Here is a 115,045-nt window from a genome sequence, read left to right as displayed (position 1 = left end):
GAAGTCCTCCATCCCGCCGTACCAGGGGTCGTCGATGTCGAGGCGGTGCTCGTCGGCGAGGCCGTCGATCGCCGGGGCCTCGGGGTCGAACTCGCGGTACATGCGGATCACCGGGCGGTCGGTGAGGTCGCGCAGCCGGCGCGCGTGGCCGGACGTCATCGCGAGCACCAGGTCGGCGCCGCCCAGGTCGGCCGCGGTGACGCGGCGGGCCGCGCGGCGCGGCACCGTGTAGCCGGCCTCGCGCAGCACCGCGGCCGCGCGCCGGTCGATCGGGTTGCCGTGCTCCTCGGAGCTCACGCCCGTGGACCACACCTCGACCCGGTCGCGCAGGCCGGCGTCCGCGAGGCGCGCCTTGAGGACCACCTCGGCGATCGGGGAGCGGCAGATGTTGCCGGTGCAGACGGTCATGATCCGGTACGGCGAGGTCATGACGCCATCATCCCGTGCCGCGGGCGGGGTCATGGTCCGGCCTGGTCCAGCCGTGCACGCGGCTGCGAGACGCGCGACGCCACGCGTCCGCATGGGCGTCGAGCGCGTGGCGGGCGCGGGCGAGCTCGCCCGCGGCGAGGACTCCGTAGGTGAAGGTCGGCTCGGGCGCCTCGATCGCGGCGGCGCGGAGGCGGTCCGCGAGCACGGTCGCGTCGCGATGGGTGCCGAGCGCGTCCTGCACCCGGTCGAGCCGGCGGGCGAACCGGCCCGCCCGATGCCCGACGGCCGGCGCGGCGGCCTCCGCCGCGTAGCGGGCGCGCTTGGCCGCCTTGCGCAGCTCATGCAGACGCTCGTCGCGATGCGCGGCCTCCGCGGCGAACGCCGCGCGGTGACGCCGCCTCACCCGTCGCCAGGACCGGCGCACCAGCCGCGGGAGCTCCTGCGCGGCCGGCAGCGCCGCGCGTGGGGTGAGCGAAGGCGCCGCCACGAACGCGTCGAGGGCGCGCAGCATCGCCAGGTACCGCTCGCCGCGCATCGCCTCGATCACCAGACGCCACGCGGCGCGGTACTCGGCGGCCGCGCCCTCGACCAGGTCCGCGCGGGCGGGGCCGTGCACCAGCGTGCCCGCGAGGCCGTCGACCGCGGCGACGAGCCGGTCGCGGCGCACCTCGGCGTCGCGCGCGACCCCCAGGACGCCGCCCCACCAGCGGAGGTCGTCGCGCAGCGGCTCCGTGACGTCCTGGTCGACCAGCGGCCGGAACGTGGCGAGCGTGGCCCGGATCCGCCGGGTCGCGATCCGCGCGCGATGCACCGCGTCGGGGCCGTCCAGCCGGACCGCGGGGTCGCGCCCCATCAGCTCCTCCACCTGCGCCCGCAGGTAGGCGAGCACCACGTCGCCCGCGGCCGCATCCGCCGCCGTCGCGCCCGCCAGAGTCCCGTCCACCGCGAGGCCGGCCGGCGGCGCCGCGCCGGGCAGCACCCGCGCGAGCTTCGAGGGCGCCGCAGCCAGGGCCGCCCCCGCGCCCACCAGGACGTCGACGGCCAGGCCCACCAGCGCATCGTCCCCGCCGGTGGCCTCGACCTCGATCTCCTCCCACGCGGTGGCGCCGTCGGAGGTGGGCGGGACGGTTGCGGAGACGCGGTCGCGCGCGACGACGGCGAGCGAGGCGCCCGCGGCGTCGCGCAGGTCCGTCACCGCGCGGCGGGTGCGCAGGCGCGCGACCGGCACCAGCGGCTCGCCCAGCGCGAGGCCCGCGACCAGCCACGAGAGATCGCGCGGCGGCGCGTCGCCCGCGCCGGCGTCGAGGGGGCGCTGGATCTCGGTGCGCGAGCCGTCGGCGGCGGGGAGTTTGAGGTGCCAGCCGGGCTCGTCGTCGCCGGTGCGGCGGCGCAGGGTGACGCCGCGGCGCAGTAGATGGTGCGCCGCGGTGTCGACGTAGAGCGCGTCGAGCTCGAGGGGGTCGAGCGCAACCGCGGCGGCGACGCCTGCGGCGCGGAGCTCCGGGGTCGGCAGCGCGGGCGGCTCCCAGCCGCGAGGCGCCTCCAGCTTGACCTCGAGCTCCCGATGCGTGCTCACCCTCCCGGTCTACCAGGTGCGGCGAGGACCGTCAGCGGGAGCTGCGGCCGCGCAGCCGGTCGATCTCGCGCCGCTCGCGCTTGGTGGGCCGGCCGGCGCCGCGGTCGCGTACCCCGAAGGCGGTCGCGAGCTCCTTGGGCGGCGGCGGCGGGCTGTGATCGATGAACGCGGCCGCCGCGACGGGCGCTCCCACGCGCTTGGTGAGCAGCTGGCGCACCTCGGCGATGCGCACGCGCTCGCCGCCGCGCACCTCGACCATGCTGCCGACGCCCACCTTCTGCGCCGGCTTGGCCCGCTCGCCGTCGATGCGCACGTGGCCGGCGCGGCAGGCGGCGGTGGCCTGCGACCGCGTCTTGTACAGGCGCACCGCCCACACCCACGCGTCCACCCGCACCGACTCGGCCATCCTGCGAGGGTACGCCGGTGCCCGCGCAACCGCCGCATCGTCCCTGGAAGGCGCCTAGGCTGGGAGCCATGGACACCGTGCTCGAGGTCATCGGCTGGGCGGGCACCATCCTGGTGGTGGTCTCGCTCACGCAGTCACGCGTGATGCGCTTCCGGTGGATGAACCTCATCGGATCGCTGCTCGCGACGGTCTACAACGGCGTGATCGGGATCTGGCCGTTCTTCGCGATGAACCTCGCGATCAGCATCATCAACACGTACTGGATCATCCGGCTCAACCGCGAGCGTCACGACCCGGGCGTGTACAAGGTGCTCCCCGTGGACCCGGAGGACCCGTTCCTCCAGCACGTCCTCGCGGTGCACGCGAAGGACATCGCGGCGCACCAGCCCGACTTCACCGCGCGGGCCCTGGGCGCGGCGCGGCGCGCGACCTTCCTGGTGACGCGCGGCGACGAGGCCGTGGGCGTGGTCGCCGTGCGCGACGAGGGCGGCGGCACCGGCCTGGTCGAGCTCGACTGGGTCAAGCCGCGGTTCCGGGACTTCACGCCGGGCGAGTTCGTCTACCGCGACTCCGGCGTGCTCACGGCGGCGGGCTTCCGGCGCGTGGAGATCGAGACCCACGAGGCGCTCGACCGGGAGTACATCCGCAAGGTGGGCTTCCGGACGCAGGGGAAGCGCTGGGTCCGCGACCTCTGACCGCCCCGAGTTCGCTGCGCACGGACTCACCGGGGACGATGCGGCGTGTCGGCCGGTCCGGGCGGCTCGGCCCGGCGTGTCGCGGGCCCGACCGTGCTGAGCGAATTCGGGACGGCGCCGGGACGGCACCCAGACCATGCCGTGACAGACTTCAGAGGTGAACCGCACCGTCCATTTCGCGTCCGACAACTACGCCTCCGTCCACCCCGAGATCATGGCGGCCCTGGCCCAGGCCAACGCCGGTCATGACGTGGCCTACGGCGCCGACGCCGCCACCGCGGCCTTCGACGCGGCCATCGCCTCCACGTTCGGCGATCAAGCGCTCGGCTTCCCGGTGTTCAACGGCACCGGCGCGAACATCGTGTCACTCATGGCGCTCAGCCCCCGCTGGGGCGGGATCGTCGCCTCGGAGCACGCGCACATCAACGTCGACGAGAACGGCGCCCCCGAGCGCGTGGGCGGGCTGAAGATCCTGCCGCTGCCCTCGACGGACGGCCGCATCTCCGCGGATCAGCTCGCGCGCTACGCCGGCGACCTGGGCGACGAGCACCGCGCGCAGCCCGTGGTGCTGTCCGTCACGCAGTCCACGGAGCTCGGCACCGTCTACTCGCTCGAGCAGATGGCGGAGCTCACGTACGCCGCGCACGAGCTCGGCATGCGCGTCCACCTCGACGGCGCGCGCATCGCGAACGCCGCGGCCGCGCTCGGGGTGAGCCTGCGCGAGGCCACCGCCGGCGCGGACGTGCTGTCCTTCGGCGGCACCAAGAACGGCGCCATGCTCGGCGAGGCCGTGGTGGTCCTCGCGGAGGACCTCCGTGACTCGCTCGCGCACGACCTCCCGTACCTGCGCAAGCAGACCATGCAGCTGGGCTCCAAGATGCGCTACGTCTCCACGCAGCTCACCACGCTGCTCACCGCCACGGACCTCGCGGGCGACGCGCTGTGGCTGCGCAACGCCCGTCACGCCAACGCGATGGCCACGCGCCTGCGCGCAGCGCTCGCGCCGCTCGAGGCCGCGGGCGCCCTGCGTTTCACGCAGGACACCGAGTCCAACGCGGTGTTCGTCGAGCTGCCGCAGGCCTCCGCCGACGCCGTGCGCGCGGACTTCCGCTTCTACGACTGGCAGCCCGGCGCGACGCCCGGCACCGTCGAGGCGCGCTGGATGTGCGCGTGGGACACCACCGCGGAGGACGTCGACGGCTTCACCGCCGCCGTCACCCGCGCGCTCGAGGCCGCGCCGGCGGGGTCGCGCTGATGGCCGCCGCCTGCCCGTGCGGCTCGGGGACGGCCTTCGCCGAGTGCTGCCGCCCCTACCTGCGCGGGGAGGCTGACGCCCCCACCGCGGAGGCGCTCATGCGCTCCCGCTACACCGCGTACGTGCGCCGCGACGCGGACTACCTCGCGCGCACGTGGCACCCGTCGACCCGCCCGCTGGACCTCGCCGCGGGCCTCGAGGACGTCGAGTGGCGCGGCCTGGAGGTCCTGGCCGCCACGGGCGGCCTCGAGGGGGACGATGCGGGGACCGTCACCTTCGTCGCGCACCACGCCGCGGGGGTGCTCGCGATGGACGCGCTGCGCGAGACCAGCAGGTTCGTGCGGGAGAACGGAACCTGGCTCTACGTCGACGGTGACGTGACGTAGGACTCACGCCGCGCATCGTCCCTCCTAGATGGGCCATGCGACGCGAAAGGGGACACCCGAAGGGTGCCCCCAGGGGCACTCCGTGACGATGTGCCCACACACCACCCCCGAGAAACCGTCACAATGGAGCCCGTGACCGAGTCCCTCCTCCTTCTGGTGGTAGTCGCGACCGCACTCGCGTTCGACTTCACCAACGGCTTCCACGACACCGGGAACGCGATGGCCACGTCCATCGCCACCCGCGCACTCAAGCCCAAGCAGGCAGTCCTGCTGTCCGCCTCCCTCAACCTCGTGGGCGCGTTCCTGTCGCTCACCGTCGCGGCGACCATCGCGACCGGGATCGTGGACGCGGACGTGGTGACGCTGGGCGTGGTGCTCGCCGGCCTGGCCGGCGGCATCATCTGGAACCTCGTGACATGGCTGTTGGGGCTGCCATCGAGCTCCTCGCATGCGCTGATCGGCGGAGTGGTGGGCGCCGTGCTCGCCGCCGCGGGCGCGCAGGGGGTGCTGTGGGACGGCCTCATCTCGAAGGTGCTCATCCCCGCGCTGATCGCCCCGATCGTCGCGATCGCCGTCGCCTCGGTGGGCACGCGCCTGGTGACGCGGTTCACCCGCGATGTCGAGCAGGACAGCAACGACCGCCTGTTCCGCTGGGGTCAGATCGGGTCCGCCTCGCTGGTCTCGCTCGCGCACGGCACCAACGACGCGCAGAAGTCGATGGGCATCATCCTGCTCGCGCTGATCGCCGCGGGCGCCGTCCCCGAGGACTCGGGCGTCCCGTTCTGGGTGATCCTGTCCTGCGCCCTCGCGATGGCGCTGGGCACGTACCTGGGCGGCTGGCGCGTGATCCGCACGCTGGGCAAGGGCCTGGTCGAGCTCGAGTCGCGCCAGGGCATGGCCGCGGAGACCTCCTCCGCCGCGGTGATCCTGCTGTCCAGCCACTTCGGCTACTCGCTGTCCACCACGCACGTCGCGACCGGCTCGATCCTGGGCTCGGGCGTGGGCATGAAGGGCGCCTCGGTGCGCTGGTCCGTCGCGGGCCGCATGTTCCTCGCGTGGCTCATCACCGTCCCGTGCGCGGGCCTGGTGGGCGCCGCAGCCTACGGCCTGGGCGCCGTGGTCGGCGGGGGCGTCGGGTCGTTCGTGGTGTTCGGCGCGCTGATCGCCGTGTCGGGCGCCATCTGGTACATGTCCAAGAAGGAGCCCGTGGGCCACCACAACGTCAACGACGAGTGGGCGCCCCAGGAGGACAACGAGTCGATCCTCGCCGAGTCGGTGGTCGACCACAACATGAAGCTCATGCGCGTGTCCAAGAAGGGCAAGCGCCGCAAGGTGAAGGGCATGCGATGAGCCAGTACATCGAATGGGACGCGCTGGGGAACATCGTCCTGTGGGGCCTGATCGTGGGCGCCGGCCTGCCGACGCTGTTCGCGCTGGGCGTCCGCGCCGTCGAGGGCCCCGGAGCCCGCGACGAGGAGGGGCACATCCCCACCTTCCGCAAGATCCTGGGCGGCCTGTGCTTCGGGATCGCGGCGCTCGCCGTGGTGGGCGCGATCGCGTACATCGCCGCCGGCGGGCACTGAGCCGCCCGTGACCTCCACCCTGGTGGCGCGTGAGGCCACCGGCGCGGACGTGCCGGCGCTGGTCGCCGTCGCCGCCGAGACCTTCCCGCTGGCCTGCCCGCCGGACACCGACCCGGAGGCCATCCGCGTCCACGTGCGCGACCGCCTGGGCGTGCCGGCGTTCACGGGATGGGTCGCGGACCCCGCGGCGACCGTGGTGGTCGCGGAGGACGCAGCGGGGGTCCAGGGCTACGCCCTGATCGTCACGGGACGATGCGAGGACGCGGGGACCTCGGAGACGCTGGCGGGGGTCGGGGTGGACACCGCGCGCGTCCACGAGCTGTCGAAGATCTACGTGCGCTCCGCCGCCCAGGGAGGCGGAGCGGCCCGCACGCTGCTCGAGGCCGCCCTGGCCCGGGCATCGTCCACCCACGGCGACCTGTCCACGTGGCTGGGCACCAACGTCGCGAACGCGCGGGCGCAGGCGTTCTACGCGAAGGCCGGGTTCGAGGTGGTCGGGCGCCGCACCTACATGGTGGGCGGGCAGGAGCACTTCGACGTGGTGATGCTGCGGCGGTGACGCCGGCGAGGCTCAGATCACCAGATAGAGGGCCCCGATGACGGTGAGGACGATGACGACGCGGTCGAAGACCTCCTGATCGATGCGCTCGGCGAGCATCCTGCCGCAGACGGCGCCCGCGAGCACCGCGGGGACGAGCACCAGGTCCAGCAGCACCCCCGCCGGCGTGAGCAGGCCGAGCGAGATCGAGAAGGGCAGCTTCGCGATGTTCACGATCGCGAAGAACCAGGCCGCGGTCCCCAGGAAGGTCTTGACGGGCAGCCGGGCCGCGAGGAAGTACATCGACATGACGGGACCGCCGGCGTTCGCGACCATCGTGGTGAAGCCGCCCAGGGTGCCGTAGAGGATCCGCCCTCCGTGGGGCGTGCTCCGAGCGCCGGCTCGGCGCCTCCACAGCGTGAATGCGATCAGGAGCAGGAGCGTCACCCCGATCACCCGCCGCACCGCGGCGTCGTTCGCGAGCGCCAGGAACGCCACGCCCGCCAGGACTCCGGCGATCACCGCGGGCACCAGGCGGATCAGGGCGTTCCAGTCGGCGTGGCGGCGGTACGCCCACAGCGCGAACATGTCGCCGACGATGAGCAGCACCAGCAGGGTGCCGGTCGACTGACGTGCCGGCAGCACCGCCGCGAACGCGGCGATCGCCAGGGTGGACGCGCCCGGCAGCGCGGTCTTGGAGATGCCGACCACCGCCGCCGCGGCGGCGAGGAGCACCCATGCCGCTGCGGAGAGCTCGGGAAGCACCTACTCGCCCCTCACGTGGGTCGGCGCGGGCGATCGGCCTCGGCTGCTGCGATGCATCGACCCTCCTCGTATGTGCGCCACGCCCGGCACGTACGCGGCACCCCCGCCGCAAGGTACAGGACCGGACGCCCCGGGAGGGGGCAGGAGCGCTCCGACGCGGCGATGGCGTGGCGTCATACCTGCTATGTTGCGCTTGACCCGCGGGCGCGGCGGAGCTCACTCACACCTGGGGGGAACACATGCGTCATTGGGGGAGCACGCTCGCGGTCACGGCGATGTCAGTGCTGCTCGTTGCGGGATGCGCCAACGGACCCCGTGAACACGCCCGGCCGTTGTCCGACGTCCTGGGATCCACCCAGGCGCTCGAGGGCGATCCCGTCGACGACCTGGCCGAGCTCGCCGACCGAGCCGACATCGTGGTGACGGGACGCATCTCCGCGATCGAAGTGTCGGCGGCGACGTTCGCCACGCCCGACCCGGCCACCCCCGAGGCCGTTTACGGCGGCCAGGTCCTCACCGCCACCGTCGATCCCGCCGACGGTGAACGCATACTGAGGGTCGAGTTCATCCACCAGTTCTCCGGAGACCACGCGCTGCGCGACCAGCGCGATGTCCTCATCCCCGACGAGGACCTGGTGCTCGCGCTCGTTCCGACGGGCGACCCCGACGGTGAGACGTACCGCTGCGTTGCCGACGCGTCGTGGTGCCCGCTCCTGTGGAACGGGGAGGGCCTCGCGGCGTCGAGCGGGGACGGGGGCACCCTGCCGGTCCTCCTCGCCGACGCCGGCGGTGAGCGGTTCAGCTCGATCGATGAGGTGACGCAGGCGATGGTGCGGGGGACGGACGCCCAACTCGTGGGATGACTCGCGGCCTGATCCCCACTCCGAAGCGCGCACGATAAAGCAGGCCCCGGGGAGCCGGGGCCATTCTCGTGGTGGGTGGTTCGGACAATCCTGGTACCTGGGGTGACACCCAGGGTCGGATGTCCGTTTCCCACGGTGGTCGGTGCGATTTCCCACGGCCGTCCCACGGCGCGCTGTCGCGTTGGAGTCACGGGACCCGCGTCCGTGGCAGTCTCGGGATGACACATTCCCGGACCACGCGCCGGGAGAAGCCGTTCCGTAGCCGACAGTAGGAGGCCCGTTCATGCACCTGAGTCGAGTTCGTGTGCGCGGCCTTCGCGGGGCTGCCGACGAGCCGTTGGAGGTCCACCTTCCCGGGCGCTTCACGGTCATCGCTGGGGCGAACGGCGGAGGTAAGACGACACTCGCCGACGCGATCTACCTGGGACACGCGAAGCGCTTCCCGCTGCTCCCTCGACACTCCGCATCCGCCCTGGGGAGTGGGGATCGAGACCTCCAAATCGAGTACAAGTTCGCACTCGACACGGCGGGCGAAGGGCCGCTTGGCCGGCAACTCCAAGCTCAGAGCGGCCGCGAGGCACCTGGCACCGTGGCGGCAACCTGGGAGAAGACCCTCCACAGGGACCTGGGCACGATCCGCGCGAGGCCCGTCGATGATCAGTTGAGGGCGATCGAGGAGCGAACGCTTTTGGTGCATCTGCCGGCTTGGCGCAACCCGCTTGACGAACTCGCTCGACGCGAGACTCGTATTCTCATTGAACTCCTGCGGGCAGGGCAGCAGAACCTCGGGCGCGGACGCGACCTGTCGGAGTTGCGCCGCAAGGCCTCGGGGCTTCTTGAGGAGCTTGCGACCGACGACCTGCTCGTCGGACTCGAGGACCGCGTCGGCGAACAGTTGCGCGCGCTGTCGGCCGGCGTCTCCCGCAACTGGCCGCACATCCGCGGGCAAGTCATTGACGACCGCTACCTCGCGCGGGTGCTCGAGCTCATGCTGTCGACGACCGAGGGTAGGACCAATGCGCTACCGCTCGAAGTTGTGGGGTTGGGCTACGTCAACCTGCTGCACATCGCGGTGACGCTCGCAGCGATCCCCGATCCCTCGCCAAGGGCTGAGCCAACGCCTGACGAAGTTTCGCCCGAGGAGTCCGGCCACGAGCACCTAGAAGAGACCCTCGCCGCCGAGGAAGCCATCAGGCAGGCGCGGGCGGAGAGCGAGAGCATCGAGGACTCGTTCTTCCCCGACTCTGCATTCCACGTGACGCTCGTGATCGAAGAGCCCGAGGCCCACCTGCACCCTCAACTGCAGCACGCCCTCGTTCGCTACCTTCGCCGGCAGGTCGAACTGCGTCCCGAGTTGCAGGTCATCCTGTCGAGTCACTCCACGGACATCCTCGCATCGTGTGATCCAACAGAGATGGTCATCGTGCGGCGCGACGAACGCGGGCAGCGCGTTTGCCGCACCGTGGCCGATATCCCCCTGACGGACGCCGACGATGTATTGCGGAAGACCCGCCTCCATCTCGATGCAAGCCGTTCCGCATCCCTCTTCGCCGACCGTGTCCTCCTAGTGGAGGGAGTGACAGAGGCGGCGGTGCTGCGCGAGCTCGGACGAGTCTGGGCAGCTGACGACGAGGACAAGCAGGCGTTCATCGACGCCCTCACGCTCGTTCCCATGGGCACCAAGGTCGGGCCGTGGGCGGTGCGCCTCCTCGCGACCCGCGGGCACGAACTCTGCACGCGCATCGCGGTCTTGCGCGACAGCGATCTTGAGTTCGGCGCGGTGCCCACCGAGCCGAGTTGGGCGTCCGATCACGACGCAGAGGTCCTCCTCGTTGAACACAACCACCCCACGCTCGAGCCCGAACTGACTTCCGGCAACGAAACCTTGGTGGCGGACGCCCTCGCGGATATTGGCGTCGCTGCACCCGACGAGGTCACACCTGAAGCCATCCGAGACCTGTTTCGCGGTCGGCACAAGGACGGTGACGGGGTCATCGCGGCTGGCCGGGCCGCAGGACGCAAGGGAGAGTTCGCAGAGGCGTTTGCCGGTCGCGTGCGCATCGCACGTGAGATCCTCGGCACCCCTGTAGAGGTGCCAGCGCCGATCTCTCGGGTGCTTGAGTTCCTTTACGGCGGTCGCGATGCTGACCCCGTCGAAGACGACGGCCCGCCCGACGCGACGCGCACCGGCGCATGAAGACGCCGCCAGCCACCTCTGGGGCCCTCCGCGACCTAACTGAAGAGCAACTCGTCGCGGCTGGATCGGCGACCCAGAACATCTACATCGAGGCAGGACCCGGCACGGGAAAGACCACCGTATCCGCCCAGAGGTTCGGCGTCCTGCGGTTCTCTCCCAGCCACCGATCCGACCGTCGCGCCGTAGTCGCGGTGAGTTTCACACGCGCGGCCACGCACAACCTGCGTCGGAGAGTGCGACGGATCTGGGGCAACGCCGCGCAGGATTGGCCGCATCGCGTTGTCACCCTCGACACCATCATGGCGGGACTGCTCCACGACCTGCTCAGCTCTCGGCTTGTCACTTGGCCGAATTCTGTCGCGTTGTGGCCCGACGGCAACATCACGCTCGACGTGCGCGACAGTTGGGCATCGTCGTGCTCTGGAACCGTCATGACGCGATCGCAGTGCGAGATCCATCTCGTTGACGGCAGGCTCGAGTTCCAATTGACGTTCTTGCCGGAAAGCGCGCTCAAAGCTCCTCCCCAAGAAGTGCGAGCCCACTTGATGCAGGGCATTTGCACCCACCAGGACGTCCGAACCGTCATTGCACTGGCACTGAAAGTGCCTTCCCTCGCCTCGTACATCCAGCAGCGACTGGGCGAGACCATGAGGGCACTCATCGTTGACGAGGTCTTCGATGCGAACGAGCTCGACATCGCAATCATCGATCGCGCTCTGGCGGCTGGCGTCGCGATCACACTCGTCGGTGACCCCTGGCAAGCGCTGTACATGTTTCGCGGTGCCCGACCGGAGATGGTGAGGGAACTGATCGAACGGGCCGAGATCAGCACTTTTCCGCTAACGCGGTCGTTCCGTTGGCAGACATCGGAACAGAGCAACCTCGCCAAAGCGCTACGCGAGGGAACAGGCGTTGCGCTTCCCGCTAGTCGCTCGGAGGTTGACGTGGTCCTAGCACTGCGATGGAAGGACCTATGGAGCCTCGGTGATCGTGTGCTCCCACTTGCATTTCAGTCGTTCAAGGGCACCTATGAAGAGGCCGCCGCAACGATTCTTCTTAACCACGTCACGCGAAACATCCTCGATAACGACGCTACATACCTCCGAGACGCGCTCGCGGCTCTCAACATTCAAGACCCAGACGTACCGCAGCGACTCGCTCCAGGCCTGCAACGAGTCATCGAAATGCTAGCGCCCGGAGGCAAGACGGCCGAGAAGGCCGCCTATACCGCACTAGTCGAAGTCATCAAGACCGTCTCGCCTCGGGAACTCAGGAAGCCCCACTGGGTTTACACCCAGCGTCTCGGGCTCATCCAGCCGCGAATCTCGACGCCCGCGCGACCGGTCCTCGGCATGACCACGCATCAGGCCAAAGGGGGCGAGTGGCCCGCCGTCGGTGTATGCCTCAGCGACGCCGAGGCGCGAGCGCTCGCTGGTGGCCTGAGCGTGGACAACGACATGCACCGGAAGATCTATGTTGCTTGCACGCGAGCACGCTTACATACGGTCGCGCTGCGCGAAGACTAGGCGTGGGCGGGGCCTGCGAGCACGGCGGCCCACCCTTCCCCGCAGAGCGGCGTCGGAGGCGACTTGCCTACTCGGCGGCGTCTTCGCAGAGCTGGCACGAGCCCGCTCCGCCGCACGCAGGGCAATTCGGATCAGTATTGACTCGGCCCCTGCTCGCTCGATCCTCTTCTTCCCACTGTGCAGTGCTGCAAGCGGAACTGCAGAAGTTCGAGTTCACTGCCACACCACCGCAGTACCGGCATTCGGTAGTCCAGTCCTCGGAATCATCGGAGCTCCTGCTGAACCAGCCCACGTGTCCACCCTTCATCGAGTCCAGGCGGTACCCGGAGTGGTCGCCTCACCAGCAAGATACCTCGGACGCCAGCGGCCCAGATCACTTGCCGACGATGCCGCCGCCGACGCGCACGACAGCAACTCGCAGTCATCCACTCCTGCGCGCGGCTTCACGGTCAACCAAGAACGACTCAACCGCGCTCGGGGCAGTGCCCGGCGGCCACTTCGCGGCCGGATGAGATGTCTCCAGACAGTCAAGCGGCGCGGCGTCGCTGGCATCCGCCGAACTTGAAGCTCGGGCCAAGGCGGCCGATGACTATGGCTTGTCCGAATCTGCGAATAGCGCATCAATGGGCATCAACTGCTCCGGGTGGGGAATCGACAGCGGACGACCCGGCGCGCTGACGACACGCCCACGCGCGATCACGGCGCGAGCTTGCTTTGCCCAGTCAAACGCGTTTCGGATTGTGGGCTCGGTCGCCGTAACTCTAATCTCGACGTTGCGGTTCTTTCGGATCGTGCGAATCGCAACCTCACCAAGCGGCTCGTCCGGCACGTGACGAATCTCAACGATCTGGCCGGACACAGACTCAGCCCGGTCCGATCTCGTCGTACGCAACTTGCCTTCGACTCGCTCCAGCAGCTGCGAGGCTTCATCTTCGATGACTACCCGTTCGGGCAAGCCTCCGGGCGCACCAAGGCCCGGTGCCCACGCGAAGGTCGCATCAAATGCGTCGACCCCCGACTGCACCGCGATCGCGCGTACCGCCGCCACCAGTTCCCGACTTACGCCGCTCTGCACCAGGTCAACAACCTCGTCGAGGCCCGGCTCTTTCGCGGCCTTGATCGCGATGCTGTCCAACGCAGCGATGGCGGTCGCCAACGTGCGCGTGACGCGGCGTTCCGCGGGTTCGAGCACCACCTGTCCACCTAGGACGTCGCGCTCGAGCGGCTCTGGCGGCTCCACGGGCATCACAACTGGCAGTACGAAAGAACCGCGCTTGGTATGCGCAAGCCTGGCCTGAGAAGCAAGCGCGTCACCCGGAGGACTGTAGTTCGCACCGATCGCCGGACGAGGCTTCCTCGCTGTGGTCGCCGCTGCTCTGAGCAGGCGGCGCGCTGAAAGAAGAATGGTCGACGCGCCTTCGAGCAAAACCGCGTCCTCGACCAGGTAGCCGTCTCGCACACGATAATTCTGGACGTCTTGGAACTCACGCTCAATTTCATCGACCACGACGGCCATTGGCACGCGCCGGCTCAGTGCAATCCGAGAAGCAACCGCACGAAAGTCGCTCGATGCCCATTCAAGTTCGTAGGGGACTGCAACTTCATGGGGCAGTTCGGCACTCGCCGAGCGCCACAACTCGCCGATAAGACCAGGTGCGCCCTGGGACCAGCCATGCCGTTTGAGGTAGCTGGCGACATCCGCGCGCATCTCTCGTCGAACGGTCACGATGACACCCCCGTCGACAGCGGCCGGAAGAGTTCAAGGACATCTGCATGCCACAGTTCCATCGTCGCGGCTGTGACCCGTTGGCTTCGGGGTACCCGGATGGTCTTCGACGATTCGAATTGGCGAGGAGACAGCCGCACCCAGTAGGCGGCCGTGCCCGGCAGACTCGTGCCCGCGTCCTCGTGGGCGACCCACGCCTCGGAACTTGCCGGGACTACGACGATCACGAAGTAGAGCGGCACCTGCACCCTGCTCCACTTCTGGACCCAACTATCCTCGACCGAATACGTGAGTTCGGGCTCTTGTCCGTCAACCGCGTAGCGCTTCGTTGTCTTGACCTGCACCCGAACCCCGGCCTCGGGGAAACTCAGGGTGTAGTCAATGGCCAATGTGTCCTCGCCCGGACTCGTCTCATCAAAGCCGCAGCCCGCCTGGCTCGCGATGCCGCGCATGTAGACCACACCAAAACGCCCCTTGCGTGCGTTGAGGTCCAACTGCTGATGGGAACGCAGGCGGCTGTCACCATCCACAGTCAAAGTCACCACGCCCCCAAGCCCGGCACTATGCAGAACCCCTGATAATGCGCCATCGTAGCGGCATTGAATCCACACAGTGTGACCCCGCTGGCCGCGCCTATGCCGGTTCAAGATGGCCACATCGCAACCGTACGTCGACCGCCTGACAAGCAACCGGACGGTATCGCTCTCGATTGCCGCCAACGATGCGGGTCCGGTTCAGCAGTCCGAGTCCAATCGAAGCTTTGCAGAGGCTGAAGCGGCCTCGGCGACAAGGATCGGCACGCCGCGACCAGCGCGCCTTATCGAGAGCCATACCGCGATGCGCATGTCGAGCCTTGGGCAGATTGTCGCCCACACTCAACGTGTTCGGACTCCGCGTGCCTATAACCGACTGTCTGTCGCGATCACTAGGTTAGGCGCAAGGATCTGAGGGGACCCACGAAGCATGGAATCCGCGTACAGGCGACTCACCGATGCGATCGCCGAAGAGATGTTCAGTTCTGCGTCGGCCGGCCTACCGGTCTACTGCCTGGCCGACGAAGAAGTCCGCAAGCGCATTCTCAAGACCGCAGGGATCGCGAGCGATGGTGGGGACGCGATCTCGGGAGTCGTGCGCTCAACACTGAACCTTGCCGACTCCGGCACGCCGATGCTGGACTGGCACGTGGCCGGAGCTCGGCGTCACGCGGCACAGCCGCTCGAGACGCCGCCTGCTCTTCCACTCCTGCTCGTACTTGCGCAGGCCGCCGAACGGATGCACGCCGACCGCGACCACGCTTCGCACAACTACTACGCCCGCCTTCACGAGTTGCTGGATATCCCGACGGGCGATCACGCCCGAGCAACGAGGGCCTACCAGAAGCACGCGAATGAGCTCTGGGGTTCTCTCAACGCGTGGTTGGAGGCGTGGGAAGGCGAGCGGGGAATCCCCACTGCCTATGCGATTGGCGGCCACGACTACGTGGGCCTGCCCATGTCGCAGGCAGTCGTGCGCCAGCATGATCGCGAGGGCTTGCGCGAGTTCTTCGCGCTCGAGGGCTTCGCCCCCGGCCAGCGGGTCGCGCCGTCGGACATGGAAGCGGCGATGGAGCCTTACGCGACGAAGACCCCGAGTCCCTTCAGCGCGCATTTGGCGAGCCTCTGGCACAACCCGGCGGCGCGCGATCGGATTGTCGACGCCGCCTGCCTCGAGCTTGATGCCTGGGACGGTTCTGGCGCAGCCCTTGCAGAGGCTGGACGCCATGCCGGGCATACACACCTCTTGGCGTTCGTGCGCACCTTCCCCCGCAAGAAGGTCGAGTTCAACCTCGCGATTCCCTATCGCTCCGATTCACCAAGCATCGTGCGCTTTCATGCAGCGGACGGAACGACCGAAGTCCCTACGGTCGCGGGCCCAGGAGGTTCAACAAGGCTCTCCACGGTGCAGCTCATCGAGGCCTCATCTTTGATAGCCGATCGCATCGAAGGAACGTTTGGCATCGACAATGACCGCCAGGTGCGGCGCGAACCTCGTCGCGTCGTGCCACTTCGTTGGGACGACCTCCAAGGCTCGTTCGTAGAAGTGGAGTGCGCAGCGCTAGGGGACGAAGTTCTTTTGATCGCCCGTCACGACACCCGGTCACGCCTCGAAGCGCACCTCCGCGAGCATGCGCGCCCCGGTTGGTCAGAACTCGCAGACCTACCCGGGTTGCCCGATAGCTGGATCGCGTACGAACGTGTGCAAGTTGTCTCCGTCCCGACCGCCACGACGCACTTCGACCTGCTTCCGCTCGCTCCACGCGCTCGAACGAGCCTGACGGTGAGCGGCGGGTTCCGGCTGCCAGGATTGCTGCGGAAGTGGTCCTCACTTGAGCCTCCAGAGATTGTCGCCGTGGCCGCGAACGCCAAGTCAGTTGACCTCCGGGTTTACGACGGGACACGCGTCGACCCCGGCCTCCAATTGGTCAGCACCTCCACCGATGGCGAAGTTGCGGTGCTTCCGCTGGCCGGTGAGGAGCTTGCAGACGGTGAGTACCTGGTCGGCATGTTCGTCGACGGTGCCACTCGGCCTGCATCCACGGCATTGATCCGCCTCCGCTCCGCGAGCACCCCGCAGTTCAGCGTCGCCGAAGATGACATCCGACTCGTGTACTCGCCTGAGTCATCGCCTCGGTGGCCGCTCTCGGCAGGTCCGGCCGACTGGCCCGCTCACGTCAGTGGCGCGCGAACCCTCGGACTGCCAGAAGTCCTAGACTCCCCGCGAGAGGCCATGCCCGAATTCACGCCCCGCGCGGCGCGGCCGAAGCCCCAGAGTCCGCCGAGGCTCAGCGTCGGAGTACCCGTTGCGGAAGACTCGTGCCTCGTAACTGGGAAGCACCGTACACAGTTGCCGCCAGCGCCCCTCCCCGGGGAACGCCGAACACGCACCATCGTCGGCGAGTGCTCAACATGCGGCACCGTTCGGCGCTCGGCGGGAACAGCATGGGCCGCCCGTCGGAGGGACACGCACGCCGCGAAGCCGCGCGCACCGCTGGAGATCCCTCGGGTCGTCGACGCGCCGACGCACGACCTGAGGACAGCGACGGATGCCCTCAACCACGTCGGTCACGGAACTCTCTCGACGCTCGAGACCATCGCCGCACAGGTGGAAGGTTCGGGACTCCTATCCGATGTACTCGTGCGCCGCCTTGAGGCCGTCGGCCACATCGATATCGCGAGAGACGATCGACTCAAACCAACGCACTGGGCGGTGAACTCGGCGACTCTCGTTCCCGTGGACGGCGGGAAGCACGTGCTCACTGGAGCCCATTCCGCAGCGCTCGTCGCTCAGCTTCGTCGCTCGCTCGAACCCGATGCGACGGTCACCGTCACCACCGATGGCGGCATCCCACGCATCGAGGTGTGCGGCTCGCTCGTGGCAAAGGAGTTGGCCGAGATGGGGATCGTCGTCCTCCATTCTTCGCCAGCTGCGTCCATGGCGAACGCGCTCCCGACCTTGAGTTCCGTCGCCGAGTCACTGACGCGTATCGCGGTTCCGAAGTACAGGTCAGCCGAGTACTGGGACTGCGCATCTGCGTCGTGGATCGCCGCCGGCTCGCTCGCGATGGCAGGCGCGTATCGGCTGCGCGACTTCGGATCGATCTATGTGGTCCGCTCCATGCGCGACCTGGAGAACGGAACGCTTGCCCTCGCCAACGCACAGCTCGTTAAGCACGTCGCCAACCTGTGGGCGAACGATCCGCTGGTGGGATATCACTCGCGTACACAGTCCGTAGTGACCCCGCTGGGAGCTGATCTGCCGGGGCTGTATGGCCGCGCGCTCACGCTTTGCTCGGGTCGCGCACCGATCGAGATCGAGAAATCTCGACTTCTGCAATATCCGGGGGTCTCGCGCGAGGTCGCCGATATCGTGTTCTCACGGATCAGTCAGTGAGGTCCTGATGCAATACCCGACTCCGGTACAGATCGCGGACGATCTGCGCGAGGCCTTCTTGCGCTACATCGATACCGCCTACGCCTTGCGGGACGCAAAGCTCGTCAAGGAACGGCGACGCTTGCTCCTCGAGGGTCAAGGCAATCTCTTCGCTCCCCTCATGCTCGAGCCAGTGCTGCCCTACGAGGGCAATGCCTCCGTCGCCGACGCGGCCGAGGGGGCACACATTGATGCCGAGACCCTGGGCGACGTGGTCGCTTCAGTCTTCGGCGTCGCACCACACGCCATCGACCAAGTAAGACTTCGACAGCATCAAGCCAGCGCCCTCGCGACGCATTTCTCGGCGGCTCGACCATGGAACCCGGTAGTGACCTCGGGAACGGGTTCCGGAAAGACTGAGTCCTTCCTGATTCCGTTGCTTGCGCGGATCGCGGCCGAGAAGCGCGCCGACGCGGAACTCCCTCCCATCCACGAGTGGTGGAGCATCGAGCGCCAGAAGCAGCCATGGCAGCCGTCGCGCCAGGTTGGCGCACGGCCCGCGGCGATCCGTTCGATGATCCTCTACCCCACGAATGCGCTCGTCGAGGACCAGGTCGCGCGCCTCAGGCGCGCGGTCAAGGGTCTGCGATCGATGCCCCAGCCGATTGACCTGTGGTTCGGCCGATATACGGGGGCGACACCAGGCTCCGGCGACGTACCCACAGGGTCAGCGTCCGGAAACGATGTGTCTCGGGTCGCATCGGAGATGCGGTCTCTCGCTCGTCTAGCCACTCAACTCGCAACTCTGGACAAGCCCGAACTGGCAGGTCAGTTCCAAGACCCCAACTCCGGGGAGCTGATTACGCGTTGGGACATGATCGCGACGCCGCCAGACATCATCGTCACCAACTACTCGATGCTCAACGTCATGCTCATGCGGGACGTCGAAGAGCCGATGTTCGAGTCCACCCGCGAGTGGCTCGCCCGTTCCAGAGACAACGTCTTCACACTCGTTGTCGACGAACTACACCTCTACCGTGGCAGCACCGGTGCCGAGGTAGGCATGGTAGTGCGCAACCTCGCGTCTCGACTTGGCCTTGCTCCCGACTCGCACCAGCTGAGGATCATCGCGACGAGCGCGTCTCTTCCCGGCGACGACTCCGGACAGGAATATCTCGAGCGGTTCTTCGGAGTTGACCGGGAGACGTTCGTCATCGAGCCGGGACAGCCGCGAGCGGTCGCGAGCACGACCGTGCCGAAGGCCTCCGACATCGTTGATCTCGCCGACGAGGACCTTGGCGAGGCTGCGGCCGACGGCCATTGGGCTGAGGCAATCGCGGCCGCATGCGTCTCAACCGGGCACGCCTCGCCGCGCGCAACTCGCTTCGACACGGTGGCGCAGCGCCTCTTCGGCGGCGCGAGCGAAGCCCGCCAAGCTCTCTCGCGGATGCTCACCGGCCTCGCAGATGCGCCGCCGGCGTTGCAGATTCGCGGGCACGTGATGATGCGCGGGATGCGAGGCCTCTGGGCGTGCTCCGACCCTGCTTGCCCGGCAGCCGTCGACGCAAGCCCTCGCCGCATCGGACGCATGTACGACACACCTCGGTCTACCTGTGAAGACTGCGGCGCACGCGTTCTCGAGCTTCTCTATTGCTTCGAGTGCGGCGATGTCAGTCTCGGTGGCTACCTGGTCGAGCAGCCCGACAGAGGTTCAGTCATCCTTTCGACGACACCTGTCAGAGCGGGCGACAATTCCGGCGACTTCGTCTACCGCCGCAAGGATGACGAGTACCGATGGCTCTGGCTGGGTTCACCCGTGCCGGACGCCCCGACCCGCCACAAGCTCCCAGCCGACATGGACGAAGGCCAGACAGTGGTCGAGTTCAACTTCGGGGCCGCCACATGGAACCCCAAGTTGGGCCTTCTTGCGCTCGGCGGTACGGACGGCATTCCCGCAGTCGTACTCAGCAACAGCGCAGCCGACGGCAGCGGTTTCGCCGCACCCGCGCTCCCGGAGACCTGCCCACGATGCGGTGGCAGCCAGGCAAACGGTGACGCCGCAGTGTACTTCGCAGGCAACGTTCGATCCCCCATCCGCGCCCACACTTCGGGCCGTTCGCAACTGACTCAGATGGCCGTGTCACAACTCTTCCGCAGTCTCGGCTCCTCTGCCGAAGAGTCCCGCACGATTGTCTTCACCGATAGCCGCGACGACGCGGCGCGTACGGCAGCGGGCATTTCGCTGAACAACTTCCGCGACCAAGTGCGGCAGGTCGTTCGACAGTTGCTCCACGAACGGGAAGACCCGGTGACGGCGCTGCGCGCGTTGTTGCGCGGCGAACTCACCGGAGAGGAACTTGCGACCGCCGAACGGTTCAAGAGCGAGTACAAGTCGTTGTACGCGGCGCTCCGGTTCGAGCACGCGGGTACGGCGGAAGCTGAAGACCTAGCCACGATCGCGGCCGCCGAAGCGGACAAAGACGCCCTACCGTGGGCCGCATTGGTGCGCAGCGCAGAGGGAGCCTTCCTTTCTCAAGGCATCAACCCAGCCGGGCCGGGACCATCCGTGGCACAAAGTGAAGGCGACTATCCCTGGTATCGAGCATACGAACCGCCGTCGGCGGCATCGTGGGTGCCGATGCAGGACTCCATCGCTGGGCCAATCCGTAAGGACAGGGCTCGGGTGACCTCCGTCGCTCTCGCGGATGCGGTCTTTGACCGTGCCTCGCGCGACTTGGAATCAACGCGCCTTGGGGTCGTACATGCGCGGGCTGAGGTCGCGCAGGACTGGGGCATTCCTCCGGAGGCCGCTAGCCAAGTTACAGCGAGCGTGATCCGGCTGCTCGGTGTCGCCAAGAGATTTGAAGGTGGGTACGCGGCACTCACGACAACTGCCCCGCGAGTAGTGAAGAAGTACTTGGCGCGCGTCGCTGCGAAGCACTCGCTCGATGCAACAACCCTTACAGCGCGCGTGGGTGAGCACCTGCAATTGCAGAGTGTGATCGACAGTTCCTGGACACTTCAGACACAGAGCCATCCAGACTCACTCGTGCTGCGTGCGCCTAGCGTCTCCGTATGGGTCTGCGACAACTGCGCGACGGCGCATCTCCATCCGTCGGCGGGCGTGTGCACCAACGACGAGTGCGAAGTCGGGGTTCTCAGCGAGTTGCCCCGCACCGAAGAGCTCGACTACTACGGCTGGCTCGCGACGCGCCCTCTGCGCCGGATGCGTGTCGCGGAACTCACCGGGCAAACAAGTCTTATGGATCAGAGGATGCGGCAGCGCTTGTTCCGCAATGCCGTGCTTCCACCTCCCACGGAGAGCAAACTTGCCGATCCGTTCGACTTGCTGTCGGTGACAACGACGATGGAGGTCGGCGTAGATATCGGATCGCTCCGAGCGGTTGCAATGGCCAACATGCCTCCGCAGCGGTTCAACTACCAGCAGCGGGTCGGACGCGCGGGGCGATCGGGACAGCCGTTCTCCTTCGCGGTGACGGTCGCGCGCGACCGCGCCCACGACGACTACTACTTCCAGAGCCCCGAGAAGATGACGGCCGCCGATCCGGCTCCGCCGTTCATCGATCTCTCGCGGCCGAGGATTGTTCGCCGCGTGGTTGCCGCCGAGTTGCTCCGTCAAGCGTTCGTTGCGCTGCCTGTCTCACCGAGGCGCACTCGTGACAGCATCCACGGAACATTTGGGCTGACTTCTGAGTGGACCGACCGTCGAAGCGACATCAATGCATGGCTCAAGGACTCCTCCGATGTGGAGGCCGTGTGCCAGCGGTTCAGCGCGTTCACTGAGATTCCCTCAACGACCTTGGCGGCGTGGGCGCGCACCGAGTTGGTCTCGGACATCGACGAGGCAGTCGGCAGCCCATACTTCGGCCACAGCGAGTTGAGCGAACTCCTCGCCAACGCAGGCGTGCTCCCCATGTTTGGTTTCCCCACGCGCGTAAGGGCGCTGTATTCCAAGCGGATCGACCGAATGCGCGATCTCACCGCCAGCACGGTCGCGGACCGCGACCTAGGCATGTCCATCACCGCATTCGCACCTGGCGCGGTCGTGGTGAAGGACGGCGCAGAACATCTAGCGGTTGGCTTCGCCGCCTACAATTTCGTAGGGCAGAAGGCGGTGCCTCGAGACCCCCTGGGAGTTCCGCTCCAAGTCCATCGCTGCGCCGTGTGCGAGAGCCTGGACACGCGCCAGCGCGAGTCCGAGCCCTTGTGTGACGTTTGCGGCGAATCGATGCGGACATTCCCCGTCTACCAGCCAGAGGGCTACCGCACGATCTACAGCCAGCCCGATTTCGACGACACCCACATCGCTCCCGGCTATGCGGGGTACTCCGAGCTCTCGACGGACACGCATGTGGGCCATGAGCTTCAACTGCCAGCAATGTCGGCACGGCTACTCGAGCAAGCTGCGGTCGTCGCCGTCAACGACAACAACCGTCAACTGTTCGACCTCAAGCGCCTTTCTGACGGGTCTGTTGTCGCACAGAACCGCGAGTTGTATCGCCGCGCGCTTCCCGACTTCATGAGGAGTGGACAGGCCCTGGAGTCAGCGGCGATCGGTGAAGTACGCCGCACGGACGTACTTCTCCTAGGCCTCGACCGGCTGGCACTTCCAGACGGAGTTGTGGCGACCCTGCCATGGGCATGCCCAGCCGGAAAGGGTGCGCTGCTCTCGTTCGCCGAACTGTTGCGGAATGCCGCGAAGGACTACCTCAGCATCGAGCAGTCAGAACTCGAAGTCGGCCTGCAACCCGCGAAGCAGAACAGCACCGTGTCTTCACGGGTGTTCATCGCCGACGCCCTCGACAACGGGGCCGGCTACGCCGTCGAACTTGGTGGGCGGGAGACCCTTGAGCGCCTCTTGACATCGATCAGCGAGCGAACGGGAACCGCGCTCCGCAGTCCTGCGCACGCCGGAGCGTGCACCTCGTCGTGCCCCGGCTGCCTGCGCAACTACGAGAACCGCTTCAATCACTGGGCCCTCGACTGGCGACTCGGCCTCGACGTAGTCGATCTCGCACTCGGCAAGGAGCTCGAATTGGCCCACTGGGAACCGCACACCAACGACCTGATTCGCCGCTTCGTCGAGGGCTACGGCACTCACCTGCCGATCGAGCGCGACCAGACCAATGGGCTGCAAGTCCTTGTGTGCACCGAAGGCGACGGATCAGCGGCCATCGTGGGACACCCGCTATGGAGGCACGACAAGTCGCACTGGAACGATCAAGTCCAAGGGGCCGCGACCCGACTCCGAGGGCGCGGACTCGCCAACGTCACGGTCACGGATGCCTTCGTTCTCGACCGGACACCGATCAAGGTCTTCAATGCCCTCCTCGGCACTGACTAGCGGCGAGACAGTCTCAACGTCACGTGCCGCTGGAGATCGCAGTGGCCTTCGCGCCTTTCCTGGACTCAGTAGATCAGCGCGGCAGGGCTACCGCACCTCATCCGGTGCCATATCGTCTTGCGCATGACGACCCTGATGTCTTCCGGCTCTCCCGATTTCGACGATCTCCGCGATCGCCTGATGGCGGACGCGGCCGTGTTGCGCGAGCTCGAGGCTGCGATGCGCGTGTGCCTCGGTCGTGTTGACCCGGCGGATCGCGGGTCGCGATTCATCATGGGCGGAGCGTTCGAGCACCTCATTTCCGCCGCCGCCTGGGCAGTCGGCGTGCTGACGGCTCCCGGCGGACACAACGCCAACGGCTTTGACCTGGTGAACCTGCGCGAGAAGGCTCGCGGCATGTGGTCGGTGAAGTCGCAGACGGGAACGCCGGGTGAGTGGCGAATCACGAACGGCCTTGGCGGCGCTGGCGGCGGCATGACGGACCCGACGGTATTCGTCGCGCCCACGCTGCCGGGCCTGGTCCTGGTGGACCCCGCGACTCACCCGGAGGTCGTCGCGCAGACAAGGCAGCGGTCGGACGCCGTGGTTCTGCCGTTCGGCGCTGTCAAGGCGCACGCGAAGGCGCACCCCGAGTGCGTGATCCCGATGAACGCTCCGAAGAACGAGCATCGCGGCAAGGAAGACGCGGGCATCGCTTTCGTCGAGTCCGTTGCCACGCCGGAGCAGTTCCCTCGCCTGTCCAACATGTTCATGGCCTCCAAGCCGAAGACAGAAGGCCCGGTCCTCGAGATCCACGCGCTCATCGCACTCCGCGACTCCGGCGCGCTCACGGAGGAGCAGTTCCAGGCTGCCGTGAACAAGACGATCGGCCTCTAACCCCACTCGTCTGACTCCCTCTCGGAGGGGCAATTCGCCACTGTCAGAGGCAGCACGTAAGCTTGCCCCATGCTCGAACCGTCAAGCCCCGACGCCATCACCTTTGCGGACCTCTTCGCAGGCGTTGGCGGCTTCGCTGCCGCACTCTCCGCGATGGGTGCTGAGCACGCGTACGCGGTCGAGATCGACAAGCACGCCGCCGCTGTCTACGAGGCGAATTGGCAGCATCCCGCACTTGGCGATGTGACGAAGGACGCCAACGACGACGCTGTGACGGTACCCGCGCACGACATCATCACGGGCGGCTTCCCCTGCCAGCCGTTCTCCAAGTCCGGTGCCCAGCGGGGCATGGACGAGGTCCGCGGCACGCTCTTCTGGAACATCGAGAAGATCGTCCGCGAGCGCAAGCCCACGCTGATCTGCCTCGAGAACGTCCGCAACCTCGCGGGCCCGCGCCACAAGCACGAGTGGCAGGTCATCATCGAGCACCTGCGCAACGCCGGCTACCAGGTCGCCGAGCAGAGCGCCGTGTTCTCCCCGCACCTCATCGCACCTGAGTTCGGCGGGTCGCCGCAGGTCCGCGAGCGCGTGTTCATCACAGCGACTCTCGTGCCCGAGGGCATGGTGATGGACCCCGACCCGGAGCCGATTACCCTTCCCGAGCGTGTGCTGATGCATCGGGAGTGGAACCTCGTCGATGACCTGCCGATGGACAGGGCTGCCGTCGTGCCCGGTACCGAGATCTCCCCGGACGAGCGTGCGTGGATCGATCACTGGGAGCAGATGGTCGTCTTCATGCGAGCCTGGCGTGCCGATCAGGCCCGCCTCACGGGCGAACCGCTGCGCCGGCTCCCCGGCCACCCCGTGTGGACCGACGCGTGGGTGACGGCCAAGACCGCGCGCGAGCATCTGCTGGATGGCGCTCCGGCATGGAAGGCCGACTTCCTGCGCAAGAACTTCGATCTATACGACAGCCTGCGCGAGTTCCTCGGAGCGAAGGTCATCAACAAGTGGTTGCGTGAGGTGCGCGAGTTCCCGGAGTCGCGCCGCAAGCTCGAGTGGCAGGCGCAGGACGCCGTGTCTATGTGGGACTGCGTGATCTCGCTTCGCCCCTCTGGGCTCCGCGTGAAGCGGCCGACGCATCTGCCGGCGCTGGTGGCCATCACGCAGACGCCGATCATCGGCCCCATCGGGCGCAAGCTCTCCGCGCGTGAGGCGGCACGCCTGCAGGGTTTGCCGGACAACTTCACGTTCGGCGACCAGCGCGATGCGCTCACGTACAAGCAGATGGGCAACGGCGTGAACGTGGGCGTCGTGAATCAGGTACTCAAGGCGCACTGCGAGCGCGACAAACACCTGCTCCTGGCCACCGAGCGGGGACGCGCGATCTACGCGATGGTCGCTGCAGCCGCGGAGGCACCCCGAGACGACGTTGCACAGCGACTGGACGCGCTGCGTGAGCGCGCCTTCGAGGTTCCTGCGCTGTCTTCGTAGCGGTTGGCGCTCGGCCCGCCGCCCCTTGCCGTCAGTCTCCGATTTCGTCGGCGCAGAGCCTCCCCCGGTTGGCACGCGGACCTGAACCGTGTGCGTCTGCCTACTCCGCCACTCGCGCGCGGAGCGGTGCTGGATCATCGACGTCTCGAGACCCATACTCCAGATTCAACCGCGACCCTTGACTCCACGCCGTCCTTATTCAAGGATAGGGAAAAGCCTGGAACAAGGGATCGGGGTCGTCGAGGATGAGCTCACACGCCGGACGGCCTGGCGGGTGGCCCGCAGTGAGCTACGAGGACGTCTCATGGGCCCTTCCCGCAGAGCTCGAGGGTCGCGTCGCGATCACTGACGTGGTCCGACTCGAGGCACGGCCCTACCAGGCCGCGATCGCGCCGGCGATCGCCGACCTTGACCCCTACCGGTTCCTCACGGCAGCGCGCGCCGACGATGTGGCCTCCGCCGCAGCGGAGATCTCCGCGTTCGACCGCGATGTGGCCGGCCTGCCGGTGCCCATGCCGGCGGTACTGCTGCGCACCGAGTCCGCCTCGAGCTCCCAGATCGAGCACCTCACGGCGAACGCGCGCAACCTCGCGACCGCTGCGCTGGGCCTGAGGGCAGGCGAGAACGCCGAGCTCGTCGCAGACAACGCGGCGGCGATGCGTCGCGCCATCGACCTGGCCGGTCCGCCCACCCGCGAGCAGATTCTCGCGATCCACGAGACGTTGCTCCACCGAAGCGACCCGGAGATCGCGGGAACCTTCAGGGCCGGACCCGTGTGGATCGGCCGGCCCGACCTCAGCCCGCACGGTGCGGACTTCATCCCCCCACGGTGGGAGCGCATCGAGGGATCGATCAGCGACCTGATCGCATTCGCCGCGCGGCGCGACATGAACGGCCTGGTGCAGGCCGCGCTCGCGCATGCGCAGTTCGAGACCATCCACCCGTTCTCCGACGGCAACGGGCGCACAGGTCGCGCCATCGTTCATGCGATCCTCCACGCCACGGGCTTCGCCAGGAACACGACCGTGCCTGTCTCCTCCGGACTCCTCGGCGACACCGGAGGGTACTTCCGCGCACTCACCTCCTTTCGCGAAGGTGACATCGACCCCATCGTCGCGACTTTCGCTGGCGCGGCACGGCGCGCGGTCACCAACGGCCGTCAGCTCGCCGCCGATACCTCGGCGATTCACGAGGCATGGCAGCGAGCCATCCGCGCCCGACGCGATTCAGGTGCATGGCGACTCGCCGATCACCTTTTCGCGCAACCCGTCGTCAACTCGGCCTACGTCGAACGGTTCCTCGGCTCCTCACGCCAGGGTGCGTTCAACGCCATCGCGGCCCTCGTCACCGCGGGCGCGCTCCACCAAGGCAGCGCCGACCGCCGCAACCAGGTCTGGCAGGCACGCGAGGTCCTCGACGCCATGGACGGCTTCGCTGCACGAGCGACGCGCCGGAACCTTGGCTAGACGCCTGCGGTGAACGGACCGCGCGGCAGACCCCAGAGGCGCAGGCACAAAGAAGAAGGCCCCCGGGGATACCCCGGGGGCCTTCTCATATGGTGCGCGAGGGGGGAGTTGAACCCCCACGCCCTTTCGGGCACACGGACCTGAACCGTGCGCGTCTGCCTATTCCGCCACTCGCGCGCGCCGGGTAACTCTAGCACGGTTTCAGAGGCCTATACGATGGCGGGCATGGGTGTGCTGGACCGCTTCGAGCGCGGAGTCGAGAACGTGATGCAGAACGCGTTCGCGCGCACCTTCAAGGCGGGGGTCAAGCCGGTCGAGCTGGCCGCCGCCGTGAAGCGCGAGTGCGACGCCCGCGCCGCGGTCGTGGACCGCGGCCGCACGGTCGCACCTAATGAATACGGCATCGCCCTCGCGCCCGCGGACATGGAGACGGTCGAGCAGTGGGGTTCCGACGCCCTGCGCCACGAGCTCGTGGACTCCGTCCGCGCGCACGCCGAGCGCCAGCGCTACTCCTTCGTGGGCGCGGTGGACGTCGCCTTCGACGTCGACGAGACCCTGGCGACCGGACGCTACGCCGTGGTGTCCCGCACCACCCGCGGCCCGGTCGCGCCGGCCACGGGCACCAACACCAGCTCGCGCTACCCGCTGCTCGACATCGACGGCACGCGCTACTACCTCACGGGCGAGTCGACCACCATCGGCCGCGGCTCGGAGGCGGACATCGTGGTGGATGACACGGGCGTGAGCCGCAAGCACGTCCGCCTCGAGGTGACGGACCACGGCACCATCCTCACGGACCTGGGCTCCACCAACGGCACCATGGTGGAGGACCAGCGGGTGAGCGAGGCGACGCTGCTCGACGGCAACGCCATCACCATCGGGCGCACCACCCTCATGTACTGGGACGCCGTCGACGGGGACGAGGACTACTGACGTGAGCCAGCTGTCGATCACCCTCCTGCGCATGGGCTTCCTGGTCCTGCTGTGGGCGCTCGTGCTGTCCGCCATAGCGGTGCTGCGCGCTGACCTGTACGGCACGCGGATCACCGCGCGCGGCCGCGGCAGGGAGTCCAAGAAGGACGACGCGCGGGCTGAGAAGGTCGCGTCGCCCAGCCGGGCGGCCACGGGCCTGCGTACCGGCTCCATCTCGACCAAGGACCCGTCGGCGGGTCACCTCGCGGTGACGTCGGGCCCCCTCAAAGGCACCACCATCCCGCTCGGCTCCGCACCCGTGCTGGTGGGGCGCGCGAGCACGTGCACGCTCGTCATCGACGACGACTACTGCTCGGCGCGCCACTGCCGCATCTACCCCGAAGGAGACCGCTGGATGGTCGAGGACCTCGGCTCCACGAACGGCACGTACCTCGGCAACCAGAAGGTGACGGATCCCGTTCCGTTCCGCGGCGGCGACGTCATCCGCATCGGCGCGACCGCCCTGGAGCTGCGCGGCTGATGTATCTGGGCATCCACTTCGCCGCGCGGTCCGACGTCGGTCTCGTGCGCTCCAACAACCAGGACTCCGGCTTCGCCGGCCCGCACCTCCTCGCGGTCGCGGACGGCATGGGCGGCGCGGCCGGAGGCGACATCGCCTCCTCCATCGCCATCGCGCGGCTGTCCGCGCTCGAGGGCGAGTCCCACGGCCCCGACGACGCGCTGGACGAGCTCAAGGAGGCGATCTCCGACGCTCACGCCCAGATCGTCGACCGCGCCCGCAACGATCCGGAGCTCTCGGGCCTCGGCACCACCGTCACCGCGCTGCTGCGCTCGGGCTCGACGCTGTCGATGGCGCACATCGGCGACTCGCGCGCCTACCTGCTGCGCGACGGCGACCTCAGCCAGATCACCACCGATCACAGCTTCGTCCAGCACCTGGTGGACACGGGCCGGCTGTCCGTCGCGGACGCCGAGCACCACCCCAAGCGCTCGATGCTGCTGCGCGTGCTCGGCGACATCGACGCGGACGTGCCCGTCGACATCTCCGTGCGCGAGACCCGCGCGGGCGACCGCTGGCTCCTGTGCTCCGACGGCCTGTCGGGCGTGGTGAGCAAGGAGACCATGCAGAAGACGCTGCTCGAGGTCGAGGACCCGGGCGACTGCGCCGACGCGCTGGTGGGGCTCGCGCTCGCCGCGGGCGCCCCCGACAACGTGACCTGCGTGATCGGGGACATCGTCGACATCGACGCGTCGCCCGACGGCGTGGGCCCCGCGACCACCTCGCAGATCGTCGGATCCGCAGCCCGCGACCGCCGTAAGCCCTCCGCAGGCGGGGACTCCCCCGCAGGCAAGGCCGCGCGCCTCGCCGCGCGCGAGGAGCCGGACGAGGACGAGGAGCCCTCCCGAGAGGGCTGGCAGCGGCTGCGCCCCTGGATCCTGCCCCTGGTCACGCTCCTGGCGCTCGTGGGCGCCGCGTGGGGCGGCTACTGGTGGTCCCAGCAGCAGTACTACGTGGGCGATAGCGAGGGCTACGTCACCATCTACCGCGGCATCCCCGCGACCGTCGGCACCTGGGAGCTGTCCCATGTGGTGGAGAAGACCGAGATCCTGGTCGACGAGCTCGCGCCCTACCAGCGCGAACGCGTCACCGGCGCCATCAGGGTGCCCACCCTCGAGGAGGCCGCCGGGGTCGTGAGCTCGCTGGAGTCGGGCGCCTAGTGGCCACCGTCACCGACGTCCAGGTCCGCACCGGCCGCCGCGGGGAGCTGGCGCTCCTGGGGCTCGCCGTCGCCGTCGCCGTGCTCGCACGCGGCCTGGTCGACTATCACGCGGACTTCCTCGAGCTCGACGAGCTCGCGATCTACGCCGCCGGCTGGACCGTGGTCGCGCTCGTCATCCACCTCGCGATCCGCCGCTGGGCGCCCTTCGCGGACCCCGTGCTGGTCCCGGCGGTCCTCGCGCTCAACGGGATCGGCCTCGCGATGATCCGCCGCATGGACTTCGCCTACGCGGACCGCGGCCGCGACACCAACTTCGGCGAGATCCAGACGCTGTGGACGCTGCTCGGGATCGGCCTCGCGCTGCTGGTGATCCTGCTCCTCCGCGACTACCGCCTGCTGCGCCGCTTCACCTACACCGCCGGCCTCCTGGGCCTGGTCGGGCTGCTGCTCCCGCTGGTCCCCGGGCTGGGGTCGCAGATCAACGGCGCCCGCATCTGGATCAGCGTGTTCGGCAAGTCCCTCCAGCCCGGCGAGTTCGCCAAGATCGCGTTCGTCGTGTTCTTCGCCGGCTACCTGGTCTCCAACCGCGACACCCTCGCGCTCGCCGGCCCCAAGATCCTCGGGATGCGCTTCCCGCGCCCGCGCGACATGGGCCCGCTCGCGCTGGTCTGGGCCGCCGCGATGCTGGTCCAGATCTACGAGCGCGACCTCGGCACCTCGCTCCTCCTGTTCGGTATCTTCGTCGCGATGCTCTACGTCGCGACGGAACGCCTCAGCTGGGTGATCGTGGGCCTCGGCATGTTCGCCGTGGGCGCCGTGCTCGCGGGCACGCTCTTCAGCCACGTGGGTTCCCGCTACACCGCATGGCTGCACGCCCTCGACGCGGACGTCTACAGCTCGGGCGCCTCGGAACAGCTGGTGCGCGGGCTGTTCGGCATGGCGTCGGGCGGACTGTTCGGCACGGGCCTGGGAGAGGGCCGCCCCGACCTGGTCCCGTACGCGGAGTCCGACTTCATCGTCGCCTCGCTCGGCGAGGAGCTGGGCCTCACCGGCCTCATGGCGATCCTCACGCTCTACGTCATCATCGTCCAGCGCGCCATGCGCACCGCGATCGGCGTGCGCCACGGCTTCGGCAAGCTGCTCGCCGCGGGTCTCGGCTTCGCGATCGCCCTCCAGGTGTTCATCGTGGTCGGCGGAGTGACGCGCGTCATCCCGCTCACGGGCCTCACCACGCCGTTCCTCGCGTACGGCGGCTCCTCCATGCTCGCGAACTGGCTGATCGTGGGCCTGCTGCTGCGCATCTCCGACCAGGCCCGCCGCCCGGAGGTGATGACGCCGTGAACGAGCCCGTCCGCCGCCTCTCCGTGATCGTCCTCGCGATGTTCCTCACGCTGATGATCGCGGCGTCCTACATCCAGGTGATCGCCGCCGGCGACCTCAACGCCGACGCCCGCAACGTCCGCACGCTCTACCGCGAGTACGGCACCTTCCGCGGCCCCATCGTGGTCGACGGCGAGTCCGTGGTGTGGTCCAAGCCCGTCGACGACCCGTTCAACTACCAGCGCACCTACGCCGACGGCCCCCTGTACGCCGCCGCGACGGGCTACTACAGCATCGTCTTCGGGCGCACCGCGATCGAGCAGACCGAGAACGACCTGCTCTCCGGCACCGCCGACTCTCTCTTCTGGACCCGGCTTGGCAACCTCGTGTCCGGGGAGACGCAGCGCGGCGCGAGCGTCGAGCTGACGCTCGACGCGGAGGTCCAGCGGGCCGCGGCGGAGGCGCTGGGGGACGATGCGGGGGCGGTGGTCGCGCTCGACCCGTCCACCGGAGAGGTGCTCGCCATGGTGACGAGCCCCACGTACGACCCGGCCCTGCTCGCGGGCCACAACACGGCCGAGGTGGACCAGAACTACCAGGACCTGCTCGCGCAGGAGGACGGCCCGCTGGTCAACCGGGCCATCGCGGGCGACACCTACCCGCCGGGCTCGACGTTCAAGCTCATCGTCTCCGCGGCCGCGCTCGAGGCGGGCTACGACGCGGACTCGGAGCTGTACGCCCCCGACGAGCTGGATCTCCCGCTGACGACCACCACCATCGAGAACTACGGCGGCGAGTCCTGCTCCGCGAACGAGCGCCAGACGCTCGAGGACTCCCTCGCGATGAGCTGCAACACGTCCTTCGCGAACCTCGGGATGCAGCTCGGGTGGGGCGTGGTCGAGCGCAAGGCCGAGGAGTTCGGCTGGGGCGAGCAGCTGTCGATCCCGCTCGCGGTCACCCCCTCGCGGCTGCCCGACGACCCGGACGAGGCGCAGACGGCGATGGCGTCGATCGGGCAGTACGACGACCGCGCGACCCCGCTGCAGATGGCGATGGTCGCGGCGGGGATCGCGAACGACGGCGTGCTCATGCGGCCCTACCTGGTCGACAACGTGCGCGACGCGGACCTGCGGGTCATCGAGGAGTACGAGCCCGAGGAGATGTCGCAACCCATGACGCGCTCCGACGCGAACGAGCTCACCGACATGATGGTCGCGGTGGTGCAGGAGGGCACCGGCACGGCGGCGCAGATCTCCGGCATCGACGTCGCGGGAAAGACCGGCACCGCGGAGACCGGCACGGGCGACCGCCCGCACACGTGGTTCGTGGGCTTCGCGCCTGCGGACAACCCGGTGGTCGCGGTCGCGGTGCTGGTGGAGAACGGCGGCTCCACCGAGGGCGAGGTCACCGGTGGTCGCGTCGCGGCGCCCATCGCGCGCGCCGTGATCGAGGCCGCGATCGCGGCTCAGGGAGGCAGCTGACATGGGCATCCACGCAGGCACCACCCTGGGCGGGCGCTACGTCCTGCGCTCCCTCCTCGCCGTGGGCGGCATGGGAGAGGTGTGGCGCGGCACCGACGCGGACCTCGACCGTGAGATCGCGATCAAGGTCCTCAAGGACGGCGCCGCGGAGAACGAGACGTTCCTCAAGCGCTTCCGCAACGAGGCCAAGAACGCCGCCGGCCTGCTCCACGGCAACATCGCGCAGGTGTTCGACTTCGGCGAGCACGACGGCACGCCGTACATCGTGATGGAGCTGGTGGAGGGCGAGCCGCTGTCCTCGATCCTCGAACGCGAGCGCACCCTCGACGAGTCGCGCCTCATCACCATCCTGCGCCACACGTGCCGCGGCCTCGACGCCGCGCACGCCGCCGGGATCATGCACCGCGACGTCAAGCCGGGCAACCTGCTGGTCCAGGAGGGCGACCGGGTCAAGATCACCGACTTCGGCGTGAGCCGCGGCACGGACCAGACCACGCTCACCGCGACCGGCATGGTGATGGGTACCGCGCAGTACCTCGCGCCCGAGCTCGCGCTCGGCAAGCCCGCCACCCCGGCGTCCGACCTCTACGCGCTGGGCATCATCGCGTTCGAGGCGGTCGCGGGAAAGCGCCCCTTCACGGCCGCGAGCGCCGTCGACATCGCGATCGCCCAGGTCAACGACCCGGTCCCGCCGCTGCCGGGAGACGTGTCGCCCGAGCTCGCGACCCTCATCACCCGGCTGCTCGAGAAGAACCCCCGCCGCCGCCCGGCCTCCGCGCTCGAGCTGGACCGCCTGCTCGCGGAGCTGACCCTGGTCGAGCCGGGCAGCGGAGCCCGGGTTCCCGTCGAGGCCTCGCTGCCCGCCTCCCCGCCGCGTCGCGCCATGCCGCCCAGCATCGCTCCCCGCGAGTACCGCCCCCGCCCCGACGTCGAGCGTCGGCGGCCGGGAACACGGTAGATGCGACAATGGCCCCCGAACACGGACCACTAAGGAAGAGTGAATGAACGACGAACCGAAGATCCTCGCCGGACGGTATGAGGTCGGGGACCTCATCGGCCGGGGTGGGATGGCCGAGGTGCATGTCGGCTACGACACGCGCCTCGGACGCACGGTCGCGATCAAGATCCTCCGCGCCGACCTCGCGCGCGACCCGTCGTTCCAGACCCGCTTCCGCCGCGAGGCCCAGGCCGCCGCCGGACTCAACCACCCCAGCATCGTCGCCGTGTACGACACGGGCGAGGACGCGTTCGTCAACCCCGACGGCAACCGGCAGGCGGTGCCGTTCATCGTCATGGAGTACGTCGAGGGCCACACGGTTCGCGAGATCCTCAAGGGCGACGTCGCGGCCCCCATCGACGAGGCGGTCGAGATCACCGCCGGCGTGCTCGCCGCGCTCGACTACTCGCACCACGCGGGCCTGGTCCACCGCGACATCAAGCCGGCCAACATCATGCTCACGCCCACCGGCGCGGTGAAGGTCATGGACTTCGGCATCGCGCGCGCCCTCGCGGACTCGGGTCAGACCATGACCCAGACGCAGGCCGTGGTGGGCACCGCCCAGTACCTGTCGCCCGAGCAGGCGCGCGGCGAGAACGTCGACGCCCGCTCCGACCTCTACTCGACCGGCTGCGTGCTCTTCGAGCTGCTCACCGGCCGCCCGCCGTTCATCGGCGACTCGCCCGTGTCCGTCGCGTACCAGCACGTGCGCGAGCCCGCGCCCAAGCCGTCGCAGTTCGCCTCCGACGTCCCGGCCGAGCTCGACCAGGTGGTCGGGCGCGCGCTGTCGAAGAACCGCGACGAGCGGTACTCGAGCGCCCAGGAGTTCCTCGCGGACCTCCGCAGCGTGATGGCCGGCGACGGCGTGTCCCCGACCACCGGCGCGATCGCGCTCGGCTCGGCCGCGCTGGGCGCGGGCGCCGCAGGCGTGGCCGCCGCCGCGATGGCCGGCGAGGACGGCGCTCCCATCACGGGCGCCACCGAGATCATGCCCGAGGCCACCGTCGCCGGTCAGACCGCGGTCATGCCGGCCGGCGCCTGGGGCGCGGACGGCCAGGCGGCTGCCGGCGGCACCCCTGCCACCGCGGCCGTCGACACCATCGACGACGAGGAGGACGAGGCCGCGCTGCGCAAGAAGCGCATCATCCAGTGGTCGCTCCTCGGCGCGGCGCTGCTCGCGGCCGCGCTCGTCATCGCGGCGCTGTTCATGATCAACCGCGACGCCCCCGGCGTCGAGCCCAGCCCGTCCGCCGCGCGCGTCGAGATCACCGATCTCGAGGGCATGACGCAGCAGGAGGCGCAGGCGGAGCTCGACCGGCTCCAGCTCGCCGCGGAGTTCAAGACGGAACCCTCGGACACCATCGAGGAGGACCTGGTCACGCGCACCAACCCCAAGGCGGGCCGCAACGTCGACGAGGGCTCCACGGTCACCGTGTTCCTGTCGACCGGCCCCGACGTGGTCGAGGTCCCCGACGTCAAGGGCTACACCGAGGATGACGCGATCAAGGCGCTGGAGGATGCCGGCCTGCGCGTGGTCGCGCGCGACACGGTCGACGACGCGAGCCTCGACGCCGGCCGCGCCTCCAAGACCGACCCCAAGGCCGGGGAGATGGTCGCGAACGACTCGACGGTCACCCTCTACCTCGCCTCGGGCCTGGTGAAGCTCCCGGACCTCACCGGCCAGTCCATCGAGCAGGCGCGCCAGAAGCTCGGCCGCCTCTCCCTGGTCCCGTCGGAGAGCTACCAGGAGACCACCGACGTCGAGGACGGCACCGTCATGAGCCAGGACCCGGGCGAGGGCCGCGTGGAGCGCGGCTCGACCGTGAGCCTGGTGGTCGCGCAGGCGCCGTCGACGGTCGCGGTGCCGGACGTGCTCGGCAAGTCGCAGAACGCCGCCAAGGCGGACCTCGAGGGCGAGGGCCTCGCGCTCGGCGACGTCACGGTCGACACGAGCGAGGCGAACGTCGACATGGCCGGCACGGTCAAGTCCACCAACCCGAACGCCGGCACGCAGGTCGCGCCGGGCACCGTGGTCTCGCTCATCATGTGGTGCGACGTGCGGTCGGTGCTGGTGACGCCGGACCCGAACGTCCCCGACACGACCGAGCAGCAGTACGTCTGCCGCTGATCACTTTTCGAGAACAGTCGGCCCCTGGGGGAATACCCCCAGGGGCGCCGCTGTCTATCCTGTCGTGATGACGCCGCTGGGGACCGTTGACGGGGTACGCGCCTTCGTCGAGGCCAATCTCGACGACGTGCGCGCGACGCTCGACTGCCACGTCGAGCGCGCCATGCTCGAGCTGCCCTCCGCGGGCGCCGACTACCGCGACCTCTGGGCGTCCATAGGCGAGCAGTACCTGGGCGGCAAGGACCTGCGCCCGTCTCTCACGCTCGCCGCCTACGCGGGCCTCGGAGGCGAGGACCCCGAGGCCGCGGTGCCCGTGGCCGCCGCGATGGAGATGCTCCACACGGCGATGCTCATCCACGACGACCTGCTCGACGGCGACGAGGTCCGTCGCGGCCGCCCCAACGTGGCCGGCACACGCCGTGCCGCCCTCGCGACCAGCGGCCTCCCCCCGCAGCAGGTGGAGTCCCACGTCCTGTCCGCCGCCCTCCTGGGAGGCGACCTGGCCCTCGCATCGTCCTACGACCTGATCTCCCGCGCGAAGCTGCCCGCCCACCACCGCATCGCGTGCCTCGACCTGGTCACGCGCGCGATCCGGACCACCATCGCGGGCGAGCTGCTCGACATGTACGGCGGCATGGTCGCCCCCGAGCAGGCGGACTCGCTGGTGGTCGCGGAGCTGAAGACCGCGACGTACTCGTGCATCGTGCCGCTGCTCGCGGGCGCGCAGCTCGCGGGCGGCGACCCGACCATGGTGAGCCACCTCGAGAAGCTGGGCGCCTCGCTGGGCCTGAGCTTCCAGCTGGTGGACGACGACCTGGGCGTGTTCGGCGACCCCGCCGTCACCGGCAAGTCCGTCCTGTCGGACCTGCGCGCCGGGAAGCGCACCGAGCTGCTGCGCCTGGGCTTCCAGCGGGCCGATGCGGCGGGCAGGGCCGTCCTCGAGGCCGCGGTGGGCGACCCTCACCTGGATGACGACGGGGCCGCCCGCGTGCGCGAGGTGCTGGTCGCCTCGGGCGCGCGCGAGCAGGCGCTGCGCACCGCGCGCCAGCACGGCCGCACGGCGCGGCGCATCGCGTCGGAGCGGATCCCGGCGCCGCTGTCGGGCTACCTCGTGGACCTCATCGACAGCCTCGCGGACCGGCTGTCGTGAGCCGCCGCTCGCGACGGCGACGGCACGACGACGGCGCCGCCAGCCTCGCCCTCTACGACGCCGCGGCACGCGACGCCGCCGCGCGGGTGATCGCCCGCTACTCGACGTCCTTCGGGCTCGGGACCCGGCTGCTCCCGCGGGACCAGCGCGCGCACATCAGGGACGTGTACGCGATGGTGCGCGTCGCGGACGAGATCGTCGACACCTACCGCGGCCCCGACGCCGGCGAGCTGCTCGACGCCTTCGAGGCCGAGGTCCACGCCGCGATGGACCGCGGCTTCAGCACGGACCTGGTCGCGCACGCGTTCGCGCTCACGGCGCGCGAGGTCGGGATCACGCGGGAGCAGACGGAGCCGTTCTTCGCCTCGATGCGCATGGACCTCTCCACCGCCGCCCACGACGAGGAATCCCTGGCGCGCTACATCTTCGGCTCCGCCGAGGTGGTGGGGGAGATGTGCCTGGCCGTATTCGTCAACACGGGCGCCGGACCGCGGCCGCTCGACCCCGACGTGCGCGCCGGCGCGCGCCGCCTGGGCGCCGCGTACCAGAAGGTCAACTTCCTGAGGGACCTCGCGACGGACGACGGCGACCTGGGACGCAGCTACTTCCCCGGCGTCACGGCGGCGACGCTGGACGATGCGCGGCTCGCGGGCCTCGTCGAGGAGTGCCGGGGGGACATCGCGGCGGCCCAGCAGGTGCTCGGCGCGCTGCCCCCGCGGGCGCGCGCGGCCGTGGGCACCACGATCGACATCTACGCGCGGCTGCTCGACCAGATCGCGGCCACGCCGGCGCGCAGGCTGGTGACGCGACGCGTGCGGGTGCCCAACCCCGTCAAGGCGTCCCTCGCCGCCCGCAACCTCCTTGCAGTCCGGTCGCGGAGGACCCCATGAGCGGCCCGCGGGTGGTGGTGATCGGCGGCGGCGTCGCGGGCCTCGCGACCGCCGGCCTGCTCGCGCGCGGCGGCGCCCAGGTGGTGCTGCTCGAGAAGCACGCGACCCTAGGCGGACGCATGGGCCGCGTCGAGGTCGCCGGCCACACGTTCGACTCGGGACCCTCGTGGTACCTCATGCCCGAGGCCTTCGCGCATTGGTTCGCGCTCATGGGACGGGACGTCGAGCAGGAGCTGGACCTCGTCGACCTCGACCCCCGCTACCGCGTGTTCTTCGAGGGCGCGGATGCGTGGGAAGCCGCGTCCACGCTCGACGTGTCCGCGGACCCGGAGGAGAACTGGCGCCGCTTCGACGCGCTGAGCCCGGGCGAGGGCGCGGCCATGCGCGACTACGCCGAGGAGGCGGGCGTGCTCTACCGATTCGCGCTCGAGCGCTTCCTCTACACCACCTTCGCACGCCCGCAGGGCGTGGTGAACGCCCAGGTGATGCGCCGCCTGCCGCTGCTCACGGGCCTGCTCACCCGCTCGCTCGGCGCGCGCATCGCGTCGCGGGTGCGCGACCCGCGGCTGCGCCAGATCCTGGGCTTCCACGCGGTGTTCCTGGGCTCCTCGCCCGACCGGGCACCCGGCCTGTTCTCGCTCATGAGCCACCTGGACCTCACCGACGGCGTGCGCTACCCGCGCGGCGGCATGTACGCGCTCACCGAGGCGATCGCGCGCGTCGCCCGCGAGGAGGGCGCGGAGCTGCGCACCGGCTCGCCCGTCGCGGGCGTCCTGGTGGACGACGCCGGCTTCGCGACGGGCGTCACCCTCGAGTCCGGCGAGGTGGTCCGGGCCGATGCGGTGGTGGGCGCCGCGGACCTCCACCACCTGGAGACGGCGCTGGTACCGGAACGCTGGCGGTCGCACCCCGAGAAGTCCTGGCGGCGTCGCAAGCCCGGCGTGAGCGCCCTGCTGGTGATGGCGGAGGTCGACGGCGACGTCCCCGAGCTGGCGCACCACAACCTGCTGTTCACGCGCGACTGGGACGCGCACTTCGACGCGATCCTCGCGCGCGACCTTCCACCGGTGCCCGCGTCCATCTACGTCTCCCGCGTAGGCGCCACCGACCCCTCGGTATCACCTCCGGGCAAGGACTCCCTGTTCATGCTGGTGCCGTTCCCCGCGGACACGTCGTTGGGCGAGACGCCCGAGTCGCGCGCGGCGCTCATGGCGCTGGGCCGGAGGTACCTCGCCCAGGTGGGGACCTGGGCCGGGGTGCCGGACCTCCCCGAGCGCTCCACGGTGCTGCGCGTCACCACCCCGTCGGACTTCGCGACGCAGATGGGCGCGTGGGAGGGCGGGGCGCTCGGGCTCGAGCACACCCTCACCCAGTCCGCGCTGTTCCGTCCGGCGAACGTCTCCTCGAAGGTGCCCAACCTGCTGTACGCCGGCGCGTCCACCGTGCCCGGCATCGGGGTGCCGCTGTGCCTCATCTCCGCGGAGCTGGTGGCGAAGCGGCTGCTCGGCGCGGTCGACGTGGGGCCGCTGCCCACGCCCGCCCCGCCCGGTTTCCTCGCGCGCTCGCGCGACCGCGGCGTCCTGGGCAACCTCGCGCGGCGGGCCCGCGCGTGACGTCCTTCGCGTACCTCGGCGCGCTGCTCGTGTCGATCGCCGGGCTGGGCCTGCTGGATTGGCGCCATCGCGTCGCGGTGTTCGACCGGCCCCGCGCCGCGCTCCTCACCGTCGCGATCGCGGTCGCGTTCTTCCTGGTGTGGGACGCGATCGGGGTGGGGCTGGGGATCTTCTTCATCGGCGAGGCGCCGTACCTCACCGGTGTGCTCCTGGCGCCCGAGGTACCGCTCGAGGAGCTGTTCTTCCTGGTGCTGCTCGCCTACCAGACACTCCTCCTGTGGCGCTGGCTCGACCGCCGGCACCGCGCGAAGGAGCCCGCATGACCTACGTGCTGCTGTCCGTCGCCGTCCTCGCCCTCCTCGCGGCGGTGACGCTGCCCACGCTCAGGCGACTGCCGCATCGTCCCCTCCTCATCACCGGGCTGGTCCTGATCCTCCTCACCGCGATCTTCGACAACCTCATCGTGGGCCTCGGAATCGTGGCGTACGACGAGTCGCTGATCTCCGGCGTCCGCGTGGGCACCGCGCCGGTGGAGGACTTCGCGTACACGCTCGGCGCGGTGATGCTGGTGCCGGCGCTGTGGACCTGGCTCTCGCGGAAGGAGCCCGCACGGTCATGAGCACGCTCGCCGCGCTGGTGCGGGCCTCCCGCCCCGTGTCCTGGATCAACACCGCGTTCCCGTTCGCCGCCGCGTACCTGCTGGTGACGCACCAGGTGGACGCGGTGCTGGTGGTGGGGACGCTGTTCTTCCTCATCCCGTACAACCTGCTGATGTACGGCATCAACGACGTGTTCGACTACGAGTCCGACCTCGCCAACCCCCGCAAGGGCGGCATCGAGGGGGACGTGATCCGGGACCGGGCGGAGGCGCGGCGCGTGCACCGGGCGATCCTGTGGGCGTGCGCGATCACGGTTCTGCCGCCGTTCGTGTGGCTGCTGCTCCAGGGCACGGTGGCGGCGGGCGTCACGCTCGTGCTGGTGCTGTTCGGGGTGGTGGCGTACTCGGCGCCGGGGCTGCGGTTCAAGGAGCGGCCGTTCCTGGACTCGCTGACGTCCGCGCTGCACTTCGCGGGGCCGCTGATCTACGCGCTGGTGCTGGCGGGGGAGTCGCTGCTCGATCCGGGCGCCTGGCCGGTGTGGGTGGCGTTCACCCTGTGGGGGATGGCCAGCCACGCGTTCGGCGCGGTGCAGGACGTGCGCGCGGACCGCGAGGGCGGGATCGGCTCGGTCGCGACGGTGATCGGGGCGCGCGCGACCGTGTGGTTCTCGATCGCGCTGTACGTCGCCTCGGCGCTGGTGCTGCTGGCGCTGCCGTGGCCGGCGCTGCTCGCGGCGCTGCTGCCGCTGGCGTACGTGGCGTCGGTCGCGAGGTTCGTGCGGGTCACCGATGAGACCTGCGAGGAGGCGAACCGCGGCTGGCGGACGTTCCTGTGGCTCAACCAGCCCGTGGGATTCGCGGTGACGATGCTGGTGATCGCCGCCTGGTGAGGCGTCGGGCCCCTACCGCCGCACGAGCGGGCTCAGCCCCGCCGACCGGCCCTCGGCGTCGGGCATGCCGCACACCTCGAGCCAGTTGGCGAGCAGGCGGTGTCCGCCCTCCGTGAGCACGGACTCCGGGTGGAACTGCACGCCGTGCAGCGGAAGCGACCGGTGCTGGAGCCCCATGATGATGCCGTTCGCGGTCGAGGCGGTCACCTCGAGCTCCTCGGGCACGGTCGGGTTCTCGACCGCGAGCGAGTGGTAGCGCGTCGCGGTGAACGGCGACGGCAGCCCGACCAGCACGGAGTCGCCCGAGTGCGTGACGGCGGAGGTCTTGCCGTGCATCAGCTCGGGTGCGTGCGAGACCACGCCGCCGTAGACCTCCGCGAGCGCCTGGTGGCCCAGGCAGATGCCCAGCATGGGCACCCCGGCGTCCGCGCATTGGCGGATGACGTCCATCGAGGCGCCGGCCTCGGCCGGCGTGCCGGGCCCAGGGGAGATCAGCACCCCGTCGTAGCCGGTCACGTCGCCCGCGGCGGCCACCGCATCGTTCCTCACCACCACCGTCTCGGCGCCCATCTGGCGCAGGTAGCCGACGATCGTGTAGACGAACGAGTCGTAGTTGTCGACGACGAGGATCCGGGTCATGGCGCGGTCTCCACATTCTGGTCCTGGATATCGAAGGTGACCGAGAACCACGGGTACACCCATTGGAAGAGCACCGCCACCACGGCGGCGAGGAGCAACAGCAGCAGGATCACCTTGACCCACCTGGGGCCGGGCAGCACGCGCCACACGAACGGGAAGATCATGGCTGCGGGATCTCCTCGAGGATCTCGGCCGGCACGCCGATGCCGGTGGGCGCCCAGTACTCGAGCTCGCCGTGCACCACGTAGCGCTCGGCGGCGGAGTACATCGGGTGGCAGGACGTGAGCGTGATGTAGCGCCCGTCGGGCGCGGCGTCGAGGTCGCCGGGCTTGGGCGCGATCACCTCGACCTGGTCCGGGTAGACGATCAGATGGTCGGTGACCCGGTAGACGTACCAGGCCTCCTCGGTCTGCACCACGAGCGCGTCGCCCTTCTCCAGCTCCGCGATGCGGTGGAACGGCTTCGCGTACGTGGTCCGGTGCGCCGAGATCGCGAAGTTGCCGAGCGCGCCGGGCATGCCCGTCCCCGGGTAGTGCCCGATCCCGAGCACGTCGAGCACCTCGGTGCGGGTCACGCCCTCGGAGATCGGCTTGACGTAGTCGGTGCCCCAGCGCGGCACGTAGAACGTGGCGAAGGTGGTGGTGAACTCCGGCTCCTCCATCACGGGCGCGCTCTCCGGCGGCATCTGCGCGCCCACGGGGATCACCTCGGGCCCCTCGGGCGCGGCGCTACCGGCCGTGACGGGCTCCGTGTACGCCCAGTCGAGCGTCTCGAGCACCTGCTCCTGCTCCTTGCCCGCGATGACGTCCGTGTAGAACAGCTGCCACACCACGTACAGCCCGATCACGGCGCCCGCGATGATGAGGAGCTCCCCGAGCAGCGACACCAGGCGCGCGCCCACGCCCGCGCGACGGCCGCGCGCGGCGCCGGGCTCGGTGGGGACCTGCGCGGGAGCCGACATGATGGACCAGCCTACGGGAGCCCCGCACCAGCGGGAATCCCGCTCGGGCACCCCCACTCGGTACCCTGGGCGCACACCCCGCGCGCGTGCGCGGGCGAAGGATGCACGGAGCAGACAGTGGCACTCTCGAAGAAGCGCGACACCAACGGCCAGCAGGTCTACAAGGCCCCCCGCAACCTGGGCAAGGCTCAGAGCGACAATCCCAAGTGGCTCCTGCCCACGGCGCTCACCCTGCTGATCCTGGGCCCCACCTGGATCGTCGTCTACTACGTGACCAAGGCGAACTACCCGATCCCCGGGATCGGCGACTGGAACCTGGGCGTGGGCTTCGTGTTCATGGCCGCGGGCATGGTCCTGCTCACGCGCTGGCGCTGAATCACACCCGTGTAGTTATCCCCACATCCGTCCACAGCGGTGGAGAAACCACACCGGTGTAGTTATCCCCGAACTGTGCACAACGGTGGGGATAACTACACGGATGTCATTCACACCTGTGGATGAGTGTGGGGAAATCGGGGGATCGTGCCGTACTTGTCCACAGATCCGGTCTGTGGAGAAAAACGGGCGGCGCCTGTGGGTGGACCACGGTGGACGATGCGGCGGCCGGGTGGGCCCGCCCCGCCCGGGGCCTCTCGGGCGGCGACCCCGACGGCGGGTGACGCCCATCGTGCGACCCGGCCCGCGCATCGTCCCTCACAACGCCGACGGCCCTCCCGCGAAGATGCGGAAGGGCCGTGGGACGGGACCGTGAGCCTCAGGCGGGCTTGCGGTCCACCCAGCGCAGCATCGCGAGCATGGTGAGCGCGCCGACGACGGCGCCGCCTAGGTGCCCCTGCCAGGAGATGTTCATGCCGGGCAGGAAGCCGATCGCCAGCCAGATGCCGGCGGTGGTGAGCAGCGAGCGGTAGTCCAGCTTGAGCTTGGCGAGCACCACCGCGTAGCCGGTGATGAGGCCGAAGATGGCACCGGACGCGCCCCCGTGGAGCGCGATCTCGGGGGAGATCAGCACCGCGGCGAGCGAGCCGCCCAGCAGCGACGCCATGTAGAGGCCCAGGAACCGCAGGCGACCCAGGATGGGCTCGAGCTGCGTGCCGAACTGCACCAGCACCAGCATGTTCATCGCGATGTGCAGCAGGTTGAAGTGCACGAACCCGGAGCTCACCCAGCGGTACCACTCGGTGCCGACGTTCGAGTACATGGCGGCCTCGACGGGACCCACGCCGGTCCACAGGCCCCACGCGTCCTGCCACGTCTGCGCGCCCATGACGAAGGTGCCGTAGAGGTAAGCAAGCACGTTGAGGCCCACGAGCGTGTACGTGACCACGGGCGTACCCATGGCGCTGACGAACCCCAGGCGGTTGACCATGGGGCGCGCGGTGGCCTTGGCCTCGCGCACGCAGTCGACGCACTGGATGCCTACCGCGGCCGGGCGCTGGCACTCGGGGCAGGCGGGACGCCCGCAGCGCTGGCAGCGGACGTAGGACACCCGGTCCGGGTGCCGCGGGCACGTGGGCGCAGCGGCACCCGGATCCTGGGTCATGCGGTGTTACTCGGAGATCGAGACGCCGGTGATCATGACGTCCTCGAGGGGACGGTCACGGCCATCGGTGGGGGCGGCGGCGATGGCGTCGACCACCGCGCGCGACTCGTCGTCGGCGACCTTGCCGAAGATGGTGTGCTTGCCGTTGAGCCAGCTCGGGCGGTCCACGGTGATGAAGAACTGCGAGCCGTTGGTGCCGCCGGGGCGGCCGGTGATGGGGTTGAGGCGCTGGCCGGCGTTCGCCATGGCGAGAAGGTAGGGCTCGTTGAACTGGAGCTCCGGGTGGATCTCGTCGTCGAAGTTGTAGCCCGGGCCGCCGGTGCCGGTGCCGAGCGGGCAGCCGCCCTGGATCATGAAGCCGGAGATGACGCGGTGGAACACGAGGCCGTCGTAGAACGGGTCGTTGGACTTCTCGCCGGTCGCGGGGTTCTTCCACTCCTTCTCGCCGGTGGCGAGGCCCACGAAGTTCTTCACGGTGACGGGAGCGTGGTTGGGGAACAGCTCGATACGGATGTCCCCGGCGGTGGTCTGAAGGGTTGCGATCATGGTCGCCATTGTTCCATGGCCCTCGCCACCGCGCGCCGCAAGTGGCACGATGGACGGAACGGACTCGGGCATAGGCGCGTTGCCGGTGTACGAGGGCCAAGTCCCCACGAACCAGGAGGAGCGCAGCATGAGCAAGGTTTCTTTCCAGGGCTTCGACGCCGACAAGGCGCGCGACCAGGCGGCAGACGCGGCACAGCAGGCGCGTGTGGCGGCCCGCGAGGCGTCCATCGCCGCCCGGAAGGCCGCCAAGCGCGCGAAGGAGTGGGCCGAGCCGCAGTACGAGCACGCCAAGGAGTGGGCCGCCCCCCGCGCCAAGGAGGCGTATCACAAGGGCGCGAAGAAGGCCTCGCCCTACGTGCACAAGGCGGGCGACACCGCCGAGCAGTGGGTGGACGTCGCGCACGCCGCGATCGTGGGCGCCGCGATCCCCGCGGTGCTGGCCGCGGTGGACGATGCCGCGCGCACCGAGGACGAGAAGGGCGGCCGTTCGTGGGGCCGGGTCCTGGTGCCGCTGGCCCTCGCTGCGGCGGCGGGCGCCGCGATCGTGGTGTGGGCGCGGCGCGACCAGGGCCGCGACCCGTGGGCCGGCGAGGACGAGGAGTGGGAGTTCGCGTCCGAGGACGACTTCAAGGACAACCTGCGCCGCGGCGTGAACAAGGCCGTCGACGCCGCCGCCGACGCCGCGCGCAAGGCCGCTGACGCCGCCACGGCCGCCGCGAGCGCCGCCGCCGAGGTCATCAACGACAAGGCCGGCCCCACGTACGAGAAGGTGCGCGAGGCCGCCGGCCCCGCCGCCGAGCAGATCCGCGACACCGCGGTGACGGAGGCCAAGAAGGTCGCCGACGTCGCCGGCCCGGCCTTCACCAAGGTCAAGGACACCGCGATCAGCGAGGCCAAGAAGGTCAAGGAGGCCGCCGACGAGGCCCGCGCGCGCGCGACCGAAGAGGTGGTCTCCACCATCGACGACGCCGAGGACGTCTGGGAGGACGCCGTCGAGGACGTCAAGAACGACGACAAGTAGCGGTCGGACGCGACGAGGGGCCTGCCGGACGGCGGGCCCCTCGTCGCGTCTCCGGCGGCGCTCTCCTCAGCGGCGCGGGGTGGTGACCGTGAGCAGCGCGGTCGCGCCGGGCGGCTCCGCGAGGTAGGTGTGCTCGACGTCGCTCACCCAGGTGAGCAGCTCGCCCTCGCGCGCCGTCGAAGGCGACGCCGCGGGGCCCGCGGTGACTGAACCGCTCAGCACCAGCAGGCGCTCGATCACGCCGTCTCCGTGGGCACCCGAACGGTGCTCGACGCCGCCTGCGAGCTCGAGCCGGTAGACCTCGACCACCGCGCCCTCGCGGCGCTCGACGTCGAGCAGCCGGGCGACTATCCCGTCCGCGGCCGCCTCCGCGCCCACGCCCTCCGCGAGCAGCGTCGCGAGCGGGATGCCGAGCGCGCCCGCGAGCGCGTACAGCGTCGAGAGGTTCGGGTTGCGCGTCCCGCGCTCGATCTCCGACAGCGAGCCCTTGCCCACTCCCGACGCGCGGGCGAGCGCGCCCAGGCTCATGCCCCGCTCGCCTCGGGCGGCGCGCACGCGCGCCCCGACGGTGCGGGCGAGCTCCTCGGTCTCCACGCCCCGAGCATACGCACCCGTTCCATGAACGGAACACCGGTGCTAGCGTTCTGTTCATGGAACAGTCGTGGCTTCGGCCGGTCTCCGTCGGGGTGACCACCGCGCTCGTGGGCTTCACCAGCTCCGTCGCGGTGCTCATCGCGGGACTGACGGCGGCGGGCGCGGACCCGGCCCAGGCATCGTCCGGCCTGGTCGCCCTCTGCCTCACCGTGGGCGCCGGCACCATGCTGCTCGCGTGGCGCCATCGCCTGCCCATCACGCTCGCGTGGTCCACGCCGGGCGCGGCGCTGCTCGCGACCCAGGCGTCGCTCGGCTGGCCGGCGGCGGTGGGCGCGTTCATGCTCACCGGCGTGCTCATCGCCGCCGTGGGGCTGTGGCCGCGGCTGGGTCGCCTGGTCGCCGCGATCCCCGCGCCCCTCGCGCAGGGGATGCTGGCCGGGGTGCTGGTGCCGCTCTGCCTCGCGCCGGTGACCGGGCTCGCGGCCTCGCCCGCCTGGGTTGCGCCGGTGATCGCGGTGTGGCTCGCGCTCCAGCGCTTCGCGCCGCGGTGGGCCACCCCCGTCGCGTTCGCCGCGGGCCTCGCGGTGATCGCGCTGCAGGCGGGGACCGGAGCGGTCGACGCCGTCACCGCGCCCTCGCTCACCCTCACCGCGCCCGCATTCACGTGGGTCGCCGCGGCCGGCATCGCGCTGCCGCTCACGGTGGTCACCATGGCGTCGCAGAACGTCCCCGGGGTCGCGGTGCTCGCGAGCGCCGGCTTCCGCATCCCCTGGCGGGGGACGATGCTCGCCACGGGGGCGGGCACCGCGCTCGGGGCGGCGGCGGGCGGCCACGCGATCAACCTGGCCGCGATCACCGCCGCGCTGCCCGCCTCCCCCGAGGCCGAGCCCGACCCCGGCCGGCGCTGGATCGCCGCGTTCGCCGCGGGCGCTTCCTACCTGGTGCTCGCCGCGACCGGCGCCACGCTGGTGGCCCTCGCGCAGGCGGGGACCACGGAGATCCTCGCCGTGGTCGCGGGGCTCGCGCTGCTGCCCACGCTCGCCGCCTCCCTCGCGGGCGCCTTCACCCCCGTCGAGGAGAGGCTGCCCGCCGCGGTGGCGTTCGTGCTCGCGGCGAGCGGCGCAAGCATCGCGGGGATCGGCTCCGCGTTCTGGGCGCTGGTCGCGGGCCTCACGGTGCGCACGCTGCTGCGAACGCGGGAGGTCGCGGACCGGCCCGCCGCCGTCGCACCCGGGACCAAGGGTTGACCCTCCCCTCGACTGGAATGTCTACGCTCGGTGGCATGGAGATCATGACCCACGTTCCCGGGACCGTTGTCGAGCTCGCCGTGTCCGGCATGACGTGCGACGGCTGCTCGTCCTCCGTCGAGAAGGCCCTCACCGGGCTCGCCGGCGTGAAGTCCGCCTCGGTGGACCACGCCACCGGCCGCGCGGTGGTGCTGCTCGAGGCAGGCACCAGCGCCGAGGACTTCGCGTTCGACGCCGACGCCGCGATCCACGACGAGGGCTACACCCTCGAGGGCGCCCAGGCCCGTCCCGAGCGCGCGCCCAAGTCGGGCGGCGGCGGCTGCGGTGGCGGCGGGGCCTGCGGCTGCTCGCACTGAGGCGTTGCTCTCACTGAGCGGCTGAAAGGCGCTGCCGGACGCTCCCGCGCTCCGCTGATACACGGGTACCCAATGGGGGCTCGACTTCTGCACCGGCGTATCAACGGAACGCGTCGCATGAGTGCACGCTGCGCCAGGCCGTCACACCAGTGCGCGCACAGCCGCGTGTGCGAGCGTCACTGTGTCACCAGGACGTAGCGTGCACTGATGTGTCACCGGAGCGCAGTGCACCCCGCGAGCTGATCAGCACCATGCACCGGCGCATCAACAGCACGTCGCCGCCGGCGCGCAGGCTTACGCCGCGCGGGCGACCTTGAGCGTGCCGCGGCACCCCGGGACGGGATGCCACTCGCATGAGAGCCCGAGCCTTCGCGCGGGCGTGCCCGGCTCGACCGCCGCATCGGTGGCGGCGACCACGCGCCCCGCGGCCGTGCCGAGGATTGCGGGCACGGAGGCGGCGCCGATCACCCCGTCGGTGAGGAGCTCCAGCCCCGCCACCGAGAGGTCCGCCCCCACCACGCCGGCGACGCGGCCGTCGACCTGCACGGGCATGGTGAGCGTGAGCGTGAGCTCGTCGGTGCAGAGGTAGTCGATGTACGGCCCCGCCAGGTAGGCGTCGCGCCCGTCGATGGCGCCGCGCCACCATTCGAGGCGCGTGTAGTCGTGGAAGGACTCGTCGAGCGGGTCCTCGATGGACACCAGGCGGCGCAGCGTCCCCTCGCGCCCCGCGAGCCCCACGCCGTTGGCCGCGCTGACCCACCACGCGAGGTGCCACGGCGCGTCCTCGAGGAAGCCGGGCGCGGCGACGAAGCCGGCGCCGATCGCGGGACCCGAGTCGGCCAGCGACGGCGCGACCAGCCACTCGACCGCCTCGTCCACGTCGCCCGCCTGCGCCGATCCCCCGGCGAGCACGCCCTCGAGGCGATCGCGCCAGTCGGATACCTGGGCGAACACGGGCGCAAGCGAGGCGCCCAGCACGTCCGCCATCTCGAGGATGGCCTCCGCGATCATCGCTCCACCGTCTCACGGATCGCGAGCAGCCGGTCGGTGAGCCAGCCCACCTGCTCGACCACCACGGCCCGCGCCTGCTCGGGGCTCTCGGAGCCGATCGCCTCGACCAGCCGCCGGTGACGGGCAGCGTTGCCGGCGACCACGGCACGCTCGTGCAGCGCGATCCACAGCAGCGGCCCGAACTCGGCCTGGAGTCGCACCTGCTCGGCCACGAGCCTCGCGGACCGCGACAGCGCGGCGACCTCGAGGCGGATCCCGTTCTCCGCACGCCTCGCGGCGGCGCCGCTGGCGTTGACGCCGTGCTCCACCAGGAGCGCGAGGGAGTCGAGCTCGTCGGAAGTGGCGAACAGCGCGGCGCGCTCGGCCGCGCCGGCGGCCACCAGCCCGTAGATGAGCGCCTTGTCGCGCAGCTCGACCCGCGACATCGCGGTGAGGCGCGCGACCATGGCGACCCGCGCATCGTCCCCGCTGCCGCACACGAAGCTGCCGCCCGCGCGCCCGCGGCGCGTCTCGATCAGGCCGGCGGAGCGCAGCGTCTCGAGCGCCTCGCGCGCGGTGACGGTCGCGACGCCGAACTGGCGTCCCAGCTCCTGCTCGGTGGGCAGGCGTTCGCCCTGCTCGAGGAGACCCAGCTGGATCGCGTCGGCGAGGCGCTGCGCCACGGCGTCCGCGCGGCCCGCGGGAGCGAGCGGCGCGAAGATCGCCGCATGCGTCGCCGAGCGCGCCGCCGCGGCGCCCGGACCCCAGGACATGCCCATCACGCTCCCTCCCGTGGCGGCCATTGTCGCGCCCCGGCGCCCCGACGCAAAGGTCTGGCTCCAGAGATTTAATCGAGTTGTTACATCCGGGGTCTTGAAAAAGACATCTGGAAGTAGATGAATAGCCCGCATGGATTCAGCCATCCGCCTCCGCGGCCTGCACAAGCGCTACGGCGACACCGTCGCCGTGGCCGACCTCGACCTCGACATCGAGGCGGGGGAGTTCTTCTCGATGCTCGGCCCGTCGGGCTCGGGCAAGACCACGGTGCTGCGCTGCATCGCCGGCTTCGAGCAGCCCACCCGCGGCTCCGTCGCGCTGTTCGGCACGGACGTCACCGCGCTCGCCCCCTTCGCGCGCCCGGTCAACACGGTGTTCCAGGACTACGCCCTGTTCCCCCACCTCAGCGTCATCGCGAACGTCGAGTACGGGCTGCGCGTCGCGGGCGTGGGACGCAGGGAGCGGCGCGCCCGCGCGGAGGAGGCGCTGGGCCAGGTGCGCCTCGCCGGCTTCGAGGACCGCCGCCCGCACGAGCTCTCCGGCGGCCAGCGTCAGCGCGTGGCGCTGGCCCGCGCGATCGTGCTGCGCCCGCAGGCGCTGCTGCTCGACGAGCCGCTGGGCGCGCTCGACCTCAAGCTGCGCGAGCAGATGCAGGTCGAGCTCAAGGAGCTGCAGCGCGAGCTCGGCATCACGTTCGTGTTCGTCACGCACGACCAGGACGAGGCGCTCACGCTGAGCGACCGCGTGGCCGTGTTCGACGCGGGCGAGGTGGTGCAGCTGGGCACCCCGCGCGACGTCTACGACCACCCGCGCAACCGCTTCATCGCCTCCTTCGTGGGCTCGTCGACGCTGCTCGAGCCCCAGGTGTCCGCCGCGCTCGGCCTCGGCTCGCAGGCGATGGCCGTGCGCCCCGAGCGGGTCACGCTCGACGCACCCGGCGGCGTGCCCGGCACCATCGCCGAGGTCATCTACACGGGCCCCGAGCACCGGATCGTCGTCGACCTCGACGGCCTGGGGGCCCGCATCACCGCCTTGGAGCCCAACACGGGCGCCCAGAACAGCCGCTCCCGCGGCGACCGCGTCACCGTCTCCGTCGAGCCCGCCGCCGCGGCGCCGCTCGAGGCGGAGCCCGACGCGGCCTGAGTCACCCGCACCACCGCACCACCCAACGAAAGGAAGTTCCCGTGTCGAAGTCCCCGACCCGCACGGCCCTCCGGGCCGGCATCGCGACCGCAGCGGTCGCCTCACTCGCCGCGTGCGGCACCAGCGACTCGGGCTCCGGCTCCGAGGCCGCCGCCTCGCTCGGCGCCATCGAGGGCACCGTCTCCATCCTGGCGTGGCCCGGCTACGTCGAGGACGGCAGCAACGACCCGTCGGTCGACTGGGTCTCCGCGTTCGAGGAGTCCACCGGCTGCATGGTCACCTCCAAGACCTACGGCACCTCCGACGAGGCCTACCAGCTCATGCAGAACGGCGGCTACGACGTGGTGGCCGCCTCGGGCGACCTCACGCTCCGCCTCATCGCCGGCGACCTGGTCTCCGCCGTCAACACCGACCTGCTCGAGAACTACGACGGCATCTTCGACTTCCTCAAGGACAAGGAGTGGAACTCCGTCGACGGCCAGAGCTACGGCGTCCCGCACGGCTACGGCGCGAACCTCCTCATGTACAACACGGACGAGGTCACCCCGGCCCCCACCAGCTGGGACGTGGTGTTCGACAAGGCGGCCGACTACTCGGGCAAGGTCACGGCGTACGACTCGCCCATCTACATCGCCGACGCCGCCGTGTACCTCATGACGCACAACCCGGACCTGGGCATCGAGAACCCGTACGCGCTCGACCAGGAGCAGTTCGACGCCGCCGTCGAGCTCCTCAAGACCCAGCGCGAGTCCGTGGGCGAGTACTGGTCCGACTACCTCAAGGAGATCCAGGCCTTCGAGACCGGCGACTCCGTGGTCGGCACCACCTGGCAGGTCATCCAGAACTCCATCACGTCGGGCAACACCGAGGTGGTGCTCCCCGAGGAGGGTGCGACCGGCTGGTCCGACACCTGGATGATCGCCTCCGAGTCCGAGGCCCCGAACTGCGCGTACGCGTGGCTCGACTACATCGCGAGCCCCGAGGCCAACGCGCAGGCCACCGCCTACTTCGGCGAGGCGCCGTCCTCGCAGGCGGCCTGCGACTTCCGCGACGACTGCGAGGCGTACCACGCCGGTGACGCCGAGTACGCGGAGCAGATCTGGTACTGGACCACGCCCCTGAGCGAGTGCGTCGACGGCCGCACCGACGTCGAGTGCGTCGACTACTCCGAGTGGACCAAGGCCTGGCAGGAGATCAAGGGCTGACGCCCTGGTGCGGGGGGACGATGCGCGTCGTCCCCCCGCGCCACCCTCACCCGGCCGCGCGGCCGGGCCCCCGCATCGTCCCCCGAAGGAATCATGACCACACGCAGCGTCTCCGCCTTCCTGGCACCCCGCCGCCGCCTGCAGCTCGCGGGCCTGCTCACCCCGCCCGTGCTCTGGCTCGGCCTGGTCTACGTGGTCGCGCTGGCCGCGCTGCTGGTCACCGCGTTCTGGACCGTCGACGAGCTCACCGGGCAGGTGCAGATCGAGTGGACCACCGAGAACGTGGTCGAGGTCCTCACCGGGGCGCTGTACCGGACGGTGACGCTGCGCACGCTGGGCATCGCGATCCTGGTGACCGTCATCGACATCATCGTGGCCGTGCCGGTCGCGTTCTTCATGGCCAAGATCGCGCGGCCGCGCATGCGCCACCTGCTGGTGATCGCGGTGCTCGCCCCGCTGTGGGCGTCCTACCTGGTCAAGGTCTACGCGTGGCGCGCGCTGCTGTCCTCCGAGGGTCTGATCGAGTGGGCGGTGTCGCCGTTCGGGCTCGATACCCCGGGCTACGGGATCGTCGGCGTGGTGCTCACGCTGTCCTACCTGTGGCTGCCGTACGTGATCATGCCCATCTACGCCGGCTTCGACCGCGTGCCCGACCGCCTGCTCGAGGCGTCCGCGGACCTGGGCGCGAAGGGCTGGACCACCCTGGTCGCCGTGGTGCTGCCGATGATCCGGCCCGCCATCATCGCCGGGTCGATCTTCGCGTTCTCGCTCAGCCTGGGGGATTACATCACCACCGGGATCGTGGGCGGCACCACCCAGATGCTGGGCAACCTGGTCTACACGAACGTGGGCGCGGCCAACAATCTGCCGCTCGCCGCCGCGATCTCCCTCATCCCGATCGGGATCATCCTTCTCTACCTCGCCGCGGTCCGCCGGACCGGCGCCCTCAGGAGCCTCTGATGCAGATCGGCCGCGTCGCCCGCTACGTCCTCGGCACCATCACGGTGGTGGTGCTCGGGCTCATCTACCTGCCGCTCGGCGTGGTGTTCCTCAACTCGATCAGCACCTCCGAGACGCTGTCCTGGCCGCCGCCGGGCTTCACGCTCGAGTGGTGGGGCAAGGCGCTGCAGTCCGAGGGCGCGTTCCAGGCGCTCGGGATGTCCGTGCTGGTCGCGATCGCGTCCTCGCTGATCGCGCTGGTGCTCGGCACGCTCGCCGCGATGGCGCTGTCGCGCTACCGGTTCTTCGGCAAGGAGTCGGTGAACCTGCTGATCGTGCTGCCGATCGCGCTGCCGGGAATCGTCACCGGCATCGCGCTCAACAACGCGTTCCGCACCCTCATGGGCGTGCAGCTCGGGGTGTGGACGCTGATCGTCGCGCACGCGACCTTCTGCATCGTGACCGTCTACAACAACGCGTTCGCGCGGCTCAACGCCTCGGGCACGCGGCTCGAGGAGGCGTCGCAGGACCTGGGCGCCGGCCTGTTCACCACGTTCCGCCTGGTGACGTTCCCCCACCTCAAGTCCGCGCTGCTCGCGGGCGGCCTGCTCGCGTTCGCGCTCAGCTTCGACGAGATCATCGTCACCACGTTCACCGCCGGGCCTGGTGTCACCACGCTGCCGCTGTGGATCCTGCAGAACATGTTCCGCCCCAACCAGGCGCCCGTGGTCGCGGTGATCGCCGTGATCCTCGCGGTGCTGTCGGTGGTGCCGCTCGCGATCGCGCAGCGCCTCACCGCGAAGGACGCGGAGGCCGTGTCGCGGTGAGGCTCACTCCCTGGTCATGAGCGCGACCGCGACCACGCCGGCGGTGGCGCCGCCGGGGCCGGCCTCGAAGCGCACCTTGAGCCCGTCCAGAGGGGCCTCGACCTCGTAGACGGACTCGAGGACGTCGCCGTAGAGCGGGAGGTCGCGCTCCTCGGTGCGCACGGGAGAGGCGACGGTGCCGGCGATCCGGACCACCGCATCGTCCCCTCCCTCGGGCTTGCCGACAAGCGTGCGCACCCTCAGCAGATGCGCGCCGGCGGCCCTGGGCTTGAGGACGTACGAGAACCAGTCCTCGGCCATGCGCCAGCTGCGCGCGTTGATCCACTCGATGCGCGAGGCGTGCGAGGCGTACGCGTGGTCCATCTCGGACTGCTGCTCGCCGGGCGCGACCACGTCCACCACGGCGGCGTCCTCGAGCTCGGCCTCGTCGAGGTCGGCGAGCATCGCGCGCACGGCTGCCGCGTCGGTACCGACGGGGAAGTAGACGGTGCAGCGCTCGTCGTGGATGTCGCGGTACGGCTCGAGCGCGAGGTCCACCCGCGCGGGGGCGTCGGCGTCGAGGCGCCAGGCCGTGAGGGTCGCGCCGGTGCCCGAGGCGGTCACGTCGAGCTCTTCACCGATCAGCGCGGGGGTGTCGATCATGCGGCGCTTGGGGCCGAGCGCGATGTGCGGCGCTCCCTCGCCCGTCGCGATCGCGCCCTCGAGCGCGTCCGCGCCGTCGCGGTGCGCGAGCACGAACGGCCCGTACCGCAGCGACGCCCACGGCGACCCGTCCGGCAGGCCCTCGAGCGCGAGGCTCGGGCGGAGGTCGAGCACGATCCGCGTGGTCCCCGCCCATTCCCGGTCCAGCGCGTGCTCGCCGGGGCGGGCCTCGGCGGCTACGCCGTCGACGGTCACCGTCGCCCCGTCCGTCCACTCGGGGATGCGCAGGCGGACGATGCGCCGGCGGCTCTCCCCGGCCGTCACGTCGATCTCGACGCGCCAGGACGCGGCGAGGTCCGCGCGGACCTCGAGCCGGATGCCGTCCCAGTCGAGCGTGGCGGGCTCGTAGATCTCGACGCGAGGGCTGTCGCCGTCGCGCGAGAACAGGAAGCGGGCGTAGCGGCTGTGGCCCTCGAGGCCGGAGCCCACGCAGCACCACATCGACTCGCCGTGGCTCGAGTACACGCGGTAGTGCGCGGGGCGCAGGGGTGAGAAGTAGACGAAGCCGCCGTGGTCGGGGTGCTGGACGGTGAGGGCGTGGTTGTAGATCGCGCGCTCGGCGAACTCGACCAGCTCGAGGTCGGGGCTGGTGGCGCGGAACAGGTCCGTGATGGCGAGCATGTTGAAGGTGTTGCAGGACTCGGGGCCGAGCGGGTCGAGGACCATCGCGCGGAAGTCGTCCTTGGGGTGGAAGTGCTCGCGGACGCCGTGGCCGCCGATCGAGACGGTGCGCTCGTGAACCACGTGGTCCCAGAAGGCGTGGGCGGCGTCGGTCAGGTCCTCGTCGCCGGAGCGGGCGTAGCCGACCACCTTGGGCACCTGGGTGTTGGCGTGGAGACCGTCGAGGCGGTCCTCATGACTGAGGAGCGGGTCGAGCAGCAGGCGGTGGGACCAGCGGCGGGCCTCCTTGTGGAGGTTGCGCGCGAGCTCCGGGTCCGCCGTGAGGGCGGCGAGGCGGAAGAACGCGTCGTTCATCCCGCCGAACTCGGCGGTGAGGAGGGTCTCGAGCTGCGCGTCGGTGAGGTGGGCGGAGATGCCCAGCCACCACGCTGCCCAGCGCTCCGCCATGGCGAGCGCGTCGGGCTGGTCCGCGACCTCGTAGGCGTCGATGAGCCCGTTGAGCACCTTGTGGAGGTTGTACATCGGGACCCAGCGGCCGTTGAGCGCGAACGGCTCGGCCTCGATGGTGCCGGAGCGGAGCTCCTCGCCCAGCTCGATGCCGCGCGGGGTGCCGCCGAGGTAGCCGGTGCCGACCGCGTCCTGGCACTCCTGGAGGCCGTCGAGCATGCGGCGCAGGCGGGCGTGGATGTCCTCGCGGCCGGTCGCGACATACAGGTGGGCGAGCGCGGAGAGGTAGTGGCCGCCGATGTGCCCGTCGAGACCGCGCGACTCCCAGTCGCCGTAGCTCTCCGCGACGGCGGGGAGGCCGGCCTCGCGGCGGTAGGGAGCGAGCAGGCGGTCGGGGTCGTGGGCGAGGGCGGCCTCGATGGAGCGATCGAGGGCCGCGGCGAGGGGGCCGCCGTTCAGCGTGATCGCGCCGCGGGGGAACGCGCGGGGGGCGGGGTCGACTGCGGGGTCGTTACAACGTTGGAAATCACCCATGGGTCGATCGTAACCGCGCGCGCCCGGGACCGCGAGGCCCTCCCGGCCCGCGCATCGTCCCTCCCACCGGGCCCGCGCGCCCGGGTGATACGCCGGAGCAGAAGTGGGGCCGGGGATCGGGTGCGGCGTATCAGCGGAGCGGTCGATGCGCGCCAGGTGCGCCCCGCTGTCACATCGATGCTCGCACAGCCGCGTGTGCGTGCTCTGGTGTGTCACCAGGACGCAGCGTGCACTCATGTGTCACCGCGAACCAGCCCGACCAGCAGAAAAGCCCCCGCCGCAACCGGCGAGGGCCTTCTCGAGAGTGGAGCCTAGGGGACTCGAACCCCTAACCCCCTGCTTGCAAAGCAGGTGCGCTACCAATTGCGCCAAGGCCCCGTGGTCGTGAGACCGGGTGGTCACCGGACCGGGTAGTGGACATCGTCCCACACGTCGCGGTTGGAGTTCTCGGTGATGAGGACGTAAGCGATCGCGCCTGCCACGACGGCGGCTGCGAGGAACAGCACATTCTTCATGTTCACCTCGGTGGGCCCAGGAGGACTTGAACCTCCGACCTCTTCGTTATCAGCGAAGCGCTCTAACCGCCTGAGCTATGGGCCCCTTCCGCGGCGTCAGCGCCGCGGCGTTAAACGATACCAAACCGCCGCCGTGGGACAAAATCGCGGCGGCGGGGTCCGTCTAGCAGGCCGTTCAGTCGTCGGTGAGGGTGACGTAGACGCCGCCCACCACCGAGGAGACCACGTTGTAGAGGAACGCGCCGATGGTCGCGAGCGCCGTCAGCAGCACCACGTTGACCACCGAGATGAGGATCGCCGCGCTCATGACCTTGTTGCGGTCGAAGAACTGCATGATGTCGACCTCGGAGTCCTGCGCGAACAGCTTCACGACCCACTCGTTGATGAGCGCGAACGTGCCCATGCCGTTGGCCACGTTCCACACCACGAACACCGCGACCACGAACATGATGCCGAGAGCGATCGACAGCAGGAAGCCGAGCTTGAGCGCCGACCACGGGTCGATCCGCGACAGCAGCACGCGCGCCTTGCGCGGGCCGCCCTTCGCGGTGGGGGTGCCCAGGTCATCGCCCGCCTTGAAGCTCTCGGCGGCGCGGCCGGCGAGCCCCTTGACCTTGGCGGCACCCGCACCGATCGCGGCGGTGCCGGCACCGACGGCGCCCTCGAGGCGCGACGGCTCGTCCGAGGCGGGCGCCGGGGCCGCGGGAGCGGCGGGTGCGCCGGTGGGCGAGAACGCCTGCGGCTGCTGCGTGGTCGGGATGCCCTCGGGCTGGGACTGCGGGCGCAGCGCGGTGCGCTGCGGGATGGACCCGGTGGTGGGAGCTGCCGGGGCGGCCGCGTTGTCGACCGGCATGAACGCCCGGCGCGCGGGGACCTGACCGGTGGTCGGCTCGGCGGCGCGCGGCGCGTAGAGGCCGCGGGCCGACGTGGTGGTGCGGTCGTCCGCGTTCATCAAGGCTCCCTGTCGTCAGACGCGCGCAAGGCGGTCCTGTCATCCACGCGTGGGTGCGCGGGCATCTACCCAAGGGTAACCGAGGCACGTCGGAAGGGCATTCCTCCTGGTGTCGCGCCGCGATTCGCGCCGGCGGGCGCCCGGGGCCCCGGCCGCACCCTGCCACGCCCTGCCACGCCGAGGGCCCGGCCACGCTCAGCGAGCGGGACCGGGCCCTCGGGTTCAGCTGAAGCGAGACCTCAGACGGTGACCGGCTCCACGCCGGTGCCCGGCTCGCCGGCCTCGACGGGCGCCTCGCCTGCGAGGTTGGCGCGCAGCTTCGCGCCGAGGCCCGCGTCGACGTTGGTCCAGTACTGGATGGCACGCTCGCGGATCTCGTCCGACTGCACCGCGCCCACGTGGCCCGTGATCTGCTCGAGGATGTGGGCCTTGCCCGCCTCGTCGAACACCTCGCGGTACATGGTGCCGGCCTGGCCGAAGTCGTCGTCCTCGGAGTGGAGCGAGGCGGCCGCGCGGACCAGCTCGCCGTCCGACTGCCAGTTGCCCGCGTCGCCCGCACGCTCGGCGTCGGCGTGGGCGCCGCCGTGCGAGTTGGGGGCGTAGACCGGGGTCGAGGGCGAGGCGAACGAGTAGCGCATCGCGCCGTCCTTCGCGTACGAGTGGCCGTTCGCGTCCGCGGCGTGCGGGGCGTTGACCGGAAGGTCGGCGTGGTTGGTGCCCACGCGGTAGCGGTGCGCGTCAGCGTAGGAGAAGATGCGCGCCATCAGCATCTTGTCGGGCGAGGCGCCGATGCCGGGCACGAAGTTCGACGGCGCGAACGTCGCCTGCTCGATCTGCGCGAAGTAGTTCTCGGGGTTCTTGTTGAGCTCCATGACGCCCACCGGGATCAGCGGGTAGTCGCCGTGCGGCCACACCTTGGTGAGGTCGAACGGGTTGAAGCGGTACGTCTTCGCGTCCTCGTACGGCATGACCTGCACGTACAGGTCCCAGCGCGGGAAGTCGCCGGCCTCGATGTGCTCGTAGAGGTCGCGGATGTGGTGGTCGCCGTCCGAGCCGGCGAGCTGGCCCGCCTCCTCGATGGTGAGGCCGTGCACGCCCTGCTGGGACTTGAAGTGGTACTTCACCCAGAAGCGCTCGCCCTCGGCGTTGATCCACTGGTAGGTGTGCGAGCCGTAGCCCTGCATCTCGCGCCACGAGCGGGGCAGGCCGCGCTCGCCCATGAGCCACGTCACCTGGTGAGCCGACTCCGGCTGCAGGGTCCAGAAGTCCCACTGCATGTCGTTGTCGCGCAGGTGCGAGCCGGGCAGGCGCTTCTGCGAGCGGATGAAGTCGGGGAACTTGATGCCGTCGCGGATGAAGAACACGGGCGTGTTGTTGCCCACGAGGTCGTAGTTGCCCTCGGTCGTGTAGAACTTCAGCGCGAAGCCGCGGGGGTCGCGCCACGTGTCGGGCGAGCCGTGCTCGCCGGCCACCGAGGAGAAGCGCGCGAGCATCTCGGTCTGCACGCCGTCCTGGAACAGCGCGGCGCGCGTGTACTTCGCGATGTCCGGGTTGGTGGTGGTGAACGTGCCGAACGCACCGCCGCCCTTGGCGTGCACCACTCGCTCCGGGACGCGCTCACGGTTGAACTGCGCGAGCTTCTCGACCAGGTAGTGGTCGGTCAGCGCGGTCACGCCGTTGTTGCCGACGGTCAGCGAGTGCTGGTCCGAGGCGACGGGGGCGCCGGCGTTGGTGGTGGTGAACTTCTCCGACATGGGAGCGCTCCTCTACTGGGATGGGACGTTCAGAGACGTGCGTGGGCAGGGGACGGCAGGGATTCCGCGGCCTGGCAGGCGCCGCAGAGGCCCCAGAAGGTAACCTCCGCTTCGGCGACGGCGAAGCCGTGGTCGTCGTCGGGGGTGAGGCACGGAGCCTCGCCCACGACGCAGTCGACGTCCGCGATCACGCCGCAGCGCGTGCAGACCAGGTGGTGATGGTTGTCGCCCACCCGCAGCTCGTAGCGGGCGGGGTGGTCGCCGGGCTCGATCGAGCGCGCGATCCCGCGACCGGTGAGGTCGTGGAGGACGTTGTAGACGGTCTGCAGCGACACGTCGGGCAGCCGGCGCGAGACCCGCGCGTGCACCGCGTCCGCCGAGGCGTGCGGCAGGCCCTCGAGCGCCTCGAGCACGGCGCGTCGCGGCTCGGTGACGCGCAGGCCCGCCTCGCGGAGCATGGCGGGCGCGTCGATCGATGTCATGAGTGCCAGCGTACGTCCTTCTTTTGATTCTTTCAAATCACCGGCGGGGGACGATGCGGCGGTCACCACCGCGCGAACGTGCCGCCACCTGTCCAACGAGCCCGCGCATCGTCCCGCTCCCCGGCGCCCGAGGGCGCCGAACCGGGACCAGATACCCCCAGGTGTGGATACCCCGGGGGATATCTTCGATGGCAGAAGCCAGATACCCCAGGAGGCATCTCATGAAGCTGGTCGTCATCGGCGGAGTCGCCGCAGGAGCATCCACCGCCGCACGCGCGCGGCGCCTCGACGAGTCCGCGGAGATCGTGGTGTTCGAGCGCGGTCACCACGTCTCGTTCGCGAACTGCGGGCTGCCGTACCACGTGGGCGAGGTGATCTCCGAGCGCTCCCGGCTGCTGCTGCAGACGCCGGAGAGCCTGCGCGAGTCGCTCGACATCGACGTGCGCATCGCGACCGAGGTGGTCGCGATCGACCGCGACGCCAAGCACGTGACCGTGCGCGAGGTCGACAACGGCCGCGAGTACACCGAGTCCTACGACAAGCTCGCGCTCTGCATGGGCGCCGAGGCCGTCCGCCCGCCGCTGCCCGGCATCGACCACCCCGCCGTGGAGGTGCTGCGCCGGATCGGCGACATGGACCGCATCAAGGCCCGCCTCGACGCGGCGATCGCCGCCCAGAAGGCCGGCCGTCGTGGCACCGTCACCGCCGTGGTGGTGGGCGCGGGCTACATCGGCCTCGAGATGGCGGAGAACCTCCACCACCGCGGCGTCCGCGTCGACGTGGTCGAGCTGTCCGACCAGATCCTGCCGCCCGTCGACCATGAGATCGCCACCCCCGTCGAGCAGCACCTGCGCATGCGGGGCATCGGGCTGCACCTGTCCACCGCCGCTGCCGCGTTCCAGCCGCTCGCCGACAAGGACGGCGACGGCCGCGTGAGCGTCGAGCTCAACTCGGGCACCGTCCTCAAGGCGGACCTGGTGATCCTCGCCGCGGGCGTGAGGCCCGCGGTCGACCTGGTGAAGTCCGCAGGCATCGAGCTGGGCGAGCGGGGCGGCATCAAGGTCGACACCCACATGCGCACCTCGGATCCGGACATCTACGCCGCAGGCGACGCCGTCGAGACCGCGCACCCGGTGCTCCCCGGCCACTACCTCGCGCCGCTCGCCGGCCCCGCGAACCGTCAGGCGCGCGTCGCCGCCGAGAACATGTGCGGCCGCGACACCGAGTACCGCTCGACCCAGGGCACCAGCATCGTCAAGGTGTTCGACATGGTCGCCGGCGGCACCGGCGCGACGTCGCGCCAGCTCGACGCCGCGGGCGTCGAATACCGCGTCGCGCACGTGCACCCGTCCGGCCACGCCGGCTACTACCCCGGCACCGCGATGATGCACATCAAGCTGCTGTTCTCCCCGACCGACGGCCGCGTGCTGGGCGCGCAGGCCTGCGGCTTCGACGGCGTGGACAAGCGCCTCGACGTGTTCGCGATGGCGGTGCGCGCGGGCCTCACCGTGTTCGACCTCGAGGAGCAGGAGCTCGCGTACGCGCCGCCGTTCGGCTCCGCGAAGGACCCCGTCAACATGGCCGGGTTCGTCGCCGCCAACACCATCCGCGGCGACTTCACCCTCTGGTACGCGGAGGAGTGGCCGCTGCCCGCCGGCGCGCGGCTCGTGGATGTCCGCACCCCCGAGGAGTACGGCATCCACCACCTGCCCGGCGCCGAGTCGGTGCCGCTCGCCACATTCCGCGAGGCGATCAAGGGATGGACCGACAAGGACCAGCCGATCCGCCTCTACTGCACCGTCGGCTTCCGCTCCTACCTCGCGCACCGGATCCTGGTCCAGCACTGCTTCACCGACGTCGCCACCCTGTCCGGCGGATCCACCACGTTCGGCCACGTCCACGACGACCCGGCCGACCAGTACGTGGCCCAGCCGCCGATGGAGAGCTACGCGGAGAAGGTCTCGGTCGCCTCGGCGGTGGCCGCCGCGACCGGCCAGGTCACCGAGCTCGACTGCACAGGCCTCGCATGCCCCGGCCCGATCATGCGCCTCGCGGACGCGATGAGGAAGGCGAACGCCGGCGACGAGCTCCGCGTCACCGTCTCCGACCCGGGCTTCGCGCTCGACGGTCCGGCGTGGGCCGCCAAGAACGGCCACACCCTGGTGAGCCTCGACCCCAAGGGGCCCGGTTTTGTCGGCACCTTCCGCAAGGGGGGCGTGGCGCCCGTGGCGACCGGCGCATCGTCCACCGGCAGGAACAAGACGTCGATGGTGGTCTTCTCGGGCGACCTCGACAAGGTGCTGGCGGCGTTCATCATCGCGAACGGCGCCGTCGCCATGGGCGACGAGGTGTCCATGTTCTTCACGTTCTGGGGCCTCAACGCGCTGCGCAAGACCGACCCGCCCAAGCGCGAGAAGAAGATGATGGACAAGATGTTCGGCGCGATGATGCCGCGCGGCGCGGAGAAGCTCACGCTGTCGCAGATGCACATGGCGGGCGCGGGCACCGCGATGATCAAGAACGTCATGAAGAAGAACGACGTGCAGAGCCTGCCCGAGCTCATCCGGTCGGCGCAGGAGGGCGGCGCCCGCCTGCTCGGCTGCACCATGACCATGGATCTGCTGGGCATGTCGCAGTCCGACCTGCTCGACGGGGTCGAGCTCGCCGGCGTCGCGACCTTCCTGGGCGAGGCCAACGAGAGCGGCACCACCCTGTTCATCTGATCTCCCGCCGCTGACAGCAGCAATGGATCTCGCCGGGACGATGCGGCGTGTCGGGGCCTCTGGCGGGTTCCGGCCGGGGTGTCCTCCCGGGTTCCGTTGCTGGTGTCAGGAGCGGTTCAACGAAGAGTGACCGTGAGCACCCCGTCGACCAGCTCCACGCGCGCCTCGCCCCCGGTGCGCGTCTGCACGAAGTACACGTCGCCGACGCGGTCGACGTCATCGAGGGTCTCGTAGTACGCCGCGAGCACCACCTCGGACAGGCCGACCGACGTCGGCACCCCGTCCGCGACCACCGCGCCGAAGGTGTCGACCGGCCAGGGAATGTCCCCCTGCGCGCCGTCCCCGGCCACGGTCAGCCATGTCGGGGGTGTCGGATAGGCGGTGAAGAAGTACGAGGCATCGGCGTCGGGCTCGGGCTCCTCCACCGTCGCGGTGAGCAGCGCCTCGCCTGCCGCAGCGGGACCGGTGACCAGGGCACCGGCCAACGCGATGGTGACGGTGGTGGCCATGGCCGCCGCCGCGAGACCCACCGCGTGCCACGGCTTCGCGGACCAGCGTAGGATCGCGGCCGCGGTGAGGGTGAGCGAGAGCAGCAGCCCCGTCAGCACGAACCCCGCGCCCATGATCACCCCCTGCTTGGGACGCTAGCAGGGGGTTCGCGACCCTGCTAGAGCACGGAGCCCAGGAACGCGCGAAGCGCGTCGAAGTAGCGGGTGCGCGGACCCTCGGCGCTCAGTGCGAGGTCGTGGATCGCGCCCTCGATCACCACGGGTTGCACGCGGTCGCCCAGCAGCGTCGCGACGCGCGCGGTCGCGGCGACGTCGACCACGGTGTCCTGGCTCGCGTGGAGCGGGTTGTCGAGGCGGTCGGGCCCGGTCGAGTCGGACGATGCGAGGAGGACGGGGACGCGGATGTGCAGCCCCGCGGCGGCCCGGCTCTGGGCGGCGCGGGTCGCGGCGAGCCAGCCGGCGGTCGCACCCACGCCCTCGGGGCTCTTCCATGCGACGTCGAACACCCAGCCGCGCTGCAGCAGGCCCGCGGTGTACGGGGAGCGCGCCGGATCCATCACCGTGCCGGGCGTGAAGCGCGCGACCGTCGGCATCGCGCGCATGAGCGCCCGCCGCGGCGCGGTCAGCGCGAGCCCGAAGAACGGGCCGTCGAGCACCAGCGCGGCGAGGGCCGGATCGGGACGGTCGCTGGCCCACACCGCCGCGGCGAGGGCACCCGTCGAATGCGCGTGGACCACCACGGCGAGGTCGCCGAGGCCCCTGGCTAGCGCATCGTCCCGCGCGGCGGCCGTGGCGTCGGCGATGTCGTCGCCGAGCTCGTCGATGTGCGCGATGTGATGCGGCTGGTTGCCCGGCTGCAGCGACCGGCCCGCGCGACGCATGTCGACGGCGTAGACCACGCATCCCGCCGCGGCGAGCTCGTCGGAGAGGTGGGTGGCGAAGAAGTAGTCGTTGTAACCGTGCACGATCACGGCGACGGCGCGCGGGCGCTCCGGCGTCGCGGCGCGACGGATCAGCGTGCGGGTGAGGGGACCGTCGGCCTTGCCGGACGGCGCGACCGCGGGAGCGCCCAGGTCCGCCGCCTCGTAGCCGTCGAGGATGTCGGGCCGCCACGTCAACGTGCTCATCACCCGAGGATAGGCGGCGGATGGCTCCGGGAACGCAGGAAGGGCCGGTCGCGCGTGCGACCGGCCCTTCCTCGCATGGATCACTCCGCGGCGGGAGCCTCCGGCGCCTCGGCCTCGACGGCGGGCTCGACCCCGGCCTCGGCGGCCTCCGCGTCCTCGCCCTCGAGGGGCTCGTCGACGTCGAGGTTGCGCTCGACGTTGCGGGCGATGCCGATGATGCGGTCGCCCTTCGCCGGCTTGGCGAAGATCACGCCCATCGAGTTCTTGCCCTTGACGGGGACCTCGGCGACGGCGGAGCGGACCACCTTGCCGGACTCCATGATGACCAGGACCTCATCGGTGTCCTCGACCAGCATGGCGCCCACCAGGTCGCCGCGCTCCTCGGTGAGGGTCGCGACCTTCACACCCAGGCCGCCGCGGTGCTTCGGGCTCCACGCGGACGCGCTGGTGCGCTTGGCGTAGCCGTGCCGGGTGACCACGAAGGAGAACGGGCCGTCCGCGACGGCGACCTCCTCCTCGGCGCCCTCGGCGTCCGACTCGACCTCCGCATCGTCCCCCGCGACCGCGGTGCCGGCGAGGATGACGTCCATCGCCAGCAGCTCGTCGTCGCCGCGGAAGCTCATGCCCTTGACGCCCGACGTGGCGCGACCCATGGGGCGCAGCTCCTCGTCCTTCGCGTTGAAGCGGAGCGACTGACCCTGGCGGGAGACCAGCATGAGGTCGTCCTCGGCGGAGACCAGGCGGGCGGAGACCAGCTCGTCGGCCTTGAGCTCGCCGTCCTCGGACTCGACCTCGCGCAGGTTGATCGCGATGAGGCCGCCGGTGCGGTTCGAGTCGTAGGCCTTCAGCTCGGTCTTCTTCACCAGGCCGCGCTTGGTGGCGAGCACCAGGTAGCCGGCGTCCTCGTAGCTGCGCAGGTCCAGCACCTGGGCGATCTCCTCGCCCGGCTGGAACGCGAGCATGTTCGCGACGTGCTGGCCCTTGGAGTCGCGGCCGCCCTCGGGCAGCTCGTACGCCTTGGCGCGGTAGACGCGACCGAGGTTGGTGAAGAACAGCAGCCAGTGGTGCGTGGTGGTCACGAAGAAGTGCTCCACCACGTCGTCGTTGCGCAGGGTCGCGCCGCGCACGCCCTTGCCGCCGCGCTTCTGGGCGCGGTACTGGTCGGAGCGGGTGCGCTTGACGTAGCCGCCGCGGGTGATGGTGACCACCATCTCCTCCTCGGCGATGAGGTCCTCGATCGAGACGTCGCCCTCGTACGGGTGGATGACCGTGCGACGGTCGTCCCCGTACTTGCGGACGATCTCGGCGAGCTCCTCCGAGATGATGGTGCGCTGGCGCTGCTCGTTGGCGAGGATGTCGCGCAGGTCGGTGATCTCGACCATGAGGGCGTTGTAGTCGTCCGTGATCTTCTGACGCTCCAGGGCCGCGAGGCGGCGCAGCTGGAGGTTGAGGATCGCGGTCGCCTGGACCTCATCGACGTCGAGCAGCTCCATGAGGCCCACGCGCGCCTCGTCCGCCGACGGGGAGCGGCGGATGAGCGCGATGACCTCGTCGAGCGCGTCGAGCGCCTTGAGGTAACCCTGCAAGATGTGCGCCTCGCGCTCCGCCTCGCGCAGGCGGTAGGCGGTGCGGCGCTGGATGACCTCGAGCTGGTGGGTGGTCCAGTGGCGGATGAACCCGTCGAGCGAGAGGGTGCGCGGCACGCCGTCGACGATCGCGAGCATGTTCGCGCCGAACGTCTCCTGCAGCTGCGTGTGCTTGTACAGGTTGTTGAGGACCACCTTGGCGACCGCGTCGCGCTTGAGCACGATCTCGAGGCGCTGACCGGTGCGGCCCGACGTCTGGTCGCGGATGTCGGCGATCCCGGAGACCTTGCCGTCCTTGACCAGGTCCGCGATCTTGATCGCCAGGTTGTCGGGGTTCACCTGGTACGGCAGCTCGGTGATCACCAGGCACATGCGGCCCTGGATCTCCTCGATGTTCACCACCGCGCGCATGGTGATGAGGCCGCGGCCGGTGCGGTACGCGTCCTCGATGCCCTTGCGGCCCAGGATGGTCGCGCCGGTGGGGAAGTCGGGACCCGGGATGCGCGCGATGAGCGCCTCGAGCAGCTCCTCGCGGCTCGCGTCCGGGTGGTCGAGATGCCACTGCACGCCCTCGGCGAGCTCGCGGAGGTTGTGCGGCGGGATGTTGGTCGCCATGCCGACCGCGATGCCGGCGGAGCCGTTCGCGAGCAGGTTGGGGAACCGCGCGGGCAGGATGGTGGGCTCCTGCTCGCGGCCGTCGTAGTTGTCCTCGAACTCGACGGTGTCCTTGTCGATGTCGCGGACCATCTCCATGGCCAGCGGCGCCATCTTGCACTCGGTGTACCGCGAGGCCGCGGCGCCGTCGTTGCCCGCGGAGCCGAAGTTGCCCTGGCCCGCGATCAGCGGGTAGCGCAGCGACCACGGCTGGACCATGCGGACGATCGCGTCGTAGATGGCCGAGTCGCCGTGCGGGTGGTACTTGCCCATGACGTCGCCGACCACGCGCGAGCACTTCGAGAACGCGCGGTCGGGGCGGTAGCCGCCGTCGAACATCGCGTAGAGCACGCGACGATGCACGGGCTTGAGCCCGTCGCGGACGTCCGGGAGGGCGCGGCCCACGATGACCGACATCGCGTAGTCCAGGTAGGACCGCTGCATCTCGGTGTTGAGGTCGACCGCCTCGATGCGGCCGTGATCCATCTCGGGGGTCTCAGATGTCAAGGAACCTCACGTCCTTCGCGTTGCGCTGGATGAAGCTGCGGCGGGACTCGACGTCCTCGCCCATCAGGACCGAGAAGATCTCGTCGGCCTGCGCGGCGTCGTCCATGGTGACCTGGAGCAGGGTGCGGGTCGCGGGGTCCATGGTGGTGACCCGCAGCTCCTCGTGGTTCATCTCGCCCAGACCCTTGTAGCGCTGCACCCCGTTGTCCTTGGGGATGCGCTTTCCGTTGGCGAGGCCGTCCTTGAGGACCGCGTCACGCTCGCGGTCCGAGTACACGTACTCGTGGTCCGCGTTGGTCCACTTGATCTTGAACAGCGGCGGCTGCGCCAGGTAGACGTAGCCGGCCTCGATCAGGGGACGCATGTAGCGGAACAGCAGGGTGAGCAGCAGGGTGCGGATGTGCTGGCCGTCGACGTCGGCATCGGCCATCAGCACGATCTTGTGATAGCGCGCCTTCGAGATGTCGAAGTCCTCGCCCATGCCCGCGCCGAACGCGGTGATGAGGCCCTGGACCTCCTGGTTCGACAGCGCGCGGTCGAGGCGCACGCGCTCGACGTTGAGGATCTTGCCGCGGATGGGCATGATCGCCTGGTTGTACGGCTCGCGGCCGGCCTTCGCGGAGCCGCCGGCGGAGTCGCCCTCGACGATGAAGATCTCGCACTCGGACGGGTTGCGGCTCTGGCAGTCCGACAGCTTGCCGGGCATGCCGCCCGACTCGAGCAGGCCCTTGCGGCGGGTCGCCTCGCGCGCCTTGCGGGCGGCGATGCGCGCCTGCGACGCCTGCAGCGCCTTGCGGATGATGTCCTTCGCCTCGTTCGGGTGGGCGTCGAACCAGTCCGTGAGCTGCTCGTTGACCACGCGCTGCACGAAGGTCTTGGCCTCGGTGTTGCCCAGCTTGGTCTTGGTCTGGCCCTCGAACTGCGGCTCGCCCAGCTTGACCGAGATGACCGCGGTGAGGCCCTCGCGGACGTCGTCGCCCGTGAGGTTGTCGTCCTTGTCCTTGAGGATGGCCTTCTCGCGGGCGTACTTGTTCACCAGCGTGGTGAGCGCCGCACGGAAGCCCTCCTCGTGGGTGCCGCCCTCGGTGGTGGAGATGGTGTTCGCGTAGGTGAAGACGCCCTCGGAGTACGCGGACGTCCACTGCATCGCCATCTCGAGCGAGATCTTCTTCTCGGTGTCCTCGGACTCGAGGGAGATCACCTCGGGGTGGACCAGCTCCGCCTTCTTGGCGGCGTTGAGGTGCGCGACGTAGTCGACCAGGCCGCCGCCGTACTTGTACGTCACGGCCCGGGACGTCGGCTGCTCCTCGGCCTCCGCATCGTCCTCCGCCGCGATGTGCTCGGGACGCTCGTCGATCAGGGTGATCGACAGGCCCTTGTTGAGGAACGCCATCTGCTGGAAGCGGGCGCGCAGCGTCTCGTAGTCGTACTCGGTGGTCTCGAAGATCAGCGGGTCGGCCCAGAAGGTCTGCTGCGTGCCGGTGTCCTCGGTGGCCTCGCCCTTGACGAGCGTGCCCTGCGGCTTGCCACCCTCGGCGAACTGCTGGCGCCACACGTGACCCTGGCGGCGGACCTCGGTCTCGACCTTGTAGGACAGCGCGTTGACCACGGAGATGCCGACGCCGTGGAGGCCGCCGGAGACCGCGTAGCCGCCGCCGCCGAACTTGCCGCCCGCGTGCAGGATGGTCATGACGACCTCGACGGTGGGCTTCTTCTCGGTCGGGTGCATGTCGACCGGGATGCCGCGGCCGTTGTCCTGCACCTTGACGCCGCCGTCGGCCTGCAGCGTCACCGTGATGGTGTCGCAGTAGCCGGCGAGCGCCTCGTCGACCGAGTTGTCGACCACCTCGTACACCAGGTGGTGGAGACCGCGCTCACCCGTCGACCCGATGTACATGCCCGGGCGCTTGCGGACGGCCTCGAGGCCCTCCAGGACGGTGATGTTCTCGGCGCCGTAGGCGGGCTCAGTCGCCCGCTCCTCGCTATTCGCCACAGATTCGCCTTTCAAGCCGATGTCGAGACTTTGCACAAGTCCCGACCTATCTCGGCCCATTCTAGTGGCCCTGAGGGGCGGTCAGGCGCGACTCACAGGCCTTTCAGCAGAAGTCGAGGACCCGGTTTGAAGGCGTCAGGCGGGATCGCGCCGCCGGAGCGTCCCCCTCGGCTCTCCAGCGGCGCGACCTGCGGGCACCGAAGGCGCCCCCAGCACGCCTCCGGCCCCGTCGCCGCGATAAGGGTAGGCGAGTTCTGGCATGTGGTGTCACTTCTAGGGGTGTGCGCTTTGTCACACCATGTCCGTTTCGCGACCGCGCCGGGACGATGCGCGGGCCGGGTGGCCTGTCCGGGTCACCCGTACGTGTCGCGGGGTCCGCGCCCCTTGACCGACCGAGGACCCTTGGTCCACGACCGTGCGGTGGGACCCAGCACTCGCAGCTCCGTGACGATCTCGCGCCCGAACTCCTCGTTGATGCGGTGGCGGATCTGGCCGGACATCATCTGCAGCTGCGTCGCCCAGGCCGTCGAGCTCGCCTTGACCGTGAGGATGCCCTCCTCGAAGCCCAGCGGCTCGCAGTGATCCGCGATGCGGTCCCCGATCACCTCGCGCCAGCGGCCGGTGACGGAGGAGACCTCGATCTGCTCGGTCCATCCCATGCGCCTCAGGAGGGAGGCGACGGCGTCCCCCATGGGCTGGGGGTCGCGGCCGTTCGTGTACGGCTGGGTCGCGCGCCGCGCCTCCTCGCGCTGCTTGCGTCCGCGCTTCGCGCTCGAGCGGGTCGCGCCGCGCTGCCGGGCGGCCTGCCGCGCGCGCTCCATCGCCTCGCGCGCGAGGCGGGCGGCGTCGCCGGGGACCAGCGGGTCCTGGCCGTCCGCGCCCTCGCCGGCGAACGCATCGTCCCTGGTAGCGTCACTCATCGCCCACCCGGCCCTTGGTCACGGGGATCACGCGGCCCGCGAGGGCCGCCGGTACGTCCTCCGCGACGGCCGCGGTGATGAGGACCTGGCTCGCGCGCTCGAGCCGCGCCGCGAGGGCGGCGCGACGGCCCTGGTCGAGCTCGGCGAAGACGTCGTCGAGGATGAGCACCGGCTCACCGTCGGCGTCGGAATCGGGGCCGGCCTCCGAGGTGAGGAGGTCGTAGGTGCCCACACGCAGCGCGAGGGCGCACGACCACGACTCTCCGTGGCTCGCGTAGCCCTTCGCGGGCATGCCGCCCAGGGTGATCTCGAGGTCGTCGCGATGCGGTCCCGCGAGGGTGACGCCGCGGTCCAGCTCCTTGGGACGCACCTCGCGCAGGCGCGCGAGCAACAGCTCGCCCAACGCCGCGGCATCTTGCGGAAGGTCCTCTGCCAGGGATGTCGCGTACGCGATGGCGCAGTCGCCGCCGTCGGGCGCGACGTCCTGGTAGGCCGCGGCGACATGCGGCGCGAGCGCGCCGACTGCACGCAGGCGCGCGGCGATGATCCGCCCGCCGAGCTCCGCGAGCTTCTCGTCCCAGATGTCGAGCATGGTGAGGTCGCCCCGAGCGTTCCTCGAGGTCTTCAGCATGGAGGTGCGCTGGCGGAGCACCCGCTCGTAGTCGCCCAGGTCGCCGACGAGCGCGGGCTGGAGCGCGACGCACAGCTCGTCGAGGAATCCGCGGCGCCCGGACGGGTCGCCCTTCACCAGCGAGAGGTCCTCCGGAGCGAACAGCACCGTGCGGAGGATCCCGATCAGGTCGCGGGGGCGTGCGACGCCGCGGTTGAGACGCGCCGTGTTCGCGCGACCCTGGTGGAGCGTCACCTCGAGACCCAGCGACCGGCCGGCCTTCTCGACCTTCGCGCGGACCACGGCGCGCTCGGCGCCGAACCGGATCAGCGGCGCATCCGTCGCGACCCGGTGCGAGCCGAGCACCGAGAGGTAGCGGATCGCCTCGACCAGGTTGGTCTTGCCCTGCCCGTTGCGGCCGACGAACGTGGTGACGCCCGGTCCGAGCTCGACGTCTGCCTCGGGGTACGAGCGGAAGTCGGCGAGCTGGACGTGGGTGACGCGCACTACGAGGCGATGCGGATGGGCACCAGCAGGTAGCGGAAGGCCGCGGCGACCTCGCCGCCCGGCTCGGAGAGCCCGACGAACTCGACCGGCTTGGTCTCCTGCGTGAAGCCGAGCTGCACGAAGTCCGTGCCGAGGGCCGTCAGGCCGTCGAGCAGGTACTGCGGGTTGAACGCGACCGTGATCGGGTCCCCGTGCAGGTGCGCGGTGAGCGCCTCCGACGCCTGAGCGTCGTCCGACTGGCCCGCGTCGAGCGTGACCTCGCCGTCCGCGAAGGCGAGCCGCACGGACGAGTTGCGCTCGGCGACCAGCGCGACGCGGCGGGTCGCGTCGATCAGGTCCTGCGTGCGGACGGTCGCGGTGATGGGGCTCGACTCCGGGAACAGGCGGCGCACCTGCGGGTAGTCGCCGTCCATGAGCAGCGAGGTGGTGACCAGGCCACCGGCCTCGAAGCCGATGAGGTCCATGCCCTGACCCGAGCTGAGGGCGACGGTGACGTCGCCCGCACCCAGGGACTTCGCGGTGTCGGAGAGCGTCTTGGCGCGGACGAGCGCGACCGCGCTGATGTCCGGCTGCGACGGGTTCCACTCGAGCTCGCGCAGCGACAGGCGGTAGCGGTCCGTCGCGAGCAGCGAGATGTGGGAGCCCTCGATCTCGACGCGGACGCCGGTGAGGATCGGCAGGGTCTCGTCACGCGACGCCGCGGACGTGACCTGGGCGACGGCCTGCTGCAGGGTGGCGCCGTCGATGGTGCCCGAGTGCTCGGGGAGCTCGGGCAGCGCCGGGTACTGGTCCACCGGCATGGTGGCGAGCGTGAAGCGGGACGCGCCGCACGTGACGGAGACCTTGGTGCCCTCGAGCGACAGCTGCACCGGCTTGTGCGGCAGCGCGTTCGCGATCTCGCGGAGGAGCCGGCCGCTCACGAGCACCTCGCCGGCCTGCTCGACGTCCGCGGGGAACTCGCCGCGGGCGGAGACCTCGTAGTCGAAGCTGGCGAGACGCACCAGGCCCTCGGTGTCCGCGGTGATGCGGACGCCCGCGAGGACGGGGACCGGGGGGCGTGCCGGCACGGCACGCGACGTCCATGCGACGGCGTCTGCCAGGACGTCGCGCTCGACGGTGAACTTCATGCTTGCTCCTCAGGTGTCGAGCACAGACTATGCCACGGGTCCGACCTCGTCGGTAGGCGGATCGGGGCGCCGGGAGCCGGTCGGGGCGCGCGGCGTGATGAAGGTCGTGTGGACAACCTCAAGAAGATGGGCTCGTAGTCGTATTAGGGCCCGTGGATTCTGTGGATTCTTGTCATTCGCGCTGGAAATGACAGGAATCGGGCTGTGAGCGGGCTGGGGGCGACGCGCGGGATCCCTGTGATTCGTCCCGGGACGGCGCCGACCTCGACCACAGCTCGTCCCCGTTTCTTCACAATGCGTCCCCTGTGGACGGAGCACGCCATCCACGGGCGTCCACAGACTTTTCCACAATTGTGAGCGAACGGGGCTGTGAGGGCTTCTGGGCGCAGGATTCGGCCGATCATCGGCGTGTCGGCGGCGCGTGTCGGGACGATGCGCCGGCCAGGATGGCGCGTGACGCACGTTTCGCACCCTTCCGGCGGGCCGTGCCCGCCTCCGTCCCGGAGCGGTGCGATTCCTTCGCCAGGACGGCACAGGACGGGCGGCGAGGCGTGGGCGGCCCCGCGAGGACCATGCGCGGCGCTGCCGTGGGCCGCCGCCAGGACGCCTCCTGACGAAGGAATCGGCCCCTTTCCGGGGTCCGGACCCCTCGAGGCCGGGGAACGGCCCCAATCGTTCTCCAGGGAGGCTCAGGGCGGCAGGCGGCTCGAGGCCTCCACCGGGGTGCCTCGACGGCGTGGGCCCTGTGAGGGCTACGTGAGCACCGCGAACGCCGCGCGGCGCCCGAGGCGACCCGTGCGCGGCGGCGACCGCCGCATCGTCCCCTCGCAAGGGAAGGCCGCTCAGACGACGATTCGGCCCCTCCCGCGCCGGTGGGGCTCGGAAGGGGCCGAATCGTTCGTCAGGACGGTCTCAGGCGCGCGACTGCTTGATGCGCGCGTGGATCTCGTTGACCTGGTTGTACATCTGGCGGCGCTGCGCGATCTGGTCCTCGACCTTCTTGACCGCGTACATGACCGTGGTGTGGTCCTTGCCGCCGAAGTGCTCGCCGATCTTGGGCAGCGACAGGTCCGTGAGCTGCCGGCACAGGTACATCGCGATCTGGCGCGCGGTCACGAACACGCGCGAGCGGCTGGTGCCCGTGAGGTCCTCGATCGAGATGCCGAAGTACTCGGCCGTCTTGCCGATGATCGAGGCGGCGGTGATCTCCGAGTCGTCGTCGGAGATGAGGTCCTTGAGCACCACCTGCGCGAGGGAGAGGTCGACGGGCTGGCGGTTGAGCGCCGCGAAGGCCGTGACGCGGATGAGCGCGCCCTCGAGCTCGCGGATGTTGCTCGTGATGTTCGAGGCGATGTACTCGAGCACGTCCGACGGGGCGTTGACCGCGTCCGCGGCCGCCTTCTTGCGAAGGATCGCGACGCGGGTCTCGAGGTCGGGCGGCTGGACGTCCGTCATGAGGCCCCACTCGAAGCGGGTCCGCATGCGCTCCTCGATGCCGTCGAGGTAGCGGGGGCTCACATCGGAGGTGATGACCACGTGCTTGCCGGCGTTGTGCAGCGCGTTGAAGGTGTGGAAGAACTCCTCGAGCGTCTGCTCCTTGCCCTGCAGGAACTGGATGTCGTCGATGAGGAGGACGTCGACCTCGCGGTAGGTGCGCTTGAAGCTGAGCGACCGGTCATCACGGATCGAGTTGATGAAGTCGTTGGTGAACTCCTCGGAGTTCACGTAGCGCACGCGCGTCTGCGGCTTGAGGTGGCGCGTGTAGTGGCCGATCGCGTGCAGCAGGTGCGTCTTGCCCAGCCCGGAGCCGCCGTAGATGAACAGCGGGTTGTACGTCTTACCAGGCGATTCGGCGACCGCGAGGGCCGCGGCGTGCGCGAACCTGTTCGAGGGGCCGATGACGAAGGTGTCGAACGTGTAGCGCGGGTTGAGGTGCGGGTCCTCGACCACGGGCTTCGGCTCGGGCTGCGGCCGGCGCATCGACGGGCGCGGCGTCTCCTCGGCGGACTCATCCGTGGGCTCGGGCGGCGAGACCGACGCGTCCACGGTGACCGCGATGCGGACATCGCGTCCGAGCACCTCGCTGAGGGCCTCCGTGACGGATCCGCGGAGCGTGGTCTCGACGTAGTTCTTGGTGAAGTCCTCGGCGACGGCGAGGAACACGTTGTCCTCGACCACCGCGAGCGGCTTGACGAGCCGGAGGAACGAGCGGTTCTGCGCGCTCAGCGCTCCGTCATCGGCAAGGACGTCGAGGGCGGATCGCCACACTGCGTCGATAGACTCCGAGGCAGGCTCTGCCGCCACTGGCCGTCACCCCCAAGTAGTTTCCACAGCGTTTCTCACAGTCGGTGCATGGCCCGACACCGGTTCGTTACCGCATGTCCGCGTGTCGGTCATCTGGCGTCCGGCCGTGATGGTGGAGCCTATCCTGTTCAGGAGGCGCGCCCCAAGACGACCGACGCGATTTGACCCTTCTCCCGGGTTACGCGTAACGTTAGTGCGCTGATTTGACCATGCCCTGAAACTAATGGAGTACCCGTGAGCAAGCGGACTTTCCAGCCGAACAACCGCAAGCGTGCCAAGACGCACGGCTTCCGTCTGCGCATGCGCACGCGTGCCGGACGTTCCATCCTGGCCTCGCGCCGTCGCAAGGGCCGCGGCAAGCTCTCGGCCTGAGGTTGCTGCCGGCCGACGCACGTCTGCGATCGTCCACGGACTTCCGGTCCGTGATGCGGTCGGGGATCCGAAGCGGCCGGCGCACCCTGGTGGTGCACGTGGCGCTGACCGGCGATGCGAGACGCATGGCCGGTTTCGCTGTTTCTAAGGCGGTAGGAGGTGCCGTGGTCCGCAACCGCGTCAAGCGACGCCTGCGCGCGATCATGTCGGCGCGCGTCCCCGGCCTGCCGGAAGGCACCGCCGTGGTGATCCGCGCCCTGCCGCCCGCCGCCGACGCCTCGTTCACGGACCTCGCGTCCGACGTGGACGGGGCGCTTCGCCATGCCCTCGCGAAGGCGGCGCGATGACCGTCGCCGGCCGCGCGCTGACGGGCGCCATCCGCGGATACCAGCTCGTGGTCTCCCCGCTGACGGGACCGCGCTGCAAGTACCACCCGACGTGCTCGCACTTCGCCGTCGAGGCGATCCAGGTGCACGGCGCGTTCGTGGGCACCGGGCTGGCGACGTGGCGCGTGCTGCGGTGCAACCCATGGAGCAACGGCGGCGTCGACGACGTCCCCGCAAAGGGGGAGCGTCTGTTTCGCCTCACGCGGAACAATGCCGCAATGCTTAACCAATCGACCTCTGCTCGGCTGACCTAAGGACAACAGTGGACACTCTGCTCTACCCGCTCGAGTGGGTGGTCGCCAACATCGTGGTGATCTGGCACCAGATCTGGACCTTCATCGGTCTCGACCCGACAGCCGGCATCACTTGGGCGCTGGCGATCGTCGGCCTGGTGGTCACCATCCGCGCGGCCCTCATCCCGCTGTTCGTCAAGCAGATCAAGGCGTCGCGCGCGATGCAGCTGATCGCCCCGGACCTCAAGAAGGTTCAGGACAAGTACAAGGGCAAGAAGGACCAGGCGTCCCGCGAGGCGATGAGCCGCGAGACCATGGAGCTGTACTCCAAGCACAAGACGAACCCGTTCGCCTCGTGCCTGCCGATGCTGATCCAGGCGCCCATCTTCTTCGCGCTGTTCCGCGTGCTCAACTACAACCTGGGCGGCGACGCCGGACCGATCGGCCTGCTGTCGCAGGACCTCATCGACCAGGCCGCCAACGCGACCTTCTTCGGCGCCCACCTGAACGAGACGTTCTTCAACTCCGAGGGCATGTCCGCGAAGATCGTGTCCGCGGTGCTCATCATCGCGATGGTCGCGACCACGTTCCTCACGCAGCACCAGCTCACGCGCAAGAACCTGCCCGCCTCCGCCCTCGAGGGCCCGATGGCGCAGCAGCAGAAGATCCTCATGTACGCGCTGCCGTTCATCTTCGTGATCACCGGCCCGAACTTCCCGGTGGGTGTCCTCATTTACTGGACCACCACCAACATCTGGACCTTCGGGCAGCAGTTCTACGTGATCCGCAACAACCCGACCCCGGGCTCCGAGGCCGAGCGCCAGCACAAGGAGCGCCTCGCGGCGAAGGCCGCCCGGAAGGCCGCCCGCCGGGGCGAGGACCCGAACGCCGTGGTGATCGAGCAGGCACCCGCGATCGAGGACGAGAGCAAGCGATCGGGGCAGCGCCAGCAGCCCAAGCGCAAGAACCGTGGCGGCAGCAAGCCCCAGGCCCTGCCGGCCGATGACACCAAGGACGAGTCATGACCGACAACATCAAGAAGCTCGAGGCCGAGGGCGACGTCGCCGCGGACTTCCTCGAGGAGCTGCTCGACATCCTCGACATGGATGGCGACATCGACATCTCCGTGGAGGCGGGTCGCGCCAAGGTGGCGATCGTCGCCGACGGACCGAGCCAGGACCTCAAGCGCCTGGTGGGCCCCGACGGCGAGGTGCTCGAGGCGCTCCAGGACCTCACGCGTCTCGCGGTGCAGTCCGACACCGGCGAGGTGAGCCGCCTCATGCTGGACATCGCCGACTTCCGCACGGGCCGCCGCGAGCGTCTCGCGGAGCAGGCGCGCGAGGCCATCGCCAAGGTGCGCGCGTCGGGCGACCGCGTCTCGCTTCCCGCGATGAACGCCTTCGAGCGCAAGGTGGTCCACGACGTCGTGCTCGAGGCGGGGCTCTCCTCGGAGTCCGAGGGCGAGGACCCGCAGCGCTACGTCGTGGTCCTGCCGGCCTGACGTTTCACGTGAAACATCGATGACCGACGACCCCCGCGAGCAGGATCCGCTGGACGGATCCGCCGCAGTCCGTGAGTACTTCGGCGACACGTACCCTCGCGTGTTCGCGTTCGCCGACATGCTCCGTGACCAGGGCGTCGAGCGCGGGCTGATCGGTCCTCGCGAGGTCGGCCGGCTGTGGGAGCGTCACATCCTCAACTCCGCGGCGCTGCACCCCTTCCTGGGGGAGGGGCGCGTCGCGGACGTCGGCTCGGGAGCGGGGCTGCCCGGCCTGGTGCTCGCGGCCATGGATCCCGACCGCGACTACGTGCTCATCGAGCCGATGGAGCGACGTACCCAGTGGCTGTTCGAGGCCGCGCGCGAGTGCGGGATCGACAACGTGCAGATCCTGCGCGGCCGCGCTGAGGAGGTCGCGGAGTCGGTCGAGGCCGACGTCATCACCGCACGTGCGGTGGCGGCCATCGACAAGCTGGTGAAGTGGTGCCGGCCGCTGCTGACCGACCACGGTCAGTTCGTGCTTCTCAAGGGACGCAGCGCCCCTGACGAGCTCGAGCGCGCCAAGTACACGCTGCGCAAGCAGCGCCTCACCGGGGAGATCCACTCCGCGGGGACGATCGCCGGGGTCGAGCCGACCACCGTCGTGGTACTTACCCACAGCTGACGTCCACAGCGCTCTCCACAGCGGTTCGTGCGGGAAATGGCCCCTCACGGGTGGTTTCTCCACAGATGGCACCCGGTGACCTGGCCCGGCGAGTGCGGCCTCGGCATCCGGCCGCCGCCTGTTGCCTCGTCGGCGCTCTGCGGTAGAGTCGTGACCTCTGGGAAGGACCTCCCGCCTCGCTGCCGACGGCGGGAGCGTGTGTGTCAGGGACCATGTTTCACGTGAAACATGGTGCGCCGCGCGGCCCGACCGGCTCACCGCGGCACAACGAGAAGGGAACTGCGTGTCGACCGATCAGACGCAGCACACGAACGTGACCGACGACGAGAGGTCCAGCACCCTGCCCTCTGTTTCACGTGAAACATCGGACCCGTTCGACGGACTCGCGGAGGATCACGGCAGCCCGCTCGCCGCGCAGATGATGGCCACGGAGCGTCACCGCCGGGAGCTCGAGGAGGCCACCTTCCCGCGACCGCCCCGCACCCGCGTCATCGCCGTCTCCAACCAGAAGGGCGGGGTGGGGAAGACCACCACCTCGGTCAACGTCGCCGCGGCGCTCGCCAAGCGCGGGGCCAACGTGCTGGTGATCGACGCGGACCCCCAAGGCAACGCCTCCACGGCGCTCGGCGTCGACCACCGGTCCGGCACGCCGTCCATCTACGACGTCCTGCTCGACGACGTGCCCATGAACAAGGTCGCGCAGCGCTGCCCGGACATCGACACCCTGTGGTGCGTGCCCGCGACGATCGACCTCGCCGGCGCGGACATCGAGCTGGTGTCCGTGGTGCGGCGCGAGTTCCGCCTGCACGACGCGGTGAAGGAGCTCCTCGCTGGCCCCGGCAAGAACCTCGACTACGTCTTCATCGACTGCCCGCCCAGCCTGGGGCTCCTCACGCTCAACGCGATGGTGGTCGCCACCGAGGTCCTCATCCCCATCCAGTGCGAGTACTACGCGCTCGAGGGGCTCACGCAGCTGATGAAGACCGTTGAGATGGTGCGCAAGCACCTCAACCAGGGCATCCACGTCTCCACCATCGTCCTGACGATGTACGACGGCCGCACCAACCTCGCGCGCGAGGTCGCGTCCGAGGTGCGGTCGCACTTCCCGTCGCAGACCCTCGAGCAGACCGTGCCACGCTCGGTACGCGTGTCCGAGGCACCCGGCTTCGGACAGACCGTCATCACCCACGACCCGCATTCGTCGGGAGCCGTCGCCTACACGGCGATCGCGCGTGACATCGCGGTGCGCGGCGCCGCGGGATCGGAGAAGCAGTGAGCAAGGCGAAGAGGGGCCTGGGCCGCGGCCTGGGCGCGCTGATCCCCACCGAGCCCGAGGCCCAGACCGGGGAGCGTCCCCGCGACGTCTTCTTCTCCGACACGTCGACGGCGGCGCTGCCGACCATCACCGAGGTGTCCGAGGACGGCGAGCTGGTCCCCGTGCCCGGTGCGCGCTTCGCGCACATCGACCCGCACTCCGTGGTGCCGAACCCCCGCCAGCCCCGCACGGTGTTCGACGAGGACGAGCTCGCGGAGCTGGTCGGATCCATCAAGGAGATCGGCGTCCTCCAGCCGATCGTGGTGCGCCCCAACCCCACGGGGGAGGGCTTCGAGCTCATCATGGGCGAGCGCCGCCTGCGCGCGTCCAAGGAGGCCGGGCTCACCGAGATCCCGGCGATCGTCCGCGAGACCGACGACGTCGCCATGCTTCGCGACGCGCTCGTCGAGAACCTCCACCGCAGCCAGCTCAACCCGCTCGAGGAGGCCGCCGCCTACCAGCAGCTCCTCGAGGACTTCGGGATCACGCACGAGGAGCTCGCGACGCGCATCTCCCGCTCGCGCCCGCAGATCTCGAACACGCTGCGCCTGCTGCGCCTGCCCGCGACCGTCCAGCGCCGCGTCGCCGCGGGCGTCCTCAGCGCCGGCCACGCCCGCGCGCTGCTGGGCCTCGAGACGCACGAGCAGATGGAGCACCTCGCCACGCGCATCGTCGCCGAGGGCCTCTCGGTGCGCGCCACGGAGGAGGCGGTGGCGCTCGGCGTCGACACGCCGAAGCCCCGTCGAGGCGCCGTGCGTGCCGGGGCACGCACCCCGGCGCTCGATGACCTGGGCGGACGCCTCGGCGACCGTTTCGACACGCGCGTCAAGGTGAAGCTGGGACGGACCAAGGGATCCATCACCATCGACTTCGCAACGGTGGACGATCTCAACCGGATCGTCGCGATGATCGATCCGCAGGACCCGGGAGTATTCTCCGACTAGGAGATCTACCAGGGACGATGCTTGGTTCCGGCCCCTAGCGGGCGCCGGGACCACGCTGCGCGGCACCCAGCACCAGGTCCCCGTACACCTGGCCGAGGTCCAGTCCGGCGGCCTCGGCCGCCTGCGGGAACAGCGACGTCTCCGTCATCCCGGGGGCGATGTTGATGTCGATCACCTGGGCGCGGCCGTCGCCGTCGAGGATGATGTCGATGCGCGAAAGGTCGCGCAGGTCCATCGACCGGTGCACGGTGAGCGCCGTCGCCGCCGCCTGCTCGGCCTGGGCGTCCGTGAGGCGTGCCGGTGCGAAGTACTCGACGCGGCCGGGGTTGTAGCGCGCGTCGTAGTCGTACGCGCCGTCGGTGACCGTCTCGACCGCCGGCAGGACCCGCGCATCGTCCCCCGTGCCAAGGACGCTCATGGCGACCTCGGTGCCCTCGACGAACCGTTCCACCAGGGCGATGTCGCCGTAGGCGAAGCAGTGGACCATCGCACGGGCGAGGTCGGCGCGGTCGCGGACCACGGAGACGCCGAGGGCGGATCCGCCCCGCGCGGGCTTGACCACCACGGGCAACCCGAAGCGCGCGACGATCGTGTCGAGCACCTGCTCGGCGCCCACCTCGCGGAACAGCGACTGCGGCAGCGTGACGTGCTCGGGGGTGTCGATCCCGGCGCGGCCCATCACGGCCTTCGCGACCGACTTGTTCCACGCGACGCGCGAGGCCCCGGAGGTGGTGCCCACGTACGGCACGCCCATGAGCTCGAGCAGGGCCTGGAGCGAGCCGTCCTCGCCCGTGGCGCCGTGGAGGAGCGGCCACACCACGTCCACGTCGCCGGCGCGCAAAGTCGGGATCAGCTCGGTGTCAACGTCGAGCAAAGAGACCTTCTCCACCTTGCCACGGAGCGCGTCCTGGACCCGGCGTCCGCTGCGGATCGAGACGTCGCGCTCGTGCGACAGGCCGCCGGCGAGGATGAGTGCGTGCATGACGTTCCCTTCGTCAGTACAGGTCGGGCGACGGGAAGTCGACCGCATCGCCGCGGGCTCCTCCCGAGGTGCCGAAGATCCGGACGGTCTCGAGCTCCGCGTCCACCACCGTCGCGAGCCTCCGCACGCCCTCGCGGATGCGCTCGGGCGTGGGGAAGCAGTAGGACAGGCGCAGGTGGTCCGTGCCGGTCCCGTCGATGTAGAAGGCGCTGCCCGACACGTAGGCGACGCGCGCGGTGATCGCGCGCGGGAGCATCGACTTGGCGTCGAGCCCGTCCGGGAGCTTCACCCACACGTAGAAGCCGCCGTCGGGCACGTTCCAGGACGCCTCGGGGATGTGCTCCGCCAGGGAGGAGATCATCGCGTCGCGTCGCTCGCGGTACTGCACCTGGAACTTCTTGATCTGGCCCTGCCAGTCGAAGTGCTCGAGGTACGTCGCGATCGCCATCTGCGAGGCGTTGGACGGCGACAGGATGGCGGCCTCGGACGCGAGCACCAGCTTCTCGCGCACCGCGTGGGGCGCGACGGCCCAGCCCACCCGGTAGCCGGGAGCGAAGGTCTTGGAGAATGATCCCAGGTAGATGACCCCTTCGGGGCTCATCGACCGCATGGCAGGCATCGGCTCGGTGTCGAAGCCGAGCAGGCCGTACGGGTTGTCCTCGAGCACCAGCACGCCGTAGCGCTGGCAGATCTCCAGGACCTGGGGCCGGCGCTCGAGCGACAGCGTGACCCCGCCGGGGTTGTGGAAGTTCGGCACCGTGTAGAGGAACTTCACGCGCTTGCCTGCGGCCTTGAGCCGGGCGAGCGTGGTCTCGAGCTCCTCGGGGATGAGGCCGTGCGCGTCCATGGGGACGTGGACCACCTCGGCCTCGTGCGCGCGGAACACGCCGAGCGCGCCCACGTAGGACGGCGCCTCGGCGACGATCACGTCGCCCGGATCGATGAACACCGTGGTGACCAGATCCAAGGCCTGCTGCGAGCCCGTGGTGACCACCACATCGTCCGGATGCGCGCTGATGCCCTCGAGGGCCATCACCTCGAGGATCTTCTCCCGCAGCGTGACGTCGCCCTGCCCGGAGCCGTACTGGAGCGCCACCTCGCCGTGCTCGACGATGATCCGGCGCGTCATCTCGCCCAGCTCCTCGAGCGGCAGGCCGCCGATGAACGGCATGCCGCCGGCCAGCGACACCACCTCGGGACGGCTGGCGACGGCGAAGAGCGCGCGGATCTCGGAGGCGCGCATCTGGTGCGCGCGCTGCGCGTACGACCCGAACCAGGGGTCGAGGCGGGTTCCCTCGCGAGGGGTGGGCGTGCCGTCGCTCATGCGGTCAGTCTGTCAGACGCACGGGGGTCCAGCCGTCATGCGGCTGGACCCCCGTGGCTGGAGACGATGCGCGGGTCGGGTCAGGCGATGACCTCGTCGAACAGCGCGGCGAGGGCGGGCTTGGGACGCGCGCCCACCACGGACTTCACGACCTCGCCGCCCTTGAAGAAGCTCATGGTGGGGATGGACGTGACGCCGTACGCCATCGCGAGCTGCGGGTTGGCGTCGGTGTCGACCTTGACCACCTTGAGGCGGCCGGCGTACTCCTCCGCGAGCTCGTCGAGGAGCGGCGCCACGGCGCGGCACGGGCCGCACCAGGTCGCCCAGAAGTCGACCACCACGGGCACCTCGGACTGCAGCACCTCCGCCTGGAACGAGTCCACGGTGGCAGGGACCGGCGTGGTGGGCAGCTCGGCGGCGGGCGCCGCCTCCGCCGCTGCGACGGTCTCCGTGCCGGTGGACGATGCGGCGTGGAGGGCGTCGAGGAAGTGCTGGGCGTCGAGGGCGGCGGAGCAGCCGGAGCCTGCGGCGGTGATGGCCTGGCGGTAGCGGTTGTCGACGAGGTCGCCGCAGGCGAACACGCCGTCGATGTTGGTGGCGGTGGTGCGGCCGGTCACGAGGACGTAGCCGGCCTCGTCGGTGTCGACGACGCCCTTGACCAGCTCGGAGCGGGGCTCGTGGCCGATCGCGACGAACAGACCCGTCGCGGCCAGCGTGCTGTCCTCACCGGTGACACGGTTGCGGATCTGCACGCCCGACAGCTTGGCGTCGCCGGCGAGGCCGGTGACCTCGGAGTTCCACACGAACTCGATCTTGGGGTCGTTCATGGCCCGGTCGGCCATGATCTTCGACGCCCGCAGCTCGTCGCGACGGTGCACCAGGTACACCTTGGACGCGAAGCGGGTGAGGAAGGTGGCCTCCTCGACGGCGGAGTCGCCGCCGCCGACCACCACGACCTCCTGGTCGCGGAAGAAGAACCCGTCGCAGGTCGCGCACCAGGACACGCCCTTGCCCGACAGGCGCTTCTCGTCGTCCAATCCCAGCTCGCGGTACGCGGAACCCATCGCGAGGATCACCGCGTGGGCGATGAACTCGCCGCTCATGCCCGTGGTGACCTTCTTGACCGGGCCGTCCAGCTCGAGCGCGGTGACGTCGTCGAACATCACCTCGGCGCCGAAACGCTCGGCCTGCGCCTGCAGGGTCTCCATCAGCTCAGGCCCCTGGATGCCCTCGACGAACCCGGGGAAGTTCTCCACCTCCGTGGTGTTCATCAGCGCACCGCCCGCGGTGACCGAGCCCGCGATCACGAGCGGGTGGAAACCCGCACGCGCGGCATAGATGGCGGCCGTGTACCCGGCAGGACCGGATCCCACGATGATGACGTTGCGGGTGTCGCTCACGTTTGTTCCTTGTGTGACGGTGGGGCCCTGCCCGGGGAGGGCAGGGAGGCGAATCTATGAACAGATGGTAGGGGGCGTGTGTTCCCGGGCGCGCCGGCGGGTGTTCGGTGCCGTCACGACTGTGGATCGGGTGACGGGTTGAGCGTCGCGGTGACCGCCGGGTTGGGGATGCCCGAGGGGTCCTGCTCGATGACGATGTCGTCGCCGAGCGGCGAGGCGAGCCACGCCATCGCGATCATCACGGCGAGCACCATGCCGGCGATCGCGACGGTGAGGACCACCCGGCTGCCGTTGAGGGGTCCGCCGCTGTTGGCGCGCTCGCGCGCGCGTCGGAGCGACCGCGCGATGCCCTCGGACGCGGGCCAGCGACGGTGGAGCGCCTCGAGCACCAGCTCCCAGGTGCCCTTCTCGCGCACCAGGTTCTGCTCGGCGACCATGATCTCGAGCGTGTCGAACGCGGCCTCGTGACGGTCCGCGGGCTCCGGCGGGGCCGCGACCGCACGCCCCTCCGCGACGGCACGCTCGTGCTCGGCCGCGAGGGCCTGGGCGATCGCGAGCTCCTGCGTCGCGGCCTCGTGGGCCTCGTACTCCTCGAGGGCGGCACGCACCTGAGCGTGGGGGTCGCCGTCGGACAGCTCGGTGGCGCGGGCCTCCTCGGCGGCGGAACGTGCGGCGACCAGCGTGCCCGCCTCGACCAGCGCGCGTGCCGCGGCGCGCTCCTCCTCGAGCCGGCGCTCCTCCTCGGCGGCCTCGCGCGCGGCGCGCTCCGCCTCCTCGCGCTCGAGGCGCGGCGTGAGAGGCAGCGAGTCGACCGCACCGTCGAAGCCGATCAGGGCGCGCGCGTCCGCGGAGGCGAGCGCGTTCACCACGTCAGCCACCGCAGCGGGCCCCGCGCCGAGCAGCGTGTCCACGGCGAGGGTGCGGGCGGCCGGAGCCAGACCGTCCGGGAGGTCGTCCGCCGTGGCCTCGTCGGGGTCGAGCCCGGTGAGCGCACGCACCAGGATGAGGGCGAGCTCGCGCGCGTCGCGCTCCTCGCTGGGCGGGTCGACGAGGCCGGCATGCGCGGCCGCTTCGCCGTCCACGCCGAGGCCCGCCACCACCACGCGGCCGCGGGTGGTGATGGTGATGCAGCCCGGTCGCACGAAGCCGTGGGTGAGGCCCGCGGCCCGTCCGACGGCGAGGGCTCGAGCGGCGCCGCCCACGATCGCGACGGCGCGGCGCGCGTCGATGCGGTGACGCGCGAGCACGTCTGCCAAGGAGGCACCGGGGACGTGCTCGACGGCCACGAAGGTGACCGGGGCATCGTCCACCGTCTCCCTGCCCGTCGCGACGATGCGCGCGAGGCGCGGGTCGCGCAGCCGCGCCGCCCGCATCGCCTCGCGACGGATGGACGCGTCCTCGGCGGTCCGCACCACGTCCACCACGGTGCGTCGACCCAGGCGCGTGTCATCCGCGAGGTGCCGCTCGATGTCGGGGATGTCGTGGTCGATCGCCCGAAGCAGGGTGAAACGCGCACCCAGAACAGTGCCCGCTCTCACCTGATCCAACCCCCGAACCTCGCTCCGCACCTATCGTACGTTGCGCCTCAGACGTCGCGTGATGGGGGCGAGGAGCTCGCTTGCCTCGGGCACTCGCAGCACCCGCAGGACGGCCCAGTAGAGCAGGCCCATCAGGGGGATGAGGATGACGAGCGCGACCAGGGCGACCATCAGGGAGTGCATCCTGTCGCCCGGATCGGAGGCGGGGATGAAGCGCAGGAGCGACCATCCGACCGCGCCGGAGAGCACCGCGGCGAGGAGCGCCCGGATCGCGAGGCCGCCGTACGCGCGGATGCCGAGGCTGCCGATGCGCGTGCGCACCGCCCCGCCGCGCAGCAGGACCCCGATGACGTTGGAGATGCTGAGGGCGAGCGCCACGCCGGCGGTCCACCAGTAGGGGTCCAGCCCCTGCTGGAGGATGAGCATCCCGCCCACCCACGCGACGGTGACGGGGATCTGGATGTAGAAGACGGCCTTGGCATCCTCGAGCGCGAAGAACACGTTCTTGAACACGCCGAGCAGGGCGAGCGGCACGCCTCCGAGGGCGAGAGCCATCAGCACGTACGCGATGGAGCGGACCTCCGCGGGCGCGGCCGTGGGAAGCGCCAGACGCACGATGGCGGGCGCGAGGGCGACCAGCACCGCGGTGGACCACAGGCCGAACACGGTGACGATCCGCATGCCGCGCTGCACGGTCGCGCGCAGGGCGGCGGTGTCGCGCGCGGCAGCGTGGCGCGACATGGTGGTGGCGAGGGCCGTGATGAGCGACACGATGATGAGCGAGTGCGGCAGCAGGTACAGCATCATGGCGTTGAAATAGGCGGCGTTGCCCGCGATCACCTCGCCGCCGAGGTCGCTCCCGACCGCGCCCGCCTCGCTGGCGACGCGCGTGGCGACCACCACGCCGACCTGGTCGAGCAGCACCGCTCCGAGCGCCCAGCCGGCCACCGTGGTGATGCCCGACAGCTCGCCCTTGGGTCCGGACCAGACCGGGCTCCACCGGTAGCCGCCGCGACGGAGCGGCCACATGAGGATGAGCGCCTGCGCGGCGATGCCGAGCGTCGCGGTGCCCGCGATGAGCCACGTCGGGTTGGCGCTCCACCAGCCCGGGTCGTCGAACTCGGCCGAGTGGGACGCGTAGCCGCCGTACATCGCGAGGAACGCCGCGAGGCCCACGATGGAGACGAGGTTGTTGAGCACGGGCGCCCACATGTACGGCCCGAACTGCTCGCGTGCGTTGAGCACCTGGCCCAGGATCGTGTACACGCTGTAGAAGAACAGCTGCGGGATGCACCAGAAGGCGAACGCGACGGCGAGGTCGCGCTGCGGGGCGTCCCAGCCCTGGGTGTAGATCGCGACGAAGACCGGCGCCGCGAGCGTGAAGAGGATCGACAGCGCGAGCGAGCCGAAGACGCCGAGCGTGACGATCCGGTCGACCGTGCGCTTGCCGTCGGGGCGACGGAACGCCCGCACGATCTGCGGGACCAGCACCGCGTTGAGCACGCCGGCGGCCACGATCGCGTAGAGCGTGTTGGGGATCTTGTTGGCGACGTCGTAGGCGTTCGCCGCGATCCCCGTGGCGCCGATCGCGGCGACGAGCATCGCGTTGCGGATGAAGCCGAGCCCGCGCGACACGAACGTGCCGGACGCCATCACCAGCGTGTTGCGCCCGAGCGAGCGGACGCGCGGCTGCGGGGGGTTCTCCGCGCCCGGGGTCACGCCGCTGTCCTCGGTCACGTCACTCCTTCTCGGCCGGGGCGTCCGAGTCCTCGGTCACGCGGGTGGTGCGCGTCTCCTTGCGGCCGCGGCGGATGGTGCGGATCACGCCCATGACGAGCAGCACCACCAGACCCGCCGTGAACACGGCCGTGACGGCGGTGCCCCAGTCCGCGCGGACGCGGACGCTCATGCTCACCGGCTCCGCGATCGCGATGCCCTCCGCGTTGCGCAGCACCGTGATAGCGCGGACGTTCGCCGAGGAGACCGCGGACACCTCGACCGGCACCGTCTTCGACGAGCGCGCCGGGATGGTGACGGTGGGCGACTGGCGGATCTGCAGGTTGGGAGAGAAGGACGTCATGTCGACCACCACCGTCGCGTCGACGTCGAGGTTGTTCACCACCGTCACGGGCAGGTTGCCCTGGTCGGCGATGAAGTTCACGTCGGATCCCGCCGCGACGTGGAGCGCACCGAGCGTCTCGTCGACCGAGGCGGCGGAGGTGGCGACCCGCAGCTCGACCTGGACCGCGTCCCCGCGCACCGCGCGGTCGAGCGGCGACAGGAGGGTGCGCCCGCCCGGGTCGAGGATGCTGGCGGGGTCCTCCGCCACGGTGCTCAGCTCGGAGAGATCCGCGAGGCGGGAGGTGAGGCCCGCGAGGGTGCTCGCGTCCATGTCGTCCGCGGTGTCGCGCTTCCACCGGATCGAGGTCTGGGTCGCGGGGTCGCGGGTGAGGTCCTCGACGCTGACGGCGTCCACGAAGGGCGCGTTCATCAGCGCGGCGAGCGCGGAGGCGTCCTCGGAGCCCGACGGCGCCCATGCGTCGCCGGTCCACAGCAGCACCGGCGACACGGTCTGGGACGCGGTGAGCGCCCCCGCGGCGATCGCGGCGCCCACGGTGCCGGCCGAGGCGCCGCCCGGGGCGGTGACGTAGGAGGACAGCGTGCCGTCGGGCGTGAGGAGGGCGACCTCCTCGCCGCCGGCCCGCGTGGTCGCGACCGCGCCCTTGACCCTGTTCGACATCACGTCGGCGCGGCCGGTCACCAGCATCGCCCCGGCGTCCTTCTCCGCCGCCAGGCGGACCGTCGAGCGGTCGGCCTTCTCCACGACCGCGAGCCAGGACGTGTCCTGGAGCGAGCTCGCGCCGGTGCCGAGCGAGCTGTCGAGCGCGAAGTCGAGCAGCGACGCGTCCTCGGCGTGCGCGAGCGAGACGATGTCGGGGTCCTGCGCGGGCAGGCGCATCACCGCGCGGTCGGACAGGTCGAGAGTGTCGGTGCCCAGGTCCGACAGCGCGGTCTGATCGATCGCGAGGGTGACGCCGTCGATGTCGGTCGCCGCGGCGATCGAGCGGACCTGGGCGCTCTGGCCGGACGCCGTGGCGACCGTCGCCAGCGTGAGCTGCGGCATGGCCGCGTCCACCCAGGTGACCGCGCCGGTCATGAGGGTCGAGTCGCCGTCCTCGGTGCGCAGCAGCACCTCGACGCCGTGGACGCCCCATGTGTCCTCCGCGAACGGCAGGCGCTTGGCCTGGGACGTCACGGACACCGTCGAGGAGGAGGTGCCGTCGAGCCGGGTGACCGCGGTCGGGCGGCCGTTGTCCCCGCTCGCGACGGTGGACGTGCCAACGTCGGAGGACCCGACCGTGATCATCGAGCCCTGGTCGCCGGCGAGGTAGTCGGCCAGCGCCGCGCGGTCCTCGAGCGGCTCGCGCGTCAGCCGCAGGAGCACCCGGGCGCCGTCCACCGGGGTCGCCGCGAGGTTCTCGACGGACACCACGGCCGTGAGGGACTGCTGCGGGCGCACCATCGGGATGGGCGCGGACTCGACCGTGCCGATCACGGTGCCCGACGTGGCGGTCGCGGCCTCGTCCGGCGCGGCGTGCGCCGCCGGTGCGACGGCGGTCGCCGCCGCCGCGACCGCACCTGCGGCGAGCGCGCGGCGCACGGCCGCGCGCGTCCGGGACCCGCGCATCGTCCCTCCGCTCACGGGGCGATGGCCAGCAGGCGTGCCGCCGCCTGCGCCATCTTCCGCTCGTTCGGGTACGCGAGCTCGCGCGACAGGTCCGCGACCGCGATCCAGCGCGCGACCTCGGCCTCGTGATCGGGGTCGTTCTCCGTGGTGATGATGCCGCCCTGCGCCTCGAGCAGGTAGTGGTGGACCACCTTGTGGACGCGGCGGTCGTCGCCCGTGAACCAGTAGTCGATGATGCCGAGCGGCTGGATGATCTCCGCGTCGATGCCGGTCTCCTCGGCGACCTCGCGGACCGCGGCGATCTCGGGGGTCTCGCCCTCCTCGATGTGGCCCTTCGGCAGGCACCACTCGAGGCGGCCCGCGCGGTTGCGGCGCCCGATGCAGGCGGCGTACGCGATGCCGTCCTCGACCCGCACGGCGATGCCGCCGGCGGAGGTCTCGTTGCTCACGGGCAGGTGCGGCGCCCGGTGCGCGACGCTCTCCCGACGCCTCAGCGCGGCCCCCTGCGGAGGCGTCGGCACGGGGCCGGGGCGCGGGACGGGCGGCGTGGGCATGGCCCAACTCTAACGACCCGCCGGAGGGGGTCAGGGAGGCGTGCCCGGCGGGTGCGGGCCCGGGCGGGGGTCCCGGGGCGCCGGTCTGGGACACTTGACCGGTGACCAGCCAGCCTTCCGCCCCGCCCTCGCTCGACGTCCTGCGCCGCCGCGCCGCGGGCCTGTGGGCCGCGCTCCCGCCGGAGATCACGGAGCTCGCGGAGGCGTTCGAGCGCGAGGGTCACGAGCTCGCGCTGGTGGGCGGTCCGGTGCGCGACGCGTTCCTGGGCCGCTCGAGCGCGGACCTCGACTTCACCACGTCCGCGTCGCCCGAGCAGAGCGAGCGGCTGCTCAAGCGGTGGACGCGCGCGACGTGGGACATGGGGCGCGAGTTCGGCACCATCGGCGGGCGGCGCGGCGAGCTCGTGGTGGAGGTGACCACGTACCGCGCGGACGAGTACGACGGCGCGACGCGCAAGCCGGTGGTCGCGTTCGGGACCTCGCTCCACGGCGACCTCGCGCGCCGCGACTTCACGGTCAACGCGATGGCGGTGCGGCTGCCGTCGCTGGAGTTCGTGGACCCGTTCGACGGGCTGTCCGACCTCGCGGGCGGGCTGCTGCGCACGCCGATCGACCCCGAGGTGTCCTTCGGCGACGACCCGCTGCGCATGATGCGCGCCGCGCGCTTCGCGTCGCAGCTGGGCTTCGAGATCGAGCCCGCGACGTTCTCCGCGATGGCGGCGATGGCCTCGCGCATCGAGATCGTCTCGGCGGAGCGGGTGCGCGACGAGCTCACCAAGCTGCTGCTCGGGTCGCGGGTGCGGGAGGGGCTGGCGGCGCTGGTCGACTCGTCGCTCGCGGACCACGTGCTTCCCGAGCTGCCGGCGCTCAAGCTCGAGGTCGACGAGCACCACCACCACAAGGACGTCTACGAGCACACCCTCACCGTGGTGGAGCAGGCGATCGCACTCGAGACGTCTCCGGACGGGGCCGTGCCGGGGCCGGACCTGGTGCTGCGCCTCGCGGCGCTGCTGCACGACATCGGCAAGCCCGCCACGCGGCGCCTCGAACCCGGCGGCGGAGTCTCCTTCCACCACCACGAGGTGGTGGGCGCGAAGCTGGCCGCGCGTCGGCTCAAGGCGCTGCGCTTCGACAAGGACACCATCAAGGCCGTCGAGCACCTGGTGTTCCTCCACCTGCGGTTCCACGGCTACGCCGACGCGCGGTGGTCGGACTCCGCGGTGCGCCGCTACGTGGTGGACGCGGGCGCCGGGCTCGAGCGGCTGCACCGGCTCACGCGCGCGGACGTCACCACCCGCAACCGCCGCAAGGCCGACCGCCTCTCCTTCGCCTACGACGACCTCGAGGCGCGCATCGCCGAACTGCGCGAGCAGGAGGAGGTCGACGCGATCCGCCCCGACCTCGACGGCACGCAGATCATGGCGCTGCTGGGGATCACGCCCGGGCGTGACGTGGGCGCGGCGTACAAGTACCTGCTCGAGCTGCGGATGGAGCACGGGCCGCTGGGCGAGGAGCGGGCCGAGGCCGAGCTCCGGGCCTGGTGGGAGGCGCGGCAGGGCTGAGCCCCGCCGCGCCTCAGGCGACCGGCGCGCCCGCCAGGTGCGGGAAGAGCTCCGCGACCGGGCCGTGGATGATCCGGCCGTCGACCGTCGCGAGCCCGCGCGCGAGCGCGGCGTCCTTGGCGGTGGCGACCTCCCAACCGTCGTTCGCGAGGCGCAGCGCGTACGGCAGGGTCGCGTTGGTGAGGGCCAGGGTCGAGGTGTTGCCCACGGCGCCCGGCATGTTCGCCACGCAGTAGAAGGTGGAGCCCTCGACCGTGTACGTCGGGTCGGCGTGGGTGGTCGCACGCGAGTCCTCGAAGCATCCGCCCTGGTCGATCGCGATGTCGACCAGCACCGAGCCGGCCTTCATCCGCGACACCAGGTCGCGCGACACCAGCCGCGGCGCCCGTGCGCCGGCGACCAGCACCGCGCCGATCACCAGGTCCGCCTCGAGGCATGCGCGCTCGACCTCGTACGCCGAGGACACCACCGTCTTGACCCGACCCGCGTAGAGCGCGTCGAGCTGGCGCAGCCGCGGCACCGACAGGTCCAGGACCGTGACGTCCGCGCCCATGCCCACGGCCTGCGCGATCGCGTTCTGGCCGGACATGCCGGCGCCCAGCACCGTCACGCTCGCGGGCCGCACGCCGGGCACGCCGCCCAGCAGCACGCCGCGGCCGCCCTGGCTCGACTGCAGCGCGTACGCGCCCACCATGGTCGCCATGCGTCCCGCGACCTCGCTCATCGGGGCGAGCAGCGGCAGCGACCCGTCCTCGAGCGCGACCGTCTCGTACGCGATCGCGGTGGTCCCGGAGGCCACCAGCGCCCGGGTGAGCGGCTCGTCCGCCGCGAGGTGGAGGTAGGTGAACAGCAGCAGGCCCGCGCGCAGGTAGCCGTACTCGGCGGCGATGGGCTCCTTGACCTTGATCACCATGTCGGCGGCCCACGCCTCGTCGACGGTGCCCAGCTCGGCGCCCGCGAGCACATACTCCTCGTCGGCGAAGGCGGAGCCCAGCCCGGCGCCCGCCTGCACCACCACGGAGTGGCCGGCCGCGACCAGCGCGTGCACGCCCGCCGGGGTCGCGCCCACGCGACGCTCGTTGTCCTTGATCTCTGCGGGGATGCCGATGCGCATCGCCCCTCCTCCCTGGCGCCGCGCGCCGCTCGCATCCGGGTGAACCGCATGTTCTTCGCCGGATGCCTACAATTCTTGGAGGAACTTCATTCAGGGCAAGCAATCGTGAACGCAGGCCCAGAAAAGCAGGGAAGAGGCGAAGAATCGATGGAGCAGCACCTCCGCGGCGGCGTCGGCCCGAAGGGTCTTCGGCTCGACGACCTCGACGAGAAGATCCTCTGGGAGCTCATGCGCGACGCCCGCATCCCCAACGCGGCGCTCGCGGCCCGCCTCCACGTCGCCCCGTCGACCACCCACGGTCGCGTCAAGGCGCTGCGCGAGGCCGGCGTCATCAAGAGCGCGCACATCGAGGTGGACTACGAGGCGCTGGGGCTGGACGTCCAGGGGATCGTCTCGGTGCGGCTGCGCGCGCAGGCCCGCCCGCAGATCAAGAGCTACGCCGCCAAGGTCATCCAGCTGCCCAACGTGCTGTCCGTGTTCTTCGTGGGCGGCACCATCGACTTCCTCATCCACGTCGCGTGCACTTCCACCGCGCAGCTGCGGGACTTCGTCGCGACGGAGCTCAGCATGGACCCCGCCGTCGCGTCGACGGAGACCAACATCGTCTTCGACCACCTGATCGGCCAGGAGCACCTGGGCAGCGGCGGCCTCGCCGCGCTGCGGGGTCCCATCCGGTAGGGCGGGGGGGACGATGCGCCGGTCGCCTCACCCCACGGGCGTGGGCACGCGCGGCGCCCGCGCGTAGACCAGCGCGACGGCCAGGTAGGCGACCGCGACGCCGGCCATGACGCCGGCGGAGTACCCGGTGGGCGGCAGCACCGCTGCGGCCACCGCCGCGCTCGCGACGAACGCGACGTTGTACGCCATGTCGTAGAGCGTGAAGGCGCGGCCGCGGTACTCGTCGGCGGTGTCGCGCTGCACGATCGTGTCGACCGCGATCTTGCCGCCCTGCACCGCGAGGCTGATGATGACCGCCGCGGCGAGCAGCGCCCACCTCGCCGAGGACGCGGCGAGCAGCGCCTGTCCGGCCGCCCCGAGCACCAGGCACGCGACTATCCAGCGGTGCCGGCCCACGCGCGGCCCGAGCCACGGCGTGAGGACCGCCGCGAGCCCGAACCCGGCGGCCGCGAACCCGAGCACCAGGCTGAACTCGCCGAGCGAGTTCTCGGGGTGCGCGGGGTCCCCGAGCAGGTAGCGCGACATGAGGATCGACGCGACGAACATCACCCCGTACAGCAGCCGCTGCGCCGCCATCACGCCGAGCGCCTGGAACGGCGTGACGCGCCGGCGCAGGTAGACCACCCCCGACGCGAGCTCGCGACCCAGCTCGCGCACCTGGGCGCCCAGCCGCAGCGCCTCGAGCGGGTGCGTGGGGCCCAGCTCCGTGTGCCCCAGCAGCGTGGCGGCCCAGGACGATGCGGCGAAGGCTCCCATCGCGGACACCAGGGCCGCGAGGGCCAGGGAGGCATCCGAGGCGGTCGGCACCAGGAACGTCACCACGCCACCGATGGCCGCGCCCGCGGCGGCGGCGATGGTGCCCAGCGTGGGCATGATCGCGTTCGCGGCGAGCAGCTCCTCCCGGGGCACCACGTTCGCGAGCCCCGCGGACATCGCGGCGAGCAGGAAGCGGTTGACGGACAGCGTCAGCAGCGCGAGCGCGTACAGCGACCACAGCGGGCCACCGAGCGCGAGCACCGCGAGGATGCTGCCGGCCATCCCGACGCGCACCAGGTTGCCCACCAGCAGGATCCGCTGACGCTGCCAGCGGTCGATCAGCGGCCCGACGAACGGCCCCACCAGCGTGAACGGCGTGAGCAGCACCGCGAACCCGATCGCGATCTCCGAGGGTGTGGCCGCCTGCGTCGGGTCGAAGAAGAACGCGGTCGCGATCCCCACCTGGAACATGCCGTCGCCGGCCTGTGACAGCAGGCGGGACAGCGTGAGGCGGCGGAATCCACGGGCCCGCCAGAGCCGGGCGAGGTCGCTGGCCAGGGTCACGCGCCCAGCGTAGGGGGTGTCGCGACCCCCGTGTGAGAGCGCTCGCTAGTCTCGGGGCCATGGCCGACCAGGTCGCCGCCGCGGTGGCCGCGACACCCGCGTCGCGGGACCGCTTCGTGGACCTCGTGCGCGTCGGCTCGCTGCTGGGCGTGGTGCTGGGCCACTTCGCGATGGCCGCCGTCACGCTCGACCACGCGACCGGCACGGTCGACGTCGCGAACGTCCTCGAGCTCGCGCCGTGGACCCGCCCGCTCACCCTCCTGTTCCAGGTGATGCCGCTGTTCTTCGCCGTCGGCGGCTTCGCGCACGCGACGGCCTGGCGATCGCTGCGCGCCCGCGGCGGCGGGTACGCGGACTTCGTGCACGCCCGCGTGAGCCGCCTGGTGCGGCCGGCGCTGGTGTTCGTCGGCGTGTGGACGCTCGTCGCGGTGCTGGTCGAGGCCGCCTGGCGCGACTCGCCCGCGACGGCCCCGCTGCTGCAGATCGCGGGCCAGCTGCTGTGGTTCATCGGCATCTACCTCATCGCCGCGGCTCTCGCCCCCGCGCTCCTGGCCCTCCACGACCACGCGCCCGCGGTCACCCTCGCGGCGCTCGTCGGCGCCGCCGTCGCGGTCGACGCGCTCCGGCTCGGCGCCGGCATCGACGGGGTGAAGTGGTTCAACTTCGCCTTCGTGTGGCTCGCGGTCCACCAGCTCGGCTTCCACTACGCGGACGGCGCGGCCGAGCGCTGGGGCGCGCGACGGCTCGGAGGGACGATGCTCGGGCTGGGGGCCGCGACCCTGGTCGCCCTGGTCGGGTGGGGACCGTACGGCATCTCGATGGTCTCCTACGACGGAGAGGAGCTGTCGAACCTCGCGCCGCCCACCGTCGCGCTGCTCGCGTTCGCCGTCGCGCAGTGCGGCGCCGTGCTGCTGCTGCGGGCGCCGGCGCGGCGCGCGCTGGAGTCGCGGCGCGTGTGGACAGCCGTGGTGGCGGGAGGCGCGGTCGCGATGACGGCGTTCCTCTGGCACTTCTCGGCGCTCGTGGCCGTCTACGCCACCCTGTGGGTCGCGGGCGTGGACGTCGACGGCGACCCGACCACCGCATCGTTCTGGTGGACCAAGCTCGCCATGCTGCCCGCGTTCCTGGCGCTCGTCGCCGTGTTCGTCGCGGCGTTCCGGCGCTTCGACCGCCCGCCGCCGCGGGCGGGGCTGGTGGGGCCGCGCCTCGGACGCACCGTGCTCGCGGCGCTCGCGGTCGCGTGCGCGATCGTCGGGATGCTCGCCTTCGCGGTCACCGGGTTCCGCGGCGTGCTGACCGGGTACGTGGGCCATCTCGCGGGCGTGCCCGTCACCGTGTGGACCGGCCTGGTCCTGGTGGTCGGCGCCGACCTGCTCGCGCGCGCGGCGGTGCGCCGGCCCCGCCGGTCTACAGTGACGGGGTGACCAGGGGAGGCCCGATGGGCTTCGGCGAGGCCGTCGCGACGTGCTTCCAGCGCTACGCGACGGTGCGGGGCCGCGCGCGCCGGTCCGAGTTCTGGTGGTTCCAGCTGTTCGGCTCGCTCGCGTGGCTCGCGACGGCGGGCGCCTTCGCGGCGCTGTGGCTCGCGGCGTTCTCGGGCGAGGCCCGCCCGTCCGAGGACCCCACCATCAACCCTGACTACGTCGCATGGGGGCCGCTCACCGCGGCGTTCGGCGTGCTGCTGGTCTACGTGCTCGCGGTCGGCGTCCCGACGCTCGCCGTCACCGGTAGGCGGCTTCACGACGTGGGCATGAGCGCGTGGTGGCTGCTGCTCCTGGTGCCCGGGCTCGGGATCGTGCTGCTGGCGATCGCGGTGGTGGACGGGCACCACGGTGCGAACCGGTTCGGACCCGACCCCCGCATCGTCCCCGGTCCTTCCAGGGACAACGCCGCGCTCGCCCGCTAGGTTGGACGTGCCGGCACCGGCCGGCCCATCGAGGAGGGGTCCCCATGAACGGTTACAGGCTCGCGCTGTCGAAGTACGCACAGTTCTCGGACCGCTCGCGCAGGCGCGAGTACTGGGGGTTCGTGCTGGTGAACTTCCTCATCTCGATCGTGTTCGGCATCCTGCTCGCGGTGGCCGGCTACGACTACGAGACGATGGAGGGCAGCGGCCTCGCCGCGGTGATCCTCGTGGTGTTCGCCATCTACGCGCTCGCGATCCTCCTCCCGTCGCTGGCGCTGCAGTGGCGCCGCTACCAGGACATCGGGTGGCCGGGGGCCGTGTCGATCATCGGGTGGTTCTTCCCGCTGCTCACCTTCATCGTGGCGCTCATCCCCGGAAACGTGGGCGCGAACCAGTACGGGCCCGACCCGAAGGCCTGATCCCGCCGCGCGCCGCGACCACCGCGCGTCTACGTTGAGAGCATCGGGCTCTCAGGGGGACGGCATGGGCGGGTACGTCGCGGGAATCAAGCGGTACACGGACTTCACGGGGCGCTCCCGGCGGAGCGAGTACTGGGGGTTCGTGCTGGTCAACGCGCTCATCTTCACCGTGGTCGCCGTGCTGGCGCTCACGGCCGGACGCGACGCCGAGGCGGGGACGTACACGACCTTCGGGTGGGTGCTGGTGATCGCGCTGTCCTTCTACGGGCTGGTGCTGCTGGTGCCCGCGATCGCGATCCAGTTCCGCCGCTACCAGGACATCGGATGGAACGGGGCGCTGTCGATCATCGGCTGGTTCATCCCGCTGCTGACCCTGGTCGTGGCGTGCATCCCCGGCAACGAGGGTCCCAACAAGTACGGGCCGGACCCGAAGGCCTGACTTCCGCGCCCCCGGTTGCACGGGTCCAGGTGTCGGGCCAGGGTGGAGATATGAGCATCCCGGCGCGTGTAGGCGTGGTCGGCGGGTCTGGCAAGGTCGCCCGTCGGCTGATCCCGATCCTCCTTCATCGGGATCACGAGGTGGTCGCGTTCGCGCGACGCGACGAGCAGCTGCAGACCCTCGCCGACCTGGGCGCGATCGCGCGTCGGCTCGACATCGAGAACGCGGACGAGCCCGACTTCGCCGCGGTGTTCGGCGGTTGCGACGCGATCGTGTTCGCGGCGGGTGGTGGCCCGGACGGCAACGCGTCCCGCAAGCGCACCGTGGACCTCGAGGGCTCGCTCAAGTCGATCGCGGCCGCCAAGAGGCGCGGCATCAAGAGGTTCGTACAGGTCTCCGCGATGGGGGTGGACGCGGACCCCGACCCCGAACGGGGGGACGTGTGGACCGCCTACGTGTACGCGAAGCGGGAGGCGGACATCGAGCTGCGGAAGTCGGGGCTCGCGTGGACCATCCTGCGGCCCGGCATCCTCACCGACGGCCCGGGCACCGGATGTATCACCATCGGTGAGAAGGTGCAGCCCTACTCGATCCCGCGCGTCGACGTCGCGCAGACCATCGCGTCCTGCATCTCGCGTCCCAAGACCGCCGGGCATCAGTGGGAGATCATCACGGGGCCGCACCCCATCGGGACGGTGCTCGACGAGCTGACGGCGTGAGCTGAGGGCTGGCGCGCGGCGGGCGGGTGCCGCGTTGCGCCGGCGCGCGGCGCGTGCGTCGCCGCGCCGCGGCTAGGGTCGCCCCATGGCCACCTGGAAGCACGTCACCATGTACCTCGCGCGCGAGCTGCGCGCGCAGCCGATCGACAAGGCGCGGCTCGCGATCGAGCTGCCCGCCGCGGGCGAGGGCGCGGCGCCCATCTCGCTGGTCGCGGTCCACGCGTCCGGCGAGGACCCGAGCGCGGAGCAGGTGATCCTGCGCGTGGTGGTGGGGAAGGCCGCGGAGCTCGACGTGCCGGCTGCGCTCGCGGTCGCGGGCACCTCCTCGCGCGGCGGCCTGGTCGCGGCGGGTGACACGGTGCTGCTCACGCACTCGTTCCTGCTGGGACCGCTGACCGCGCAGGAGGCGCAGGGCACCGCCGCGGTGTCGATCGCGCACCTTGCGGGCGTGCTCGAGCAGATCCGGGCGGCGCAGCCCGCGGGGTGAGCGGGGGCATGCGGCTCGCGCGGGGAGCGCGGGGCGCCCGCGTGCTGCGGGACACTCACCGTGCTTTTTCGGGAGCCTGCGTCTCGGGCGGGACAGCCGCTCGTGGGAGATGCCTGTCCGCGCCGTTGCCGGGAGGATCACCTCCGAGAGCGGAGCGCGCCGGCACGGGTGTCCCGCCCGAAGCGGAGCAGGCGAGAAAAGCACGGTGAGTGTCCCGCCCGGCACATGGTGCGCGGGGTGACCTTCCACAAGCGAAGAACCCGGGCCCCCCTCAGCGGGGGCCCGGGTCCCTCTGTCACCTCAGCTGGTCAGCGGCTCAGCGCTCGACCTCGCCCGCGATGAACGACTCGAGCTGCGCACGGCCCTTGGTGTCCTCCATCTGGACCGGCGGCGACTTCATGAAGTACGTCGACGCGGACAGGATGGGGCCGCCGATGCCGCGGTCCTTGGCGATCTTCGCGGCGCGCATGGCGTCGATGATGATGCCGGCCGAGTTCGGGGAGTCCCAGACCTCGAGCTTGTACTCGAGGTTGAGGGGCACCTCGCCGAACGCGGAGCCCTCGAGGCGGACGTACGCCCACTTGCGGTCGTCGAGCCAGGCCACGTAGTCCGACGGGCCGATGTGCACGTCGCGGCCGTCCTTGATGCCGCCCAGGGGGCCGGTCAGGTTGGACGTCACGGCCTGCGTCTTCGAGATCTTCTTGGACTCGAGGCGCTCGCGCTCGAGCATGTTCTTGAAGTCCATGTTGCCGCCGACGTTGAGCTGGTACGTGCGGTCCAGGCGAACGCCGCGGTCCTCGAACAGCTTCGCGATCACGCGGTGCGTGATGGTGGCGCCCACCTGCGACTTGATGTCGTCGCCGACGATCGGCACGCCGGCCTCCTCGAACTTCGCGGCCCACTCCGGGTCGGACGCGATGAACACGGGGAGGGCGTTGACGAACGCCACGTTGGCGTCGATCGCGCACTGCGCGTAGAACTTGGCGGCCTCCTCGGAGCCCACGGGGAGGTAGCAGACCAGGACGTCGACCTGGCGCTCCTTGAGGATCGCGACGATGTCGACGGGCGCCTCGTCGGACTCGACGATGGTCTGGCGGTAGTACTTGCCGAGGCCGTCGAGCGTGTGGCCACGCTGGACCTGGACGTCCGTCTTCGGCACGTCGCAGATCTTGATGGTGTTGTTCTCCGACGACTGCGTCGCCTCGACGAGCTCCTTGCCCACCTTCAGCGAGTCCACGTCGAAGGCGGCCACGAACTCGATGTCCGAGACGTGGTAGTCGCCGAACTGGACGTGCATGAGGCCGGGCACGGTGTCCCCAGCGGCGGCGTTCTTGTAGAACTCCACACCCTGGATGAGCGACGTGGCGCAGTTGCCGACGCCGACGATGGCGGCACGAAGCTTGGCCATGTGATGTCTCCTTGACTAGTGGCCTGTGGTGGGGCCGGGGTTGTCACCGCCGGGGGCGGATCGTTCATTCTCGATGAGCCGGTCGAGCCATGAGATCTCGCGCTCGACCTGCTCGAGGCCGTGGCGCTGGAGCTCGGTGGTGTAGGCGTCGTGGCGCTCGTGCATGCGCTTGAGCCCCTCGGCCACCTCCTCGAGCCGCTCGGAGAGGCGGCTGCGCCGCCCCTCGAGGATCCGCAGCCGCGTCGCGGCGTCGGTGTGCGCGAACAGGGAGAAGCGCACGTCGAACGCGTCGTCGTCCCACGACGACGCGCCGGCGCTCGCCAGCTCCTGCGCCAAGCGGGTGCGACCCGCGTCGGTCGGGCTGTACGCGATGCGTGCGCGCCGGGACGATGCGGGGGACGCGCCGGCGGGCTCCTCGCCCGAGGCCACGATCAGTCCCGACTCGACCATGCGTCGCAGACACGGGTACAGCGACCCGTAGCTGAGGGCCCGGAAGGGTCCCAGCTCGGCTCCCAGACGCTTGCGGATCTGGTAGCCGTGGAGCGGCTGGTCGCGGAGGATGCCGAGGATGGCGAGCGTCAGGACATCCGTCTTGGCCACGCGCTGCTCCTCTCTCCCCGGGCCCGCTGTCGCGGGCCGATATCACGACCTGTTGTATCGCACCGATACATCGGAGACGTTACAGGAGCGCCGCGCGGCACGCGAATCCGGCGCGCCGCGGGGCGCGCCCCGGGGACGTGCGGGGCACGTCGCGCGTTGGACGATGCGGCGGTCGCCAGGGCCGTCCTCGCACCGGCACTCCGTAAGGTGGTCACGTGACCGATCGCTCCAGCAGCCCTCAGCGCGTCTCCACGCGCGCCTCCTCGACGCCGTCCCAGCCCGCGCGCCGCAGCACCCGCGCGCCCCAGTCCGGAACCGGCGGGTGGGCCAGCACGGGCGTCCAGGCGACCAGCGCATCGTCCCCCGCGGCCTCGCCCGCGAAGGGTGGCGGCGCCGGCGGGAACGGCGGCGGCAAGGGGACCAAGAGCAAGGACGGCAAGGGCGGCAAGCCCGAGCAGCCGCGCTGGAAGAAGATCCTCAAGATCACCGGGCTCACCGCGCTCATCGCGTTCCTGGTCGCGGTCGCGGTCGGCGCGATCGGGCTCATGGTGATCTACTCGCGGCTCGAGGTGCCGGCGGCGTCGGACGTCGCACTGGCGCAGTCGTCGACCGTGTACTGGGCCGGCGGCAAGCAGGAGATGGCGAAGGTGGGCGAGGTCGACCGCGAGATCATCGACTGCGCGGCGCTGCCCGAGTACGTGCCGCACGCGATCGTCGCGGCGGAGGACCGCAGCTTCTACACGAACCCCGGCATCGACTTCACCGCGACCGTCCGCGCGCTCTACCAGACGGTCATCAAGGGCAACACGCAGGGCGGCTCGACCATCACCCAGCAGTACGTCGAGCGGTACTACGTGGGCGAGACCACCACGGACATCCGCGGCAAGATCAAGGAGGCGCTGCTCGCTCTGAAGGTCGACCAGGAGCAGTCCAAGGACGAGGTGCTCTGCAACTACATGAACACCATCTACCTGGGTCGCGGCGCGTACGGCATCGAGGCGGCGGCCGAGGCGTACTTCGGCAAGAACGCCGAGGACCTCACCCTGTCCGAGGCCGCGATGCTCGCCGGCATCATCCCCGCGCCCAGCGCCTGGGACCCGCGCCTGGACCCGGACAAGGCGGAGTCGCGCTGGAACTACGTGCTCGACGGCATGGTCGAGGCCGAGTTCATCTCTCAGGACGAGCGTGACGCGCAGGAGTTCCCCGAGACCGTCGACTACGCCGCCTCCGACACGTACGGCGGCACCACCGGCTACCTCATCCGCGCGGCGCTGGATGAGGCGATCGCAACGCTCGACCTCACGCAGGAGGAGCTCGAGATGGGCGGCTACCAGGTGGTCACCACGTTCAAGAAGAAGGACCAGAACGCGGTGGTCAAGGCCGTCAAGCAGATGCCGAAGGACCACGCGGACAACCTCCGCGTCGCGGCCACCACGGTCGACGCGAAGACGGGCGGCGTCACCGCCATGTACGGCGGGCCCGACTACCTCGAGGTGCAGCGCAACGCCGTCACGCAGGACATCGCGCAGGCCGGCTCGACGTTCAAGCCGTTCGCGATGATCGCGGCGCTGTCCAACGGCTACTCGCTCGACACGCAGTACCTCTCCAACGACTCGATGACCCTGCCCGGCTTCGAGAACCCGGTGCGCAACTTCGCGGGCGTGAACTACGGCTGGATCGACATGGTCGAGGCCACGCAGAACTCGGTCAACACCTACTACGTGCAGCTCAACGAGGCCGTGGGCCCCGAGGCCACCATGAACACCGCGATCAAGGCGGGCCTGCCCGAGGACACCGTGGGCCTCGACGCCAACGCCGCCAACGTGCTGGGCACGGCCTCGCCCACCGCGATGCAGATGGCGCAGGCGTACTCGACCATGGCGGACGGCGGCCTTTCCAAGGGCACGTACACGGTCCAGAAGATCGTGGGCCCGGACGGCGAGATCGCGTTCAAGCACGAGACCGAGGCCGAGCGCGTGTTCTCCCAGGACGTGATCGCGGACACCACGTACGCGATGCAGCAGGTGGTCCAGGGCGGCTCGGCGTACAAGGCGGAGGAGCTCGGCCGCCCGATCGCCGGCAAGACCGGCACGTCGAACGACAACAACTCGGCGTGGTTCGCGGGCTTCACGCCGCAGATCGTCGGCATCGTGTCGATGTACCAGGTGGGCGAGGACGGCTCGGTCGAGTCGATCACGCCGTTCGGCGGCTACTCGGAGATCACGGGCGGCTCCGTGCCCACCGACATCTGGGTGTCGATGATGGGCCCGATCCTGGACCGCCTTCCCGTCGAGGAGTTCCCGCCCCGCGCGGACGTGGGCACGGCGGTCAACACCAGCCCGTCGCCCACCGCCACGGCCTCGCCGTCTCCCACGCCGACGCAGACCAGCAAGCCCAAGCCCACCAAGACCAGCACGCCCAAGCCGACGGAGACCTCCGAGCCGGTGCCCACGGAGACCACCGAGCCTCCGGTCACCACGCCCACCCCGGAGCCCACCCCGACGCCCACGGCGACGGTGGCCACGGGTCCCTGACCCAGGGAGCCGGGACGATGCGCGGGGAGCCTCCCGCGCATCGTCCCCCTGGACGGGTGGCTAGCGGGCGACCGCCCGCTTGAGCCTGAGGGCCGCGACGAGCGCGCGGTAGCGCAGCGGCTTGAGCGGCACGTCCCACGCGCCGTCGCACTCGACGATCTCGCCGAACTGCTGCTTGAACTCGCGCACGCCCATGAGCTGGGGGGCGCGGTCGGAGCCGACGCCGAAGAGGTCGTACTCGCGCACGCCCTCCGCCTTGAGGGCGGTGAGGATCTCCCACTTGATGCGCAGCGCGGCGTTGGTGTGGCGCGCCTCGAGGTTGTTGCCGGCGTAGTAGTCGGTGCCGCCGTCCTCGTGGACCACCGCGATGACCCAGGCGACGGCGCGTCCGGGCGCGAGGTCGCCGTCCGGGCCGGTGTCGTGGCGGCGGGCCACCCAGATGCGCGCGTGCGGGGCGAGCGCGGTCAGCATGGTGAGGTACATCTCCGCAGGGAAGATGCCGAATCCGGCGCCCGCGGCGGTCTCCTTGTAGATCGCGTAGAGCTCCTCGAAGGCCTCGGGCGTGAGGCCGGTCTCCTCGGTGACCGTCATGGCCTCGTCCTGGAGGGTCTTGCGGATCTTGTAGCGACCGCGCTTGGAGAAGGACGCCATGATCTGGTCCTCGGGCGGCGTGAGGTCCACGTAGACGGTGTGGTCGAACGTGACCGTCTGGAGCAGCTCCTGGAGGTCCGGCGCGGCGTGGCGGGCGTGGAGGCGCACGAACGTCGCCCACGGGTAGCGGGCCTTGAGGTCCGCGGTGAGGGCGTCGCGGATGACCGCCTCGTTCTCGGGCGTGCAATCGACCAGCGGGATGGGGCCGTGCTTGGCCCACACGTAGGGGAAGCCACGGACCTCGTAGCGGGACAGGCTCACCACCGCGACAGGGGTGCCGTCCGCGTCGCTGATCGCGAGGCGGTCCAGGTGCTCGCGGCCCTCGACCGCGGAGTCGTAGGCGTCCCACGCGGGCGACTGCTCGATCGGGACGGGGTGGTCGCCGGTGCGGGCGAGCTCGAGGAAGCGGTCGTCGGAGACGGATTCGACGCTGAGGGGCGTGGGGATCGTCATGGGAGCGAGCCTATCGGCGGTGCCGTTGCGGACCGGGTGCGCCCGGCTCGGCTCCGTCGACCGTGCGGGATCCTGACGGATGCGACCGTGCAGGGGCATGAACCGTGTCGAGTGATGACGGTCCTCCGTCCGGTGTCTCGAGGCGCGGCCAGCGGAGACGCTGAGGCCCTGCGACACCATCGCTCACGGTTGTGCAGGGACGGGGCGCGGAACCGTCACGATGCCCCATCGTTTTCGCAGATGTCCCTCGGACCCGCTCGCGCCGCGGCGGGCCGGGTGCGGCATGGCTCCGTTGATACGCCGGTGCAGATCCGGGGCCGGAGTTCCGCACTCCCCTATCAACCGGGCGTCGGACCCTCCTAGAACCCGCTCTCCGTGGGCCGCGGGTAGTGCTCGCGATACTTCTGCACCAGGCGCAGGTCGAGCGCGCGCACCCACAGCCGGCGCTTGAGCGACGCGTCGCCCCGGTAGCGGAGCGGGTGGAACACGCCGTGGCGGCGCTTGGCGGCCTTGACCTTCGCCTTGAGCTCCGGGTCGAGGAGGTAGCGCAGCAGGAACCGGTACGGCACCACGGAGTAGAGCACCTGGTCCGTGGGCGTGCGCGCGGGCGCGGCGCCGTCGACCAGCTCCGGCAGCAGGTCGCGGGCGACCACCTCCGCGACATTGACGCCTGCCGCGGTCACGTAGAGGTTGTTGCGGCCGATGCGCGGGTTGACCTCGAAGAAGACGCTCTCGCCGGTGCGCGACGAGACCTTGTAGTCGAAGTTCGCGAAGCCCTGGTAGCCGGTGTGGTCGAGCAGGCGGGCCGCGGCCGCGAAGGCCTCCGGGTCCTCGTGGGTGAGGATCGCGGCGGGGATGCCCAGCGTGCCGGGGGTGTGCTCCTCGAGCAGCACCTGGCCTCCCGCGACCAGGGTGACCGCGCCGGCGGAGTCGCGGTACGCGGTGAGCGACCGCATGCAGGTCTCGTCGCCGGGCACGAACTCCTGGAGCAGGAACTCGCTCGGGTAGCGCCGTTCTTCGAGGTGGGCCAGCACCTCCGCGATCTCCGCCTCGGAGGTGAAGTGGTGGATCTTCTGCTTGCCGGGGAACTCGACGCCGAACCAGTCGGCGGAGTCCGCGGGCTTGCCGATCACCGGGTACTCGAGGCCCGCCTCGCGCACCCGGGCGAGGGCGTCCGCCGGCGTGACCGTCGACGCGTCCCCCGTGAAGCCCACCGGGATGGTGAGCGGCGTGCGGATGCCGAGCGCGTCGCACGCGTCCGCGAACGCGACCTTGGAGGACACCGCGTCGAACATCGCGAGGTCCGGCAGCGGCAGCACCCAGCGCGGATCCAGGCGGTCGCGATGCTCGGCGAGCAGGCGCACGTGGTAGTCCAGGTTGGTGAAGAGCACCAGCGTGTGGTCGGGGTGCTCGGCGGCGATCCCGTCGAGGCGGCGCAGCAGCGTCTCCGGCTCGAAGACGTCGGGCTCGATGACCCAGCGGGCCAGGGTCGAGTGCCTGCCGAACGTGGTGACGCGGGGGCCCAGCACCAGCGACTGCCAGCCGAACCGCTCGTGCGCCGCGCGCTGGAACGCGTACGTGCCGATGTCGCCGCCGAGTCCCACGACCAGCACCTGCTTCACACACACCTCCGGGTAGCCCCGGCCAGTCTAGGGGGCGGCCCGCGCCGTCTCCCCGGCGACCCCACGCCCGCGCGGGCGATGTCCACCGGGGCGACCCGCGCATCGTCCCTCCCCAGGCCGGGACCTGCTACTGGCGCGGTGTCACCGAGGGACGGTATCCTGGACCGTCGCGCGACTCCCGCCACCTGGCTGGGACGAGCGCGGCTGCATCACCCTCCTGCCACGGAACGTCCGTGGCCGCATGAGTCCAGAGGAGGTGGGTATAGATGCGTCAGTACGAGATGATGATCATCCTCGACCCTGAGATCGACGAGCGCACGGTCACCCCGTCGCTCGACAAGTACCTTCAGGTCATCACCGGCGACTCCGGCACCATCGACAAGCTCGATGTGTGGGGCCGTCGCCGCCTGGCCTACCCGATCAAGAAGAAGAACGACGGCATCTACGCCGTGGTCAACTTCACGTCGGAGTCCGCTACCGCGAAGGAGCTGGAGCGCCAGCTGGGTCTCAACGAGACCATCCTCCGCACCAAGCTGCTCCGCCCGGACGCTCACTAAGTCCGGGCCTCTCCCGACTCTTACCAGCGCATACACGAAACCAAGGGGAACACACATGGCAGGCGACACCCAGATCACCGTGGTCGGCAACCTCACCGGAGACCCGGAGCTTCGCTTCATCTCCTCCGGCGCGGCCGTCGTCAACTTCACGGTGGCGTCCACCCCCCGCACGTTCGACCGTCAGTCGAACGAGTGGAAGGACGGCGAGACCCTGTTCATGCGTTGCTCCCTGTGGCGTGAGGCCGCCGAGAACGTCGCAGAGTCCCTCACCAAGGGCATGCGCGTGATCGTGACCGGCCGTCTCGTGTCGCGCTCGTGGGAGGCGAACGGCGAGAAGCGCTCCGTCATGGAGATGCAGGTCGACGAGGTCGGCCCCTCGCTCCGCTACTCCACCGCCAAGGTCACGCGCACGCAGCGCGGCGGCCAGGGCGGCGGGTTCGGCGGTGGCGGCGGTGGCGGCTTCGGCGGCGGCAACTCCGGCGGTGGCTACAGCGGCTCGCCGGCCGGCGGCTCCTCGAACGACCCGTGGGCGACCGCCCCGGCGTCGGACGAGCCGCCGTTCTGATCGGTACTTTTTCACTCAGGAGTCTTCACATGGCTAAGCACGACATCCGCAAGCCGCGCAAGAAGGTCAACCCGCTCAAGGCCGCCAAGGTCGACAAGGTTGACTACAAGGACACCGCGCTGCTTCGCAAGTTCATCTCCGACCGCGGCAAGATCCGTTCGCGCCGCGTCACCGGTGTCACCGTCCAGGAGCAGCGCGAGATCGCGCGTGCGATCAAGGTCGCGCGCGAGATGGCGCTCCTCCCCTACTCCGGCTCCGGCCGCTGATCGGGGGGATCGCTCATGGCTAAGGTCATCCTGACCCACGAGGTCTCCGGCCTCGGCATCGCCGGCGACGTCGTCGACGTCAAGGACGGTTACGCCCGCAACTACCTGGTTCCCCGCAAGCTGGCCACCCCGTGGTCGGCCGGTGCGGAGAAGCAGATCGACGGTCTCCGCAAGGCGCAGCGCGCCAAGGAGATCGCGACCATCGAGGGTGCCCAGGCCGCGCGTGACGCGCTGCAGGCCGCCCCGGTTGTCGTCGAGGTGAAGGCCGGCGAGTCCGGTCGTCTCTTCGGCGCCGTGTCGCCCGCCGAGATCGCCGCCGCCATCGGCGGCCGCGCGACGGTCGACAAGCGTCGCATCCACGTCGCCCAGCCCATCAAGGCGCTCGGCGAGTACCAGGTGAAGGTCACCCTTCACTCGGACGTGGCCGCGAACGTCACCGTCCAGGTGGTCGCCGCGAAGTAGTCTCACGGCTCACGAGGCCCGGTCCCCGCTCCGCGGGGGCCGGGCTTCGTCGTTCCACCGAACCCGATCGCGACGAAGCCGGACATTTCGGCACCCCGGAGCGCGACACGCCCAAGCGCGACACGCCCGGGAGTTTCGCGACTGAGTTGTCCACAGCGGGCCATTGAGTGAACTCCCACGTAGATGCCGCGAATTTCGACTGAGTCACGAGTCATCCACATCCTTGTCCACATGGCTCACGCGTGGCTGTCCACGGCCATCCCACGGTCATCCACGGTTGTCCCCAGGTTGTCCACGGCTCGTCCCCAGAACGGCCGCCTCCCGATTTGGCGGCCGCCGCCCGGGGGCCTACATTCGCGTGTCTGACCGGCTGTCGGAGGCCGGCGAGACACTGGGTGGGAACTGACGGAGAGGAGCGACATGTCCGTCGACGAGCTCGAGGCGGCGTACGGATCGGATCCCGGTCCGCGCCACAGCTTCGACCGCCTGCCCCCGCAGAACCTCGAGGCCGAGCAGAGCGTGCTGGGCGCCATGATGCTGTCCAAGGACGCCATGGCGGACGTCATCGAGGCCGTCCGCGGTGACGACTTCTACAAGCCCGCCCATGAGACGGTCTTCGACGTCGCCGTGAAGCTCTACAACGCCGGCGACCCCGTGGACGCGCTCACCGTGAGCGCGGAGCTCCAGCGCCAGGGCGAGCTGTCGCGGATCGGCGGCGCCGAGTACCTGCACACGCTCATCGCGATGGTCCCGTCGGCGGCCTCTGCCGGGTACTACGCGCGGATCGTGCGCGAGCAGGCGATCCTGCGCAAGCTGGTCGAGGCCGGCACGCGCATCGCGAACCTCGGCTACGACGGCGAGGGTGCGGAGGTCGACGCGATCGTCGACGCCGCGTCCTCCGAGATCTTCGCCGTGACCGAGCGCCGCAACTCCGAGGACTACCTCGCGATCGGCGAGGTCATGGAGCGCACCCTCGAGGAGGTCGACGCCGCCTCGAACCGCGACGGCTCGCTGCGCGGCGTCCCCACCGGCTTCCGCGACCTCGACGACCTCACGGGCGGCCTCCAGCCCGGCCAGATGGTGGTCATCGCGGCGCGACCCGCGGTCGGAAAGTCGACGCTGGGCCTCGACATCGCGCGCAGCTGCGCGATCAAGCACAACAAGACCGCCGTCATCTTCTCGCTCGAGATGAGCCGCGAGGAGATTACCAAGCGCATGCTCTCCGCGGAGGCGAGCGTCAAGCTGTCGAGCCTGACCAAGGGCCCCATGGGTCCCAACGACTGGGAGCGGCTCGCGCAGACCGCCGCGTCCATCGCGAAGGCCCCGCTCTTCATCGACGACAGCCCCAACATGTCGCTCATGGAGATCCGCGCCAAGTGCCGCCGCCTCAAGCAGCAGCACGACCTCAAGCTGATCGTGGTCGACTACCTCCAGCTCATGTCCTCGGGCCGCAAGGTCGAGTCCCGCCAGCAGGAGGTCTCCGAGTTCTCCCGCGCCCTCAAGCTCCTCGCGAAGGAGGTCGAGGCGCCCGTCATCGCGATCTCGCAGCTCAACCGTGGCTCCGAGCAGCGCGGCGACAAGAAGCCCATGCTCTCCGACATGCGTGAGTCCGGCGCGATCGAGCAGGACGCCGACATCGTCATCCTGCTCCACCGCGAGGACGTCTACGACCGCGAGAACCGGCCCGGCGAGGCGGACTTCATCGTCGCCAAGCACCGCGCGGGACCCACCGACACCATCGAGGTCGCGTTCCGTAAGGACTACGCCCACTTCACGGACATGGCGCGCGACCTCTAGGCTTCCTACCAGGGACGATGCTCGGGTCGGGGGCCTCGCCGCGCTCGCCTCAGCGTTCGGGCGGCGGCCCCGTGGTGCCCCTCACCACCAGCTCCGACGGCACCACTACGTCGGCGACCTCGAAGGGCCGCGGCTTGCCGATCTGGCTGAGCACCATGCGCACCAGCTCGGCGCCGATCCGCGGGAAGTCCTGCTGGATGGTGGTGAGCGGCGGCACGGAGAAGCGGCTGAGCGCGATGCCGTCGTAGCCGATCACGGAGACGTCCCGCGGGACCCGCTTGCCCGACTCGTGCAGCGCGAGGATCAGGCCCAGGGCCATCTCGTCGTTGGCGCAGAACACCGCGGTGACATCCGGGTCCTCCGCGAGGGCCCGCCCCAGCGCGTGGCCCGCGTCCGCGGTCCAGTCGCCCAGGATCGGCGCGGGCGGCGCGATGCCGGCCTCGAGCAGGGCGGCCCTCCATCCGGCGGCGCGCAGGCGCGCGGGCTCCGAGCCCTCGGGCCCGCCCAGGTGGTGGACCGTGCGGTGACCCAGGTCGAGCAGGTGCCACACGGCGTCCTTGGCGCTGCCGAACTCGTTGCTGGCCACGCGCGGGAACCGCCCGTGCGGGCGCGAGTCCGAGACCGCGACCGGCATGCTCGGCCGCATCGCGAAGCTGTCGCCGGGCCCGCCCTCGGCGCGCATGATGATGAGCCCGTCGACGGTCTGGTCCGCGAGCCTCCGCGCGGCGGGCTCCCACTTGTCGGACTCGGCGTCGTGGACCGTGATGAGTGACACGCTGTAGCCCTGCTCCTCGGCGGCGCGCAGCACGGCGTCGGTGGTGAGCGCTTCGCCGGTGCGGTCGAAGCGGTGGGCGAGCAGCCCGATCGATCCGTAGCGTCCGTCGCGGAGCGCGCGGGCGGCACGGTTGGGCGAGTAGCCGAGCTGCTCCATGGCGCGCAGCACGCGCTCGCGGGTGTCCGGCGCGACCACCTCCCTGCCGGTGGACACGCGCGACACCGTCTGCGCCGACACGCCCGCCAGCCGCGCCACATCACCGATCGACGGTCCGGTCTTCCGGACCCCACGCGCTCCATTGCCCGCCATGCGCCGGAGTGTAACTACATCACGCGCGGAAAGGAATGTTGACGTCGCCATGGCCCCGTACGAGCCCGTTGGCGGGACAAAGTGCCGTTACCGCATCGTGACAAACTCATGGTTGGCGTTGGACGATGCGCTTGCTATGTTCACCTAAACAGTCCCCTGATCGGGGAGTGCGGAACGGCAACGACGTCGGTTCATCGAGGGGCGTCGGCGTTGACGGATCCGTGCTCGAGGGGGCGGTTTGACCCGGTGGGCGTTCGACGTGGTGCGCCCGGTACGCCGGGCGCGTGCCGAACAGAAGGATGGACCTCAATGAAGAAGCTCCGGACCGGAATGGCCCTCGCGGCCACGGCCACTTTCGCACTCACCCTCGCGGCCTGCTCGGGCGGCGACAGCAACGAAGGCGCCAGCGGCGACGCGGGCGGCGACGAGCCCATGGGCAACTCGCTCACCGTGTGGGCGTGGGACCCGGCGTTCAACATCTACGCGCTCCAGGAGGCCGAGAAGGTCTACCAGGCGGAGCACCCCGACTTCACCCTGGACATCCAGGAGGTGACGTGGGAGGACCTGCAGACCAAGCTCACCACCCTCGCGCAGTCGCAGGAGTTCGAGGAGCTGCCCGACATCTTCCTCATGCAGAACAACGCGTTCCAGAAGAACGTCATCAACTACCCGGACCTCTTCACGGACATCACCGACTCGTCGGTCGCGTTCGACGAGTTCCCCGAGGGCGTCACCGCGTACTCGACCATCGACGGCGCCAACTACGGCGTGCCGTTCGACGCGGGCACCGCGATCAACGCGATGCGCACCGACATCCTCGAGGAGGCCGGCCTCACGCTGGACGACTTCACCGACATCACCTGGGACGAGTACATCGCCCTCGGCGAGCAGGTCCTCGAGGCCACCGGCAAGCCCATGCTGTCCGGCATCGCCGGCGAGCCCGACACCATCCTCATGATGCTGCAGTCGGCGGGCCAGAGCCTCTTCGACGACGAGGGCAACCCCACCATCACCGACAACGAGGCGCTCTCGACCTCGATCGAGCTGTACTCGGAGATGGTCGAGAAGGGCATCTACCTCGAGGTCAACTCGTGGGACGAGTACATCGCGTCGATCGTCAACGGCAACGTCGCGAGCACCATCAACGGCGTGTGGATCTCCGGCTCCATCCAGACCGCGGAGGACCAGGCCGGCATGTGGGGCGTCACCAACCTGCCGTCGGTCGACGTCGACGGTGCGACCCACTTCTCCGCCAACGGCGGCTCCTCGTGGGCCGTGAGCTCGAACGCCGACGTGGCGCTCGCCGAGGACTTCCTGTCCGCGACGTTCGCCGGCTCCACCGAGCTGTACGACACGATCCTCCCGGGTGCGGGCGCGGTGGCCAACTGGCTCCCGGCCGGCGACTCCGAGGTCTACGCCGAGCCGCAGGAGTTCTTCGGCGGCCAGGCCATCTACGCGGATGTCCTGTCCTTCGCGGCGGGCGTGCCGTCCAACAACACCGGCGCCTACTACTACGAGGCGCGTGACGCGGTGGGTGCCGCGATCACTCAGATCATGGGCGGGGCCGACGCGGCCACGGCGCTCGGCGAGGCGCAGTCCACCGTCGAGTTCGCGATGAACTGACACCATCTCGGATAGGGAGGGGGCCGGTTCCGGCCGGCCCCCTCCCGCACCAATCAGGGAGAGAACCGTGTCGACGATGACTCCGGTGGTGGTCCCCGACCGCGCCCCCAAGAAGAAGTCCAAGGGCCCCAAGATCAAGCCCTCCCCGGCCGCCCGCCGCCGCAGCCTCACCGGCTGGGCGTTCCTGCTGCCGGCAGCGATCCTCATCGGCATCATGATGTTCTGGCCGATGTTCCAGGCGCTGATCCTGTCCTTCAAGACGGGCCGCGGCTCCGCGCTCGACTTCGCCGACCCGCTGTGGTTCAACTACACGCGCATGCTTGAGGACGAGATCTTCAAGATGACGGTCGGCACCACGCTGCTGTACCTCGCGATCCAGGTGCCGCTCATGCTGGTCACGGCGCTGATCCTCGCGAACATCCTCAACAACCCGCGCCTCAAGTTCAAGGGCTTCTGGCGCACCGCGATCTTCCTGCCGGCGGCGATCTCGCTGGTCTCGTACTCGCTGGTGTTCCGCACCATCTTCGCGACGGACGGCCTGGTCAACGACTGGCTCCTCGCGCTCAACCTCATCGACGGACCCGTCAACTGGCTGGGCAACACCGACACCGCGCGCATGGTGATCATCCTGGGCCTGCTGTGGCGCTGGACCGGCTACAACATGATCTTCTACCTGGCGGGCCTGCAGAACATCGACCCGACCACGCTCGAGGCGGCCAAGATGGACGGCGCGGGACCCATCCGCACGTTCTTCTCCGTGACGGTCCCCCAGCTCAAGCCGATGATCCTGCTCACCGTGATCATGTCCACCAACGGAACGCTGCAGCTGTTCGACGAGTCGTTCAACCTGACCCGCGGCGGACCGGCCAACACCACCATGACGATGTCGCACTACCTGTACGAGGTGTCGTTCGTGAACAACCCGAACTTCGGGTACGGCGCCGCCCTGTCCTACGTGATCCTCGTCATGGTCGCGATCCTGGCCGCCATCCAGATGAAGGTGGGTGACAAGCGTGACTAGCAAGCTCCGCGAGGTTCCCAAGTACGCGTTCCTCAGCATCGTCGCGCTGCTGTCGGTCGGGCCCCTGTACTTCATGGTGGTGTCCGCGACCAACACCAGCCAGGACGTGCTCGGCTCGAGCATGCTCCCGGGCACCAACCTCATCGCCAACTGGCAGTCGCTCACCGAGTTCCAGGACGTGGGCTCCGCGATGTACCACTCGACGGTCAACGCGGTGCTCACCACGGTGCTCGCGCTGGTGGTCAGCTCGATCGCCGGCTACGGCTTCGAGGTCTACCACTCGCCCAACAAGGACCGCCTCATGTGGGTCCTCATGCTGGCGATGATGATCCCGTTCGCGGCCACCATGATCCCGCTGTTCCAGCTGTTCGCGGACTTCGGCATGGTGAACTCGGCCTTCGCCGTGGTCCTCCCGGTGATCGCGACCCCGCTGCTCATCCTGCTGTTCAGGCAGGCGGCGAGGAGCTTCCCGCACGAGATCATCGAGGCGGCCCGCATGGACGGCCTCAAGGAGCTCGCGATCTTCTGGAAGATGTTCGTGCCCACCATGCGCCCCACCTACGCGGCGGCGGCGGTCATCACCTTCATGGCGGCGTGGAACAACTTCCTGTGGCCCAAGGTCATCCTGGTCAACAGCGACTACCAGACCATGCCGATGCTGATCTCGAACTTCACGGGCGGCTACGTGATCGACTACGGCGCGCTCATGCTCGCGGTCCTCATCGCCTCCCTGCCCACCATCGTCATCTTCTTCGTCCTGCAGCGCTCCTTCGTCGCAGGCTTCACCGGAGTGGTCAAGTGACATTCGATCCCACCCGGATCACCGACCCCACGTACGTCCACGAGCACCGGCGCGTCGCCCACAGCGACCACCGGTGGTTCGTGGACGGCGCGGAGGCGGCGACCGGCCTCAGCAGCTTCGAGCAGAGCCTCAACGGCCTGTGGAAGGTGCACCACGCGAAGAACCTCGCCATGACGCTGCCGGGGTTCCAGGACCCCGCGGCGGACGTCGAGGGCTGGGACGACATCCCCGTCCCCGGCCACCTGCAGATGCACGGCTTCGACCGCCCGCAGTACGTCAACGTCCAGTACCCGTGGGACGGCCTCGAGGACCTCGAGCCGGGCCAGGTCCCCACGCGCTGGAACCCCGTCGCGAGCTACGTGCGCGACTTCACCCTCGACACCGCGCTCGCGGACGGCGAGAGCCTGTCCGTCACCTTCCACGGCGCCGAGAGCGGCATCGCGGTGTGGCTCAACGGCGCCTACGTCGGCTGGGCCACGGACTCCTTCACCCCCTCCGAGTTCGACCTCACGGAGCACCTGCGTGACGGCGTCAACCGTCTCGCGGCACAGGTGTTCAAGTGGACCGCGGCCTCGTGGCTCGAGGACCAGGACTTCTTCCGTTTCCACGGCCTGTTCCGCGACGTCACGCTCTACCGCCGGCCGGCGGTCCACGCCGAGGACCTGCGCGTCCACACCACCGTCGCGGAGGACCTGGGCGGCGCCGAGGTCGCCGTGGACGTGGCGCTCGTGGGCGAGGGGACGATGCGCGCGCACCTGGTCGGGGTGGGTCACCTCTCCCCCGCAGGGGACGGGCGGCTCGCCATCCAGGTCGACGAGCCCCACCTGTGGAGCCCCGAGGACCCCCACCTGTACGAGCTGGTGCTCGAGGTGCTCGACCCCGACGGCGCGGTCGTCGAGGTCATCCCCCAGCCGGTGGGCCTGCGTCGCGTCGAGATCCGCGACGCGATCATCACGGTCAACGGCGAGCGCGTGGTGTTCGACGGCGTCAACCGTCACGAGTTCGGCCCGCGCGGCCGCGTCATGACCGCCGCCGAGATCGAGGCGGACCTCCAGATCATCAAGCGCGCCGGCTGCAACGCCGTGCGTACCAGCCACTACCCGAACTCGAGCGCGTTCTACGAGCTCACGGACCGGTACGGGCTGTACGTGATCGACGAGATGAACCTCGAGACCCATGCCATGTGGGACCGGATCATCCACGGCGAGCTGACCGTCGAGCAGGCCCTGCCGGGCGACCGCCAGGAGTGGAAGCCCGCGCTGCTGGACCGCGCCGCGAGCATGCTCGAGCGCGACAAGAACCACCCGAGTGTCATCATCTGGTCGCTCGGCAACGAGTCCTTCGGCGGCTCCGTGCTGCTCGAGGTCTCCGACTGGTTCCGCGCCACCGACCCCACGCGCCCCGTGCATTACGAGGGCGTCCACTGGGACCCGCGGTACCCGCGGACCACCGACATCACCAGCCAGATGTACACGCCGGCGGCGGACGTCGAGGCGCACCTCAGGGAGCACCGCGACAAGCCCTTCATCCTGTGCGAGTACGCCCACTCGATGGGCAACTCGTTCGGCGCCGTCGACAAGTACCTGGACCTCACGGAGAGCGAGCCGCTGTTCCAGGGAGGCTTCATCTGGGACTTCGTCGACCAGACGCTCCCCATGACGGACCGCTACGGCCGCACCTACCAGGGCTATGGAGGCGACCACCAGGAGACGCCGCACGACGGCGAGTTCAGCGCCAACGGCATCGTGTTCGCCGACCGCACCCCGACCCCCGCGTACCAGGAGGTCCGCTACCTCTACCAGCCGTTCCGGACCGCGATCTCGCGCGACGGGATCCAGATCCGCAGCCGCCGCCGCTTCACCGGCACCGGCGACGTCGAGGCCGTGGTGACGCTCGCCCGCGAGGGCGTGACCCTCGCCGAGG

102 protein-coding genes, 3 tRNA genes and 1 pseudogene (2 of these 106 only partly in view) are annotated in these 115,045 nt (G+C 70.3%); 62 read left to right on the top strand and 44 right to left on the bottom strand.

Features of this window, described 5'->3' with window-relative positions; translation table 11 throughout:
* The 3 genes in view from AOM05_RS03070 to AOM05_RS03060 are tightly spaced (at most 31 nt apart) and all read right to left on the bottom strand, a layout consistent with a single transcriptional unit that may run on beyond the window.
* A protein-coding gene (locus AOM05_RS03070; RefSeq protein ID WP_062519321.1) for a low molecular weight protein-tyrosine-phosphatase crosses the window boundary here: on the bottom strand, window positions 1–429 show its 5' portion. Its footprint begins 78 nt before the window's first position; 429 of the gene's 507 nt are visible here — the first part of the coding sequence; the start codon lies at window positions 427–429; its stop codon lies off the left edge, out of view.
* Window positions 430–436: 7 nt separating this feature from the next.
* Window positions 437–2,005, bottom strand: a complete 1,569-nt coding sequence (locus tag AOM05_RS03065) for a CYTH and CHAD domain-containing protein (RefSeq protein ID WP_062519319.1) — start codon at window positions 2,003–2,005, stop codon at window positions 437–439.
* 31 nt (window positions 2,006–2,036) lie between these two features.
* Window positions 2,037–2,411 (bottom strand): RNA-binding S4 domain-containing protein, encoded by a 375-nt coding sequence (locus AOM05_RS03060; protein WP_062519317.1) that lies wholly within the window; start codon window positions 2,409–2,411, stop codon window positions 2,037–2,039.
* A gap of 68 nt (window positions 2,412–2,479) precedes the next feature.
* Between AOM05_RS03060 and AOM05_RS03055 the strand changes: the two genes are divergently transcribed.
* The 6 genes from AOM05_RS03055 to AOM05_RS03030 all read left to right on the top strand — a co-directional run bounded on the left by AOM05_RS03055 (window position 2,480) and on the right by AOM05_RS03030 (window position 6,889).
* Complete coding sequence (locus tag AOM05_RS03055; protein ID WP_062519315.1) at window positions 2,480–3,106, top strand: hypothetical protein; 627 nt, start codon at window positions 2,480–2,482, stop codon at window positions 3,104–3,106.
* 157 nt (window positions 3,107–3,263) lie between these two features.
* The gene (locus AOM05_RS03050; RefSeq protein ID WP_062519313.1) at window positions 3,264–4,361 is read left to right on the top strand and encodes a threonine aldolase family protein; all 1,098 of its coding nucleotides are present in this window, start codon (window positions 3,264–3,266) and stop codon (window positions 4,359–4,361) included.
* Window positions 4,361–4,747, top strand: a complete 387-nt coding sequence (locus AOM05_RS03045) for a YchJ family protein (RefSeq protein ID WP_062519311.1) — start codon at window positions 4,361–4,363, stop codon at window positions 4,745–4,747. The genes AOM05_RS03050 and AOM05_RS03045 overlap by 1 nt, the downstream gene beginning before the upstream one ends.
* Window positions 4,748–4,879: 132 nt before the next feature.
* Complete coding sequence (locus AOM05_RS03040) at window positions 4,880–6,097, top strand: inorganic phosphate transporter (protein ID WP_439644554.1); 1,218 nt, start codon at window positions 4,880–4,882, stop codon at window positions 6,095–6,097.
* Window positions 6,094–6,330: a hypothetical protein gene (locus AOM05_RS03035; protein WP_062290510.1), complete on the top strand. Its 237-nt coding sequence runs from the start codon at window positions 6,094–6,096 to the stop codon at window positions 6,328–6,330. Before AOM05_RS03040 ends, AOM05_RS03035 begins: the two co-directional genes overlap by 4 nt.
* Before the next feature lie 7 nt (window positions 6,331–6,337).
* A complete protein-coding gene (locus tag AOM05_RS03030) occupies window positions 6,338–6,889 on the top strand; it encodes a GNAT family N-acetyltransferase (RefSeq protein WP_062519309.1) in 552 nt (183 codons plus the stop codon).
* 12 nt (window positions 6,890–6,901) lie between these two features.
* Here the strand turns inward: AOM05_RS03030 and AOM05_RS03025 are convergent, their stop codons facing one another.
* Window positions 6,902–7,633 (bottom strand): sulfite exporter TauE/SafE family protein, encoded by a 732-nt coding sequence (locus AOM05_RS03025; RefSeq protein ID WP_062519307.1) that lies wholly within the window; start codon window positions 7,631–7,633, stop codon window positions 6,902–6,904.
* 332 nt (window positions 7,634–7,965) lie between these two features.
* Between AOM05_RS03025 and AOM05_RS03020 the strand changes: the two genes are divergently transcribed.
* The 3 genes from AOM05_RS03020 (at window position 7,966) to AOM05_RS03010 (ending at window position 12,219) form a co-directional block, all read left to right on the top strand.
* A complete protein-coding gene (locus AOM05_RS03020) occupies window positions 7,966–8,496 on the top strand; it encodes a hypothetical protein (RefSeq protein ID WP_062519305.1) in 531 nt (176 codons plus the stop codon).
* A gap of 283 nt (window positions 8,497–8,779) precedes the next feature.
* Complete coding sequence (locus AOM05_RS03015; RefSeq protein WP_082097212.1) at window positions 8,780–10,693, top strand: ATP-dependent nuclease; 1,914 nt, start codon at window positions 8,780–8,782, stop codon at window positions 10,691–10,693.
* Window positions 10,690–12,219, top strand: a complete 1,530-nt coding sequence (locus AOM05_RS03010) for a UvrD-helicase domain-containing protein (RefSeq protein ID WP_082097211.1) — start codon at window positions 10,690–10,692, stop codon at window positions 12,217–12,219. The genes AOM05_RS03015 and AOM05_RS03010 overlap by 4 nt, the downstream gene beginning before the upstream one ends.
* 589 nt (window positions 12,220–12,808) lie before the next feature.
* Here AOM05_RS03010 and AOM05_RS14140 read toward each other — a convergent pair.
* Both AOM05_RS14140 and AOM05_RS03000 read right to left on the bottom strand, forming a co-directional pair.
* Entirely contained in the window at window positions 12,809–13,945 is a 1,137-nt protein-coding gene (locus AOM05_RS14140; protein WP_156165007.1) for a hypothetical protein, read from the bottom strand.
* Window positions 13,942–14,601, bottom strand: coding sequence for a DUF4365 domain-containing protein (locus AOM05_RS03000; RefSeq protein WP_156165006.1), 660 nt, complete (start codon window positions 14,599–14,601; stop codon window positions 13,942–13,944). Before AOM05_RS03000 ends, AOM05_RS14140 begins: the two co-directional genes overlap by 4 nt.
* Window positions 14,602–14,908: 307 nt before the next feature.
* On the opposite strand from AOM05_RS03000, the gene AOM05_RS14135 reads away from it, so the two are divergent.
* The 5 genes from AOM05_RS14135 (at window position 14,909) to AOM05_RS02975 (ending at window position 27,055) form a co-directional block, all read left to right on the top strand.
* Window positions 14,909–17,875: a hypothetical protein gene (locus AOM05_RS14135; RefSeq protein ID WP_062519295.1), complete on the top strand. Its 2,967-nt coding sequence runs from the start codon at window positions 14,909–14,911 to the stop codon at window positions 17,873–17,875.
* 7 nt (window positions 17,876–17,882) lie between these two features.
* Window positions 17,883–23,219, top strand: a complete 5,337-nt coding sequence (locus AOM05_RS02990) for a DEAD/DEAH box helicase (protein ID WP_062519293.1) — start codon at window positions 17,883–17,885, stop codon at window positions 23,217–23,219.
* A 123-nt stretch (window positions 23,220–23,342) separates the two neighbouring features.
* Window positions 23,343–24,095 carry a hypothetical protein gene (locus AOM05_RS02985; RefSeq protein ID WP_062519292.1) on the top strand — a complete coding sequence of 251 codons (753 nt, stop codon included), beginning with the start codon at window positions 23,343–23,345 and terminating at the stop codon, window positions 24,093–24,095.
* A 69-nt stretch (window positions 24,096–24,164) separates the two neighbouring features.
* Complete coding sequence (dcm, locus tag AOM05_RS02980; RefSeq protein WP_062519291.1) at window positions 24,165–25,589, top strand: DNA (cytosine-5-)-methyltransferase; 1,425 nt, start codon at window positions 24,165–24,167, stop codon at window positions 25,587–25,589.
* 350 nt (window positions 25,590–25,939) lie between these two features.
* Complete coding sequence (locus tag AOM05_RS02975) at window positions 25,940–27,055, top strand: Fic family protein (RefSeq protein ID WP_228373185.1); 1,116 nt, start codon at window positions 25,940–25,942, stop codon at window positions 27,053–27,055.
* Window positions 27,056–27,145: 90 nt separating this feature from the next.
* Here AOM05_RS02975 and AOM05_RS02970 read toward each other — a convergent pair.
* A tRNA-Leu gene (locus AOM05_RS02970) sits at window positions 27,146–27,232 on the bottom strand.
* Between the two features lie 48 nt (window positions 27,233–27,280).
* Between AOM05_RS02970 and AOM05_RS02965 the strand changes: the two genes are divergently transcribed.
* The 13 genes from AOM05_RS02965 to AOM05_RS02905 all read left to right on the top strand — a co-directional run bounded on the left by AOM05_RS02965 (window position 27,281) and on the right by AOM05_RS02905 (window position 40,776).
* Window positions 27,281–27,988, top strand: a complete 708-nt coding sequence (locus tag AOM05_RS02965; RefSeq protein ID WP_062519288.1) for an FHA domain-containing protein — start codon at window positions 27,281–27,283, stop codon at window positions 27,986–27,988.
* A 1-nt stretch (window position 27,989) separates the two neighbouring features.
* Window positions 27,990–28,508, top strand: coding sequence for an FHA domain-containing protein FhaB/FipA (locus AOM05_RS02960; RefSeq protein ID WP_062519287.1), 519 nt, complete (start codon window positions 27,990–27,992; stop codon window positions 28,506–28,508).
* Window positions 28,508–29,707 (top strand): PP2C family protein-serine/threonine phosphatase, encoded by a 1,200-nt coding sequence (locus tag AOM05_RS02955; protein ID WP_062519286.1) that lies wholly within the window; start codon window positions 28,508–28,510, stop codon window positions 29,705–29,707. The genes AOM05_RS02960 and AOM05_RS02955 overlap by 1 nt, the downstream gene beginning before the upstream one ends.
* Window positions 29,707–31,050, top strand: coding sequence for an FtsW/RodA/SpoVE family cell cycle protein (locus AOM05_RS02950; protein ID WP_082097209.1), 1,344 nt, complete (start codon window positions 29,707–29,709; stop codon window positions 31,048–31,050). Before AOM05_RS02955 ends, AOM05_RS02950 begins: the two co-directional genes overlap by 1 nt.
* Complete coding sequence (locus tag AOM05_RS02945) at window positions 31,047–32,510, top strand: peptidoglycan D,D-transpeptidase FtsI family protein (protein ID WP_062519284.1); 1,464 nt, start codon at window positions 31,047–31,049, stop codon at window positions 32,508–32,510. Before AOM05_RS02950 ends, AOM05_RS02945 begins: the two co-directional genes overlap by 4 nt.
* Before the next feature lies 1 nt (window position 32,511).
* Window positions 32,512–33,468, top strand: a complete 957-nt coding sequence (locus AOM05_RS02940) for a serine/threonine-protein kinase (RefSeq protein ID WP_062519282.1) — start codon at window positions 32,512–32,514, stop codon at window positions 33,466–33,468.
* Window positions 33,469–33,511: 43 nt separating this feature from the next.
* Window positions 33,512–35,635, top strand: a complete 2,124-nt coding sequence (gene pknB / locus AOM05_RS02935; RefSeq protein WP_062519281.1) for a Stk1 family PASTA domain-containing Ser/Thr kinase — start codon at window positions 33,512–33,514, stop codon at window positions 35,633–35,635.
* Window positions 35,636–35,702: 67 nt separating this feature from the next.
* A complete protein-coding gene (locus tag AOM05_RS02930; protein WP_062519279.1) occupies window positions 35,703–36,785 on the top strand; it encodes a polyprenyl synthetase family protein in 1,083 nt (360 codons plus the stop codon).
* Window positions 36,782–37,675: a phytoene/squalene synthase family protein gene (locus tag AOM05_RS02925; RefSeq protein ID WP_062519277.1), complete on the top strand. Its 894-nt coding sequence runs from the start codon at window positions 36,782–36,784 to the stop codon at window positions 37,673–37,675. Before AOM05_RS02930 ends, AOM05_RS02925 begins: the two co-directional genes overlap by 4 nt.
* Window positions 37,672–39,288, top strand: coding sequence for a phytoene desaturase family protein (gene crtI / locus AOM05_RS02920; RefSeq protein WP_062519275.1), 1,617 nt, complete (start codon window positions 37,672–37,674; stop codon window positions 39,286–39,288). Before AOM05_RS02925 ends, crtI begins: the two co-directional genes overlap by 4 nt.
* Window positions 39,285–39,611, top strand: coding sequence for a lycopene cyclase domain-containing protein (locus AOM05_RS02915; protein WP_062519273.1), 327 nt, complete (start codon window positions 39,285–39,287; stop codon window positions 39,609–39,611). Before crtI ends, AOM05_RS02915 begins: the two co-directional genes overlap by 4 nt.
* Window positions 39,608–39,907: a lycopene cyclase domain-containing protein gene (locus AOM05_RS02910; RefSeq protein ID WP_062519271.1), complete on the top strand. Its 300-nt coding sequence runs from the start codon at window positions 39,608–39,610 to the stop codon at window positions 39,905–39,907. Before AOM05_RS02915 ends, AOM05_RS02910 begins: the two co-directional genes overlap by 4 nt.
* Window positions 39,904–40,776, top strand: coding sequence for a prenyltransferase (locus tag AOM05_RS02905; RefSeq protein ID WP_062519269.1), 873 nt, complete (start codon window positions 39,904–39,906; stop codon window positions 40,774–40,776). Before AOM05_RS02910 ends, AOM05_RS02905 begins: the two co-directional genes overlap by 4 nt.
* A gap of 12 nt (window positions 40,777–40,788) precedes the next feature.
* Here the strand turns inward: AOM05_RS02905 and AOM05_RS02900 are convergent, their stop codons facing one another.
* The 3 genes from AOM05_RS02900 to AOM05_RS02895 are packed head-to-tail and all read right to left on the bottom strand — an operon-like array spanning window position 40,789 to window position 42,376.
* Complete coding sequence (locus AOM05_RS02900) at window positions 40,789–41,415, bottom strand: aminodeoxychorismate/anthranilate synthase component II (protein WP_062519266.1); 627 nt, start codon at window positions 41,413–41,415, stop codon at window positions 40,789–40,791.
* A complete protein-coding gene (locus AOM05_RS14130) occupies window positions 41,412–41,579 on the bottom strand; it encodes a hypothetical protein (RefSeq protein WP_156165005.1) in 168 nt (55 codons plus the stop codon). Before AOM05_RS14130 ends, AOM05_RS02900 begins: the two co-directional genes overlap by 4 nt.
* Window positions 41,576–42,376 (bottom strand): class E sortase, encoded by an 801-nt coding sequence (locus AOM05_RS02895; protein ID WP_062519263.1) that lies wholly within the window; start codon window positions 42,374–42,376, stop codon window positions 41,576–41,578. The genes AOM05_RS14130 and AOM05_RS02895 overlap by 4 nt, the downstream gene beginning before the upstream one ends.
* 117 nt (window positions 42,377–42,493) lie before the next feature.
* On the opposite strand from AOM05_RS02895, the gene AOM05_RS02890 reads away from it, so the two are divergent.
* Window positions 42,494–42,751, top strand: coding sequence for a cell division protein CrgA (locus AOM05_RS02890; RefSeq protein ID WP_082097208.1), 258 nt, complete (start codon window positions 42,494–42,496; stop codon window positions 42,749–42,751).
* A 379-nt stretch (window positions 42,752–43,130) separates the two neighbouring features.
* Here the strand turns inward: AOM05_RS02890 and AOM05_RS02885 are convergent, their stop codons facing one another.
* Both AOM05_RS02885 and AOM05_RS02880 read right to left on the bottom strand, forming a co-directional pair.
* Entirely contained in the window at window positions 43,131–43,916 is a 786-nt protein-coding gene (locus AOM05_RS02885) for a rhomboid family intramembrane serine protease (RefSeq protein WP_082097207.1), read from the bottom strand.
* 6 nt (window positions 43,917–43,922) lie between these two features.
* A complete protein-coding gene (locus AOM05_RS02880) occupies window positions 43,923–44,462 on the bottom strand; it encodes a peptidylprolyl isomerase (protein ID WP_062519260.1) in 540 nt (179 codons plus the stop codon).
* 127 nt (window positions 44,463–44,589) lie between these two features.
* Here AOM05_RS02880 and AOM05_RS02875 point away from each other — a divergent pair, with 127 nt between their 5' ends.
* A complete protein-coding gene (locus AOM05_RS02875; RefSeq protein ID WP_062519258.1) occupies window positions 44,590–45,483 on the top strand; it encodes a hypothetical protein in 894 nt (297 codons plus the stop codon).
* Between the two features lie 66 nt (window positions 45,484–45,549).
* On the opposite strand, the gene AOM05_RS02870 is transcribed toward AOM05_RS02875, so the two are convergent.
* Window positions 45,550–46,077: a helix-turn-helix domain-containing protein gene (locus AOM05_RS02870; RefSeq protein ID WP_062519257.1), complete on the bottom strand. Its 528-nt coding sequence runs from the start codon at window positions 46,075–46,077 to the stop codon at window positions 45,550–45,552.
* Between the two features lie 56 nt (window positions 46,078–46,133).
* Between AOM05_RS02870 and AOM05_RS02865 the strand changes: the two genes are divergently transcribed.
* Both AOM05_RS02865 and AOM05_RS02860 read left to right on the top strand, forming a co-directional pair.
* Window positions 46,134–47,324, top strand: coding sequence for a benzoate/H(+) symporter BenE family transporter (locus AOM05_RS02865; protein WP_062519256.1), 1,191 nt, complete (start codon window positions 46,134–46,136; stop codon window positions 47,322–47,324).
* A 35-nt stretch (window positions 47,325–47,359) separates the two neighbouring features.
* A complete protein-coding gene (locus AOM05_RS02860) occupies window positions 47,360–47,680 on the top strand; it encodes a heavy-metal-associated domain-containing protein (protein WP_062519254.1) in 321 nt (106 codons plus the stop codon).
* A 294-nt stretch (window positions 47,681–47,974) separates the two neighbouring features.
* Here AOM05_RS02860 and AOM05_RS02855 read toward each other — a convergent pair whose 3' ends face one another.
* Complete coding sequence (locus AOM05_RS02855; RefSeq protein ID WP_062519253.1) at window positions 47,975–48,691, bottom strand: cache domain-containing protein; 717 nt, start codon at window positions 48,689–48,691, stop codon at window positions 47,975–47,977.
* Window positions 48,688–49,443 (bottom strand): FadR/GntR family transcriptional regulator, encoded by a 756-nt coding sequence (locus AOM05_RS02850; RefSeq protein WP_169746710.1) that lies wholly within the window; start codon window positions 49,441–49,443, stop codon window positions 48,688–48,690. The genes AOM05_RS02855 and AOM05_RS02850 overlap by 4 nt, the downstream gene beginning before the upstream one ends.
* A gap of 136 nt (window positions 49,444–49,579) precedes the next feature.
* Here AOM05_RS02850 and AOM05_RS02845 point away from each other — a divergent pair, with 136 nt between their 5' ends.
* From AOM05_RS02845 to AOM05_RS02830, 4 genes are all read left to right on the top strand, one after another.
* Window positions 49,580–50,590 carry an ABC transporter ATP-binding protein gene (locus tag AOM05_RS02845; RefSeq protein ID WP_062519250.1) on the top strand — a complete coding sequence of 337 codons (1,011 nt, stop codon included), beginning with the start codon at window positions 49,580–49,582 and terminating at the stop codon, window positions 50,588–50,590.
* Window positions 50,591–50,631: 41 nt separating this feature from the next.
* A complete protein-coding gene (locus AOM05_RS02840) occupies window positions 50,632–51,795 on the top strand; it encodes an extracellular solute-binding protein (protein ID WP_062519248.1) in 1,164 nt (387 codons plus the stop codon).
* Window positions 51,796–51,888: 93 nt separating this feature from the next.
* Window positions 51,889–52,755, top strand: a complete 867-nt coding sequence (locus tag AOM05_RS02835; RefSeq protein ID WP_062519246.1) for an ABC transporter permease — start codon at window positions 51,889–51,891, stop codon at window positions 52,753–52,755.
* Window positions 52,755–53,561, top strand: a complete 807-nt coding sequence (locus tag AOM05_RS02830) for an ABC transporter permease (protein WP_062519244.1) — start codon at window positions 52,755–52,757, stop codon at window positions 53,559–53,561. The genes AOM05_RS02835 and AOM05_RS02830 overlap by 1 nt, the downstream gene beginning before the upstream one ends.
* 3 nt (window positions 53,562–53,564) lie before the next feature.
* Here AOM05_RS02830 and AOM05_RS02825 read toward each other — a convergent pair whose 3' ends face one another.
* The 6 genes from AOM05_RS02825 to AOM05_RS02800 all read right to left on the bottom strand — a co-directional run bounded on the left by AOM05_RS02825 (window position 53,565) and on the right by AOM05_RS02800 (window position 59,568).
* Window positions 53,565–55,865, bottom strand: coding sequence for a beta-L-arabinofuranosidase domain-containing protein (locus AOM05_RS02825; RefSeq protein WP_062519242.1), 2,301 nt, complete (start codon window positions 55,863–55,865; stop codon window positions 53,565–53,567).
* A 305-nt stretch (window positions 55,866–56,170) separates the two neighbouring features.
* Window positions 56,171–56,243: transfer RNA gene (locus AOM05_RS02820), tRNA-Ala, on the bottom strand.
* A 148-nt stretch (window positions 56,244–56,391) separates the two neighbouring features.
* Window positions 56,392–56,465 (bottom strand) — tRNA-Ile (locus tag AOM05_RS02815).
* Between the two features lie 90 nt (window positions 56,466–56,555).
* Window positions 56,556–57,332 (bottom strand): DUF3566 domain-containing protein, encoded by a 777-nt coding sequence (locus AOM05_RS14545; RefSeq protein WP_228373184.1) that lies wholly within the window; start codon window positions 57,330–57,332, stop codon window positions 56,556–56,558.
* Between the two features lie 239 nt (window positions 57,333–57,571).
* Window positions 57,572–59,086, bottom strand: coding sequence for a catalase (locus AOM05_RS02805; RefSeq protein ID WP_062519241.1), 1,515 nt, complete (start codon window positions 59,084–59,086; stop codon window positions 57,572–57,574).
* A gap of 29 nt (window positions 59,087–59,115) precedes the next feature.
* The gene (locus AOM05_RS02800) at window positions 59,116–59,568 is read right to left on the bottom strand and encodes a Fur family transcriptional regulator (RefSeq protein ID WP_062519240.1); all 453 of its coding nucleotides are present in this window, start codon (window positions 59,566–59,568) and stop codon (window positions 59,116–59,118) included.
* A gap of 221 nt (window positions 59,569–59,789) precedes the next feature.
* On the opposite strand from AOM05_RS02800, the gene AOM05_RS02795 reads away from it, so the two are divergent.
* Window positions 59,790–62,291, top strand: coding sequence for an FAD-dependent oxidoreductase (locus tag AOM05_RS02795; protein ID WP_062519238.1), 2,502 nt, complete (start codon window positions 59,790–59,792; stop codon window positions 62,289–62,291).
* A 116-nt stretch (window positions 62,292–62,407) separates the two neighbouring features.
* On the opposite strand, the gene AOM05_RS02790 is transcribed toward AOM05_RS02795, so the two are convergent.
* From AOM05_RS02790 to dnaA, 8 genes are all read right to left on the bottom strand, one after another.
* Window positions 62,408–62,914: a hypothetical protein gene (locus AOM05_RS02790; RefSeq protein WP_156165004.1), complete on the bottom strand. Its 507-nt coding sequence runs from the start codon at window positions 62,912–62,914 to the stop codon at window positions 62,408–62,410.
* 44 nt (window positions 62,915–62,958) lie between these two features.
* Window positions 62,959–63,927: an alpha/beta hydrolase gene (locus tag AOM05_RS02785; RefSeq protein WP_062519236.1), complete on the bottom strand. Its 969-nt coding sequence runs from the start codon at window positions 63,925–63,927 to the stop codon at window positions 62,959–62,961.
* An 80-nt stretch (window positions 63,928–64,007) separates the two neighbouring features.
* Window positions 64,008–66,653 carry a DNA gyrase subunit A gene (gene gyrA, locus AOM05_RS02780; protein WP_082097204.1) on the bottom strand — a complete coding sequence of 882 codons (2,646 nt, stop codon included), beginning with the start codon at window positions 66,651–66,653 and terminating at the stop codon, window positions 64,008–64,010.
* A gap of 10 nt (window positions 66,654–66,663) precedes the next feature.
* Window positions 66,664–68,727 carry a DNA topoisomerase (ATP-hydrolyzing) subunit B gene (gyrB, locus tag AOM05_RS02775; RefSeq protein WP_082097203.1) on the bottom strand — a complete coding sequence of 688 codons (2,064 nt, stop codon included), beginning with the start codon at window positions 68,725–68,727 and terminating at the stop codon, window positions 66,664–66,666.
* A 293-nt stretch (window positions 68,728–69,020) separates the two neighbouring features.
* Entirely contained in the window at window positions 69,021–69,587 is a 567-nt protein-coding gene (locus AOM05_RS02770; RefSeq protein WP_062519233.1) for a DciA family protein, read from the bottom strand.
* Window positions 69,580–70,704: a DNA replication/repair protein RecF gene (gene recF, locus AOM05_RS02765; RefSeq protein ID WP_062519232.1), complete on the bottom strand. Its 1,125-nt coding sequence runs from the start codon at window positions 70,702–70,704 to the stop codon at window positions 69,580–69,582. The genes AOM05_RS02770 and recF overlap by 8 nt, the downstream gene beginning before the upstream one ends.
* Entirely contained in the window at window positions 70,704–71,831 is a 1,128-nt protein-coding gene (gene dnaN, locus AOM05_RS02760; RefSeq protein ID WP_062519231.1) for a DNA polymerase III subunit beta, read from the bottom strand. Before dnaN ends, recF begins: the two co-directional genes overlap by 1 nt.
* Window positions 71,832–72,743: 912 nt before the next feature.
* Window positions 72,744–74,108: a chromosomal replication initiator protein DnaA gene (gene dnaA / locus AOM05_RS02755; RefSeq protein ID WP_082097245.1), complete on the bottom strand. Its 1,365-nt coding sequence runs from the start codon at window positions 74,106–74,108 to the stop codon at window positions 72,744–72,746.
* 261 nt (window positions 74,109–74,369) lie between these two features.
* Between dnaA and rpmH the strand changes: the two genes are divergently transcribed.
* The 8 genes from rpmH to AOM05_RS02715 all read left to right on the top strand — a co-directional run bounded on the left by rpmH (window position 74,370) and on the right by AOM05_RS02715 (window position 79,547).
* Window positions 74,370–74,507 (top strand): 50S ribosomal protein L34, encoded by a 138-nt coding sequence (gene rpmH, locus AOM05_RS02750; RefSeq protein ID WP_062204973.1) that lies wholly within the window; start codon window positions 74,370–74,372, stop codon window positions 74,505–74,507.
* A 2-nt stretch (window positions 74,508–74,509) separates the two neighbouring features.
* Window positions 74,510–74,854 (top strand): ribonuclease P protein component, encoded by a 345-nt coding sequence (rnpA, locus tag AOM05_RS02745; protein WP_082097202.1) that lies wholly within the window; start codon window positions 74,510–74,512, stop codon window positions 74,852–74,854.
* On the top strand, window positions 74,851–75,147 hold the full coding sequence (yidD, locus tag AOM05_RS02740; protein ID WP_082097201.1) for a membrane protein insertion efficiency factor YidD: 297 nt from the start codon (window positions 74,851–74,853) through the stop codon (window positions 75,145–75,147). The genes rnpA and yidD overlap by 4 nt, the downstream gene beginning before the upstream one ends.
* 8 nt (window positions 75,148–75,155) lie before the next feature.
* A complete protein-coding gene (gene yidC, locus AOM05_RS02735; protein ID WP_062519227.1) occupies window positions 75,156–76,151 on the top strand; it encodes a membrane protein insertase YidC in 996 nt (331 codons plus the stop codon).
* Complete coding sequence (locus AOM05_RS02730) at window positions 76,148–76,627, top strand: Jag family protein (RefSeq protein ID WP_062519226.1); 480 nt, start codon at window positions 76,148–76,150, stop codon at window positions 76,625–76,627. Before yidC ends, AOM05_RS02730 begins: the two co-directional genes overlap by 4 nt.
* A gap of 19 nt (window positions 76,628–76,646) precedes the next feature.
* On the top strand, window positions 76,647–77,288 hold the full coding sequence (rsmG, locus tag AOM05_RS02725) for a 16S rRNA (guanine(527)-N(7))-methyltransferase RsmG (protein WP_062519224.1): 642 nt from the start codon (window positions 76,647–76,649) through the stop codon (window positions 77,286–77,288).
* Window positions 77,289–77,571: 283 nt separating this feature from the next.
* Entirely contained in the window at window positions 77,572–78,564 is a 993-nt protein-coding gene (locus AOM05_RS02720) for a ParA family protein (RefSeq protein WP_369401110.1), read from the top strand.
* A complete protein-coding gene (locus tag AOM05_RS02715; protein ID WP_062519222.1) occupies window positions 78,561–79,547 on the top strand; it encodes a ParB/RepB/Spo0J family partition protein in 987 nt (328 codons plus the stop codon). Before AOM05_RS02720 ends, AOM05_RS02715 begins: the two co-directional genes overlap by 4 nt.
* 34 nt (window positions 79,548–79,581) lie before the next feature.
* Here the strand turns inward: AOM05_RS02715 and AOM05_RS02710 are convergent, their stop codons facing one another.
* From AOM05_RS02710 to AOM05_RS02680, 8 genes and pseudogenes are all read right to left on the bottom strand, one after another.
* Window positions 79,582–80,529 carry a D-alanine--D-alanine ligase family protein gene (locus AOM05_RS02710; protein WP_267127695.1) on the bottom strand — a complete coding sequence of 316 codons (948 nt, stop codon included), beginning with the start codon at window positions 80,527–80,529 and terminating at the stop codon, window positions 79,582–79,584.
* 13 nt (window positions 80,530–80,542) lie between these two features.
* A complete protein-coding gene (locus tag AOM05_RS02705; RefSeq protein ID WP_062519219.1) occupies window positions 80,543–81,853 on the bottom strand; it encodes an aminotransferase-like domain-containing protein in 1,311 nt (436 codons plus the stop codon).
* An 80-nt stretch (window positions 81,854–81,933) separates the two neighbouring features.
* Window positions 81,934–82,236 (bottom strand): thioredoxin, encoded by a 303-nt coding sequence (gene trxA, locus AOM05_RS14540; RefSeq protein ID WP_228373197.1) that lies wholly within the window; start codon window positions 82,234–82,236, stop codon window positions 81,934–81,936.
* Window positions 82,237–82,278: 42 nt separating this feature from the next.
* Window positions 82,279–83,253, bottom strand: a pseudogene (gene trxB / locus AOM05_RS02700) (thioredoxin-disulfide reductase); the annotation flags it as partial.
* A 113-nt stretch (window positions 83,254–83,366) separates the two neighbouring features.
* Entirely contained in the window at window positions 83,367–84,800 is a 1,434-nt protein-coding gene (locus AOM05_RS02695) for a protein kinase family protein (protein WP_062519216.1), read from the bottom strand.
* 21 nt (window positions 84,801–84,821) lie between these two features.
* Window positions 84,822–86,528, bottom strand: a complete 1,707-nt coding sequence (gene murJ / locus AOM05_RS02690) for a murein biosynthesis integral membrane protein MurJ (protein ID WP_062519214.1) — start codon at window positions 86,526–86,528, stop codon at window positions 84,822–84,824.
* Between the two features lies 1 nt (window position 86,529).
* Entirely contained in the window at window positions 86,530–88,479 is a 1,950-nt protein-coding gene (locus AOM05_RS02685; RefSeq protein WP_156165003.1) for a DUF6049 family protein, read from the bottom strand.
* Between the two features lie 11 nt (window positions 88,480–88,490).
* Window positions 88,491–89,033: an NUDIX hydrolase gene (locus tag AOM05_RS02680; RefSeq protein ID WP_062519211.1), complete on the bottom strand. Its 543-nt coding sequence runs from the start codon at window positions 89,031–89,033 to the stop codon at window positions 88,491–88,493.
* A gap of 101 nt (window positions 89,034–89,134) precedes the next feature.
* Here AOM05_RS02680 and AOM05_RS02675 point away from each other — a divergent pair, with 101 nt between their 5' ends.
* Window positions 89,135–90,595 carry a CCA tRNA nucleotidyltransferase gene (locus tag AOM05_RS02675; RefSeq protein ID WP_062519209.1) on the top strand — a complete coding sequence of 487 codons (1,461 nt, stop codon included), beginning with the start codon at window positions 89,135–89,137 and terminating at the stop codon, window positions 90,593–90,595.
* Between the two features lie 13 nt (window positions 90,596–90,608).
* On the opposite strand, the gene ald is transcribed toward AOM05_RS02675, so the two are convergent.
* The gene (ald, locus tag AOM05_RS02670) at window positions 90,609–91,709 is read right to left on the bottom strand and encodes an alanine dehydrogenase (protein ID WP_062519207.1); all 1,101 of its coding nucleotides are present in this window, start codon (window positions 91,707–91,709) and stop codon (window positions 90,609–90,611) included.
* Window positions 91,710–91,856: 147 nt separating this feature from the next.
* On the opposite strand from ald, the gene AOM05_RS02665 reads away from it, so the two are divergent.
* Entirely contained in the window at window positions 91,857–92,387 is a 531-nt protein-coding gene (locus AOM05_RS02665; RefSeq protein WP_062519204.1) for an Lrp/AsnC family transcriptional regulator, read from the top strand.
* A gap of 27 nt (window positions 92,388–92,414) precedes the next feature.
* Here AOM05_RS02665 and AOM05_RS02660 read toward each other — a convergent pair whose 3' ends face one another.
* On the bottom strand, window positions 92,415–93,707 hold the full coding sequence (locus AOM05_RS02660) for an MFS transporter (RefSeq protein ID WP_062519202.1): 1,293 nt from the start codon (window positions 93,705–93,707) through the stop codon (window positions 92,415–92,417).
* 59 nt (window positions 93,708–93,766) lie between these two features.
* On the opposite strand from AOM05_RS02660, the gene AOM05_RS02655 reads away from it, so the two are divergent.
* The 6 genes from AOM05_RS02655 to AOM05_RS02630 all read left to right on the top strand — a co-directional run bounded on the left by AOM05_RS02655 (window position 93,767) and on the right by AOM05_RS02630 (window position 97,677).
* Window positions 93,767–95,131 carry an acyltransferase family protein gene (locus AOM05_RS02655; RefSeq protein ID WP_062519200.1) on the top strand — a complete coding sequence of 455 codons (1,365 nt, stop codon included), beginning with the start codon at window positions 93,767–93,769 and terminating at the stop codon, window positions 95,129–95,131.
* Entirely contained in the window at window positions 95,128–95,613 is a 486-nt protein-coding gene (locus tag AOM05_RS02650) for a DUF805 domain-containing protein (RefSeq protein ID WP_228373182.1), read from the top strand. Before AOM05_RS02655 ends, AOM05_RS02650 begins: the two co-directional genes overlap by 4 nt.
* A gap of 44 nt (window positions 95,614–95,657) precedes the next feature.
* A complete protein-coding gene (locus tag AOM05_RS02645; protein WP_062519196.1) occupies window positions 95,658–96,032 on the top strand; it encodes a DUF805 domain-containing protein in 375 nt (124 codons plus the stop codon).
* Window positions 96,033–96,096: 64 nt separating this feature from the next.
* Window positions 96,097–96,471, top strand: a complete 375-nt coding sequence (locus tag AOM05_RS02640; protein WP_062519194.1) for a DUF805 domain-containing protein — start codon at window positions 96,097–96,099, stop codon at window positions 96,469–96,471.
* Between the two features lie 50 nt (window positions 96,472–96,521).
* Window positions 96,522–97,190, top strand: coding sequence for an SDR family oxidoreductase (locus tag AOM05_RS02635; RefSeq protein WP_062519192.1), 669 nt, complete (start codon window positions 96,522–96,524; stop codon window positions 97,188–97,190).
* Between the two features lie 85 nt (window positions 97,191–97,275).
* Window positions 97,276–97,677 (top strand): hypothetical protein, encoded by a 402-nt coding sequence (locus tag AOM05_RS02630; RefSeq protein ID WP_062519191.1) that lies wholly within the window; start codon window positions 97,276–97,278, stop codon window positions 97,675–97,677.
* Between the two features lie 316 nt (window positions 97,678–97,993).
* Here the strand turns inward: AOM05_RS02630 and AOM05_RS02625 are convergent, their stop codons facing one another.
* Both AOM05_RS02625 and AOM05_RS02620 read right to left on the bottom strand, forming a co-directional pair.
* Window positions 97,994–99,085, bottom strand: coding sequence for an inositol-3-phosphate synthase (locus AOM05_RS02625; RefSeq protein WP_062519189.1), 1,092 nt, complete (start codon window positions 99,083–99,085; stop codon window positions 97,994–97,996).
* A 15-nt stretch (window positions 99,086–99,100) separates the two neighbouring features.
* Window positions 99,101–99,685, bottom strand: a complete 585-nt coding sequence (locus AOM05_RS02620) for a PadR family transcriptional regulator (protein WP_062519187.1) — start codon at window positions 99,683–99,685, stop codon at window positions 99,101–99,103.
* Window positions 99,686–99,900: 215 nt separating this feature from the next.
* On the opposite strand from AOM05_RS02620, the gene AOM05_RS02615 reads away from it, so the two are divergent.
* Complete coding sequence (locus tag AOM05_RS02615) at window positions 99,901–102,219, top strand: transglycosylase domain-containing protein (protein WP_062519186.1); 2,319 nt, start codon at window positions 99,901–99,903, stop codon at window positions 102,217–102,219.
* Window positions 102,220–102,279: 60 nt separating this feature from the next.
* Here the strand turns inward: AOM05_RS02615 and AOM05_RS02610 are convergent, their stop codons facing one another.
* On the bottom strand, window positions 102,280–103,323 hold the full coding sequence (locus tag AOM05_RS02610; RefSeq protein WP_062519184.1) for a lipid II:glycine glycyltransferase FemX: 1,044 nt from the start codon (window positions 103,321–103,323) through the stop codon (window positions 102,280–102,282).
* A gap of 359 nt (window positions 103,324–103,682) precedes the next feature.
* Window positions 103,683–104,945, bottom strand: a complete 1,263-nt coding sequence (locus tag AOM05_RS02605; RefSeq protein ID WP_228373181.1) for a carboxylate--amine ligase — start codon at window positions 104,943–104,945, stop codon at window positions 103,683–103,685.
* 266 nt (window positions 104,946–105,211) lie between these two features.
* Between AOM05_RS02605 and rpsF the strand changes: the two genes are divergently transcribed.
* The 5 genes from rpsF (at window position 105,212) to dnaB (ending at window position 108,592) form a co-directional block, all read left to right on the top strand.
* Entirely contained in the window at window positions 105,212–105,502 is a 291-nt protein-coding gene (gene rpsF / locus AOM05_RS02600) for a 30S ribosomal protein S6 (protein WP_062290305.1), read from the top strand.
* 55 nt (window positions 105,503–105,557) lie between these two features.
* Entirely contained in the window at window positions 105,558–106,067 is a 510-nt protein-coding gene (locus AOM05_RS02595) for a single-stranded DNA-binding protein (protein ID WP_062290302.1), read from the top strand.
* A gap of 29 nt (window positions 106,068–106,096) precedes the next feature.
* A complete protein-coding gene (rpsR, locus tag AOM05_RS02590; protein ID WP_062290299.1) occupies window positions 106,097–106,333 on the top strand; it encodes a 30S ribosomal protein S18 in 237 nt (78 codons plus the stop codon).
* Window positions 106,334–106,348: 15 nt separating this feature from the next.
* Window positions 106,349–106,795: a 50S ribosomal protein L9 gene (gene rplI / locus AOM05_RS02585; protein WP_062290296.1), complete on the top strand. Its 447-nt coding sequence runs from the start codon at window positions 106,349–106,351 to the stop codon at window positions 106,793–106,795.
* A gap of 420 nt (window positions 106,796–107,215) precedes the next feature.
* Entirely contained in the window at window positions 107,216–108,592 is a 1,377-nt protein-coding gene (gene dnaB / locus AOM05_RS02580; RefSeq protein WP_062519182.1) for a replicative DNA helicase, read from the top strand.
* Window positions 108,593–108,641: 49 nt separating this feature from the next.
* Here the strand turns inward: dnaB and AOM05_RS02575 are convergent, their stop codons facing one another.
* Window positions 108,642–109,676, bottom strand: a complete 1,035-nt coding sequence (locus AOM05_RS02575; protein WP_062519180.1) for a LacI family DNA-binding transcriptional regulator — start codon at window positions 109,674–109,676, stop codon at window positions 108,642–108,644.
* Between the two features lie 309 nt (window positions 109,677–109,985).
* Here AOM05_RS02575 and AOM05_RS02570 point away from each other — a divergent pair, with 309 nt between their 5' ends.
* From AOM05_RS02570 to lacZ, 4 genes are all read left to right on the top strand, one after another.
* Entirely contained in the window at window positions 109,986–111,299 is a 1,314-nt protein-coding gene (locus AOM05_RS02570) for an ABC transporter substrate-binding protein (protein WP_062519179.1), read from the top strand.
* 76 nt (window positions 111,300–111,375) lie between these two features.
* Entirely contained in the window at window positions 111,376–112,320 is a 945-nt protein-coding gene (locus AOM05_RS02565) for a carbohydrate ABC transporter permease (protein ID WP_082097199.1), read from the top strand.
* A complete protein-coding gene (locus tag AOM05_RS02560; RefSeq protein ID WP_062519177.1) occupies window positions 112,313–113,122 on the top strand; it encodes a carbohydrate ABC transporter permease in 810 nt (269 codons plus the stop codon). The genes AOM05_RS02565 and AOM05_RS02560 overlap by 8 nt, the downstream gene beginning before the upstream one ends.
* Window positions 113,119–115,045 carry the 5' portion of a beta-galactosidase, LacZ type gene (lacZ, locus tag AOM05_RS02555; protein WP_062519176.1) on the top strand. 1,103 nt of this gene lie beyond the right edge of the window, so the window shows 1,927 of its 3,030 coding nt (coding positions 1–1,927); the start codon lies at window positions 113,119–113,121; its stop codon lies beyond the right edge, outside the window. Before AOM05_RS02560 ends, lacZ begins: the two co-directional genes overlap by 4 nt.

The organism is Demequina silvatica (genome assembly GCF_000971215.1).
Classification (GTDB): domain Bacteria; phylum Actinomycetota; class Actinomycetes; order Actinomycetales; family Demequinaceae; genus Demequina; species Demequina silvatica.
Note: the sequence above shows the minus strand (reverse complement) of the source record. Positions and strands in the feature narration are given on the sequence as shown.

Excerpts from the sequence above, each read along its gene's own strand:
- AOM05_RS02575 (WP_062519180.1), bottom strand. The coding sequence starts at position 109,676 with ATGGCGGGCAATGGAGCGCGTGGGGTCCGGAAGACCGGACCGTCGATC.
- pknB (WP_062519281.1), top strand. The coding sequence starts at position 33,512 with ATGAACGACGAACCGAAGATCCTCGCCGGACGGTATGAGGTCGGGGAC.
- AOM05_RS02645 (WP_062519196.1), top strand. The coding sequence starts at position 95,658 with ATGAACGGTTACAGGCTCGCGCTGTCGAAGTACGCACAGTTCTCGGAC.
- AOM05_RS02595 (WP_062290302.1), top strand. The coding sequence starts at position 105,558 with ATGGCAGGCGACACCCAGATCACCGTGGTCGGCAACCTCACCGGAGAC.
- AOM05_RS02805 (WP_062519241.1), bottom strand. The coding sequence starts at position 59,086 with ATGTCGGAGAAGTTCACCACCACCAACGCCGGCGCCCCCGTCGCCTCG.
- AOM05_RS02830 (WP_062519244.1), top strand. The coding sequence starts at position 52,755 with ATGCAGATCGGCCGCGTCGCCCGCTACGTCCTCGGCACCATCACGGTG.
- AOM05_RS02880 (WP_062519260.1), bottom strand. The coding sequence starts at position 44,462 with ATGATCGCAACCCTTCAGACCACCGCCGGGGACATCCGTATCGAGCTG.
- AOM05_RS02730 (WP_062519226.1), top strand. The coding sequence starts at position 76,148 with ATGACCGACAACATCAAGAAGCTCGAGGCCGAGGGCGACGTCGCCGCG.
- AOM05_RS02570 (WP_062519179.1), top strand. The coding sequence starts at position 109,986 with ATGAAGAAGCTCCGGACCGGAATGGCCCTCGCGGCCACGGCCACTTTC.
- AOM05_RS03015 (WP_082097212.1), top strand. The coding sequence starts at position 8,780 with ATGCACCTGAGTCGAGTTCGTGTGCGCGGCCTTCGCGGGGCTGCCGAC.
- AOM05_RS02875 (WP_062519258.1), top strand. The coding sequence starts at position 44,590 with ATGAGCAAGGTTTCTTTCCAGGGCTTCGACGCCGACAAGGCGCGCGAC.
- AOM05_RS02630 (WP_062519191.1), top strand. The coding sequence starts at position 97,276 with ATGGCCACCTGGAAGCACGTCACCATGTACCTCGCGCGCGAGCTGCGC.
- AOM05_RS02825 (WP_062519242.1), bottom strand. The coding sequence starts at position 55,865 with ATGGGTGATTTCCAACGTTGTAACGACCCCGCAGTCGACCCCGCCCCC.
- AOM05_RS03010 (WP_082097211.1), top strand. The coding sequence starts at position 10,690 with ATGAAGACGCCGCCAGCCACCTCTGGGGCCCTCCGCGACCTAACTGAA.
- yidD (WP_082097201.1), top strand. The coding sequence starts at position 74,851 with ATGACCGTCGCCGGCCGCGCGCTGACGGGCGCCATCCGCGGATACCAG.
- AOM05_RS02610 (WP_062519184.1), bottom strand. The coding sequence starts at position 103,323 with ATGACGATCCCCACGCCCCTCAGCGTCGAATCCGTCTCCGACGACCGC.
- AOM05_RS02790 (WP_156165004.1), bottom strand. The coding sequence starts at position 62,914 with ATGGGCGCGGGGTTCGTGCTGACGGGGCTGCTGCTCTCGCTCACCCTC.
- dnaN (WP_062519231.1), bottom strand. The coding sequence starts at position 71,831 with ATGAAGTTCACCGTCGAGCGCGACGTCCTGGCAGACGCCGTCGCATGG.
- ald (WP_062519207.1), bottom strand. The coding sequence starts at position 91,709 with ATGCGCATCGGCATCCCCGCAGAGATCAAGGACAACGAGCGTCGCGTG.
- gyrA (WP_082097204.1), bottom strand. The coding sequence starts at position 66,653 with ATGGATCACGGCCGCATCGAGGCGGTCGACCTCAACACCGAGATGCAG.
- AOM05_RS02770 (WP_062519233.1), bottom strand. The coding sequence starts at position 69,587 with ATGAGTGACGCTACCAGGGACGATGCGTTCGCCGGCGAGGGCGCGGAC.
- AOM05_RS02800 (WP_062519240.1), bottom strand. The coding sequence starts at position 59,568 with ATGACATCGATCGACGCGCCCGCCATGCTCCGCGAGGCGGGCCTGCGC.
- rplI (WP_062290296.1), top strand. The coding sequence starts at position 106,349 with ATGGCTAAGGTCATCCTGACCCACGAGGTCTCCGGCCTCGGCATCGCC.
- AOM05_RS02835 (WP_062519246.1), top strand. The coding sequence starts at position 51,889 with ATGACCACACGCAGCGTCTCCGCCTTCCTGGCACCCCGCCGCCGCCTG.
- AOM05_RS02710 (WP_267127695.1), bottom strand. The coding sequence starts at position 80,529 with ATGCACGCACTCATCCTCGCCGGCGGCCTGTCGCACGAGCGCGACGTC.
- rpsF (WP_062290305.1), top strand. The coding sequence starts at position 105,212 with ATGCGTCAGTACGAGATGATGATCATCCTCGACCCTGAGATCGACGAG.
- AOM05_RS02640 (WP_062519194.1), top strand. The coding sequence starts at position 96,097 with ATGGGCGGGTACGTCGCGGGAATCAAGCGGTACACGGACTTCACGGGG.
- crtI (WP_062519275.1), top strand. The coding sequence starts at position 37,672 with ATGAGCGGCCCGCGGGTGGTGGTGATCGGCGGCGGCGTCGCGGGCCTC.
- AOM05_RS02705 (WP_062519219.1), bottom strand. The coding sequence starts at position 81,853 with ATGAGCGACGGCACGCCCACCCCTCGCGAGGGAACCCGCCTCGACCCC.
- dnaB (WP_062519182.1), top strand. The coding sequence starts at position 107,216 with ATGTCCGTCGACGAGCTCGAGGCGGCGTACGGATCGGATCCCGGTCCG.
- rpsR (WP_062290299.1), top strand. The coding sequence starts at position 106,097 with ATGGCTAAGCACGACATCCGCAAGCCGCGCAAGAAGGTCAACCCGCTC.
- AOM05_RS03045 (WP_062519311.1), top strand. The coding sequence starts at position 4,361 with ATGGCCGCCGCCTGCCCGTGCGGCTCGGGGACGGCCTTCGCCGAGTGC.
- AOM05_RS02785 (WP_062519236.1), bottom strand. The coding sequence starts at position 63,927 with ATGAGCACGTTGACGTGGCGGCCCGACATCCTCGACGGCTACGAGGCG.
- AOM05_RS14135 (WP_062519295.1), top strand. The coding sequence starts at position 14,909 with ATGGAATCCGCGTACAGGCGACTCACCGATGCGATCGCCGAAGAGATG.
- AOM05_RS02905 (WP_062519269.1), top strand. The coding sequence starts at position 39,904 with ATGAGCACGCTCGCCGCGCTGGTGCGGGCCTCCCGCCCCGTGTCCTGG.
- AOM05_RS02940 (WP_062519282.1), top strand. The coding sequence starts at position 32,512 with ATGGGCATCCACGCAGGCACCACCCTGGGCGGGCGCTACGTCCTGCGC.
- AOM05_RS02955 (WP_062519286.1), top strand. The coding sequence starts at position 28,508 with ATGTATCTGGGCATCCACTTCGCCGCGCGGTCCGACGTCGGTCTCGTG.
- AOM05_RS02665 (WP_062519204.1), top strand. The coding sequence starts at position 91,857 with ATGGAGCAGCACCTCCGCGGCGGCGTCGGCCCGAAGGGTCTTCGGCTC.
- AOM05_RS02985 (WP_062519292.1), top strand. The coding sequence starts at position 23,343 with ATGACGACCCTGATGTCTTCCGGCTCTCCCGATTTCGACGATCTCCGC.
- AOM05_RS02655 (WP_062519200.1), top strand. The coding sequence starts at position 93,767 with ATGGCCGACCAGGTCGCCGCCGCGGTGGCCGCGACACCCGCGTCGCGG.
- AOM05_RS03055 (WP_062519315.1), top strand. The coding sequence starts at position 2,480 with ATGGACACCGTGCTCGAGGTCATCGGCTGGGCGGGCACCATCCTGGTG.
- AOM05_RS02895 (WP_062519263.1), bottom strand. The coding sequence starts at position 42,376 with ATGTCGGCTCCCGCGCAGGTCCCCACCGAGCCCGGCGCCGCGCGCGGC.
- AOM05_RS02625 (WP_062519189.1), bottom strand. The coding sequence starts at position 99,085 with ATGGCCAAGCTTCGTGCCGCCATCGTCGGCGTCGGCAACTGCGCCACG.
- AOM05_RS02845 (WP_062519250.1), top strand. The coding sequence starts at position 49,580 with ATGGATTCAGCCATCCGCCTCCGCGGCCTGCACAAGCGCTACGGCGAC.
- AOM05_RS02635 (WP_062519192.1), top strand. The coding sequence starts at position 96,522 with ATGAGCATCCCGGCGCGTGTAGGCGTGGTCGGCGGGTCTGGCAAGGTC.
- AOM05_RS02865 (WP_062519256.1), top strand. The coding sequence starts at position 46,134 with ATGGAACAGTCGTGGCTTCGGCCGGTCTCCGTCGGGGTGACCACCGCG.
- AOM05_RS02855 (WP_062519253.1), bottom strand. The coding sequence starts at position 48,691 with ATGATCGCGGAGGCCATCCTCGAGATGGCGGACGTGCTGGGCGCCTCG.
- AOM05_RS02680 (WP_062519211.1), bottom strand. The coding sequence starts at position 89,033 with ATGCCCACGCCGCCCGTCCCGCGCCCCGGCCCCGTGCCGACGCCTCCG.
- AOM05_RS02930 (WP_062519279.1), top strand. The coding sequence starts at position 35,703 with ATGACGCCGCTGGGGACCGTTGACGGGGTACGCGCCTTCGTCGAGGCC.
- AOM05_RS02565 (WP_082097199.1), top strand. The coding sequence starts at position 111,376 with ATGACTCCGGTGGTGGTCCCCGACCGCGCCCCCAAGAAGAAGTCCAAG.
- AOM05_RS02900 (WP_062519266.1), bottom strand. The coding sequence starts at position 41,415 with ATGACCCGGATCCTCGTCGTCGACAACTACGACTCGTTCGTCTACACG.
- dcm (WP_062519291.1), top strand. The coding sequence starts at position 24,165 with ATGCTCGAACCGTCAAGCCCCGACGCCATCACCTTTGCGGACCTCTTC.
- AOM05_RS03060 (WP_062519317.1), bottom strand. The coding sequence starts at position 2,411 with ATGGCCGAGTCGGTGCGGGTGGACGCGTGGGTGTGGGCGGTGCGCCTG.
- AOM05_RS02885 (WP_082097207.1), bottom strand. The coding sequence starts at position 43,916 with ATGACCCAGGATCCGGGTGCCGCTGCGCCCACGTGCCCGCGGCACCCG.
- AOM05_RS02965 (WP_062519288.1), top strand. The coding sequence starts at position 27,281 with ATGGGTGTGCTGGACCGCTTCGAGCGCGGAGTCGAGAACGTGATGCAG.
- AOM05_RS14545 (WP_228373184.1), bottom strand. The coding sequence starts at position 57,332 with ATGAACGCGGACGACCGCACCACCACGTCGGCCCGCGGCCTCTACGCG.
- gyrB (WP_082097203.1), bottom strand. The coding sequence starts at position 68,727 with ATGGGCCGAGATAGGTCGGGACTTGTGCAAAGTCTCGACATCGGCTTG.
- AOM05_RS14130 (WP_156165005.1), bottom strand. The coding sequence starts at position 41,579 with ATGATCTTCCCGTTCGTGTGGCGCGTGCTGCCCGGCCCCAGGTGGGTC.
- AOM05_RS02795 (WP_062519238.1), top strand. The coding sequence starts at position 59,790 with ATGAAGCTGGTCGTCATCGGCGGAGTCGCCGCAGGAGCATCCACCGCC.
- AOM05_RS03035 (WP_062290510.1), top strand. The coding sequence starts at position 6,094 with ATGAGCCAGTACATCGAATGGGACGCGCTGGGGAACATCGTCCTGTGG.
- AOM05_RS02910 (WP_062519271.1), top strand. The coding sequence starts at position 39,608 with ATGACCTACGTGCTGCTGTCCGTCGCCGTCCTCGCCCTCCTCGCGGCG.
- rsmG (WP_062519224.1), top strand. The coding sequence starts at position 76,647 with ATGACCGACGACCCCCGCGAGCAGGATCCGCTGGACGGATCCGCCGCA.
- AOM05_RS02685 (WP_156165003.1), bottom strand. The coding sequence starts at position 88,479 with ATGCGCGGGTCCCGGACGCGCGCGGCCGTGCGCCGCGCGCTCGCCGCA.
- AOM05_RS02860 (WP_062519254.1), top strand. The coding sequence starts at position 47,360 with ATGGAGATCATGACCCACGTTCCCGGGACCGTTGTCGAGCTCGCCGTG.
- AOM05_RS02990 (WP_062519293.1), top strand. The coding sequence starts at position 17,883 with ATGCAATACCCGACTCCGGTACAGATCGCGGACGATCTGCGCGAGGCC.
- AOM05_RS02850 (WP_169746710.1), bottom strand. The coding sequence starts at position 49,443 with ATGTCCTGGGGTCCGGGCGCCGCGGCGGCGCGCTCGGCGACGCATGCG.